The organism is bacterium (assembly GCA_020444065.1).
Taxonomy (GTDB): Bacteria; Sumerlaeota; Sumerlaeia; order SLMS01; family JAHLLQ01; genus JAHLLQ01.
This window is the reverse complement of the sequence record JAHLLQ010000002.1, coordinates 576,716-692,058: the sequence shown is the minus strand read 5'-3', so window position 1 is coordinate 692,058 and position 115,343 is coordinate 576,716. Positions and strand designations below refer to the sequence as shown.

Genomic DNA, 115,343 nt, shown 5'->3' with positions numbered 1-115,343 from the left:
CTGAATCTCGTCGGCGTTCACAAGGTACTCGGCCGTAACGCCAAAGCGACCGGACGCGACTTGCTTGATGGCGCTGCGACGGAGCGAGCCGTCCGCATCGGGAGTGAAGCGGGCTGGATCCTCGCCTCCTTCGCCGGTGTTGCTCTTACCCTCGAGACGATTCATCGCAATGGCGAGGTTCTCGTGCGCTTCCTTGCTGATGGAACCGAACGACATGGCACCCGTGACAAAGCGCTTCACGATTTCCTTTGCCGGTTCGACATCGGCCAGAGGGATCGAATCCTCTTCGCGGAATCGCAACAGGCCGCGGATTGTGCAGTGCCGACGCGTTTCATCGTTCACGAGTTCCGCGAACTCTCGATACGTCGCGTGGCTGCTTGTGCGAACGGCATGCTGCAACCGCGAAATGGTGTCGGGATTCCACTGGTGGTACTGGCCGTCGCGGCGCCACTTGTATTCGCCGCCGCTGTCGAGGTACTCGCCTTCGACGCGAATCGGCGGAAAGGCCCGGCGGTGACGAAGCAGCGCTTCCTCTGCAATGACATCCAGTCCAATGCCCTGGATGCGGGAAGCGGTACCGGTGAAGTACTCGTCGACCAGCGTGCTGTTCAAGCCGATTGCTTCGAAGATCTGTGCGCCACGGTAGCTCTGGATCGTGGAGATGCCCATCTTCGAGGCAACTTTGAGCAGGCCGCTGTTCACGGCCTTGATGTAGTTCTCGCAAGCTTCCTCGAAGCTGAGCCCTTCGTGCAGCGCGCCTTCCTGGTGAAGCTCGGCAATCGTTTCGAAGGCGACGTACGGGTTCACCGCGCTGGCGCCGTAGCCGATCAGGAGGCAGAAGTGTTGCATCTCACGCGCTTCGCCGGATTCGATCACAAGGCCCGCCTGCGTACGCGTGCCTTCGCGAATCAGATGATGGTGAACGGCAGCCGTGGCCAGCAGGCTCGGGATCGGCGCGTGGTTCTCGTCCACGCCGCGATCGGAGAGGACAAGGATGCAGGCTCCATCGGCGATTGCACTCGAGGCCGCGGCCTTGAGTTCTTCAAGAGCGCGGATCAATCCTTCGCCGTCTTCGTTCACATTGAAGAGCATCGGGATGGTCGCAGCCTTGAAGTGAGGCGATTCAATGCGACGAACCTTTTCGAGGTCGTAGTTGCTGAGAATCGGCGTCTGCAGACGCAGCAGGCGACAATGCTTCGGTGTCTCTTCGAGCAAGTTCCCTTCGCGCCCGAAGTACGTGACGAGTGAAGTGACCAGCTCTTCGCGAATCGCGTCGAGCGGCGGGTTCGTGACCTGCGCGAACAATTGCTTGAAATACCGATACAGCAACTGCGGACGATCTGACAGACATGCCAGCGGCGTGTCCGTCCCCATCGAGCCCAGCGCTTCCTTGCCGTGCTCTGCCATCGGAGTAATTAACATGCGCAGGTCTTCCTGCGTATAGCCGAACGCCTGCTGGCGACGAACCAACGTGTCGTGGTCCGGCTGGTGGACGTGCTCCGGCGCGGGGAGGCTCTCGAGCGTCACAAGGTTCTGGTCCAGCCAACGACGCCAGGGGCGCCGGTTAATCATGTCGGACTTGATTTCCGCGTCGTCGACAATGCGACCTTCGGCCGTGTTGACGAGGAAGATGCGACCCGGCTCAAGGCGCCACTTGCGCTTGATGCGTTCTTCGCGAATCGGCAGCACGCCGACTTCGCTGGCCATGACGACAAGATCGTCGTGCGTCTCGACGTAGCGCGCGGGGCGCAGTCCGTTGCGGTCGAGCACGGCGCCGATCATTTCGCCATTCGTGAATGCCACGGCGGCAGGACCATCCCATGGCTCCATCAGGCATGCGTGGTACTCGTAGAAGGCCTTCAGCTCCGGATCCATCAACTGATGCTTGTCCCAGGCTTCAGGGATCAACATCAGGATGGCGTGCGGCAACGATCGTCCGTTCAGAACAAGAAACTGCAACGCGTTATCGAGCGTTGCCGAGTCGCTGCCGGATTCGGTGATGATCGGGAACATCTTGTCGAGTTCCGCGCCAAAGACCTTCGATTTCAGTGCACCGCGGCGAGCGCGCATCCAGTTGCGGTTTCCGCGCAGAGCATTGATCTCGCCGTTGTGAGCCAGATAACGATAGGGATGCGCGAGGCGCCACTCGGGGAATGTGTTCGTCGAGAAGCGCGAGTGGACGAGCGCGAGGTGGCTGCAGAAATCCGGATCGGACAGGTCGGGGAAATAATCCTTCAACTGCTCAGTCGTCAGCATGCCCTTGTAGACGATACGATTCGTCGAGAAGGTGCTGATGTAGAAATACTCGAAGCCGGGCATTTCGAGCTGCTCGCTCTGGTTCTCCACGTACTGGCGGACGAGGTAGAGACGGCGCTCGAAGTCGTTGCGATTGAAGAAGTTGTTTCGCATGCCGACGAAAGCCTGGCGCATACAGGGCTCGCCGGCGCTGGAGAGACGGCCGAGGCATTCGCTGTTCACGGGCACATCGCGCCAGCCCATGATGTACATGTCGTAATCGTTGACGACTTTCTCGAAGAGATTCTCGTGCTGGATGCGCGCGCGATCCCCCGGCGGGAGGAACATCATCGCGACGGCATATTCGCCCTTGGGTGGGAGGCGGATGCCCTGCTTCTCGTCCAATTCGCGACGGAAGAAAAGGTCCGGCATCGATACGAGCATGCCGGCGCCATCGCCGGAGCATGGGTCGCAGCCCTTCGCGCCGCGGTGATCGAGGTTTTCGAGAACCTCAAACGCCTGCTGGACGATTTCGTGGCTTGGCTGTCCCTTAATATGGCAAACGAACCCGACGCCGCATGCGTCGTGATCGTGTTGGGGATCGTAGAGCCCCTGCTTCCTTGCCTTCCGCGTCCAGTTCATCTGTCCCTCAGCCATGCAACATTCCCTTATCTGATCTGGTAAAAGGGGGGCGGCGACGGTGCCGACAGAGCCCATTCTCGGCAGACGAATAGGTCGTTTCCCCTTGTCGGATTGTAGGTTATTTGGACTAGGGGTGTTACTCAAAGAGCTTTTCTGCCCTATGTCACAGAAACGGTCCGGTATTTCCGGCTGATACCAGCCAGCTTTTCCAGTTTATTGGACAAAGACCCCTTCAAATCGGGCTGCAAAGGACATCTTTTCGCGATTCTGGAGAATACGACAGGGCTGATCTGTCTCCTGGTGAGGTCTTCTTTCGACCGTCGGGGTCAGCCCGTGGTTCGCAGTCCGCTTGCGATGGCATTGACCGTCAGGAGCAGGTGGCTGAGGACTGCGTCGGCCTGCGTCTCCTGCCCCTTCGCTCGAAGAGCACGCCACGCTCGCAACATCCGGATCTGGTGGCGGTGGAGGCGATCAAGCCCGGCGTCGCGCATGCGGATCGTCTTGAGCATCCGCGGGCGGCGCTCTTCGCGGGATCGCTCGAAGAGGTGGTCGATCTTCGCGTCGGTCAAGGCCAGCTCTGCCTGGATCCGCGACAGGAATCGCTCGCGAATAGTCTCGTCCTCGACGAGGGAGGCATACTCGGCCATCAGCTCCGGATCGACGGATGCGAGGCTCGTCTCGGCGTTCTTGAGCACGTTGCGGAGGAAGGGCATCTTGCGCCCACGATCACGCAACAGTTCGAAAGACGCGGGATCGTCGCGCTCAAGGCGATCCAGAGCGGTTCCAAGCCCGAACCAGCCCGGGAGGTAATGGCGCGCCTGGTTCCAACTGAAAACCCAAGGAATCGCGCGCAAATCGGAGAACTGGCGCTTTCCGGTGCGCCGAGCCGGCCGCGAGCCGATGGAACTGCGCTCCAACGCGTCGATCGGCGTCACCTGGGACCAGTATTCCAGGAATCCATCGCTGGTAAGAAGGTCCTGGTACGCCGTCTTGCTGTAGAGCGCGAGGCGCTCGATGACCTCAAGGAGTTCTGCGTCGGTTTCCCCCCCGCGGCGATGCTTGAGAGTCGTATCGGTGACGCCCGCCAGCCAGAGCTCGATGTTGTAAGAAGCCGTACCGGCATTGGCGTACTTCTGTGCAATCGTCTCGCCCTGCTCTGTAACGCGGAATTCGCCCGAGAGAGTTCCCGTGGGGAGAGCCTCCAGGAATCTGTACGTGGGGCCGGATCCGCGACTGGGGGTTCCCCCGCGGCCGTGGAAGAACCGGAGCTTCATCCCGTGGCGCCTGGCGACTTCTGTGAGTTCCGTCTGCGCGCAGTTGAGGGCCCACTGGCTGGCGAGCAGGCCGCCGTCTTTGTTGCTGTCGCTGTAGCCGACCATGATCTGCTGGACAGGAGGGTTCTGTCCGCGCAGGGCAAAGCCGGCCTGCGTCACCGGATGCTGCAAGAATGCGTCGAGAATCCCCGGGGCGCGCTCCAGGTCGTCGAGCGTCTCCAACAGGGGGACGACGCTGACAAGACAGGCCAGGCCGTGCTCCTCGCGCCGAACAAGACCGACCTCTCGCGCGAGAAGATAGACGGCCAACAGGTCGGACAGGGTGCGGGTCATGCTCACGATTAGTGAACCGATCGATCGCGGCCCGTGCTGGTCGATGGTGTCCGAAAGCACCTGGTAGCAGCCAAGAACCGCATTCGCTTCGGCGCCGAGATCGGCTTTGCGAGGAGCCAGCGGACGCGGCGATTTGAGTTCCTCGTTCAGGAACTCGAGGCGCTTCGCCTCGTCCCAAGAAGCATAATCCCAGTCCTCCAATCCGGCGGCGTTCAACAACTGCGAGATGGCACGCTCGTGGAAACTGCTGTTCTGGCGTACGTCGATCGCCGCCAGGTGAAAACCAAAGACATCGACGATGCGCTGAACGGGGAAGATATCCGTGAGAGCAAGACGACCGGCACCAACGGCCTCCAGTGACTCGGCCAGCAACTTCAAATCGGCGGAAAGCTCGTCCGCGTTGCGATAGCCATTTCTCTCGTCTTTGCGAGCCGCCGCCAGACGCAATTGCATAGCGTCGATCATGCGCCGCCAGGGCTCATGCCGGCGCCAGGCGGGAGGCTGATGATCGCTGTCGTACAACTTGCTTTCATACTCGGCAAGCCGCTGAACGAGTTCCGAGGGCGGATGCTGAAGCAAGTCCGACAGACTGAGCCGCGTCCCGAGCTCTTCCAACTGTGCATCGAGCAGTTTCAATGCTGCGTTTCTCAGGCGACGAAGCGTGTGTTTCGTCACGTCGGCCGTAACGAGAGGATGCCCGTCGCGGTCGCCGCCGACCCAGTTTCCGAAGGTCAGTCGGGGCTGCGAATCGGGGCGTTCAATGAGTTTCGGATCGAATCCCGCCTCGACCCAGGCCTGGCGAAGACGCAGGTCATGCTTTTGAATAACAATCGGGAAGACTTCGCGCAGGTAGTGAATGACGTTGTCGAGTTCGGATGCGACGTCCGGCTTCTCGATCAGGATCTCGCCCGTTCGCCAAAGCCGTTCAAGCGTGGCCGTGATCTGCGTGCGAATGTTTTCGCGTTCCGCCGGGGTCCACATTGTGTTTTCCATGTCGAGCAGATGCAGGTAGAGCTGGCGGTGAATCTGCAGAACAGTGCGCCGCTTGGATTCCGTCGGATGGGCCGTCAGGACGGGCTCGACGTGCATGCCGGGCAAAGCCGAAGCAATCTCCTCCGCCGAATAGCCAAGAGACTTCAAGTGCTCGAGGGTGGAGCGCCACATGCCAGGCTCGATGTAGCCTTCGGGCCGCGATTCGCTCGCTCTGCGCGCCTGGATCGTGGCGTTTTCTTCCACAAGGTTCAGAAGCTGAAATGCGATCGAAAGCGCGTGCGTTTCGCGAATCGGGTCTACGTCGCCGGGCGATACGGCCGGTTCGTCGCGATACCACGGCAATGTCTCCGCCAGAGCCGGTTGGTCCGAATCGGCGAGGACTTCCCTGAGGCTGCGGATCAACATCTCGAAGTCGGTGTCGATCTTACTAAACTGGATACGGGCGGTCGGCATACGTTTATCCTGTGAAGTGTGTTGCAGCGGCTGTGCGCGCGGCCGTGAAGGACATGAGCAGGTTGCGCGCCGGAGCTACGAAAATGACCAAAAAACCCGGTCCAAATCCCGGCACGGCCTGCAGTGGGGCTGTAAACCGATTGCTTTATGGGAGTCGCGCGCTAGACTGCGATCAAATCTCCACAAAGCGCCCCCGGCTTTCCAATCTCTCGCGAGGACAGGGCCATGGCTGAAGTGCGTATTGTCACCGACCAGATCGAAGTTCAGACAAATGGGATGACGGACATCCTGGACCTGACGCCCCGCGTGAGAGAGCGACTCATGAAATCCGGTATGTGCGAAGGCAATGTGACGATCTTTGTCCCGGGCGCGACCGCGGGGGTGTCCACGATCGAGTACGAGCCGGGTCTTCTGAAAGACCTGCCGGAGATGTTCGAACAGATCGCTCCCTACGAGCACGATTATCATCACCACAAGACATGGGGAGACTACAACGGAAGCTCACATTGTCGTGCGCCACTGATCGGGCCATCACTTGTCGTGCCGTTCATCGCCGGCGACATGATCCTGGGCACCTGGCAGCAGATTGTGCTCTTCGACTTCGACGACCGCCCGAGAAAGCGGAAAGTCGTCTGCCAGTTCATTGGGGCTTAAAAGCGCGGAGCGCCGATAACACGGCGCTCCGATTCACCAGGACATTCTACGCAGTTACTGGGGCAGATCGGGGACTTCCGATCGGACGATCCCCTGTACCTTCTTGAACAGCGGCGAATTGACCGTAAGGTCCTTCGAGTTCATATCGTACTGGGCGATCTGCTCTTCGATATTCTGAATTCGCTCCGGCGTGGGCGGGTGCGTCGAGATCATCGTATCGATCATTCCCCCCGATGCGCCGGATGACAGCGCATTGAGACGCCGGAAGAAGGCAGCCCCTTCCCGCGGATCGTAGCCGGCGCCGTACATGGCCTTCACGCCAAGGCTGTCCGCTTCGCGCTCATCGTCACGGCCAAACTTGCGCGTGACCAGAAAGCCGCCGGACTGCATTGCCAACTGCGCCATCTGGGCAGCCGTTCCGGTTCCATCGGGCGTCAGGTACTGCATCAGCATGTTGATTCCCATGGCGCGCTGCAGCGAAAGCAGACCATGCCGAGCGGTAACGTGGTTGATCTCGTGCCCAACAACCGCGGCGACTTGCGCCTCGTTGGTCGCATAGGAAATCAGGCCCGCATTCACATAGCAAAATCCGCCGGGAATCGCGAAGGCATTCACTTCGGGGGAGTTCGTGACGCGGAATTGGAAAGTCTGGGCGGTCTCGGGGGAGTTCGCCACAAGCTTCGCGCCCATTTCGTTCAGCCAGGAATTGACTGTCGGATCGTCGATGAACTCGTACTCCCCCGCTATTTCCTGGGAGTACTCGGTGCCGAGCGCGGTCTCCTGCTCGGCCGTGAAGAGAGAGCGATTCACGGACTTCTCTGCACTCCGAAATGTTGCGCATCCGGAGAGGAACGAGATCGCGAGAATCAGTTGAAGAACAAATGTCACGCGGCGGAACGGCATGGGTGGGTGTCCTTTCGTACTTGGGCAGTCGCCAAAGCGGGAGCGAAATCGGTGCCTGTCAGTGAAGAGCCCCCGCCGGTTGGCGGAGGCTCTGTAATGCGTCGAGGTTTCAGCTCCTGCATCAGCTTCCGTAGGAGACGATGTCGAGGCTGTTCAGGACGATCGGAATCGTCGGATCGTTGTTCGAGGCCGGGTTCAGCATATAGTCGAACGCGGCATACAGATAGTTGCCGTCGAGTTCCGGCGGAGCCAGGAAGTAGACATGGTAGGTAACCGGATTGCCGGCGTACGGCAGGCGTGAAGTGGAATCGATCGATTCGACGTTCACATAGGCACTGGACTCGAACGAATCGTCGTTCAGACGCAGACGGAAGCCCGGCAGGTCGGCCTTATCGGCTTCTGCGACATCGGCTTCAACCGTGAAGGCTGCGCGGTAGAGTCGGTTGCCTTCCAACTGCACGTCGGTCAGGTGGTGCCAGGCGCCGAAGTAGAACGCCGCGGGCGTTTCGCCTGCAGACAAGCCGCTGACGATGACAAGACCGCGGTCATTCACCGAGAACTGCGGAGTCAGCAGTGTCGGGTAGCCACCGAAGTTCCAACTGTTTGGATTGCCGGAGAAGTCGAGCAGAAGCTCGGAGCGCCGGGTTCCCAGGTTGCCGCTCGTCAGTTGTTCGATTTCGACGAAGTCGAGACCGATCGTCGAGACCGCGGCGTCGTTGGGATCGAAGCCGAGGATATCGAAGGCAAGCCGGAAGGAGTCTTGTCCCGAAGGCAGCGTGAAGTAGTGATAGAACTCGCGATTCAGATTCGTCGGCGCCAGCGCGCCATTGAGGTTGGATGTCATGTCGAGCACGTCGCTCTGCTGGAAGTCTACTGTCGCGGAACGAACGCGGAACTTCGGCACGATCGACTGCGGGCTCGTCGTGGTGTTCAGAGCGAAGGTCGCACGGAACACATTATTGGAGGGAACCGCCTCATCCAACGGGATGATGGGCGAGTACCAGAAGCCGAATGTGTCCGTGTTATTCACGGTGGTCAGGTCCAGTTGCCCTGCGCCGCCGTTGTAGGCGTGGCCGGCGGGAGTGAATGGCGCCTGAGAGTCGAACATCCAGCCCTCATCGTCGGTATCGAAGCCGAAGAAGAACTGACCGCCACCGGTCTGGCTGATGGTGTGAATCTGATCGCCCACGGTGATCTGGCCGGAACGAGCCGGGCCATTGTTCGGCGCCACGGTGTAGCTCAAGACTGCATCGCCATTTCCGGACGTTGGCGCCGAGAGGGTGATCCAGGCGTCGGAGGAACTGGCATTCCAGGGACACGACAGGTAGTCAGGCGTCGTATCGAGAATGAGGGCAAACGTGCCACCGTCCGGGGAGACTTGCTGATTCGGACGATCCAGCGAATAGAAGCACGTATCGCCACCGGTAGTCAGGGTCACAATGCTGTCGTTGAAGCGAGAGATCAGGCGGTCGGCCTCGATGTCGACGATCTCGCGCGCATCATAGAGAGGCGTAAATCGAATGACGCTCGGGACCGTGTCTGTTCCTGCCGCGGCGGTGAAGTTGAACTTCGCCAAATTGACGGTGCCTTCCGGGAAGGTCTCGCCAGGCTGAAGACCGAGGAGGAACTGAACTTCACCGGTCGCCATCGATGGGAAGAACGGATTTGTCAGCAGGATTGCATTGGTCGGGACATCGGAGCCCTTCTCGATGCTGTTGAGCGTCAGGAGGGCAGGATCGTAAACCACAGTGAATCCCATGGCGTTTTCCTGGCCGACGGAGTCGAGCAGCAGGTAAGCATCGCCGGATTCGCCTCGCTCAAGCACGGCGTTGTTAAAGCGCACAATCGGCTGATCCGCATTGGGGTCAACGAGAGTGGCTGCAGCATTTGCAAAGACCGCGTAAATGCGTGTTCCTGTGATATCACGCACAGCCCGGCTGAAGATCGAATCCGAGAAGGTCAAAGGAGTGCCGACAGTACCAATCCCGTCGGTCGCCCGGAACGTGATTCGTGCGATTTCGACATCCCCGCCGGGGAATGTATTAAGATTGACTGGAGGATCAGGATTGGCAGGAAGCAGACCGACCTGAACTCCGATCTTGCCTGACACGGCGTCAGTCTCGTTCTTCAGTACAAATTCCCAATCCGGGGGAACATCGCGGCCTCGGATAGCATTTACGAACTGCAACTTGTTGGGATCGAACTCCAGGGTCAGACCGACTTCATGCTCGACGCCCTTCGAGTACATCCGGATCGAGACTTCCTGCGTGTAGCCGCGATTCAGGATAACATTGTCGACTCGGACAATGCGATCGTCGTTGCGAATGGGACCAAGTTCGTTGACCTCATCGTCGAATCCCGCTTCATTCTCTGAATAACGTCCAGCCTGCACCCAGTCAGCGATGGTCACCAAGCCATCTCCAAAGCTGCTCTTCGGCGAGGAATCGAGACGATTGAACTCGCTCAGCGCAGATGCGGCATCGCCATCTCTGACAGTACCAGTGGCCATGTCCATCTGGTTGACCCAATTCAAGCCGATCAAGAAGAGTGAGGACTCCAGCCAATCAGAAATGGTAAGAAGATCGTTTCCGTTGTAGCCGTCAACATCATGGCGCGGCGCCAAGTCCGATTCCTCATCCTCAAAAGTCAGACCCCACTCCTTGATGGTTCCCGGGGACATTCCATTTCGATCATAATCGAAAGCACGCAAGATCCAAAGGCCTTCGGTCTCCACGAAAGTGCTATTGATTCCGAGAGGAATGGTGGCGCCATCTCTGATGGCGATGTCCAAGTCATCCTCGAACCCGTCACCATCGAGATCCGCTCCCAGGCTGGATCCATGTCCAAAGAAATCAGAATAGCCGACGGGATAGCGGCCACCGAGATAATTGAGCCTGGTCGGCACGAGACGACCTGCAAACCCTGGGGCGAGCAGGTCGCATGCGCGGTCGGCAAAGAACAGAACGTTATCATCCGGATCCTGAACGCTTTGATCCGGAACGATACCTGCCTGATCATCGAATGCCACAAAGATATCTTTCGTATCGCAAGGAACCGGATTCTTCAGCACGACCGATGTGGGCTGTGCATAACCCAGCAGGGGCCGATATTCAGGAAGACTCATGTAGTCCGGAGGATTGCCGAGTTCGGGTATCTCGCCATCGAAATTGACACTGAAAAGCAGAAAGTCATCGAGACGACGAATCTTGTAGTTGGGACCGGCAGCGAACGCGTATCCTTCGAATGCGCCAGCATTACTGATGACCGGATAATAGGTGAGAGATCCGAAGTCTCCTCCTGTGGCAGTCTCTGGGTACACGACGGTCTTCTCTGTGTTGTATCCCAGCATCAGGAAGAATCCGAATGGTATTTGCTCGGAGTCATTGGTGCCATAAGGCATCGTGACCGTCATCCGTGTGGAACCAGATGTGGGAGGATCTGCTGGGACCGGTTCTAGCGTGCGGGCAATGTATGCAATGCCCGGACCAGAACCGTTGAAACCATGCGGAATATCGATATTGGAGGCATCTGGCCCGTAGACAAGTGGATATCGCGAAAGCATGATCACGACATCGCCGGTCACGTCATGATCGATCTCCACGAAAACGTCCAGGTCGCCGATTGTCTCCTCAAAAGAGGTGAGTCCCAAGAACTGGGCTCGGTCAACCCACACCGAATCCAGAATACCAGGGTTAATGACCTCTCGGCTCGCAAAATCCCAAGAGGGCACAGGATCGATAAAGACTCCGCTGTTTCCGGCATCCGAGGGGCGGTGCCTGAATGTTACCGCCCAAGCCGCATCCGGCAGGCTCATGATGAGTATCGCGAAGACCACCAATCCCAAAGCAACAGGCCGTAGCGACCGGATCGGGAACAAGTTCCTAGACATGGAGTAAGTCTCCTTTTCGATGTCGACACTTACGGGGTAGTATGTTTCCGCCACCGGGACAAGCAGGGAGTTACTCGAAGCGGAAGAAATTCACGGTGTTTTTCGCGCAGAAGAACCAGCCCGTGGAACAGGCGAACGCCACAACAGGAGGCATCCCCGCTGTGGCAACCGGAAATCATGAGCCCTGGCCTTTGCGCTGGTCGTTCTAAGCTCCCTTACACCAGTGTTCTTTGTGACAATTCAAGAGAGCCGTCGGGGGGAAGTAGCGTCAACCGAAATCTGGCAGCAGGCCGTGCCCGCCGGAGGAACTTCCGGAAGCGGAAAATCGTGTCGGGGGACGCTTGAATCACTCGGAGGCAGGCGATTTCTTTCCCATCGGACGAAGAATGACGACCGTCGGGTCGAGGAAGTACTTGTTGGCGACCCGCATGACGTCTCGGCTCGTGACGGCTCGGATACGATCGGGGTAGATTTCGTCGTAGGCCACGCCCATGCCCGCCAGTTGCCAGTTGGCCAAGTGGTAAGCCTGCTGGGAGTTGGTCTCGTGGCCGCGCAAGTACCCGCCGATCAGGTATGTACGGGCGCGGTCGAGTTCCTCGTCGGTGACCGGCTCGTAGCGGAGGAGCTCGATTTGCTCCCAAAGGCCGTTCAGCGCCTTATCGACAGTCTGTGGGGACGTGGCGATATAGGAAACGAAGTATCCGGCAGTGTACATCTCGTTGGCCGAGGCGCCGACCATGTAGGCGAGCGACTGGCGATCGCGCAATTCGGAGAAGAGCCTCGACGACATTCCGCGTCCCAAGACCGCGGAAGCGACCTCGACGGTGGGCGCATCTTCGTCGTCGATCGGGCAGGTGACGTGGCCGAGGGCAACGAAGCCCTGCTCGACATCGCGAACGAATTCAAAGCGAGAACCGGACGGCGCAAAGCTCTTCCGTGCGTCCACGCGCTGGCTGCCGGAATCCGCCATGTCGCCGAAGTACTTGTCGATGAGCATCCGGGCTTCTTCTTCATCAACATCTCCGACGAGCGATATCACCATATTTTCCGGTCGAACGACCTGCTCATGCAGGGTTCCGACATCGCGCTGGGTCAGGGCGGAGACGATTTCCGGCTGGCCTTCGAGAGGGCGACCGTAGGGGTAAGCGCCAAAGAGTTGTCCGCGGAATCGAGTCATGACGGCAGATGGCGAACGGTCTTCGCGAATTCGAATCTCTGCCAACTGGCGGGTCTTCTCGGCGTCCAGTTCTTCCTGCGGGAAAGTTGGGTGCCGGATAACGTCGGCGAAGATATCGAGTGTCTTGTCGAGGTCGGAGCGAACGCACTTCAGAGAAACCGCAACGTAATCGTACGTATCGGACGTGTTGAGGCTTGCGCCGAGATCTTCGAGCTCTTCGGCGATCTCGTCGGAGGTGCGATTCTTCGTGCCTTTCGTCAGCGTACGCATCATCAGCCGTGATTGGCCGATCTTGTCGTCCGGGTCCTGGGCGGCTCCGGGGCGGATCAAGCAAGTGACCGCAACAATCTGATTTGTCTGGTTCTGACGGTGGATCATTGTCAGGCGGTTGGGAAATCGGTGCACGTTAATCTCTCCGACTTGATAGTCAATCGTCTGGCCGGTCACGGGCGCGATGGGCGACGCGGTGATCGGCTGGGTATTGCGTACGCATCCGCTGAGAATCAGCAGGGCGGCCAGGGCAGCAGCCAGCAGCAATGGGGCCCGGCAATTCTCCATGTCGGCGTCATCTCGCCGCGGCCCGAGCAGGCCGTGCCACAAACTGGCTGGCCTTCTCCGGAGCCAATAAGTCCAGGACTTCTGCAACGTCCTCTTCGACCACACGACCCACTGCATCCGGGAATCGATCCAGCAGACACGGATCGTCGAACAGCGCATAACTGTATCCGATCGTCTGGGCCTTTCCCGTATTCGTCTCTGTGCTGTAAAGGTGCGAGTTGATGATCTGGCGCATGGCCCGTCGCATTTCGCGGTCCGTCGGGCCGTCGTTGCGCAGCTTGCGAATCTCGTCGTCGATCGCTTCGCGAACGGCGTCCAGGTTCTGCGGCTCACAGGTTCCGTAAATTCCAACCATGCCCGGATGACGCGTCGGATGGATGAAGCCTGAAATCGATGTGACGAGGCGCTTCTTCTCCTGAATCGCATTGACGAGGCGGGAACTGCGTCCGCCGAGCAGAAGGGTCTCGGCGATCTCCAGCTTCGCCAGCGTCTCTATCGAGTCGCAGGCAACGCCTGGATAGGCGAGGAAGAAGTAGTGCTGCTGCCAGTCGCGATCCCAGGTGCGACCGGGAGATTCTGCGTATTCGGTTTTGGGTGCGGCACCGCGCCAGGGGTCGACGGGACGTTCCAGATCGCCAAGGAGTTCTTCGAGACGAACAACGATGCGCTGCGTATCGATATCACCGACGACGACCAACGCCATGTTCTGCGGCGAGTAGAAACGATGGTAGTGCGAGAGGATTGTCTCCTGCTTCATCGCGGAGACGCTCTCGTGGCTGCCGATCACGGTGTTCGCGTACGGACCCGTCGCGTAGATGGAGCGGACAATCTCGTCGTACAAGAATGCGAGCGGATTGTCTTGCTTCATGCGAATTTCTTCAAGAATGACGAGTCGTTCGCGATCGACTTCGCGCGGATCGATCTTCGAGTTCCGGACGACATCGGCCATGTCTTCCATGGCCTTCTCGAGGCTCTCGCTGGGAAGCGTGATGTAGTAATGCGTGTAATCGGTGCTGGTGGCTGCGTTCAGGTAGCCGCCAAGTTCTTCGATGCGGCGATCGTACTCCCCCACCGCCAGGCGGTCTGTGCCCTTGAAGAGCATGTGTTCCAGGAAATGGCTGATGCCGGCATGCTCGGTGGGCTCGTCCTTGGATCCGACTCGCACCCACATGTCCAGTGTTGCCAGGGGGATGACGTGATTCTCGACCGTATAGACGGTCAGGCCGTTGGATAGCTGGTGGGTTTCCACGATGGCTCGCACTTCAGAGATTTGGCGGCCCTATCAGGGTGCCACTTTGGGGTTAAAGGCAATCGCACGAGGGGACGCGAGCCTTTTCTGAGCGTTGGGAGTGGGTGAATAATCGCGGTCCGCCGCTCAGACTGCAAACGACGGACCGCGGGCGGAGGGGGGAGTGATGAGAGAAGGCCTAAACGCAGTCGCATTCCCCCCGCTGCGGCGACAGCATATATGCGCATATGCCCACCGCAGCCGACTGCTGAATTTCGTTCTTCGTTCGGACTCCAATTTACCTGTACTACTCAGTTTCAACCTGCGCAAGGAAAATACAAGCCCGGCGCCCACTATTGGGGCGCCGGGCAAGGGAGAAGCGTTGAGGTTCGGTGGTCGATTACTTAACAACCCACCATTCTTCCACGGCGGCAGCCGGATTGTAGGTAACGGTGGCACTGCCGCTGGCGTTCACCGTATTGCCGGCGTCGTCGGTGATACCGCCGCCAATGATGCTGATCGTGATATCGCCTGCGCCGGCCGCGCCATCGACAGAGACTGTGAACGGTCCGCTGGTGCCACGAGATGAGGGGGTGATCCCCACTGTGAGTGTTCCCGATGCAGTCGATGCCGATGTGTCAACGTCGCTGGCATCGAAGCCGTTGATGGCTTCGTCGAAGTCGACCGTGAAGTTGATCGGCAGAGTCGTTGCAGGATCGGCCTGTCCGGCGGCTGCCTGCAGCGTATCCATCGTCGGGCTCACGTTGTCGTAGGTAACGCTGTTGTCGGTCGAGGAACTGGCCGTGTTGCCAAGGCCCGTGCCAACGCTGTTGGCGGCACTTGATGGGATGCTGGCGATCACGGTTCCCGGAGATGTGATGGCGGTGACGTTGACCTGATAGCTGGCCGGTCCGCCGGTGATGTTGTAGGTGATTCCCGAGGCCGTGCCGGAGAAGGAAACATCGGCACCGCCGGTGAATCCAGTGACATCTTCCGAGAAGACCACGTCGAAGACGATCGGCAATGTATTCGTCGGATCATCCTGCGAAGCGTTCTCATCGATTGTCACGGTCGGAGGTGTCGAAACCGCGTTTGTCACAGCGGCCAGCGCATCAACGACACCGTGTCCGGATAGAGAGTCCCATCCGGCGGTTTCCGCATCGACTGCTGTGTTGATCAGAATCTGATTCAGGTTCGCAGGAGTCAGCGCGGCATTTCGCTCGAGCATCAGGGCTGCAACGGCTGCAACGTGCGGAGCGGCCGCAGAAGTCCCCCAGAAGTTCGGGAAGCTGGTGCTGTCCCAATCGCCGCTGCCGAAGAACGTCGTGTCAGCCCCGTCGGGGCCCGTGACTTCCGGCTTGGCGCGGGTCTCAACCGTTCCGAGCAGCGCGCCGGTGCTATCGAAGTAGAATGGCAGATCGCCACCGAGCGACGAGAAGCTGTTTACGTTGAGAACACCGTTCGGCGCATAGGCATTTCCGCCGGTGGAGATCTCGAAGTAGAGCATGGCGCCAGTCGCGATTGCTCCCGGTGCCGCGGCATGGCCGAAGAGCGTGCGGTCAGTCAGCAAGACCTTGTCGTCGATACCGCCGGATCCGTCGTACTTGACCCAGAGATGAATGTCGTCGTCCTTCTTGCCGTCGTAGTGATCAATAATCACGTAAACAGTCTGGGGGCTTCCGGTGGTGTTCTGGTAAGAGCAACCTTCGAAAGCCGGTCCGCTGGGCGAGCCACTTGTGCCCTGGACATTTGTGCTTGCTGCCAGGACCATGGGATTGGTGACGGGAAGTGTGGCGCTATTCACAATGTAGAGATCGTAGTCGGCCTCAGAGCCCGGACCGGCGCCGTAAGTTCCACCGTACGGTTCGGTCCAGTGCAAGCCGAGAGTGATTGCTTCGCCGTTCGCAAGGGTGAACTGCAGATGCGTGTCGGAGGACAACCCCATTGCCAAACCGAAGTCATGCAGATCGTTGCCCGTGGGCGGGAAGACCAGGTCGTCGGTTCCAGAGTTCGCGTCGGTGTAAGGACGCTCGTGGCCGTCGTCAGTCTGATTGCCGGCGCTGGAGTAGTAAGGAATGCCAGAGTCTACGGCATTCTGTGCGGCAAGCGCAATCGGGCCATCCTGGTAGACGGGCTCGACGGAATAGCTGACGTCGTCGCAGATGACGTCGCATTCCAGGCCGGCATCGGTCGCGAGTGCCGTGATGTTCGAAGCAAATGCGCTGTATCCGCTGAAGGCAGATGCAAAGGAGATATCAGCGCCGGGGGCCAGATCGTAGACCAACTCCGCCATGCCGGCGCCCTCGTCAGTGCCGCCGCCGGGGCCGGCATCGATGACGCGAAGACTGGCCGGCAGGTCGCCGGTGCCCTGGGATGAGGAACCTGTGAGGAATCCCCCTGACAGGGTGCCGCCGATCACATCGTGAACACTGTCGCTGAGGACGCCGACGCGAAGTCCGGTTCCGTCGACCGAGAAATTAGTGCGGGCTGTGGCTGCACCGATTGCCGAATCGGCCTGAGATGTGACGGCTCCAACGTGCAGGGTCGGCTCGGGCTCGACGACAACTGCGCGAACGCCGGAACTGCGGGCGATGCTGTCGAACTGGAGCGGGTTTGTGGCGTGGACGACAATGTGATGCAGGTCGCCGGGAAGATCGTAGGTGCCGACAATCTGCAGCCCTTGGCTCTTCACCTGGTCGATGATCTCAGGAGTGATCGCATCGACGCTGATGATGCACTGCAGTTTGCCGTTCCGAATGGCGTGTTTCGGGAACTGATCGAGCACCGCGCGGGCGGACGCGCCCTTGCGGACTTCCAGTCGAGCCTGAAGCAGGTCGCTGGACATGTTTACGAGTCCCGCATCGCCATCGGTCAGATAGGCCATTTTGGGATTGAGATCCGCAGCGCTCAAACCACCGGCCGCCAGGATCAGAAGACCTCCGAGCAGAAGTCTCTTCATATTATGGGTGACCTCCATGAATGAAATCCTCCCGCCTTCCTAAGGATCTGCAAGGAGGGAGGCAAGTACTGCATGCACGGGAAAAACCGTTCATTCTTATGCTAAGTCGGAAGCGCGCGGTCGGCAATCAAAACATCGCGCTGCACAAATGCCAAAACCATAGTGGCTTATGGCATTTTGGGCACATTTGGTGGAGGCGGCTGGGGCCGACGGCCGTTCGGATGCAGGGTCGCCTCGGGGTTATCGATCACAATCTGCCTGATGTCGGAACGCGAGACCAGGTCGTCAAGTTGGCGGGGATCAGTGAGATACGCGGTGATGTGGTGGAGGTCTGATGGTAAATCGTAAACTCCACGGATCTGAAGGCCGCTTTCCTTGATCGAATTGATCAGATCCTCATCCGTCGAATCCGCGCTGATGAGAATCGGGAGCTTCCCATCCTTCACGGCGGAGGGGGCATAGGTCTCGAACGCCTTCTCCGGAGCGAGATCCTCGCCGACCACGGCGGTACGGATCTTCAGCAGATCGGCGGAGACGCGCCCAGCCTCGTCCTTTGTGTATTCGACGGCTGGGACGGATTTGCATGCGGTCAGCCCTGCCATTGAGATCGAAAGGCACAGTACAAGCAGGAAGGCTCTCATGAGGGACCCCCTCGAGGATTCGGATTGCGATTCAGACTACGGCAACAGTGTGCTCCGGCTCCGAACGATGTGTCAATTTGAGGGATTGGGGGAATGGCCCGGGATGTCCCCAAGACTTGAGGGCATCCTGCTTGGGCCAGGATCGAGGCGTGCAAGGCGGGAGCCTATGGGAGCGTACTGAAGTACGTGACCGAGGCAGCCGACCGCAGCGCAACGAAGAGCCTGGCACAAGAGGGGCGCCCTGGGGAATGGCCTTGCCCCCGCAAGGCTAAGCCTTCGCAGTGAGAGCGGGTGAGAATTGAAGAGCCCGTCAGCCACTGGTGACCAATGAGTATGATCGAAGTTCAAAATCTCCGCAAAACCTACATGGTTCACAAGAAGGCGCCGGGCTTCTGGGGTTCTGTGAAATCCCTGATCGTTCGGGAGAAGTACGCCAAGCATGCCGTGAACGATGTCTCTTTCCAAATAGGTGAAGGCGAGATCGTCGGCTTGATCGGGGCGAACGGCGCGGGGAAGACCACGCTGGTGAAGATGCTAGCCGGAATCATTCACCCAACAGGCGGTAAGGCCCGTGTGCTAGGCCACGATCCCTGGGAACGTGCGAACGATTTCCGTCGCCAGATTGCGCTGATCATGGGGCAGAAGGCCCAACTGTGGTGGGATCTCCCTGCCGCGGACTGCTTCCTGTTGCTGAAGGAAATCTATCGACTGCCGGACGAACAGTTCCACGAAACGTTGGAGGAGCTGACAACGGTTCTGGATATCAAGAAGGAACTGAACGTCCAGATTCGCCGATTGTCGCTCGGCGAACGTATGAAGATGGAGTTGATCGCGGCGCTCCTTCACCGGCCGCGCGTTGTGTTCCTGGACGAACCGACGATCGGTCTCGACCTTTCCGCACAGCACGCAATCCGCGAATTCATCCTGCGCTATCAGCAGAAGTTCAAGCCGGCAGTGATTCTGACGAGTCACTACATGGAGGACATCGAGCGCCTCTGCAAACGCATCATGATCATTCGGCAGGGCGAGATCGTGTACGACGGAAGTCTCGAACAGGTCGTACACACCTACGCGAAACGCAAGGTTGTAACGGCGCACTTGCGCGACGACAAAGAGTTCACGCTCGACCGCGAGAAGCTCGAGAAGATCGGCCGTATGGAAGACGCGGGAGACCGCGAGATTCGACTCCATGTACCGCGCGAGGATGTCGCCTCCGCAGCGGCACATCTGGTGAATGAGTATCCCGTCGTGGATCTGAATATCGAGGAAGTTGAAATCGGCGAGATCATTGAAGCAATCATGACAGACAAGCAGCACGAAGACGATTGATCGAAAGGACGATTCAATGAAGTTCATGCAATGGATGATGTGTATCGCGATGGCACTGGCACTCGCTGCGACGGCCGTCGGTCAAGACTCCGTCCCCCCAGCGCCACCGGCACCTCAAGAAGCCCCCAAAGCGGCTCCGCAGGTGTCGCCTGAAGCGCAACAACTGCAGGCCCTTTATGAGGCTTATCAGCAGCGCAAGGCTCGCCGTGAGTCGATCGAAGAAGATGCGAAGATCGTGACCGAGATGACGGATTCCGATCTGCTGCTTCCGGAGGAGAAAGCCTACGCGTGGCAACTGTTCCTGCAGATTTATCCGGATGCACCGCCTGAGTTGCGCGATCAGGCAATCGCCAAGGCTCAACAGTGGACGGCGGCAGCGCAGGCAGTATCTGGCGCAGCCGAACCCGAGATGGCTGAACAGGCGGCATCACTCTGGAACATTTATGCACAAATTCTGGCGAACCCTGAGAACTCCGAAGCGGCCACGCTGATCGAGCGCGCACAGATTGTCACGGAGTTGCCGGAACCATTCAAGAGCGACAAAGGAGCGCTGGCAGATCAGTTCGCCAAGATGCGCGATCAACTGGCGGTACTGCGCGCGCTGTCCAATAGCTCGCCGCTCTTCCAGGAACGACTGGATGAGTACATTGAGTCGCTGAAGGAAATTGGAATCGACGTGCACACGATCGAGCAGATCGAAAAGACCTATGGCGTGGATGTGGCGCAGTTGTACGTTATCAATCGGATCGACCTGATCGAGCAGGCACTTCCAAAAGATGAGAACGCGACACAGGAACAACGCCGCATGATCATCGCGGATCTGATTCCGTACGTCTTCGGTGCCACCAACCAGCATCCCCAGCCGGCGGCGGAAGAGCCGCAAACGCCCGAGGAGTAATCGTTCGCGCATGACGCCCCGCTTGTTCATGAACATCGTCAGCATGCAGGCCCGGAAGATGATGAGCTATCGGGCCGACTTCTGGGTGAACGCCCTGGCGGCGTTCTTCATCATGCTGGGCGTCATTTACTTCCTGTGGGATTCCATCTACGCGGGCACCGGACAGACGGTCATTGCAGGTTACACGTTCAGCGAAATGCTGACGTACTACGTTCTGGTGATCCTGTTGGGCAAGATCGTCCGCGGGCTCGATCAGTGGTCCGGCATGTCCGATGAAATCTACCAGGGGCATTACACGCGTTACCTGATCTACCCCGTGAAGTACTTCCCGTTCAAGTACGCGCAACACCTCGGAAATCTCACGCCTGCGTTGATGCAGTTAGTCCTGTTTGGCGCGCTACTCGCGGTCTTCTTGAGAGTGCCCGACAGCATCCAGATCACGCCAGCCACTATTGCGATGACGGTCGGGGCGGTTCTGATGGGGAATCTGCTGCATTTCCTGATCTACTGCCCGATCGAGGGCACGGCTTTCTGGGCGGACAACGTCTGGAGCCTGTGCGTGATGATGCGGTTCACATTGGGATTCCTCGGCGGGCAGATGTTGCCGCTGACCCTATTCCCCGAGACGATCCAGTCTGTGAACCAGTTCTTGCCGTTCCAGTACGTATACTTCTTCCCCGTTCAGACTCTGATGGGTCATGTCACGCCATCGGAGTGGCTCTTTGGAATGGGTGTTACGGCGGTGTGGATTCTTGTCTTTGCCGGACTGACGCGCCTAATTTGGGCGCGCGGATCGTACGTCTACACGGGGGTCGGCATCTGATGACGCGCTATCTCCGACTCTACGCGTACTTCGTACAATTCTCGTTCAGCAGAGCGATGGAGTTCCGCGTGGACTTCACGTTCCGCATTTTCATGGACTCGATTTTCTACGTGGTTCAGTTTGCCTTCTTTGGCGTCCTGTATCGGCACATCGCGGAACTGGGTGGGTGGAATTGGGATCAAGTCGTGGTGTTTGTGGCGGGCTTTCTCTTCACCGACGCGGTGAACATGACGTTCTTCTCGAACAACCTCTGGCATCTGCCGCAGATGATCAATCAGGGCGATGTGGACTATTATCTCGTGCGGCCTGTGTCTTCGCTCTTCTTCCTGTCGATGCGCGACCTGGCAGCGAATTCGTTCGTGAACCTCATCATTGCATCGGGCATTCTCGTCTGGGCGCTGATGCGCTATCCGGGGGAATTGAGCTTCTTCACGATCTTCGTATATCTGCTGATGCTGCTGGCCGGAAATATCCTCTACGCCATCATCCAGTTGATCTTCCTGATTCCCACGTTCTGGTTTCACAGCCACTTTGGGCTGCGCGAGGTCTTCTTCAACGTCCAGCGCTACATGGAGCGACCCGATCAGATCTTCTATGGCTTTGTGCACCGGTTGCTGATTTCCATTTTGCCGTTTGCGCTGATCATTTCGTATCCGACGCATATTCTGTTCACCGGCGTTACGGTTACGCGAATCCTGCACATTGTTGCCGTTCTCATTGGAATGTTTGCGTTCCTTGTCTGGTTCTGGAATAAGGGATTGCGCGCTTACTCTTCGGCTTCTTCATAGGACCACTCGATGCGAATCGTTCATGTTTACAAGGATTTCTGGCCCCCGATCGTGGGTGGCATCGAGCGATCGATCAACTGGATGGCGCTCGGATGCCAGCGCTTGTTCGGCGACGAGATTACGGTCCTTGTGAACTCGCGAACAAAGGAAACGCGCGAACGCGAGTACGAGGGCTTGCGCATCATCGAAGTAGGCGAATGGGGACGTGCGTTTTCTGCGCCATTGTCTCCATCATTCCCTGGCTGGTTGAAAAAGCTGAAGCCGGACGTGTGGCACTTCCACATTCCAAACCCCACGGGCGATGTTTCGTATTTGCTGAAGCGCCCTGCGGGGGCCGTGGTCGCGACGTACCACAGCGACATTGTTCGCCAGAAGTGGGCGCTGTGGGCTTATGGTCCGATGCTGCGCGCGTTTCTGAAGCGCTGCCACACCGTGATGCCGACGTCGCCACACCTGATCGAGTGCTCGCCATTCCTGAGCGCCGTGCGCGAGAAATGCACGCCGGTCCCGTTGGGGATGCCACTGCAGCGATTTGAACGCACGGCCGAAGCGGGACTGAAGGCGCGCGAGGTGAAGAAGAAGTATCGCGGTTTTCCGCTGATCGTGTTTGTCGGCAAGCTGCGATACTATAAGGGACTGCACTTCCTGGTTTCTGCCCTGCGCGGTTTGCCGAATGTGCATGCGCTGATCATTGGCGATGGTCCTGAGCGCGGACGGCTGGCGGGGCTCGCGGAGGAGTTCAACCTCACCGATCGCTGGCACTTCCTGGGCGAGCTGAACGATGAAGACATGGTCGCGCATCTGCACGCAGCAGACATCTTCGTGCTGCCGAGTCACTTGACTTCGGAAGCATACGGCCTCGTTCAGATCGAAGCGATGGCCGCGGGACTGCCGGTGATCAGCACAAACCTGCCGACGGGCGTTCCCTACATTAACCGCGACGGTGAGACGGGCTTGATCGTGCCACCGGCCGACGATCAGGCACTTGCCACGGCGATTGCCGAACTCCTGAACGATCAATCGCGCCGGCTGAGCATGGCCGAGCACGCGTACCGCCGCGCCCACGAGGAGTTCTCGGTGGATCGCATGGCGGAACGCGTCCACGAAGTGTACGAGCGAGCCGTAACCGGGAAGTAGCTCACGATGATCGTGATGCTATTCGTTCGGCTCGCATTTCAGTAGCTCACGGATCAGCGCTTGGATTTCCGGATGGCAACTCCCGCAGCCAGTCCCTGCGGGACAGTGGCGCTGCAGTTCGGCGATGGAGGGCGACGCGGTTGCGAGAATGGCGTCGCGGACCTCGCTGGCTGGGACGCCGCGACAGAAGCATAGCGTCTGCTCCGGATCTGCGAGCAGACTCTCGGCATCGATGCGCTGCTGTCGATCCCGGCCGGTGATCGGGATCGAAGCCTCATCGCCGGGTGATTTGAACCCCTCGTCCATGGCAGAGGACTACCGTGCATCGATCGCCACGGCGAGAGAAAATGCGGCTGACGCTTGCGACAAAGCTCCCTCCGCAACAAACGCTGTTGCGGCCAGGCCCTGGTTTTTCCAGGCTCTCGGCCATGAAACGGCGAGCCCTCATCATTGGATCTGGAATCTGCGGCCTGGCGACGGCCGTTCGGTTGTTGGAGAACGACCCGGAACTGGATGTCACGCTGCTGGAGTCAGAGGATCAGCCGGGCGGGCTGGCGCGATCCCTGACGCTGGATGGGCACGTGGCGGATCTGGGCCCACACCGGATTTTCACGGAATTGCCCGATGTGCAGGAGTTCCTCCAGGATCTGGCCGGCGAGGACATGGTGACGGTGAAGCGCACGTCGCAGATGTTCCTGCAGGGGTCGTGGATCGATTATCCGCCGCGCCCGATGGAGATTCTTCGTCTTTTGGGACCGGGGAAGATCGCGGCCGTCGGCGCGAGCTACGCCATGCGCAAGGCGCGCAACATTGCGCTCGGAAAATCGAAGCGTGAGAACTTTGAAACCGTGATGGCGGATGCGTTCGGCGAGGAACTGTATCGCCTGATCGTGCTCGGCTACACGGAAAAGGTCTGGAAGATCGACCCGACGGAAATCCACGCCGATATCGCGCGAGTCCGCGTGTCCGCCGGCGGCCTGGATCAGATGGTGAAGCGCGTCTTCATCCCGGAAAAAAAGGGCCAGGAGACGGCGCTGAAGAAGTTCCTTTACATTCCAGGCGGCGTCGAACGACTGGTCGATCGGCTGGTCGAACGCGTCGAAGCCGCAGGCGGCAAGATCGCAACAGGAACCCGCGTGACGGATCTGCGGCGCATGAATAACGGCAAATGGCAGGTGATCTCCGAAGGCCCGCGCGGAGGTCGTCGCACGGATTCGGCCGAATGGGTTTTCTCTACGATGCCCGTGACCGAGTTGCTGGATGTGTTGCTCGCCCGGCGACCAAACGACCAGGTCGCCGAGGCCCGTCGGCAGATGCGATTCATCGCGAATTTCCTGGTGGCCGTTGTTGTCGATCGCCCGCGCGTCACGGAAAACACGTGGCTGTATTTCCCCGGACCGGAGACGATCTTCAATCGCGGCTACGAGCCGAAGAACTTCTCCCCCACCATGGGATCGCCGAATCAGACAATGCTCGTTCTGGAGATCACATGCCACCATGGTGACAAGATTTGGAACTCATCGGACGAGGAACTGACCAGGGCGACGCTCGATGGTCTGGAGAAGACCGGACTGCTAAAAAGCAGCGAGATTGCCAATACGCTCGTGCATCGTATTCCGCACACCTATCCGCTGTACGATTTGGATTACCGCAGACGATTGAACTTCGTGTGGCGCTACCTCGCAAGGTACCCGCGCCTGATCAGCGTCGGGCGCCAGGGCCTGTTCCTGCACAACAACATGGACCATTCGATCCACATGGGATTCCGCGCCGCGGACGTCGTGAACGAACATCCGGACGACCCGCAACGGCACTTCTACAAAGAAGTCCGCCGGTTCCAGAAGTTCCGGATTGTGGATTAGGGTTTGGTTACGAGAGCCTAGCGCTTCCGTGGCCGGCCGATGGGTTTGGGGCCGACGTTGCGTCCGAATTTCTTCTCTAAACGACCGAGGAATTGTGGGCTTCCGATGGCCTGGTTGCGCTTGATCGTGCGAGCCAGCGCCATCGTTTCTTCCTCAGGCTGTTTCTCCGCCAACCACTTCGACCAGTTGGGAACTTCTTTGGCCAGGCTCAGGCGCTTCGAGAGCACGTCGTCTTCGCGCTGTCCGCAGTGGGCGGCGGCGCTGCTCCAGGCATAGCGTTCGGCTTTGCGGAGATTTGTCTCAACGACGGGCAGGCGCTCGACGTAGCGGATGGCCTTCAGCATCCATTCGTTGTCGAGCGGCGAGGACATGAAACGTCCGCCCCAGACGTTCCCGGATCGACCCAGGTGCGCGTTCAGCCAGCGACTATAGAAGCTGTGCGTGCGTCGCAGGGTCATCGCGAGACTATCTTCGGTTTTTGGAACGGCAACGAGATGGACTCGATTCTCGAGCAGGCAATAGGCGAGAATATCGAGCTGTTCTTCCTCGGCACATCGCGCCAGATGCTCGAGGTAAGTGGTTCGGTCGATGTCCTCATAAAACACGGTCTCACCCGCAGCCCCACGTTGCAGGACATGATGAGGTTTGCCTGGAAGGATGATTCTCGCAGTTCGTGCCATGGCATAACCTTCCACTGAACGACGGAGCGTCGTCAAGAATGGTCTGGCGAAGAGGGCAATAAATCTCGAATTCAGTGCCTGGGGACTGTGGTGACGGAGTGTCCTGATGAGACGTAACTTCGACTGTCCGGGGCAGATCCCATCAGCCATCCGGAGGGTGCCGCAGGCGTTGGGGACGGTGTTGGTGCGGCACGCTGCAGCGTCAGAGTCGTCGATTCAGCTTCCCATGGTGGGCAGGGGTCGTAGGGTTGCTCCCTTCCACGCGAACGTTAAAGGAAACGCTCTCTGGCGCAGGCTGAGGGACAATGACATCGATTGAGGTCAATTGCGTGGTCTCCGCCAGCCCATCGCTTGACTCCCAATAAACCGCGTCGATCGGCGAAGGCCAGCCGGGTTCCTCAGGCACGAGTGACAACGTGAAGACAATGCCTGGCTGGAAGCGATCGACGGAAGATTCGATATGGGGAGGATCGGGATTTGAGGGACATATGGGAGTCGGTGAGGGGGAACAAGCCGACACATGCGAGCAATCCAACTGGAAAACACCGAATTCGCCCGGGCAGGAATCCAACGCATCTTCGCCAAACAGGCATCCGTTCAGCGATACTTTGACGGGCCACCTTGAATAAGAACCACGGCAGTATTGGAAGCACTGATCTCCAGCACCTACCGAGATTTCTCCGCCGCCGCCCCGCAGGGTTCCCTGTCCGCCAGAGCCATCAAAAAAGGGTCCTCCCGAATCGTATGCCGATGCGCCTACCGTGTAGCAATCGGGATACAGATCGAAATCCCAGCGATAAGAGAGGAAACGGGCATCTATTGACTTGTCAAGAAGGCCACGAGGCGCATCATCTCCAATGATATACACAGTTGCGCCTTCATCTCCAAGGGTAATGTCAAAAGTGAATGGAACCGTTCGTTCCAGCAGTGTGCTGGTGGTCGCATCGGACAACAGATGAACACGGTGCCGCACAAGATTGGCCTCGTAATGTCCTTGGCGCAGGAGAGTTTCGCCCCGCCGAAGATCCACGTTTATCTCGGTTCTGCTCCCGCGGTCCGAACTCATACGGTAAGATATGATCGTCTCTTCGGAGACCAGGGGAATGTCCAAGGCCACAGGGGCGGAACTGAGCAGATCGATCCGCTGAGTCATCAGAAGCTCGCCTCCAGCTTCAACATCTACGAACATTCCGTACCAGGAGAAGTAGTCCTCCACTGACTGAATCTCCAGTATGAGCGGTTCGGACGTTGGCGTTTGTGCGGCGAGCGGGACGGAGAGGCTGGCAAGTTCGGTCTCCCAGACTGTGCAATTGGGATCAGGCGGTTCGCCTTCGGCACGGGCGGTGAAGAGGACGCTCCCAGGTGCTGGCTCCGGAATGACCAGATCAAGCGACGTCGTCGATGTGGTTTGTGAGAATCCGAAGTCTGAGTTCCAGTACACGGTCGTCACGGTGGAAGGCCAGTCGCCTGCCTCAGGACGCAACGACAAGGTGAAGGTCGTCTCGGGTTCGAATGCCTCGATGGAGGCTTCGAGCGTCGCCCCAACGGGTTCCGTCGGACAAGCTAACGTTGGTGTTTGCCCGATCGCCGCTCGGACTCCACACAACAAGATGACCACCGCCCAAAAGACAACTCGTGGCATGATCGCTTCCCTCTCCAAAGGCGCCTTCATTCGAAGTCATGCGATTCGATTATGTTGAGAGCCGAAACGACGGGGCGGCAGCAAGGCATTCCGAACTGGCGTAAAAACTCTCTGGCATCGTCAACCGGCTGGTCGCTCATCCACCCGCCAGGAACGGCCGTCGACAGTGTGGCTTCCCTGCAACGCCTGAGAGAGTAAAAACTTTCCCGGTCGGTCAGATTCTTACGCCGATATTCACACGTTTCCTAGAATTTGCCGGTAAAGATCAAAATCCAGCGAGTGAGGACGAAGTCCCACAGCAGGATCAATACGAGCGAAACGACCACCGCCGTCGTGGTGGAGCGACCGACGCCTTCCGCGCCGCCGTGGCTCTTGTAACCGAAGTAACATCCCACCAGCGCGATGATATTCCCGAACACAACCGTTTTGACCAGCCCGGTGTACACGTCCTGGAGATTCGCGAACTTCAAAGTGATGATGTAGTACTCGACCGGATGGATGTTGAGGCCGGTTGCGGCGACGATCATGCCGCCGAAGAAACCGGCAACCAGGCACAGGACGCTGATGAGTGGCAGAAGTGCAGTCGCAGCAATGATCCGCGGCGCGACGAGGTAGCGCATTGGGTCGACATTCAGGATGTCCATAGCGTCGATTTGCTCGGTCACGCGCATGGTTCCGAGCTCGGCCGCGATGGAGGCAGCGACACGGGCGCCGACGACAAATGCGGTGAAAACGGGGACCATCTCACGGGCATTCGCGATGAACGAAATGCCCGGAACGGTGTTCTTCGCACCGAACTTAATCAACTGAACACCCGTCTGCAGCACCATCACCAGTCCGACAAAGACGGCCGTGATCAGGGCGATTGGAAGCGAACGAACTCCGATCGCCATGGCCTGATCCATAATCAATCGGTAATTCCAGGGCGGTGTAATCGCCCGAATCGAGGCCTTGAAGCAGAATTTCGTGAAGGCACCCGTTTCGCGTAGGAACCGAAGGGTTACAGCTCCTAGAGCTTCAATGAAGGTGTCGTTCAAGTAGTGGAGCATGGCTTATCCGGGCCTCAGGCCAGAAAGTCGAGTACAGCGGCGGGACTCGAACCGTTCGCTTCGTTGGATGAAGACCCAGACCGCCCCAGGAATCAAGCAGGGTGTTTGCCGTTCGGCCTCGCGAAGGTCGATTCGGGGTGGCGAGTTCTCGTCGCGCCACGGTCTGGCGGGTCTGACGTTCAACGAACTGATGATCGTGATCTCTGTAGCAGCCGTCCTGGCGGCGCTGGCGATCTTCTCGACCGGTACACTGGTGATGCGGACGAAATACAGCCGCGTTCAGGAAGATCACCGTGTACTGACCAGGGCCCTCGAGAACTACATGATGGATTACTCGAACCTGCCGGATTCAACTGGCGGACTTGATTCGCTGGAGCGGCCAACGGCCTACATGGCCCAGATCCCGGGGGATCCCTTCCATCGTGGGGAAAAGGCGAATTATCAGTACATGCGCCTGGACATCCCGGGGATAGCGTTCGTTCTTGTGAGTACGGGACCCGACGGCGACTACGATATTCCGAATGAATTGCGGGGCTACACAAGCCTGCCAAAGGACGAATTCGGATCGGTGCCCGTGGAGACATTGCGGGTCGCGGGCCTGAGGGCCCAACCGCAAGCGGTCAATAGCCGCCCGATCGACAAGGAGGAAGCGGCCTTCTGGTCCACTCTCGGTTTGGACGGCCCCCCGCGGGATCCGTCGCTCGAACCGGAGGAGAAACCGGAGACGTCCGCTCCAGAGCAGGCGACTCTTGCAGAATTCGAGGAGGCAATCCTGGAGTATTACCTTCAGAACAAGAGCTGGTCTCCGGACAGTTCCTCCACAGACGGCGACATCATCACAGTCGTCCGGTTCTGACTCCCGCGTCGCCCAACCGACCCATGAGGCGAATCCGCAAACATCGTCCATTCACGCTGGAACCGCTCGCCGCGATGCTCACGGCCGTGGGCTTGTTCGGTGCGGCCATGTCGGACCAGCTTTCGTTTGTGGCGTGTATCTTCCTGCTGGCTCTTGCACTGCCGGGCTTTGTGCTGTCGAACTGGCCCCAGGCGCCGGCCTATCGCCGGGCATGGAATGCGGCGGCCCTGCTCGTCGTTCTCGCTGCGGCCATGGACTTCTTCCTCGCTGATCGCTCGATCGCTTTGCATTTGCTGGCTGTGTGCGGAATCCTGCTTCTGCGAACGGTCTACCTCCCCCGCCGGCAACGCGACTACATGACGATCTGGGCGATCAGTACGGCACTGCTGACGATCGGCGCCGCGCGGGCAAGCTCACCCTTGATCGTCCCATTCGTTCTTGTGTGGTCTCTGCTGACCATGACGATGCTGGCGCGTATGGCGCAACGCCGCTCGATGGAATTAGTCGGGAGCTCAAAGCCCAGCAAACCGACAGCCGAACCGCCGCGAATCGCCCGTTACATTCCAGTGTTGGCGATCCTGACAACGATGGTTTTCTTTCTGCTCCCGCGCCCGGGACACATGCAGGCGGCGTGGTTGTCCGGCGAAGCCATTCAAAAGAACCGCGCGCGCCTGCTGCGGTCAGGGCTGAGCGACAGTGTCGAACTGACAACCATGACGCGCCTGAAGGAAGAGCCGGGCATTGCGCTGCGCGTGCAGACCGATCGCCCAAGCCTTCGTCTCTCGAGCTTGAAGTTCCGCCTCGGGACGCTCGGTGGATTCACCGGCGATCACTGGTTCCGAATGGAGGCCCCTGGCTCGCCCGGTCCGGAGCGATTGAGTCGCGAGGTCGGCGAGCCGGCGTTTGTGCTCTATCATTCGAACGATGCCGCGCTGCCGGCGAGCGAAGAACTGACCATCATGCTCGTGGACTTCCCGACGGAAGTGCTTCCGGTTCCCGAAGGAACGTTGGGACTCAGAGTTCCTGCGCCAGCACTTCTGCTCGAACCGGACGGTCGACTGGCCCTGCCGCCAGAGACTCCCCCACCGTTCTCGTTTTCACCGCGTGTGGCGCTCGATCCTGCGATTCGGCCACTCGCAAGTCGCGGCGATGTGCGCGACATTCACCTGGCAATTCCTGCGGCGCTCGATCGGCAGGAAATCGAGCGTCTGGCGAGCGAGATCGTTGGAAGCGAGGAGACTCCGGAAGGGCAGGCGCGTGCGATCTGGAACTGGTTCCGGCGAAACGGAGTTTATACGACTGACCTGCGCCACCTGAAGTCCGGCCCAGATGGCGTCATGGAGTTCCTGCATCGTCCGCAGGGCCATTGCGAGCTCTTCGCAACGGGAATGGCATTGCTTGCCCGCGCGCGAGGAATCCCTTCGCGTCTCGTTGTTGGGTACAGCCCAGGACAGACCGCGCCGGGCAGTTCCGAGGTGATCGTTCGCCACGCCGATGCGCACGCCTGGACCGAGGTGTATCTGCCGGGGACGGGCTGGACAGCGTTTGACCCGACGCCTTCCGCTCCCCTCGCTCCCGCTTCCGATCGCCTCCTCTTTAATCGGTTGCGTGATACGGCCTCGGTCGCATCTGCGCGATTCGGCCGCCTGATGGAAGGATACGATCGCAGCAAGCAGCAGTCACTGATGAGCGGAATGTTGCAAGGCCTCGGGAAGTGGGCGTCGGGCTACGAGAATGGCCTGCTGACGCGAACGTTCCAAAGGATTCGGGAAAACGCCAAGAGACAGGAAGTGATCGTGGCTTTCGTCGCGCTGACACTCTTGAATCTTGGTTTCTGGCTTGTTGGTGGCAGGTTGCGACGACGTCTGTCGCGCTGGGAGAAGCGCCGTCACGAGAGGCATCGCCGTGCAATTCCGCGCCTGTTGCGAGATCTGGCGAGGGCACTGGGTGCGGGGCACGAGATCGATCACCTGGCCAGCAGCCAGACGGCGAGAGACTTGATTGCATCGCTGGCGACCGAGCGGGGACTGAACTCGGCAGAAACCGGAGAATTAATCGGTCTTTACAGCCAATGGCGCTACGGGGGGCAGGCGCAGCCGGAGGCGCAATTGCGGGCGCGAATCAGGGCGCTGAAGAGCCGGAAGCGCCGCGCCGGCTGACCTTATTTTCCATTCCAGATACTGCATGACATTTTTTCGACGGTTTGATGTGCTAAGTGGCTTGACACGGCTCGGACAAGCCCGATAGCACTTGTCCACTTTCTAGGCACTGGATAAAATGTTAACTCAAACGTCTGAATCCGCAATTCGCGCACTGATATACCTCGCCATCTATGGCGGGAAGGAACCGACAACGCCGCGCCAGATCGCGGAGAAGCTGTCGGAATCGCCATCTTACATGGCCAAAATCACGCGGATGCTGGCAAAAGCCAATATCCTGCGTTCGCATCGCGGAGCCGCAGGAGGCGTCAGCCTCAGCCGCGCCCCGGAAGACATCACCCTGCTGGAGATCGTCGAAGCCTGTCAGGGTCTTCTGGTGGCGAATTACTGCGAGGGCATCAAGGGCCATCCGATCCCGGCGTGCGCCTTCCACGAAGCCATGGTGGAGGTGCACGAGGCGACGTTAGAGGTCCTTTCTCGGTGGACCTTGGAGAAATTGGCCACTCGACCGTCTCCGACGGGCCCGCTGGCGGCCAGGGCTGACTGCCGGATCGGAATTCCGTTTCCCGATGCGCCGGAGCCGGGTCTCTGATGAGGCTTGCGCGCCCCCAATTCTAATCCACGGAAATTCATCCTCGCGCCGAACGGACGGTCTTCCTCGGCTGCGTTGGATATTCAGTTTGAAGCAAAAGGAGAGTCTTCTCGATGGATGCATTTCCAGCCGTCGACCCGATTCCACTCCCAGCGCCGGTGTATCTGTTTAAGCTGCTGCACCTGGTGACACTGACGCTGCACTTCTGTGCAGTGCACTTGTTTCTGGGCGGAATTCTGGTCGCAACAATCCTGGCGTTCTTGGGAGGAACAAAAGGGAAACCGGCAATCAGGACATCGTCAGGAATGATGTCGTATCGATTGCCTATCGTCATGGCCTACGTGGTCAATCTGGGTATCCCGCCGCTGCTGTTCGCGCAGGTGTTGTATGGGCGCGCGTTGTATACGAGCAGTGTTTTGATAGGCGTATTCTGGATATCCGTCATCTTTCTCGTCATCTTGTCTTATTACTTTGCATACCTTGCTTCGATGCGCGCGGCGGCCAAGAAACACTGGGGTATCTTCGCGCTCGTGTCGCTCCTGGCAGCGCTGTTCGTCGCATTCATCTATAACAACAACATGACCCTCCTGGCGCGGCCGGAACTCTGGGTCGACATGTACCGGAACAGCCCGAACGGTGTGAACCTGAATGCCGCCGATCCGACAGTGCATCCGCGTTGGGCCTACATGATCCTGACGTCGATCGCGATGGCGGGCGTCGGCATGATGCTGGTCGGGACCAAGAAGTTGGTGGATGAAGACACAGGCCGCTTCCTTCGCACAACGGGTGCTCGCCTCGGCGCGATCTTCTCGATCGCGATGCTGGCAGCCGGCTTCTGGGTCTTCAGCCGCCAGCCTCAGGAGATCGCCGAGCAGGTCATGGCGAATCAGTGGTACAAGCTGTCTGCACTGCTTTGGGCCGCGGGCGGAGTTCTTCTCTTCCTTCTGACGGCCGTCGCTTCGTTCTCCGGGCAGAAGAGCAACAAACTTCTGGCGTGGGGTTCTGCCCTGGCAGGTTTCCTCGCCGTTGCCGGCATGACAGTGTTCCGCGATGCGATTCGCGACGTCACTCTCGGCATGCATGGCTACAATGTGTGGGACCGCACGATTGAAACGAACTGGCTGATTGTCGGGACGTTCCTCGTGCTCTTTGTCGCAGGCGTCGCCGGTATAGGCTGGATGGTCTGGGTGGTCGCCAAAGCCAAGCAGGTGGAGGAAGTCTATGCCTAACGACAAGAAGAAAGCTCCCGAAGGAACGGAAGAGTCGGTCTCTCGTCGCAAGTTCGTCGCCCTGGGAATCACGGCGATTGGGGCTGTGTACGCGGGAGCGATCGGCTATCCGATTTACCGTTACCTGGCGACTCCCGCAATTCGCGCGGAGGAGATGGGGCAGGTGACCTCGATCAGCCTGGCGGAGTCCGATATGCCGGAGCCCGGTTCGGTGCTGATGTTCAAGTTCGGCAGCCACCCGGCCATGCTGATTCACCACAAAGACGGTTCAATCGTGTCATTTGATGCGATCTGCACGCACCTGGGCTGCACGGTGCAGTTCCAGGCCGATCAGGATCGCATTTATTGCGCATGCCACGGCGGCATTTACGATCCGAATACGGGCAAGAACATCGCGGGTCCGCCGCCGAAGCCCCTGACAGTCTTCAACGTGGAGGTGGCCGATGGGCAAATCAACATCTCTCGCATCTGATTCCCGTTTGGCCCGCCTTTATGCCTGGGCCAACGAAAGACTCGACCTGGATGGCGCATTGGCGCTGGCCAAGTCCAAGACCGTCCCGCAGCATAAGCACTCGTTCTGGTATTACTGGGGCGGCATTTCGCTCTTCCTGTTTCTGATCCAGGCCATCACGGGCATTCTGCTGCTTGTCTATTACCGTCCGGGACCGGATGCATACAACTCGGTCCGCAGCATTACCTACGATATCGATTTCGGCTGGTTGATCCGGTCGGCGCATTCCTGGTCGGCGAACCTGATGGTCGGCGCGGTCTTCGTGCACATGTTCTCGGTCTTCTTCATGAAGACGTATCGCAACCCGCGCGAGTTCGGTTGGTGGAGCGGCCTGATTCTGTTGGGTCTGACGATGGTGTTCGGATTCAGCGGCTATCTATTGCCGATGGATGAGCTCTCGTACTTCGCAACGAAGGTCGGCCTGGATATTCCGGCAAAGACGCCGTTGATCGGCGAATGGCTGGTTGGCCTGATCCGTGGTGGCCCGGAAGTGAATGAAACCACCGTGCAGCGCTTCTTTGCTCTGCACGCGGTCGTTCTGCCGGCGATGTTCCTGCCGGTGCTCGGCTTCCACCTGATGCTGATCGTCAAGCACGGCAGTGGCTCACCGCCAAGCGAAGAGGCCAAGCCGAAGGCAGAGCGCGAGTCGATTCCGTTCTTCCCGAACTTCTTCATGAAGGACATGGCGATGTGGCTGATGGCGCTTTGCGCGATCGCCGTGCTCGCGTCGATGTTCCCTTGGCCGCTGCATCCCCAGGCGGATCCGCTGGCACCCGCGCCCGAAGGCATTCACCCGGAATGGTACTTCATGAGCCAGTTCCAATTGCTGAAAGCGCTGGGACAAATATTCCAGGGCAATTGGGCCGTCTTTGGGGAGCTTGTCGGTATCGGCATCTTCACCATCGGCGGCATCCTGTGGGCGCTCATTCCGCTGTACGACAAAGACAGCAAGAGAGCGCAACGTGCCAAGGTCGCGACGTGGTTTGGCCTGGGCGCACTGGCCGGGCTGGTCGTGCTGACAATCTGGGGTTACGTGGCCCTGTGAAGCCGCCACTGGCTGCCGAATTTCGGTAGCCGGTGAGAGCGCTCTGTCCTTTTCGATTTAAAGGAGATTGAACAGATGAATTACCCCATGTGGGATGTACCAATTATCGGAAGCGGGTGGGTGATCGGCGCGATCGCGATCTTCCACGTTCTCGTTTCGCACTTCGCTGTCGGCGGCGGATTCTATCTGCCCATGGCGGAAGCGAAGGCTGCTCGCGAAGGGCGTGACGACTGGATGCGCGTCGTCAAGTCGCACGCGAAATTCTTCCTGATCCTGACGGCAGTATTCGGCGCCGTGACCGGCGTCGGCATCTGGTTTGCCATTGGTCTGGCGAGTCCGGAAGGAACAAGCACGCTCATTCACTACTTCGTGTTCGGGTGGGCGATTGAATGGGTTTTCTTTATCGTCGAAATCACGGCTGCGGCCGTCTACTACTACACTTGGGGGCGCATTCCCCTGAAGCTGCACCTGATCATCGGTTGGATCTATGCAGGCGCGGCGTGGATGAGTCTCTTCATCATCAACGGCATCCTGACGTTCATGCTGACGCCGAGCTCGGCCTGGCTGGAATTGGTCGGAACGGGGACGGAGGCAAATGCCTTCATCCAGGCATTCTTCAATCCGACGTACTGGCCGAGCCTGGTGCTGCGCACGCTGGTCACGATCGCCCTGGCAGGCGTCTGGGCGATGGTGACGGCGAGCCGCATCAATGGCTTCAAGGAGCCGGAATTGAAGGAGAGCTTTATTCGCTGGTCGGTGAAGTGGCTGGTGCCGGCATTCGTCCTGATGCCGTTTGCTTTTGCATGGTACCTGTACATGGTTCCGGAATCGCAGCGTGAACTTCTGCAACTCGGAATCTCGACGATTGGCCAAGGCACATTCACCCAGGTGACGCGCGCCGGACTCGTAATCATCATGACGTCGGCGACGATTCTGCCGATTATCTACTTCTTTGGCTGGCGTAACCCGCGGGACTTCACGATGGGACACGCGATTTCGGTTCTGATTCTGGCGCTGGCTGCGACGGCCTCGACGGAGCAGGCCCGCGAGATGATCCGTAAACCCTACGTGATTCGCGAGCACATGTTCTCGAATGGTGTCCGCAAGTCGCAGGTCGCGAAGTTCAACGAGGAAGGCTACCTGAAGAACTCGCCGTGGGCCAGCCAGGCCGAGAAGCTGGCGTGGAAGGCCGAAGACGAAGCGACTACGGACGATACCGAAGTTGTTCAAGCCTCGACAGATGCCGCTGCGACGCCAAGTGAAGCGCAATTGCTGCGCGGTGAACTGATGATGCGCGGTCAGTGCATGTCCTGCCACACGGTCGACGGTTATCGGTCGTTGCGCCGACTGATGGCAGGGCGCGACCGCGAATCAATTGGCAACATCCTGACGATGCTGCATGAATACAAAGAGGATTCGCCGTATCGTTCCTACATGCCACCTCTTGTTGGCCAGCCGGAAGAGGTCGAGGCGTTGGGTGACTATCTGAATCACCTGATCAATAACGCTCCGAAACCTCGGCCGGTGAAGGAACTGGCTGAAGCGGAACACTGATCAAACAGACAACAGGATGAGAAGAGGCCGGGGCGCGAACCCCGGCCTCTTTCTTTTGCTGCTTGGTTGGATTTACTACTCGGCCCAGGGATTCGTAGCGAACACGGCGAACTCCGGGATGAAGCCGCGGCGGTGCATGGAGAGCACCCCCATGATGGAGCCGGCGATGTCCTCGGCGAAGAGCTTGTTCGGATTCTGGCCGGGCTCTTTGCCGCCCCAGCCGGTCTGAACCTCGGACGGGCAGACGCAGAAGACTCGGATATTGTGGGGACGCAGTTCTGCCTGCCAGCACTGCGTGATGCCGCGTAGCGCCCACTTGCTGCCGGAATAGGCGGTGCCGTTTGCGTGGCCTTTGATGCCGGAAGTCGAGGCGATGTTCACGATGTCGCCCTGGCCTTGAGATTTCAGCAGAGGAACAACGCGGTTGGTCAGATCGACGAGGCCGAAGATATTCGTCTCGAACATGGCACGCATCGCGTCGACGTCCATCTCGCCGATGGGCGCCCCATAACCGTACGCAGCGTTGTTGATCAGAACATCGATGCCGCCCATCTTCTCTTTGCAGAATGCAATGGTCTTTTCGTTGTCCTCGGGTTTTGTCACGTCGGCGTGGAAACCGGTCGCGCCGGTGGCCTCGGCGACTTCCTTCACGCGATCCTTGTTACGACCGGTGAAGACAACGGTATGGCCGGCCTGGCAGACCAGCTTCACGGTGGCGGCTCCGATGCCGTGGCTGCCGCCGGTGATCAGGAAACGACGTTTTTCCATGTGTACCTCCTGGTAATCGTTGGAATCAAAAAGGGGCGCACGCGGCGCCCCCGAATCTGCTCTTTACGGAACTTGCTTTCGCAGTTTCGCGGGCAAGATCTTCAGTTGCTCGCGGTACTTCGCGACCGTGCGTCGGGCGATCTGGATGCCCTTGTCTCGCAGCATGTCGGCAATCTTCTGGTCGGAGAGTGGATGCTTCGTGTCTTCGGCCTGGATGAGCTGCGTAATCATCTCCTTGATGGACCGGGAAGACGCATCCTCGCCGCTGTCCGTCTCGAGGCCGGAGGAGAAGAAGAACTTGAGCTCGAAGATACCACGCGGTGTCTCAACGTACTTCCCTGTCGTGACACGAGCGATGGTCGATTCGTGCATACCGACGACTTCGGCGATGTTCCGAAGCGTCAGCGGGTGCAGATGCTCGATGCCCTTCTCAAGGAAATCCTTCTGGTAGTTCATGATCGCTTCGGTCACACGCAAGACGGTGGACTTGCGCTTCTCGATATTCTTGATCAGCCAGACGGCGTTCTTGTACTTCTCCTGGGCGTACTGGGCGTCGCTGGAGTCCTTCCCCTCGGCGGCGGCCTTTCGGGCAAGCATCCGGCGATAGGCGGAAGCGACACGCAGACGGCCGGCGTCGCCCTCGTTCAGGAAGTACATGTAACGCCCTTCGATCTTCTTCACGTAGACGTCGGGTGTGATGTAGCGGGCGGTTTCCTTGGTCTGGGAGCGGCCCGGACGCGGTTCCAGCTTCGAGACCAAGTGGAAAACTTCAACGACTTCTGCTTCGGGAACTTCAAGCGCCCGGGCGATTTCGCGGAACTTCTTCTGCTGAAGGTCCTCGAGGTGGTCATCCAGCACCGTGTAGAGCAGGCGGTTCCGGATGCCCTTCTCTTCGCACTGCAGGCGCAAGCACTCGCCGAGGTCGCGCGCAGCGACGCCGGTGGGCTCAAATTCCTGGATGATCTCCAGGATATCGTAGACGTCCTGCGGATCGACCTTCGTACGCCAGGCAATTGTATGGAGAATCAACTCGCCGAGACGCATATCGGCAATCTCTTCGACAGAGCGTCCGAGACGTTTCGCGATCAGCCCGCGGAGCCAATCCAGGCGGCTCATCGTCATGGCTTCGTCGGGAGTAATTTCGAGATACTCGGCAACGACGGAGGCCACGAGTTGCTTCCGATTGAGTTGCTTGATGTGTTCTTTGTCCTGGCCGTGGCGAAGCTTGTAGAGAATCCGGCGCAGGGTCTTCTCTGAATCCGTGCCGCCCTTCATGTCGATCAGATCGGGATGATAGCCGAGAATCTTGGCCTGATTTTCCAGAGACGAGTCCAGGAATCCGTTCTCGTCGATGTTGCCGATCAGGAACGCGCCGATCTTCGCCTCGTTGCCATCCAGGGCGGACAGGCGAAGTTGGCGCATCAGGCTATCGTAAAGGCTCTGCTCGAGGGCCGTGTAGGTCGTGAAATCGTGTTCCTCGAAGCTCTCGTGAGCCGCCGAATAGGCCGAACTGTCGGATTCGCTGTATTCCGTATCCCAGTCGACATCGCTCTGCTCGAATTTCTCGAAGTCCTCGGAAGTATCGGTTTCTTCCTCCGGGGATGGAGAATCGTCGGATTCGCGAGTGTCTTTCTCGGCCGGCTCCTCCTCGATCTCCCGCTCGCGGTCCTTCTCCTTCTCTTGCTCGGAGAGTCCGCTGTCGTCTGCGGCCTCCTGCCGATCGCCCCCGTCCTCTTCTTCGGAGACCTTCTCGGAGGTGAGTTCCTCCTCGTCGTCCGTCAACTCCAGGAACGGATTGTCCATCATCTCCTGATGGATCATCTGTTCGAGCTCAAGGGAGTTCAGTTGCAGCAGTTGGATAGACTGCTGCATCTGCGGCGTCATGATGAGCTTCTGGGTTTGTTTGAGAACTTGTTGGAGTGACAGGGACATAGTGGTTTCCCGGGCCGGTCAAGGTGTCGCGCCTTCGTCGTGCCAAAAGGCGAATGTGCTTGCCAGTTTGACCATATTGGGTCAGAGTATTTACGTTCCCGAGAAAGCTCCTTAGCAAGAATCGGTCACGTTTTCTGGCCCGAATGTAGCTAGAGAACATTGCACTCGTCAAGACAAAGACCTGTTTTTTTCCACGGATGCGGATTCCCTCCTCTGCAGCCCGGCAGGATCCCCATCTCAACCCATTTGTTTCCAATGCTTTACAACAAATCCGCAAAGTAGCGCCGGCGGCACATGGAACTGTCGAGCAGACTGAGCGAAGGACTGCTTCTACCGAATACTGCCTTCATTTTTCATTCTGTTTTTGACCCGGCCCCGAAAATCGGATTCGAGTTGTCAAGGGAAAGTCCATTTTTTCAGATCGAATTCTTGCTCCTTCCATGGGTGCCAAGAGGATGGCTTGGCGCGTGCTGGACTGCGTGGCGAAGCAAGCATTTGCGGCGGCGAAACATCAGACCAAAAGGGATTGCATTGACCGCCAACGCTTCGGAGAATGCGGCGCACTGAATGGAGTGCCAGCACGTTTGAAGTGTGGGAGAATCCGATGACGAAACCATCGTTGCCGCGGCTGTTGATCGTGGAACCGGACGAGGAGGCTCGCTGCTCCGTCGCCGAACTGCTGGAGGGCAAAGCGGAGGTGCTGGCAGTGCCGACCGCGGCAGAGGCCCTCCCCCACCTGGAAGAAGATCCCCCCCGGGCGCTGTTGGTCGCGCTGGCGGTGGATCGTCTCAGCGCCCTCGAACTCATTCATAATGCGCGCAAGTTGGAGGATCCGCCGCGCATCGCAGCCATGGTGGATGCGAACGACGGAATCTCGATCGTCGAGGGCTACGACCTGGGCGTCGAGGAAGTGCTCGGAAAGCCGGTCAAGGCCGAGGCGATTGCAGAGTGGCTTGAGGTCCTGGAGGTCGACGACTGCGGGCGGAAAGGGGCGACCCCGCGCGAACTGTATCGACTGGCCCGACGCCTCCGGTCCGTTGCGAGTATGAGTCGGTTGGGCGATGCCTTGCGCTCGATTCTGTCGGGAATTCTCGACGCGTGCTATGTATCGGTCACACTGCCGGCTGGCGATACGCCGGTGCGGTACGCAGGCGGCCAGGCGCTTTCCGAGGCGCAGCTCACGCAACTGTCGACGCACCTTCTGAGCATGTGGCGCAGCCAGGCCGGGCCGATCGTAGCCTGGAATTTCCACGATGGCTTGAATGGTGGAACGGCTGAACCGGTTCAGACAGACGATGCGTTGTGCTTCGCCAGTGCACCTCTGGTTTTGCGCGGCGAACATGCAGGCTTTCTGACGCTGGCGCCTCGCGAAGGGACGATCATCCTTCGGCATCATTTGAATGCGCTCTTCGTGACAGCGGAGATTCTGGCCGCACGCATTGAATGCCTCGTCTATGAGGCGGAAGCCGAATCGGTCGAGGCGAGTTACGATTCGCTAACAGGTTTGCTGAACCATGGAACATTCATGACGCGCCTGAAGGATCAGGCCCTGCACGCTCACCATTCGAGTCAGCCGCTGTCTGTGCTGGTGATCGATTTGGACGATTTGACGGCGATCAACGAACGTTGCGGCCACACGGCGGGCGACACGGTCCTAAAGCACAGCGGACGCATGGTGCTGGCGACGGCACGAAAGACGGACGCGGTGGGGCGACTGGGTGGCGACGAGTATGCGGTGCTACTGCCGCAAACGGACCTGGACGGCGCGTTGCGTTACGCAGAACGAATCCGCCGGGCGCTGGCGGCGAACCTGATCCGAGTGGAAAGTCACGAAGTCAGCGTGACGGCAAGCGTTGGCGTTGTAACCGCGGTCCCTGAGATTTACGACGCCGAGGCGTTGATGGAGTGGGGACTGCGAACGGCGAGAAAGGCCTTCGAACGCGGCGGGAACCAGGTTGTCGCTGCGACGGTCGAGGACCCGGAGGAAGTGGCTTCGGCCCCTTCGGAATAAGTCCCGCGGAATCGACGATTCATTATGGCTCTGACAGAAAGACCGACTGCCCTGATGCCGCCCGTACTGACGACGGAGCGGCTTGTGCTACGCCTGGCGAACGAACGCGATGCGGAGGCGATTGTCGCATACTATCGAGACAACCGCGAATTCCTGGCGCCCTACGAGCCGCTGCGGCCGCCGGGGTTCTACACAAAACGATTCTGGGAACTGCAGGCCCGGCGCAGTCACGAGGACTTCCGCGCCGGCGTGGCCGTTCGGCTGTTCCTGTTCCGGCGAGACGATCCTGGCGCCATCTCCGGCTACATCAGCCTGACGGGGATCACGCGCGGACCGGCGCAGTTCTGCTTCATGGGCTACAACCTGGCGGAGCACGAGCAGGGCAAGGGGCTGATGTCGGAGGCACTCCGCGAAGTGATCCACATGGCGTTTGCGGACTTGTCGCTACATCGCATCCAGGCCAATTACATGCCGCACAACCAGCGCAGCGGCCGACTGCTGCGCCGACTGGGGTTCACGGTGGAAGGCTATGCCCGGGATTACCTGATGATTCACGGCCGCTGGGAAGACCACGTGCTGACGTCGCTGACGAATGAAAACTGGCACGGCGGCGAAGGACGCTAGGCGCTTCCGCTTCTTTCCCACCTCCTTATGTCCTGTCTTTTCAGCGTACTATCCAAAGGTAATGATTGATTTCGCGAACGGGGTTCCTGTAAAAGGCCCGGGCTTGTCGGCAAGGGGAGGTTTTTTCTCCGTTTCCGGAAAATCTGACGAGCACCTGGGCCAAACATAAAGTCAATTGCCACAGTCTCTTAGGATGTGGATATCACCATCTCGCAAGGGATGCGTAAAGAGGAACCAGAATGTACGTTGAAGTGATCAAGACAGTTGTCAAGCATGGGCAGGCGGAAGCCGCCCGGCGGACCCTGGACAAGTGGATCGCCGCGGCCCGCAAGGCTGAAGGGCATATTTGGGCCAGCTATTTCAGTCCCGAAGATTGCGAATCCGAATCCCTGGAAGGCTTCCAGATCGAGGATCCGGAGCGCACGTTTTTCGTGACGATGGCTTGGGAGAGCGACGAAGCGGTCGCCGATTTTGTGCGGAAGTACCACTCTGGCCCGGTGAATCTGCTGCCCGGCCAGGAAGTCTACGTGAGCGGACACTTCTCCGGCTAAGGCGGACTTGCCGGTGCATCGAATGCAACCACACTGCAGCAAGACCTTCAAAGACGGCCGCCGGCTCCTGGAATGGACCGGTGGCCGTCTTCCATTGCTGGCCGGCCTTCTGATGTTGGTGTTGGTCGGGCTGGCTCTGGGCCAGGCGAACGACCCAGTGATCGCGAGTGTCGGCCAACGCATCGTGAGCGCGCGCGATCTGAAGTATCGGATTTTCGAGGCTCGCCTCTACGAAGAAGAACTCTGGAGCGTCCCGGAGGAGCGTCTGCGCCAGGAGGTCCTGACGAACGCGGTCGACGACCTGGTGCTGGAGGATTACTTCTGGCAGCACACGCCCGAGCCTGCTCCGGAAGACGTCAAGACGACGGTGGAGGAAATCTGGCAGCGCTATGTGCGCCTTGCCGGGTCACCGGCGATGCTGGACACGATGCTGGACGACATGGACATCGAGCCGGCGCAGATGAAGCGTTGGATGGAGGAACGGCTGGCGCGCAGTTGGCGGATTCGCGCGGGCCTGATGAAGGGCCTCGATGTGCCGGATCTGGAGGTCGCTGAGGAGAGTCCGGCAAGCGCGGATAACTTCCACGTGGCGCACATCTTCGTCGAACCCCAGACGGATTCGGCAAGGGGCTGGGAAGATGCACGGCAGCGCGCGACGCGCGTGTGGTTTGCCATCACGGACGGCCTGCCCTTCGATCGGGCGGCATCGTTGTACAGCGACGACCAGGAAAGCGCCGGCCGCGGTGGCGATCTCGGCTGGATCGAGGCGAAGTCGTTGGCGCCCAGCCTTTCGGGGGCGCTTCGGACGATGAGCCTGGACGAGGTCAGCTCGCCGGTTCTCGGCCCGGCGGGATATCACCTTCTGCAGTTGCAGGACTTCGAGACGCCGCGCCGCGAGGAGTATTATCAGGCCATCGCGGACGCCGAGCGTCGTCTGCTGATGCGGCTGCGCGATCGGGCCGAAATCCGCGTCGCAGACGGCTATGAACTCCGCCCAGTCGAAGAACCCTCCACACCCGTCACGCGGACGACGTGGGAGGAGATTATGGACGAGTTCCGGGCGGAAGTGAAGGGTTCCCGATCGAACGAGTAAGATTGGGTGGGTCTTTAACCACCAGTGCGTCCTTGGGTGGCGTAAACGGCGCCCCGAGGGATCGAATTTCCCAGAAGAGGTACTTATCGTGACTGCGACTATTCAGAATCTTCGAGATAAACTCGGCGAGCTGTCGGATATCGGTGCGACGGTGGCGCTGATGGGATGGGATCAGCAGGTCAACATGCCCAAGAAGGCCGCACCGGGACGCGGACAGCAGTTGGCGACTATGTCGGCGATCTATCACCGCATGGCAACTGCGCCGGAGTTCGGCGACATGCTCCGGAAGCTGAACGATGAGCGCGATAAGCTGTCGGCGGACGAGGCCAAGATGGTCGAGGAGACGCTTTGGGACTACGAGCGCTCGACGAAGCTTCCCGAAGCGTTCGTGAAAGAGCTGACGGAGCTGGACGCAAATGCCTTCGCCGCCTGGCAGGAAGCGCGGAAAGACTCCGACTTCGCGGCCTTCCAGCCGTTCCTGGAGAGGCTGGTCGTGAAGCAGCGCGAAATGGCGGACATGTTCGGCTTCGAAGGTTCGCCATACAACGCACTCGTCGAGAATTACGAGCGTGGCATGACGGCGGAACGTCTGACCCAGATTTTCGGAGACCTGCGCGAGAAGCAGTCGGCGCTGATCGAGAAGATCGTCGCTTCTCCGAATCAACCGGACATCGCCTGGCTCGAGCAGGATTGGGACGAGCAGGCCCAGTGGGACTTCGGCATGAAGGTCCTGACCGAGATGGGCTACGATCTCGATGCCGGACGCCAGGATAAGTCGACGCACCCGTTTACGACAGAATTTGGCCTGAAAGATGTTCGCGTAACGACGCGATTCGACGTGAAGGACTTGTTCTCCGCGATGTCGTCGACGATGCACGAGGGGGGCCACGCGCTTTACGAGCAGGGCTTCCTGGAAAGCGACGCGCGCACAACGCTCGGGTCTTCCATTTCGCTCGGCGTGCATGAATCGCAATCCCGCATGTGGGAGAATCTAATCGGCCGCAGCCGTCCCTTCTGGCAGCACTACTTGCCGGTACTGAAGGAGCATTTCCCCGGCCAGCTAAACGACGTGGACGTCGACAAGATGTATCGCTCGATCAACGCGGTGAAGCCGTCGCTGATCCGCGTCGAGGCGGACGAATGCACCTACAATCTGCACATCATCATCCGGTTCGAGATCGAGACGGCGCTCCTCGAAGGCCGCATGAAGGTCTCCGAACTGCCGGAAGTCTGGAACGCGAAGTACAAGGAGTACTTGGGTGTCGACGTTCCGAACGACGCGCAGGGCTGCCTGCAGGACGTTCACTGGTCCGGCGCCTCGTTCGGGTACTTCCCGACCTATGCGCTCGGCAACCTGTACGCTTCGCAGATGTTTGAGAAGATCCTCCAGGACATCCCGAACCTGTGGGAAAGCATCGCGGGCGGGAATATGCTGCCGCTGCTGGATTGGCTGCGTAAGAACGTCCACGAGGTGGGGCGCCGCAAGAAAGCTCCGCAGCTGATTGAGGGCATCACCGGCAAGCTGCCGGAGAGCACGGCGTATCTGAACTACCTGACCACCAAATACGGTGAGCTGTACGGCGTGAAGTAAACGCTACAGCCCTGAACGAATAGGAATGCCGGACCCTCAAGCTGGGTCCGGCATCGTCCGTTAAGGCCCAACCGCCCTTGACAGTCGTGCAGTCTCGCGAGACGGTTTGGCCGAGTTGGTTTCCCTTCTCGGGAGCGAGTCTTCATGTCCGTTACCGTCCAGTGCCCGAACTGTGGGGCCGGCGTTCCGATTCCCCGTATCCAGCGGGACGGAGGCGAGGCGCGCGTGCGCTGCCGCGTGTGCAACATGCTGCTGGCGATCCACCGGCCGTCCAACGCGCCGCGGCGCTCGGATGCGGTGATGAGCTTCGGCGAGGGGATTCGGGTTCCCGGATACGAACTTCTCGGCGTCCTCGGTAAGGGCGGCATGGGAATGGTCTTCAGCGCCGTGCGACTGTCGGACGAGCAGTTGGTGGCGATCAAGGTCCTGCCGCCGGAGTGCGCCGCCCATCCGGAACTCGTGAATCGCTTCGATCTCGAAGCCCAGATGATGGCGACGCTCAGCCATCCCAACATCGTGCCGATTCTGGACCGAGGGCGGATCAGTGAGCATTACTTCATCGTCGTCGATTACATTCCCGGCTGTACCCTGAAGGATCGCATCGGCCAGGCGGCGCCGCTGAAGATTGATGAGATTTCGGCCATCGCCACGCCGGTGTCCGAAGCGATTCAGTCCTGCCACGAGCTAGGCCTGGTGCATCGCGACTTGAAGCCGGCGAACATTCTCCTCTCGCAGGATGGACGTGTGCTCGTGACGGACTTCGGCATCGCGAACCTGATCCAGCGCCTGGGCGATCAGACGGAAGATGGCGTAATGATCGGCACTCCGCAGTACGTTGCTCCCGAGCAGTTGCGCGACGGCAGCAAAGTGGGCTTCGCGGCGGATCAGTATTCGCTCGCAGTGATCATCTACGAAATGCTGACAGGTATGTTGCCGATGGGAGTCTTCGAGCCTCCCAGCAAGATGTGCCCGGAGCTGACACCCGAGGCCGAGACGGTACTACTGCGTGCGCTGTCGCGCGATGCATCGAAACGCTATCCATCGATGCGGCAGTTCATGCGTGCATTCCGCCGAAGTCTGAAGCGCCCCGCGGATGTACCCCCTCCCGAGGTTTTCGTCCATGCCGCGGCCATGCCTGTACTGGCTGGCGGGGGCGATGACAGCCCGAAGCCTTCAGGCGACGTGGATGTATCAGTACTCGAGGGGGAGGAAACGCCGAGTTGGCGCCGGTCGCCAAGCCCAGTGGAATTACGTTTCTTTGGAGATTCGCCTCGGCCTCGGCCAGGAGACGAAGAACCCGTTCCTATCACGCCCGGTCCGGCACACGAGGGGACTGAAGAGGACGAGGAATACTCGCCAAAGCCGCTGCATCTCGGACCGACCCCAACACCACGACTGGGCCCGCAGCGGCCTGACGTCATGCCCCGGTCGGACACCCAGGTGATCGCTGTCGCGGCCGCCATCGCGATTCTGATTCTGGCGTGCCTGGCGATTGCGATTATTTTGCTCTAATCGCCGACGCTCCCCCGCCGTTGGCAGGAGGTCTCATCATGGCAGAAATCGAATGGCTCGGGCATGCTTCGTTCCGCATCCGGGCAGATATCGTTCTCTACATCGATCCGTGGAAACTGAAGGGGAAGCAGGAGAAGGCGGACTTCATCCTGATCTCGCATAGCCACTTCGATCATCTCTCCGCAGAGGACATCGAGAAGGTTCGACGTAAGGACACGGTGATTGTGGCTCCTGAAGAGTGCCAGGGGAAGATCACCGGCGATGTCTGGTGGGCGCAGCCGGGGCAGTCGCTGGCGGGCAAAGGACTCTCGCTGAAGGCAACCCCGGCGTACAACATCGGGAAGCAGTTTCACCCGAAGGAGAACGGCTGGGTGGGCTACGTGATCGCCCTTGGTGGAGAAAACATCTACTACGCGGGCGACACGGATGTGATTCCGGAGATGGAAGAGCTGGAGAACATCGATGTGGCTCTGCTTCCGATCGGAGGCACATACACGATGAATCCCGAGGAAGGGGCCAGGGCCGCCGAGTGCATTCGCCCGGGTCGATGCATCCCGTATCACTGGGGCGACATCGTGGGAACGCTGGAGGATGCCGAAGCGTTCAAGGCGGCGTGCTCCGTACCGGTGGAGATTCAGAATCCCTACGAATGATCAAGGTACTGGCAGCATTGGCATTTCTTGCGGGCGCCGGGTTGCTGGGCTGGGCGGGCGTGATGCAATGGCAGCGCGCTGCGTGGCGCCGCAAAATGGCCGACACGCGCAAGTACCTGCATGAATCGGGTCGATTGGCAGCCGAAGAATGGCCCGTGCCGGCTGTCATTTGCCGGCGAAACGATCATCGCATCCGGCGCGGGCGGGCAGCGCTGTTTCTGACGGATACAGACCTCTGGATTGAAGTGGATCGTCCGCGTCGGGGCGTCTGCGTGGAGCGCCGTGCGCTGCTGCGTGTCGGAACAGATCCGGGTCCGATTGGGCGTGACCTTGGCAAGAATGTCCTTTATCTCGCATGGCGCCAGGATCCCGACGGCGTCGTCGAGGGACGGTTCGCCGTCGCCAATCCGAAGATCTGGGCGGGGCGCCTTTCGGAAATGGGGACGGAGTCGGACTAATTCACGTCCGCGATGTCCAAAGTGCGATCCTGGTTCGCGTCGTAATTATCCGGGACGGTGCGCTTGCCGAGAATCGCATCGACAACATCAACGTCCGCCGGGGCGACAACGTCGCCGCCCTGCGAGAAGATGATCGCCGTGTACGGACGAAGCGTGAACTTCGCACTCTGGCCCATTCCGTCGCGATCGATATCTTCTGTCTCCACGAAGGTATTGCCAAGGTTCGTGAAGTCTGCGCCGTAGTCTGAATCGTCGCTGTTGAACCGGGCGTGCCATGCGCCTGCACGTGGGAAGCCCACGCGATACTCGGTGAAGCTGGTCGCCGAGAAGTTAATGACCACAACAACGTCGTCGCCTTCGCCACCGTTCATCCAGCGATGATAGGCAATGACCTTTGCGCCATCGTTGACGTGGTGAATATTGAGGCCCTCACCAGTCAGACCCCGTGTCGTGCCATCGATATTGCGGCGCAGGTGAACCAGGTCGCGGTACAGAGCGTAGATTCCCGACTGCGTGGTGCGCTTCGACCAATCCAAGGGATCGTCGTCGTGGAACCATCCATCTTCCAGGAACTCTTGGCCTTGGAAGATCATTGGAATGCCCGGCGCGGTGAAAAGTAACGCCGCTCCGGCGGTGGAGCGCTTGCGCGAGAACCAACTGTCGGAATTGCCGGGCCAGATCTCCTCCGGAACGCGCGCCTTTCCGTTGGCAACTTCGTCGTGGCTTTCGGTGTAGATGACGCGCTGGAAGGGCTCATTGTTGTAGCCGTGAACGAGCATGTCGTACACGTCCCACATGTTGCGATTGCTGTCGCTGCCTGTGATGATCACGTTGCGAATCGTATGCACAAAGCTGGAGTCCCATTGCGAGTCAAAGCCCGCACCCCCGGCCCCGGTGGTTTTCGTCAGCCACTCGTTGTTGAGCATATCTTCGGCGATTATCAGCTTCTCGGGCCAGGTTCCATCAATGCGATCGTTGGCGATCTGCATCGTCCACCAGCCATCGCCGATGTCTCCTCCGCCGCCGCTGTTCTGCGTGCGGATGTTGCTGGTCGAGTCCCATCGCAATCCGTCGGCGTTGAACTCGTTCAGCCAGAAATAGGCATTGTCTGAGATGAAATCGCGCACCTCGGAGCGACCGTAGTTCGGCCGCGTGTCGCCCCATTCTGTAACGGCCCGCCAGTCGTCGTAGAAGTAAATCCCACCGTTGTCGTAGCACGGTCCATCGAAGCACCAGTAAGCCGTATCGAGATCGCTGGGCCCCCAGTGATTGTAGACCACGTCGATCATCACTCCGATGCCGCGCTTGTGGGCTTCGTTGATGAAATTCTTCATGTCGTGGACGGAGCCGTACGCGCTCTCCGGCGCGAAGAGATGCGCGGGGTTGTAGCCCCAGGAATGATCGCCTGCGAACTCGTTGATGGGCATGACCTCGATCATGTTGATGCCCAGGTCGGCCAGGTGATCGAGCTTCTGAGTGGCGTAGTACCACGAAGACGGCGTTCCCCCAGTCGGAGAGTAGAACGTCCCAACGTGCATCTCGTAGATGATCGTCTCGTTCCAGGATGGCATCGTGAAGTCGGCAGTCCAGTTGAAGCTGTCCTGATCGACGATGATGCCATTGCCGACGGAATTGACGACAGCGCCTGCACGTGGATCGGTTCTCCACATCGTATCGCCATCAGTCTTGATCACGTACTTGTACTGGTCGCCGGCCTCCGCTGCAGCAACGTCGGCGGACCACATCCCACCGTCTTCTGGGGAGAGAAGATTGGAAGAGCTGCTCCATCCGTTGAATTGGCCAGCCACGGAAACGGTGTCTGCGTTCGGCGCCCACACACGAAAAGTCACGCCGCCATCGTATGGAATGGCTCCCATGCCGTTGCGAGCGGACGGTTCTGCGATAGCGAAACTAACAAGTAGCGAGAGGATTCCGGCGGCCGCGACGTTGCGCCACCGCGAAATCTTCTGCACAGAATGAGTGAGATGTTGCATCGTACCCCCGATGGTCGAAGCAATAAAGCGTTTGCCCCCGATGAGAAACGCGATTTCGAGGGGAGAGGTTGCAAGTCGAAGGCCACTTGTCGGGGGATGCTACAGATCGTCTTCTTCAGGCATCGGAGTGAGTTGTTCACCTCGTCGAGCCCGGGGCGGCTCGAGTGGAAGCCAGAGACGAGCGATGGTTCCGCCGCCACGACGATCGATGAACTCAACGGTGCCGCCGTGCAGGTCGATGTGTGATTTCACAATCGAAAGCCCCAGGCCTGTGCCGCCGGCTTTCTCTGTGTAGAACGGTTCGAAGAGCTGAGCCCGAGCGGCCTCCGAGAAACCGGGACCGTTGTCCTCAACCTCGATCGAGACGCCGGGGCTTCCTTCCGAACCGACTTCGGAGTACGTACGCAGCGTGATGCGCCCGGTCGGTCCGGACGCCTCGAAGGCATTGCGGCACAGATTGGAGAGGGCTTCCTCGATCCGGGCACGATCGCAATGAACGTGGGGGAGCTCGGACTCAAGGTCTTCGATCACATCGAGCATGCCGGCGGTCTCATCGCCCTCGCCGCGCGTTACTTCGGACTCGAGGCGGAGAAGAATCGCAGCGCGCTCGACCATGGGATTCAAGTCTTCTTCTTCAAGTCGTACGTCGGGCTTTCGTGCAAGGCCAAGCAGATGGCGGACCTTCTTATCAAGTGAATCGACTTCCTCGGAGATGATCCCGAGGTGGCGCAGGAAGGAGTCGCGCTGTGGGAACTCGTCCATCTTCTCGATTCGCTCGCGCATCATCTGGGTGTAGCCCTTGATCGGGCCGAGGGGGTTCTTGATTTCGTGTGCGATCCGGGCAGCCATTTCGCCGACGACGGAAAGGCGCTCCGCCCGGCGAAGTCGTTCGCGGGTCTCGCGCAACTCGGCGCGGGCTTCTTTAACTAGCCGACTGTATTCCCAGGCGCGCCGGAAGAGCAGACGGTCGAAGTATGTCTGGACGCGTGGAAGGCTCGCCATCAGCACGACGAGAATGATCGTCGCAAGCACGGTGCGCTGGATGGTCGGAACAAGAAGGACCTGCGCCGTGACAGATTCATAGAGCGTGTAAATGAAGTGGCTAATGAGGAACCCGACGAGGATGATAATCGAGTAGTAAATCCAGCGCGAAAGGTAGAGAGGGCGTTCGACTTCCTCCTGGCGAATCACGACGAGGATGCCGACCTGCGCAATCAGGGCCATCAGAAGACCGGGGCCGGGGATCGGCGTGATCGAGCGATTCGTCGCCGTCAGTGCAAAGATGGCCGTAAAGAGAATCGGCCCGAGGATCGTGGTCAGAAGATGCTTGGGAAGATTCCGTTCGGGTCCGCGGGGGGCCTGATTGTATCGCGTCGCCAGAATCAGAATGGTCGCAGAGAAGTAGCCGACAAGGTAGATCAGCGGCCATTGGCCAACGGAGTTGATAATTGCTTCCCACGTTGGCGTCTGAAAGGGGTAGTACTGCTGCATCTCCCCGGCGACACGGAAGTCCGTGATCGCTGTTACTACGATTGCGGGTAGAAAGACCGCTGCGAGAACCCAGGGTCTCCCCCACCACTTTCGCATGGGGATGGGCCGCGTCCCGGCGAAGTACAACATATTCGCCGGAATCAACATGGTGCCGAGGATCGGCAACCCGACGGCCCAGGGTTCATGATCCAGGGCATGCCAGAATTCCGTGCCGCCGGACCACAGAATCAGACAGAACGCATTGACGATCAGAAAGAACCCCGACCGCGTGCGATCGTGCTCGCGCAATACGTAGTAGATCACGATCACGTTGAGCAGGACGATGACAGCGGTCGGGATAATTCTCAGCATTGTTGTTCAACGACAGCGATGAAGTGGCCGGCATGGGCCGGCGAGGGGCGCTACTTCGCCAGCATCCCTCCCAGAATACCGATACCGCGCTTCAGTTGTTCCTCGGTCACGGCAAAGGAGATTCGGAAATGCGTGTTCTGTTCGCTGAAGACATTGCCCGGCACGACCAGGAGGTTGTTCTTGATCGCTTCCTTGACGAACTCTTTGCCGTTTCCGGTCGGTGATTTCGGGAAAATGTAAAACGCGCCACCTGGCTTACTGACTTCGTAACCGAGCCCTGAGAGGCCTTCGTAGATCACATCGCGGCGACCCCGGTACTGGCGACGCGTCTCCGTCATGTCGAGATCGATTCCGACAAGGGCGGCTTCCTGTGCAGGCGATGGGGCGCAAACAAAGGAATACTGCTGCACCTCGGACATTGCCTGAATCAGGTCCTTTGGCCCGTATGTCCATCCAAGACGCCAACCGGTCATGCCGGCGCTCTTCGAGAGACCGGACACAATGATCGTGCGCTCGGGATCGGTGTACTTCGCGGGGGACTCGAATTCCCCATCGTAGGTCAAGTGCTCGTAGATTTCGTCGCTGAGCACGATCAGGTCTTTCTCTTCGGCGAACTTCCCAACCATCTCCAGTTCCTCGCGGCTGTAGACGATACCGGTCGGGTTGTTCGGAGAGTTGACGATGATCATTTTGCACTTGGGAGTCCACGCCTTCTCGAGTTCCTCGCGACGCAGGCGGAAGTCCGGGTACGTGTTGATGTAGCGAGGCACGGCACCGATGAACTTGGCGAGATGCTTGTACATGACGAAGTACGGGTCCGTGAACATGATCTCGTCGCCGGGATTGAGCAGTACGAGCAGGCTCAGAAGGAGCCCACCGCTGGTGCCGGCGACGACAATGACGCCGCCACCATCGTGGCCGCGCTGCTTGTACAGGTCCGAAACCTTCTCGCGCAGGGGAACCGTCCCCGCGGTCAGCGTATAGCGGTTCTTGCCAGAGCGAATGGCATCGATAGCCGCGTCCTTGACGGCGTCGGGAACATCGTAGTCGGGCTGACCAATGGACAGATTACAGGGATTCTCAAGCGTAGCGGCCAGATCGAAGACCTTGCGGATTCCGCTGGAGTCGATTTGGAAACGGCGATCGGCGAATTTCACGGAATTGCTCCTCGTGGGGAAGTCTTTCAAGAATCGAATCTACTGAACATAAGGCAGGCGTGCACCGCAACTGGGACAAGAGTCTTCAATCTCCGTCGGGGTCAGATTTTCGACCATCCCCCGCCGGATCAGCGTCCTGCCGCAGTCGGTACAGTGCGTATTCATCAGCCCCATCTCTTCGTCGTCCACATAGACGAAATCGAGATGATGGGAAAGCTCTTCGTGGGCTTGGCGGGCGGTTTCGCGTGAAGTCTTCGCCGTCCAAGTGAATGCGGGCTCCAGACGAAGGAGAATGACCGGAATGCGTGTGTCCACACCGGCAAGCCACTTGCCAAAGGCCGCGAGCTGTTCGCGCCAGGTCGGATATTCATCAATGACGAGATAGGTCGTCTCCACGTGAACGCCAAGGGTTCGAGCAACTTCCAGATTCTGACGGACGCGATCCAGGTGCCCCCCACACTCCCGGGTCAGCGTCTCGGCATCGAAGCCCTTGAATCCGAAGGTGATTGTGTCGGTGAACTCAAGAACCTCGCGAAAGGGTTCGTGATTCCAGGAACCGCAAGTCTGCAGAAAGGTCTGGAGTCCGGCCTCGCGCGCAAGCTTGAAGGTATCGACAACAAACTCGTGGGAGACGGCGGGCTCGTTGATGCCGAAAGCAATGCCGATCGCGGAAGCCTCGAGCGCCCTGTCGATGAGAGTCTTTGGAGCCACGCCGCTGGTCTGCACACCGCCGGTCTGGCTGTAGCGGTACGTGTTGCAGAACGGGCAACGCATGACGCAGCCCTTCATTCCGACAAGCAGCCACCTGTCCGCGGGACGAAAGTGGTAAAGCGGCAGCGTGGAGGCGTCGACGACCTCGGTTGAAGCCACCTTGCCGTAGTTGTCGACGTAGAGAGCCCCATGGCGGTTCGACCGCACGCCGCAGGTGCCCGACCGGGAAGGCGCAATGGAGCACAGGTGGGGACAGATCTGACAAACGACAGAGTCCCACTCTTCGACTACGTAGTATCGTCCTTCAACTCGGCGCGCCACGGGATACCTCTCCTGAATTGCCCGGCTAATCCAAAAACCTTGTCCAGGAACAACCTGAACGCAAGTCCAGGAGGGCCGAAAGGGGAATTATCACATCCCCTCACGCTAGACTTGTTGACCAGGATCGGGGAAATCGGATAGTGTGATACTGAGTTCCTGAATGGGTGTTTAGGTGGGGAAGCACACGTCTGTTCAGCCAGATACGTCTGGAGCAGAAAGCGTGTGAACACCTGACACACGACCTCCGAACCCAGTGGGTCGGACGTTGCGTCGTGGGGGACAACAGGGCGATGCTCGACTCGACTGGCAAGGCCTACGAGGAGTGGCCGCAGGAGAGCATTTGTACGCGGGAGTTTGGCTCGCAAGGAGAAGCGGCTCTGGATGAGACAGAGTTGTTGCGAGCTGTCGTCGATGCCACCTTCGAAGCCATTGTCATCCACCGGGACGGAAAAGTCCTGGCGGCCAATCACCGTTTTGCAACGATGCACGGCTATGAGCCCGAGGAGGTGATCGGGCGATGTGTCTATGATTTTGTCGCGAATCAAAGTCGTGATCGCGTGATCGAGCGCGTTGCGGAGGACGCGCGCGAACTGTTCTGCGGGGTAGGTCAACGGAAGGATGGAAGCACCTTCTTTGTTGAAGTGCGCGGGCATACAATCAACTTCAATGGGCGACCTGCGCGGGCTTCCTCGATCATGGATATCAGCGCGCGGCGGGATGCAGAAGAGGCGTTGCGCGAGACGCGCGATGAACTCCGGCAGACGCAGAAGATGCTGGCGGTGGGTCGTCTGGCCGCGGGAATCGCGCACGACTTCAACAATCTGCTGACTATCATCAACGGCTACAATCACCTGATCATGCGGCGTAAGGATGTGGCGGATGATGTTGCCGAAGCGGCTCGCGCCATCCAGCGCACAAGCCGCCGGGCAGCGGCTCTGACGCAGCAACTCCTGACATTCAGTCGCCGCCAGGTTCCGATCCAGCGCATCCTGGATTTGAACCAAGTTGTTTACGAGGCGGATCGACTGCTCGAGCGCGTCCTCGGCGAGCACATCCATCTGGAGATCAACCTCGGCGAGAAACTGCATCCAATCCGTGCAGATCATGGACAGCTCGATCAGGTAATTCTGAATCTGGCGATCAACGCGCGAGATGCAATGCCCGAGGGCGGGCGCCTGACGATCTCGACCGAAAACTGGGAAGTGTGTGAGTGCGGCGCCGCACACACGGGACTGGCGATCGGAACGCCTGGCGTGCGGATGTCGATCTCCGATACGGGGATCGGGATGAATGAAGAGACGCGGCGGCGGCTCTTCGAGCCCTTCTTCACGACGAAGCCGCGGGGCGAAGGAACCGGGCTGGGCTTGGCCTCCGCGCAAGACATTATCAGTCAGAATGGCGGCTTCATAGCGGTTGAGAGCGGCGAGGGCACAGGAACAACATTCCGGATCTTCTTCCCCGCAGCCGCCGGCGAAGTCCCGACACCCGAGCCGGATGACTTCGTTCCATCGGGCGAGGCGGTGACGGGCACGATTCTCCTGGTCGAGGACAACGATGAGATCCGCCTCATCCTTCGGAATGCCCTGATCGAAGCGGGATTTGCCGTCATGGAAGCGCGCAGCGGACGCGAGGCGAATCGAATCCTGAAGGCCGAGTATGTCCCGCCGCTCGATCTGCTGATCACCGACGTGATCATGCCGGGTCTGGGCGGGATGGAACTGGCGGACGGACTGCTGGAGCGATACCCGAATCTGAAGATTCTGTTCATGACGGGTTACCCGAACGAGGATATTCAGCACGTTCTGGCCGACGACCGCGGCATCGAAGTGCTGCAGAAACCGTTTACGCCGGAGGCTCTGGTCAGCCGAGCGCGCGCGCTGCTGCGCCGGCTTGTTCAGAAGTGACTTCTGAGAGCAGGGCGGACGAGGCGCCCGCACGAGTCTTCGGGCGCCTCGTCATTACCTCGGCGCTTCTCATCTGTGTTCATCCCCTCCATCTGTGGCGCGATTCATCGAACCTCGGATTGCACGGAGCACACGGAGTGGTTTTGCCAGTTTCCGTTACGGATCTATTGCATCCTGCGGAATCGTGGCCGGTGCGCCGTGTCCACCGAACTGATTGCTGGCAAGAATGGAGAAACTGACCGCCTTTCCATCTTCGGCCAGAAACGTCTGGAACTCCAGGAAGTTTCGAGCGTCGCCGGCGTGTTCGACCTGGAAATGATTCAGAATAAGATAACGCGGCTTCTTGCCGAGCATTCGTTCGGCCTGGGCGATGGATTCCGGGAACCAACGATTCTTTTCCCAGTCGGCGTACTCGTCCGATTCGAGATCCCACACGGCAGCGTTTGATGCGGACTGATTAAGCGCCGTCCAGTTGTAGTTGGGCGATTCCTCCTGGGACTCGGCCAGTTGATCCGCAAACGACTTGCTGACACCCTGGACATCGAGGCCGTCCAGTTCTGAGCGATCGTGAAGGGCAAGTGCTTTCAGAATCGCCAGATTCATTTTCTTCGCAAACTGGATGGCCTTCAAGTCTTCGTCGGACATTTCGGAGGCGGGCGCGTGGTGCAGCACCGGCGCCATACCCGAGACAAGTTCGGCTGCGTTCTGCGATGTCACGGGAGTGTGTTCGCCCCCCGGATCGTCGCTCTTAATCGGATGACTCAGATCGTCTGCCCTTTTTTCGGCCGCGATTCGCTGGGCATCAAGACGCACATTCTCTGCACTGCGCATGAAGACAAGAGCACCGATAGCAACGGCTACCACGAGTACCAAGATAATGGCTGCGCGTTTCATGAGCGCTTCCTCCTGTGACTCGGCTTCAGAATGTTTTTCGCCTGTCTATCCCGAGGGCGCAAAAGAAATCTCAGCGCTTGACTTACCGGCGGACTTTCGCTTTATTTTCGCCATGAGCAAGACGAACCTCATTCTTCGGGAATCAGCGCCTGTCGCCGGCATTCTAGGGCCGGCGGCGCAGGGAGGGATCCTGGCTTTAGAGGTCCCCCGGCGGGTGACGGCGGAGGTTCTCGGCGGGCTGGCGCCGCAGGTGCTGGAGGGCGAGCGGGAGCTCTATTGCGTGGATGGCGGGAATAGCTTCGATCCTTATGTCTTCAGCACTTACGCCCGCCGTCGCGGGGTCGATCCAGCACTGGCGCTGGATCGGGTGTTTGTCACGCGAACGTTCACGATCCACCAGTTGGAGGCGGTGGCGGCGCAGTTGTTACCGCCGCTGGCGGGACGTCGGCCACAGCCGATCGGGGCGGTGCTCGGGATCGAGCATTTGTTTCTGGAGGAGTCACTGGCGCTGCGCGAGAGGCGCCAGGTACTGGAGCGCATCGCGGGTCACCTGACTCGTCTGCGGCGCGAGGGAATGATGATTTTGCTGACGCACGATCCGCCGATGGAGGGACGGGGATGGTGGCGGCCGGTGATCGATCGGCTGGCGGATTTTCGCGGAACCGTGCATCGCACGCCGGAGGGTTTGCCGGATGTGCGCGTTCGCCAGATTCAATGATATGGGAGGCCGCCAATGGGCCGGACATTACCAACCTTTAACACGTACCTGCAGGAAGAGATCGATTCCTGGCGACCATTTCGCCGGGCGCTGCGGCGCGAGCACCAGGCGGCGTTCGATCGTCTTTTTACCCGCGCTCGCCGCCACACCGCGGAAGCCACGCACGTCGCGCGCCCCGTTCCATTCGACAGCCTTGTGATGGCGATCCTACTGGATCAGGAATTGGAAATCGAGCGCTTGCGGAAGGAGTTGGAGAAGATCGCGGCCGGCGACTGACGGCGGTTGCAACGACTCGCCACTGGCCATTCTCATGAAATCCTGGCTCTTCGATCTCTATGCACGCGGTTCTTCTATGGTCCTTTGGTTTCTGACGGACGATGGAAAGCGCGTGCGTGTGGAGGACGAGTTTTGCCCGATTGTGTATCTCGATGGCGACGGGCGATCGGTGAGGGGGTGCCTGCGTGCGATCGAGAAAAGTGGGGACGCAGAACTGCTCGATTGGACGGAGCGGCGCGATTTCTGGACCGGCGATATGCGGCGCGTGTTTGCGTTGCGTGTACGCGAGGCGGAAACGTGGCGTTTCAAGCTGCAACGCTACGCCGATCGTTATCCACTGGTTTCGTGGTACAATGCGGACCTGATGCCGGAGCAGCTTTATTGCTACGAGCGCGCGATCTTTCCGCTTTGTCGATGCGAGTTCGAAGCGCGCGACGGCACCCTGGCGGCGTTGCGGCTGGAGGACGATCGTTGGGATACGCGCTACGATGCGCCACCGTTGAGAACGGTAGAAATACGCGCAGAGGGGCGATTGCTCGGTCGGCGGCCGCGTCTGGAATCGATTACACTCGAACACGATGGGATCGAAATGACGTGGGATGATCCGGCGACCATGCTGGAGAGTTTCCAGGATGCGATCGATCGAATCGACCCCGATGTTCTGATGACCAATGGCGGCGATGGGTTTGTCTTTCCGCTGCTGCTGAGCGCGGCGCGACAGATGCGCTTTCCGCTGCGGCTGGATCGCGAGCCGCCGCCGCGTGAGCGCAAGGCGCAGATCGATGGGCGATCGTTCATGTCCTACGGCCGCATTCTCTACCAGGCGCCGGAATACACGCTCTACGGGCGCTGGCATCTGGATCGCGACAACTCCTTCATGGTCGAGCACACGAACCTCGAGGGCCTATACGAAGTCACGCGACTGAGTCGTCTGCCGCCGCAGCGCATCGCACGCCGCAGCATCGGCACGGGAATCACGTCAGTGCAGCTTGATGTCGCGTACCACGAGCAGTACCTGATCCCATGGAAGAAGACGCAGCCGGAGGCGTGGAAAAGCGCATCGCAATTGCTGAAGACCGATCGCGGCGGGCTGGTGTACGCGCCGGAGATCGGCTTCTATGAGAATGTCGTCGAGTTGGATTTCATGTCCATGTACCCGACGATCATGTCGCGGTTCAATGTCTCGCCGGAGACGGTGAATTGCTCGTGTTGCCAGAACGTGCGCGTGCCGGAGATTGGCTACACGATCTGCGAACGGCGCGTGGGATTGGTTTCGCGGGCGCTGGCGCCATTGATCGACAAACGCGTCGAATACAAACAACTGCGTGGCGATGCCCGGGAACGTGCCGATGAGTTCGATGCTCAACGTTTCGACGACCGACAGAATGCGATCAAGTGGCTGCTGGTTTGCTGCTTCGGCTATCTCGGCTATCGCAACGCGCGATTCGGTCGCATCGAGGCCCACGAGTCCGTCTCTGCGTTCTCGCGCGAATTGCTGACGGTCGCGCGGGAGGTTTGCGAAGACCGCGGCTGGCACATGCTGCACGCGAATGTGGATTGTGTGTGGATCGTGAAGCCCGACTTCAAACGCGAGGAAATCGCCGAACTGCAACGCGAGATCGATGCGGCAACGGGGCTGACGATTTCTCTCGAAGGGGTTTATCGCTGGATCGCATTCCTGCCATCGCGACAATTTGCGGATCGGCCTGTGCCGACGCGTTATTTTGGAGCGTTCGAGGATGGATCGCTGAAGTTCCGCGGTATCGAATGCCGGCGTCGCGATCTGCCAATCTTCATTCGCTCCGCACAGAAGGTATTGCTGGATGAATTGTCGGCTGCGCGCACAGCGGAAGAGTATCGCGCAATGATTCCGTCCATCCGCGAGCGCGTGGCAGAATGGGAAGGCATGCTGTGGCGCGGCGAGATCCCGATCGATAAGCTGGCAGTTCGAGGGAATCTGTCCCACGAACCAACCGAGTACAAAGGCAACGGCCGCCAGGCACTTGCTGCGCGCCAATCCGAGCGCGCCGGCCTGAACATGCACGCCGGCGAGACGATCGAGTACATTATCACCGACGCGCAAAACGCCGATCGGGAGCGACGGGTTTGTCTGACGCCGCTGATGAATGCGGAGACGACATACGATCCGGTGGCGTACATTGAATTGTTGCGGCGCGCAGTGAATACGCTCCTGTGGCCCGCGGACGAGGAGTTGCTGGAGAAGAATATCCACCCGCCATGGGAGAAACCTGCTCCCCCACCCAAACAAAAAGATCGGCAACTGGATTTTCTGGAGGAATTGGGGTAAGTACACTGAGATTCGGGCGCCTGAACCAAGGTGGGGACCTCGTGCATCGACTACGACCACGCCCGGCGAGGAAATCCTCCGAAGGAGGATCAGTTGAATGGCCCCGGGCGACCAGCGGGAGCCCGGGGTAAAGGGACGAAAGAACTCCGTCCCCGAAGGGGGCGAAGAAGACCGTCAACGCGAGCGTTACTCCAGATATCGCTCCTCGAAAGGAATGCCCTCGGCTTCGAGAAGAGCACGCAACTCTTCAATGAAGGTGACCTTGCGGTGATGCTCTTCCTGGTTCTTGATGTAGTCGATCAGCTTGTCTTTATCAGCGTGTGACTTCGTAAATGCAGCGTAACTGATCTGCCAGCCATCGAAGAATGGGAAGACATCTTCGGATCGAATCCACTGATTGGTGCTGGTCTTAAGGTCTCGAACGAGATCTGCGAGAGCGATGGTCTGGTGAATGTGCGTGAGAATGTGGACGTGGTCTTCCACACCACCGATGCGATAGAGGTGGCAGCTCTTTTTCTTCAGGAACCCCCAGGCGTATTGGAAGAAGCGCCTGCGATTCGGCGCGTCCAGGACGGGCTTTCGTTCCTTTGTTGAAAACACGATGTGGTAGTAGAGCTGCGTGTAGGCGGACACAGGAGGCCTTTCTTGGCCCCCTCCGGGGACCAACGGGAAGACATCAGGTACCCCGAGCTCCCTACGGTCGCTCGGGGCCATTCAACTGGACCTCCTCCGGAGGTCAAAGGCGAACGCAAAACAAGCAGATGCCGAAAGCCAGGGGTCTGCAAGGAGAAGTGAGGACGATCGCCGATGTGTCGTTGTTCGATGATGGAAGAACTATGGAGGTCCGGGCTCGCCTCCCTTCGGTCGCTCGGGCCATTCAACTGGACCTCCTCCGGAGGTCAAATGCGAACGCAAAACAAGCAGATGCCGAAAGCCGGGGATCTGCAAGGAGACGTGAAGGCGAATGGCGCAGTGTTCAGAGCGATCTTGGAGCAGGAGGTCTTTCCAGGGCAAAGGAGCGCCTTCGTGCTCGTGCTCGTAGTCGTTGTTCACAGATCAGTAGAATCGATTACGATTGGCGAGCACCGCTTCGCTGAGCACGGCAGGGGATCCCTAAGAGAGCCCCGGCGGTGGGTCGGACAAACAAGACCGGGCGACTTCGCATTGGAAGTCGCCCGGTTCGTTGTTCGTCTTGTCGTGACGATCAGCTTTCTTTGATCGCACTCGCGAGTTTCTCGATCACTTCCTTCGCGTCGCCGAACACCATGTTGCAGTTGTCGGAGTAGTACAGTTCGTTTTCGACGCCGGCGTATCCGGGCTTCATCGAGCGCTTGATGCAGTAGACCAGGCGCGAACGGTACGCATCGAGGATCGGCATGCCGTAGATCGGGCTGCTCTTGTCGGTCTTGGCCGCGGGGTTCACGACGTCGTTAGCGCCGATCACAAGCGCCACGTCGCAGTCCTGGAACTCGCCGTTGATCTCTTCGAGCTCGAACACGATGTCGTAGGGGACATCAGCTTCGGCCAGAAGAACGTTCATGTGGCCGGGCATACGACCGGCAACCGGGTGAATGGCGAATTTGACTTCGACGTGCCGGTCGATCATCAGGTCGGTCAGTTCGCGCACGGCGTGCTGCGCCTGGGCGACGGCCATGCCGTAGCCGGGGACGATGATGACCTTGGAGGCGTTGCTCATCATGAATGCAGCGTCTTCGACGCCGGCGGCGGTGAAGGTCTTGCCTTCCATGCCGGGGCCTGCCGCGGCGGTTTCATCGCCACCGAAGCCACCGAGGATGACGCTGATGAAGCCGCGGTTCATGGCCTTGCACATGATGTAGGACAGAATCGCGCCGGACGAACCGACGAGAGCGCCGGTCACGATCAGGAGGTTGTTTTCGAGCGTGAAGCCCGTCGCAGCAGCCGCCCAACCTGAGTACGAGTTGAGCATCGACACGACGACCGGCATGTCGGCGCCGCCGATCGGGATAATCAGCGTGATGCCGAGGATCAGCGCGAGGGCCGTCACGACAATCAGCATCATCAGGGCCTGCGTGTTCATTCCGGCCTCGCCGCCAAGGGCGTTGATCGCCTGAGTACCAACGTCGCCGGAGGTCTTCGCCATCATGGTGAAGGCAACACCAAAGCCGACCATGACGAGGAAGATGGCAAGGTTCACGAAGTGCTGGCCGGTGAAGACGATCGGCGCGGACTTCATTTTGCCGCTCAACTTGCCGAAGGCGATGACGGAGCCAGTGAAGGTGATCGCGCCAATGAAGACGCCGACCCAGATTTCGATGGTGGAGACGGCAGAGATCGCATCGCCAGCGTTGGCGTGCATCATGTAGGTGCCGATTCCGACGAAGACGGCCGCGATACCGACGAAGCTGTGCAGCGCGGCAACCAGTTCGGGCATGGAGGTCATCTTGATCTTCAGCGCCAGGGGCACGCCGATGATGGCACCGATGGCAAGGCCCGGAAGAATCCAGACCATGTTGCTCATCGCGATGTCATGATGCAGCAGCGTGATGCCGACGGCCAGGATCATACCCACCATGGCCATGGTATTGCCACGGCGCGCCGTGGCGGGTGAAGAGAGGCCCTTCAATCCGAAGATGAAGAAGACCGATGCAATCAGGTAAACAAGGTAGAAGATATTGGGATTCTCAATCATAACGGCATCACCTTAGCGCTTTTTGTACATGGAGAGCATTCGCTGGGTGACGACGAACCCACCGAAGACGTTGATCGAGGCGACCACGAGACCAATGAAGGCAATGATCTTCGCCTCGGATGGCGAGTGTACGGAGCCGAGAACGTGAATGCACCCGACCAGGATAATCGCCGAAATCGCGTTTGTAACGGCCATGAGCGGCGTGTGCAGAGCCGGCGTCACGTTCCAGATCACGTGATAACCGACGAAGCACGCCAGCACGAAGATGAAGAGGCCAACCATAAATGGGGACGCAGCAGCTCCCCCGGCGGCACCAAGCAATAAAGCAGGCATGAGTAACTTGCTCCTTTCAATTCAGCGCGGATCTCGCGTTCAGGATTCTTGCTTCGGCCAACGGCGCTTGCCGTCGTAGCACACCATCGCGGCATCGACGATTTCGTCTTCGAAATCGACGGTCAACGTGGTCTTGTCCTCTTCCTTCTTGAGGAAGAGTTCCAATGTGCTGACCAAGTTGCGGGCGAAGAAGAGGCTCGAGTGGTTCGGCACCATCGACGGCAGGTTCGTGTGGCCGATGAGGGTGACGCCGTGCTTCACGACGACCTTGTCGGCTTCGCTGAGCGGGCAGTTGCCGCCGCGGGCCGCCGCCATGTCGACGATCACAGAGCCTTCCTTCATGTTCTTCACGGCTTCTTCGGTGACCAGTTCCGGAGCGGGCCGGCCGGGAATCAGCGCGGTGGTAATGACGATGTCGGCGCGAGCCAGTTCGCGGGTGAGCGCGTCCTTCTGCTTCTGCTTCGACTCTTCCGACAGTTCCTTGGCGTAGCCGCCCGAGCCGGACCCGGACTCGTCGATGCCAAGCTCGAGGAACTTCGCGCCGAGTGACAGGATCTGCTCCTTCACTTCGGGGCGAACATCGAAAGCCTCGACCTGCGCGCCGAGACGACGCGCGGTGGCAATGGCCTGCAGACCGGCCACGCCGACGCCGAGGATCATGCACTTGCTGGGCGGCACCGAACCGGCGGCCGTCATCAGCATCGGGAACATTTTGGTGTAGTGATGGGCTGCTTCGAGGACGGCCTTGTAGCCGCCCACGTTGGCCTGCGACGAAAGCACGTCCATGACCTGGGCACGGGTGATGCGCGGGACGAGTTCCATGCCGAAGCAGTTGACCTTGGCCGCGGCCAGCTTGTCCATGATGTCCGGGCCATCGCCAAACGGATCGATCATGGTGATCAGCAGGGTGCCTTCTTTAAGAAGAGAGAGCTCTTCTTCCAGGGGGCACTGGACCTTGAGCACGATGTCAGCCGCAGCGGCTTCCTCGCGAGATACAACTTTGGCACCGGCGGCCTCGTACAACGGATCGGAGATGCTGCAGTGATCGCCTGCACCAGTCTCGACGAGGACTTCGACGCCTTTGGGGAGGAGTTTCTTGATCGAATCCGGGGTCGCCGCGACTCGATTTTCCCCTTCTCGGATTTCTTTGAGTACTCCGACTTTCATGGTTTTACATTCCCCTCGTTGGGATGAGGTTTAACACTTCTTCGCAGCCAAGCACTGCGATGAAGCGAGAGTTTCCGGACCTACGGGTTTTCCTCCGACACCTCCTCTTTGGAAATCCATCGAACTCGGACGATCAATTCCGTCCGGTCCGTTACAACGGACGCGGCTGCGCGGCGAACGCCGGGGATCCAGAGCACCCCCCGATCGTCGGCCAGGCCGGCCACGCGCCGACGCATGTCGGCGGGAATTCGGCCTTCCTGCAGGACGTCGCCCGCATCCTTCTTCTGCCCCCCGGAAATAGAGAGGGGCTCCTTCGGATCGATGGACCGAAGGATCAGGTCTTTCTTCAAGCTGCGTGTATCGAAAACGGCTGTGCGCTGCTCCGTGAACTCGGGCGCGCTCCAATCGACGGTGAATTCCAAGGCGGGAAGGATATCAATTTCGAGGCGACCGGCCTCCGCGGGGAGGGGCACCTCATAGTGGCCAACGGTTGCCCGCTGGCTGGAGTTCAGAACGGCAATCGGCGGCGGAGGATCGGGAAGCAGGATCATACGCTGCATCTCCCGATAGTGCGCCGCCAGCAATTCCGCCGGGGGGTCGGACTCGCGATACAGGAGGACTTCATGATTACTGACCATCGCCGCGAAGCCGCGGACCGGACCGAAATGGGCCGCCTCGCCCTCGGAGAGCCTCAGGCGGCGGACGAGATCCTTGGTGAGGGCATGCGGTGGAGGCAAGACGATCCCCGGCCGATTCGTAGAAAAAATATCCTCTTTGTCCGAGTTTCTCCCATCCAGCCTGGCCCAGGCACGCCGGATCACCAGCGACGCCATCGCCGGCTTGAGCCGCCGCAGACAGGCCGCATCGAGCAAGATCGAACCTTCCAGGCGGGATCGGACGGCTGCTGCCAGGCGCTCGGCCACGGTTTCGTCCAGAAGTTCCGATTCCTCGGCGCAGAGGCACGCCGAACGGGCCAGGACCTCCGTTGCGCCGGATTCGATGTCCTGGAGCAGCGGCATGACTTCCATCCGGAGTCGGTTGCGGCGGAACTTCGGGTCGCGATTGCTGCTGTCCTCGCGCCAATCCTGTCCGCGCTCGCGGAGTTCGGCCTCAATGTCGGCACGCGAGAGCGAAAGGAGTGGCCGAATCAGCCAGATCCCGTCGTCCTCAAGGAAGCGAGCCTCGCGCAGCGAGCCCAGCCCGGTTGGGCCGGAGCCACGCAGGGCCATCAGGAGGAAGGATTCCGCCAGGTCGCCGGCATGATGCCCGAGTGCAATGGCATCGGCCCCGAGGGCAGCCGCCTGGGCCCGCAGAAGGGAGAGGCGGGCCTCGCGCAGCCGGCCCTCCAGGGAATCGCCTTCCGACTCGACACCGGAAATCTGGTCGGGGTGAATATCCAGCACGGCACAGGGAACGCCCAGTTCGCCGGCCAGCAGACGCACGAACTCCGCGTCAGCGTCGGCCTCGGCTCCGCGCTGGTGATGATGAACGTGAACGGCATGGACCTGCCAACCCTGCTCGGCGGCAGCCTCCATGAGGTTCAGCAGCAGGTATACGGAGTCTGGTCCGCCGGAGATACCGGCCACGACAAGACTCTCGGGCGTTAGAACAGATTTCCAGGTTTCCACGCCTTGCTGGGGACCTTTCATCCAGGGTCCGCCCCGGGGAATCGGAGCCGACAGCCCCGGAACGCCCCAAGTGAGACCGCATGGGTCCGGCCGGATGCAACTCAAATCGGAGAAATGTTATCTAATCTATCCGCTTTGTGGCATACCTGCCCCACTTTGCTGACACAAACCGTTGTCGATTCTGGTTTTGTACGGTCCAAACGACCTTTTCCCGTGACGCCCCCTGAAAGACGTAACGAACCTGTGACCGGGATTGCATGATGGCTACTACTGACCTGGAGATAGGAATGATCCGCGTTGAATGCCCGCTGAAGGACTGTGCTTACTACCATCAGGCCACTGGGAAGTTCGCCAAGCCGGAGGAGTGCGACTGCTCGCACCCCGACAAGGCAATGTATCTGGAGGCGAAGAAGTGCCCCCTTTACAAGAAGGACTGGTCGAGTCTGAACACAGCCTCCCTGGCAGCGCGTTTCTCCCGCGATCGGTTCAGCAGGAAGTAGCCGCAGGCTGCATCGGCATATATCAGAATCTCTCTCTATAAGCCAAGCGAGTCGGCAAGGGCGTCCTGGAAGTCGTTTTCATGGACCAGCAGGAGCTTGCATCCGCTCTTGCGCAGTTCCACGGCCTTCTCGACCTTCCGTCCATAGCAGGCGTATGCCCAGCAGGGGTTTCCATCTGCGCCGATAACAAGGTAATCCAGCTTCCCTGAGACGTTCCTGACGGGCCTGCCGCCCGCATCTGAAACGATCCGCTCGAATTCATCGCGAGTATATCGAGACGAAGCCCCAGTGAAGCAAACGACCGAGTTGGGAATTGTGATTTCCGGGCAAAATGCGCAAACGCCTTGCACGGTGATCATCGATCTATCGATGTCCAGAGTCTTCTTCCCTTGAGTTTCCGTGAATTCGGAGAAAAAGGACAGCAGTGCTTCGTGCTCTCTCTCGTCTATTTTGCCATCATCGAGGACGGCGGCGACGAGGCCTTCGATTTCATCGTATGGCCAACAGGAACGCAGATAATCGTGCTCCTCCAACCAAGAGGACAACCCCTCCAGCTCTTCCTTGGTAATGATCCCATCCGCAGCGATCGAGCTTACCAGAGCATGCAGCCGCTGAATGTCGGCTGTCCCCAGATCAAAATACTCCGTCGATCGAAGATTCTCGCAAAGCCAAATGATGTCGTAGCGTTCCTCCTCGGTGAGGACCCTGTCTGCAACAGCTTCCGCAACCACAGGCAGAAGCTCATTAAAGGGATGCCGATCTTGATACTGCCTATGATCGTGGACCCATTGGATGAGGTAGTCGATTTCCTGGTCGGAGACTGCACCATCGATAGAAACGCCTTCGACAAGGCCCAAAAGTGAATTGATCGACTTGTCGAGCATCGAGCGTGAGCAGAATCGGTAGTAGGGCAGTTGGTCCGGGTGCATCAGTTCCTCATTTCCCGCCAGTTCTTGAGTACCGGGCATGATCCATAAGCAATAGACAACAGTTTGATGCTGATCCGCATGACGCATGCGTCTCAATCAAAATGTCATGAGAGTCGCACAAGCTGCGGAATATGACGAGATCGTGAACCCGTGCTATATCGCGCGCCTGATGGCTGAAATGACGTGCAGCTTCACGTGAAGCCTCGTACAACGACATCGTTAACGCTATGTGTGTAAAATGCGCATAGATCAGCGCCATTGACTCAACAGTGGCCGCGTTCGCACCGAGACTTCTCGCGGCCGTCCTGGGGGATCTACTCACATGACTTGCAGTGTTCGTCGCCGGCTCGTTTCGGCGCTAGCCTTCCTGTGCGCATTGCTGCTGACCAGTTCATCCTCGGCCGTTCCGGGGGAGTTAGTACAGACGGGTAAGTTCAGCAATGCAGAGATGTACTTTCATTCGATCGATGGATCGGGGAATCTGATCTTCAGCTCGGGGCCAAGTTCCGTCTGGGGCGGGACGGGAATCACTGCAAACGCCAATACTGAAGGGACTTTTTACGCGACGCTGGACGAGGCGCCGTCCTCGCCAAACTCGACATTCAGCAACGTCTCCAGGAATGGAACGCTCGGCGTGGCTACGTCATTGCCTTCCGGAAACGTCGACTTCCTGCGAATCAACCCGGCCAGCGGCGTCATGTCGCAGGCGGGAACAGTGGCTGTCTCAACGGTTCCCAGCTACTGGCAGGAATTGAAGGTCGATCCGCTCGGACGGTTTGCGTTCCTGCGAGGCTACATCTCGGGCAGCAAGTTGCAGGGCTACGTGTTTGGTTTGGCGCCGAATGGCGACGGGACGGCGTCGGAATTCGCCTCTTTTCAGAATCGCAATGGTTTCATCGTCGATATCGACATCTCGGTCGACGGTTCGATGCTGGCTCTGCTGCAGCCGGGCCGGAGTTCTGAACTCCAGCTCTATCTCTATTCGATCGATCCGGCGACCTACGAGTTAATCGAGGTCGCGTCGTACACACGGTCGCTGGCGGCATTCTCTGATGGGTCGGTGGCTTTCTCCGACGATGGGAATTACGCATATGTGGCGATCTCGAATGGCGGACTGCTGATGGGATTCGATGCGACACAGACCGGCACGTTGACGCCGATTACGGGCGACATCACGACTGCCGGCGCGGTCCGGGGCGGAGATTTCATGCTCTCCCGCGCCGATACGCTGGCATTCGTCGGCCAATCCCCCGCCGGCGGCACTCCGGTCGGGGTGAACTACCTGACGATCAACTCGGACGGGACCTTGACCTACCGTGGCAGTTTCATGCCGGAATCGGATGAGATGCACCTGGGGGAGGAGAACCTGGATCCGCTGTGCCTGACTGAGGATGGGCTGTACGGCGTCTTCATGATGCGAACCAGCGCCAGCTCCAGCACGGCGGAGAGCCGCCTCTACTCCTTCGACACGTCGATTTCGGGCATCAACACATCTTGGATTACGCGGATTCAGTACTTCCCCGGCGGCTCGTTCACAAAGATGTCGATCCGCCAATCGGCCGTCGGCGATCGAATCATCGCCTTCCCGTCATTCAGCGGACGTGGTTTCGCGAACATCCTGAGCCTGGAGCTCCCAGTCGCTGCGACTCCCACTCCGACTCCAACACCCACCCCGACTGTCACGCCGTCGCCCACCCCGACGATCACGCCGACCCCCACGCCGGCTGTCCTGCCGGGGGACGAAGATGGCGATGGACGAGTGAGCCTCGGCGAGTTGAACGCGACGATTCTGTCATTCCGTGGAGCGGTCGCGGCTCCTGCCAGCGCGGACGCGGACCGCAATGGATCTATCGATATCGCAGAGCTCAACGCGGTGACCCTGGCCTATCGTTCAACGATCCTTTCCGGCCGTTGACCCGGGGGTTCTTGCCCCCTCAGACGCACACATCTCAAAGAATCGCGAAAACGCAGAAAAAGCCTGCCAGATATGGCTTTTAATGCCTTGATCCGAGGCCTCGGCTGGGGCAAAATCAAGACTCTTGTGAGGGCTGAGTTTGGCGCCCTCGCGTGAAAGATTTTGGCAGGCAGCAGTTTTGATCTCGCCCGAATCCCGTTGGTGCGCTGGACACGCGGAAAGCCCGAGGGGTGGCGCTTTCCGGGCCGCCTGATTTGTGTCCAAAGCGCAGATTCTCGTTCCTTGGAGAGACCCCGCTGATGCAGGACGCACGCGAGCAAATCATTCCCATTAACATCGAAGACGAGATGCGCACGTCCTATCTGGACTATGCGATGTCCGTCATCGTCGGCCGTGCCCTTCCCGATGTCCGGGACGGCTTGAAGCCCGTTCACCGGCGCATTCTGTACGCCATGTTTACGGGCGGCTATCGAGCCAACCGCGCCTACAACAAGTCGGCCAAGATCGTCGGCGAAGTGATGGGCAAGTTCCACCCGCACGGCGACTCAGCGATCTACGATACGCTGGTCCGCCTGGCGCAGGACTGGAACATGCGCTATCCGTTGGTGGACGGCCAAGGCAACTTCGGCTCGGTCGACGGCGACCCCGCGGCAGCCATGCGATACACGGAAACGCGCCTCCTGCCGCTGGGCGAATCGCTGCTGGTCGATATCGACAAGAACACCGTCGACTTCATGCCGAACTACGACGGCAAGGAACTGGAGCCAATCGTGCTCCCTTCCTCCGTTCCTAACCTGATGATCAACGGCAGCGCCGGCATCGCCGTCGGTATGGCAACGAACATCCCGCCGCACAATCTGAGTGAAGTGACCGACGCCCTGGTGGCGATGATCGACAAGCCTCAGATCAGCCTCGAGGAGCTGATGCAGTTCATCCCGGGGCCTGACTTCCCGACGGGCGGCTATATCCTGGGCCGAAAGGGCATCAAAGACGCCTACAAGACGGGCCGCGGCAAGGTGTTGATGCGCGCCCGCGTGGCCACGGAGCAGCTTAAGGGCAATCGCGAAGCGATCGTCGTGACCGAACTCCCCTACCAGGTGAATAAGGCACGCCTGATTGTCGATATTGCGAACCTGGTCAAGGACAAGAAGGTCCAGGGCATTACCGAGGTGCGCGACGAATCCGACCGCGACGGTATGCGGATCGTGCTCGAGCTGCGCCGCGGTGAAGAGTCCCAGGTTGTTCTCAATAATCTCTACAAGCACACACAGATGCAGACGTCGTTCGGCGTGATTCTGCTGGCGATCGTCCACAACCAGCCGCGCTACCTGAGCCTGCCGCGCATGCTGTCGCTGTACATCGCGCACCGTCGCGAGGTTCTTCTGCGCGGAACGCGATTCGATTTGAACAAGGCCCAGGAGCGGCTGCACATCGTCGAGGGTCTGCTGATTGCGCTGGCCGATATCGACGAGGTCGTTGCGATCATTCGCAGCAGCCGGGATACGGATAATGCCCGCGAACGCTTGATCGAGCGCTTCCTGCTGTCGAAGCGACAGGCCGATGCGATCCTTGAGATGCGCCTGCGCACGTTGACGGCTCTCGAAGTCGATAAGCTGGAGCAGGAACGCAAGGAGTTGAAGACCCTGATCGAGGAACTGGAATCGATCCTGGCCTCGGAAAAGAAGCAATACCAGGTGATCAAGCGCGATCTCCTGGCGATGAAGAAGAAGTTCGGCGATGCACGCCGCTCGGAGATCATCGACAACCCGGGCGAGATGACGATCGAAGACTTGATCGCCGAGCAGCGGATGGTCATCACCATCAGCCATCAGGGATACATCAAGCGCACGGATACGGCGCTGTACCGTCGCCAGCGTCGCGGCGGCAAGGGTGTGATCGGCGCCGAGACGAAGGACGAGGATTGGGTCGAGCATCTGTTCGTGGGCACGACCCACGACTACCTGATGTTCTTCACAAACAAGGGCATGGCGCACTGGCTGAAGGTCTACGAGTTGCCGCAGGCCGGCCGCGCCAGCAAGGGCCGCCCGGTCGTGAACCTTCTGGAGAATCTCGACAAGGGCGAGAAGATCGAGTCGGTCGTGCCTGTCAGTAAGTTCGAGGAGGATCGCTTCCTCGTCTTCTTCACGAAGATGGGACGTGTGCAGCGCAACTCGTTAGACTTGTACAGCAACCCACGCAAGGTCGGCATCAAGGCGATCAAGATCACCGACGGCGACGAGCTCGTGACGGTGAAGCAGACGACCGGCGAAGAAGAGCTGTTCATCGGGACGCGCAAGGGCATGGCGATTCGCTTCAAGGAAAGCGATGTCCGCGCAGCGGGCCGCTTTACGCAGGGCGTCGCCGGCATTTCGCTGCAGAAGGGCGATGAAGTCGTCGGTGCCGAGGTCGTGCGAAGCGGATCGACAATCCTGACGACGTGCGAGCATGGCTACGGCAAGCGCAGTCAGGTCGAAGACTATCGCCTGATCAAGCGCGGTGGTAAAGGTGTGATCAACATCAAGGTCACGGAACGGAACGGCGAAGTCGTCGGTATCAACGAAGTCGTCGATGAGGACGAGTTGATCATGATGACGGAAGCGGGACAGTCGATTCGCTTCACGGCCAAGGACGTCCGCATCATCGGCCGTGCGACACAGGGCGTGCGCTTCTTCAATGTCAGCGAAGGCAACCGCATCACCGCCGTTTCTCGCGTAGAAAGCGAGAAGTCCGATGAAGAAGATGACGACGAGGCAAACGGCGAAGAGATGATCGGTGAGACCGAAGAGGGCGGCGAGGAGTAAGCGCTCCCCACGATCTCTCAAATCAACAGACAGAACCGCCGGCGAGGGAATCTCCCTTCGCCGGCGGTTTTCTTTTGTCGGAAGCTGGCCGAGCGATCAACTCAGGCGATCTTTGACCAATCCGTTCACTTTCTTGCCATCGAAGGGTTTGCCAGTCTGCTTCAATCGGGCCATCACGGGCCCCATCACTTTTCCCATCTCGTTGGGGGCCGAGGCCCCAGTCTCGGCTATGACGGCATCGATAGCCGCCACGATCTCTGAGTCGGAGAGCTCTTCCGGCAGGTAGGACTGAATGACTTCGAGCTCGCGGGCTTCCTTGTCGGCGAGATCCTGGCGGCCACCGGCAGTGTACTGCTCGATGGAGTCCTTGCGCTGTTTGGCGAGCGTCTGGAGTACGGCCTGGACTTCAGCATCGGTGAGCTTCTTTCCCGCCTCCTCCTTCTCGCGCTTGAGGATCTCGGCGCGAATCATACGCAGGGCGCCCAGGCGCTCCGCGTCCTTGGCCTTCATGGCCGTTTTCATGTCTTCGGTAATCTGTTCTGCGAGTGCCATTGCGAGTCTCCCATTAGGCAAATGTTGCGGTTGGAAGTGCATCAAAAAAGCCGCCCCGGGGCAAGCCCGGGGCGGCGAGAGGTTCAGGTTTTTCTGTACGGTTTATTCGTACAGGTAGGTGGATTCCGTCTCGTTGACCGGACGCGGGAACTGATCGCTGGTCATCTCGATTGCAAAGCGCTTGTCGCCCGGCTCGTTGGCGCGGATTTCGACACGCCATTCAGCCTTGGCCCCAGGATCCAGGGAAGCCAGCGGAGCGAAGTTGACGGTGTTGCCACTGACGTTGCCGGTGGTGGCGCCACTGGTGCTGGTGATCGTCATGCCTTCGACGGAGCCAGTGATCTTGATGCCGGTGCCGACTTCAGAGCCCTGGTTCGTGGCGGTGATGACGTAGGTACTGGACTGGCCAACCTTGACCGGGTCAGTGATGTCGATCACCTCGAGCAGGATAGCCGGGATACCGGCGATCTCGACCGGGACGCTGTCAGCCTGGCGGTCGGCGCAAACGCCGGTGACCACGAAGTTGACGTCGTCGTTGCACTTGGCGTTGCCGGCGATGCGGACGGTGACGTCGCGGCTGGCGCCGGCGGCCAGAGTGCCGAGGTTCCAGGTGACGGTACGGCCGGTTGCCGAGCCGTTGTCGGAGACGTTCACGACGTCGAGGCACGCGGGCAGCGTGGCGACGACTTCGACGTTCTCAACATTGCAGTCGCTCGGGTTCGAGACGCTGGCGATGAAGAAGCCTTCGTTGCCGAGGTACAGCAGCTCGGTTCCACTGGCCTCAAGGGCAAGTGCCGGCTGGCAGACGACCGTGTTGACGACGCTGGACTCGAGGGTCGCAACGTTGTCGGAGGTCACGCGGATCATCGCCTCGTAGGAGCCAGCGCGCTCGGGCTGGACGCTGAAGCTGATGTCGCGGCTGTCGCCGGGCTGCATGTCGCCGAGGTCGGCGCTCAGGCTGGCGGAGCCGTCAACGGTCTTCAGACCGGAGGGCAGGCTGCCCATGACGCGAACGTTCTGGGCGACGCCGGTGCCGCTGTTGGTGACGGTCGCGCGGTAGGTGGCGACGTCGCAAGCGGTCAGCCAGTCGGTGCCGTCGAAGGTGACGGACAGGTCAGGCTGGACGGCCACGGTGCCGAGGCACAGGGTCGGGACCCAGTCGATGCTGGCGCAGGTTGCGCTCTCGCCAGTGGCGGAGGCAGAGCCAGTCACGGTGATGGTGCGGGTCTCTTCCGGAGCCAGCGTGCCGAGATTCCAAACGAGCGTGTCGCCCTGGACCTGTGCGGCAGGGCTGGAAGACGCGAGGCTGAAGTTCTCGGAGATCTGGTCGCGAACCGTCACGTCGGACATGTAGACGCCGCCCGTCAGGTTCGTGATGCGCAGGAAATAGTCGAAGGTCTGGCCGGCCGTGACCTTCTCGGGGAACATCTTCTCAACCAACATGCTGCTGGTGGACTCGACGCCCGTCGGCAGAGCCATGTAGGTGCGACGGTAGCCGTCGGGGACGTCGCCGAGAACGGAGACGTAGGTTCCAGTGGTGGTAACAGTCTTACGGCCCTCAAGTGCAGACACGCGTGCATCCAGGTCGTTAACCTGATAGGTGTACGCGTACTGGTTCTTCGAACAGCCTGTGAAGACCATTGCGCTCAGCGCGAGCGCGGCGATCAAGACGAGCTTCAAACGATCTCTTACTGTCATGCGGTCACTCTCCTCATGAAAATTGTGACGAAATTCGTACGATAAAGCTTTTGTCCTGCTGTACTGCATTTTGAACTGACACCATGCGGGATGCTGAATTACGCAGCTTTAGCATCCCAAATCGATCCGTAATTCCTGTGCGCAACCTCTTGAAATGACGTTTGTCAGGCGCATCCGAAGGGGCAATAGGATTCCGCTTTCGGTATCCCTGTTTGTCCGCTGAGTTTGTTAAATCTGGATAACGGAGGAGCCCCCGGCCGGAAGGCTACTCACGAATATCCCCCATGATTCTCCACCTGCAAGACTGGGACTTTCAGTCCTGTGGCTAATCTGGTTAGCTCTCACCTTGATCGGTGCCGCCCGCATTCTACCTGGCCACGGCTGTCTTCGACAGTCGCCTCGAAAAAGCGAAATGCATGCCCCGAGACAATGGTCTTAGGACACGATTCGGGGAGAGCCCAGCATAAAAGTGTCATAAACTCCATGGTCACATGTAGATGCATGGGTCCTTTAGTGCGGAAATACTGAAACCGACATTGGACTGAACCCGCCTTGACTTCCCGGTCTAGCGCCCATAGAGAAACAATCCCGTGCATGCGTCCCGGAACATCCACGGTTCCGGACCTCAAATCCGATCGCTCCAAGGAGAAATCATGGCGCCGAAGTATATCTTTGTGACGGGAGGCGTGGCTTCCTCGCTGGGCAAGGGAATCGCAGCGGCTGGTCTGGGTACTCTGCTGGGGGCCAGAGGCCTGAAAGTCGCAATGATGAAGGTCGATCCATACCTGAATATCGATCCGGGCACGATGAGCCCTTTCCAGCATGGCGAGGTCTTCGTGACCCAGGACGGCGCCGAGACGGACCTGGATCTGGGGCACTACGAGCGTTTCACGGGGACACCCACAAGCCAGAGCAACAATGTGACGACGGGGCAGATTTATGACTCCGTGATTCGCAAGGAGCGGCGGGGCGATTATCTCGGTGCCACGGTCCAGGTCATTCCGCATATCACCGATGAGATCAAATCGCGCATCTTCAAGTTGGGGCGTGAGTCAAAATGCGACGTCCTGATCGTGGAAATCGGCGGCACGGTGGGCGATATCGAGTCGCAGCCATTCCTGGAAGCAATCCGCCAGATCCCTCACGACATCGGCGCCGCGAACTGTCTGTATCTGCATCTGACACTGCTCCCTTACCTGGGCGCGGCAGGAGAATTGAAAACCAAGCCGACGCAACATAGCGTGAAAGCGCTGCGCGAGATTGGCATTCAGCCGCATGGCTTGATTTGTCGTACGGAAATTCCAATGCAGGAGGAACAGCGCCGGAAGATTGCGCTGTTCTGTAACGTCGAGAACCAGGCCGTTTTTGAGTCCACGACGGTGAAGAGCGTGTACGAAGTGCCGCTGATGCTGCACGAGCAGGCACTCGACAACTGGGTTGTGACGAAGTTGGGACTGGTCACGCACGACGCGAAGATCAGCCGCTGGAGAGAAATGGTCGAGCGCATGCAGACGGCCAAGGACGAAGTCACGGTCGCAGTCGTAGGCAAGTACATCGAATTGCAGGATGCCTACAAATCGATCTACGAAGCGCTGGCGCATGGTGCAACGCACCAGGGTGTGAATCTGAACATCAAGCGTGTCGATTCGGAAATGCTGGAGGCGGGATCTCTGGAGAAAGAGCTGGCCGAAGCCGATGGAATTCTTATTCCCGGCGGTTTTGGTGCGCGCGGCATCGAAGGCAAAATCCAGGCGGCGAATTTCGCGCGATTGAACAATATCCCGTTCTTTGGAATCTGCCTGGGGATGCAGGTGGCATTGATTGCATTCGCGCGCGAAGTCTGTGGGCTGGAAGGCGCGAATTCTTCGGAGTTCAACGATCAATCGCCGCACCCGGTGATCGATCTGATGGCGAGCCAGAAGACGGTACTGGATCTTGGCGGAACGATGCGCCTGGGCAGTTACGAATGTACATTGCAGCCCAATACAAAGGCAGCCGCTCTGTACGGAAAGCCGAAGGTCCACGAACGTCATCGCCATCGCTACGAGGTGAATAACCAGTACCGCGGGACGCTCGAAGAGCACGGCCTGAAGGTCTCGGGCATCTTCGAGGAAACAAACCTGATCGAGATGATCGAACTTCCGGATCACCCGTGGTATCTCGGCTGTCAATTCCACCCGGAATTCCAGTCGCGTCCGCTGGAGCCGCATCCGCTGTTCCGCGAGTTCATCGGCGCCGTGGCGAAGGCGAAGGCGGTCAAGTAGGCTCAGGGTGGGCGCTCCGCGCTGATCACAAACACTTGCGCCAGTTCGGCTGATGCGCTTCCTTTTCGATAGTCTACGAAGGACGAGCGCATCATGCCGGAAGCAGACGTTCTCATCATCGGAAGTGGGGTTGGCGGCTGCACAGCGGCTTTGCGGGCAGCGGACCTGGGACTCAGCGTGATCCTGCTGACCAACTTGGATCAGCCGGATGACGGCTCGAACACGAGCTATGCCCAGGGCGGCATCATCTATCGCGGCGTCGAGGATCAGCCGGAGTTGCTGGAGAAGGACATCCAACTCGCCGGCGTGAATATCTGCGAGCCGGGCGCCGCGCATCAGCTTGCGACACTGGGCCCCAAACTGGTCGAGAGCGTTCTGATCGAACGCTGCGGCGTGCCGTTCGATCGGCATGAAGATGGGTCGCTGGATCTGACGGAAGAGGGCGCTCACTCCGTCCCGCGAATCGTTCACGTGGGTGACCATACGGGCAAAGCGATCGCCGTTCATCTCGTCGCGGAAGTCAAGAAGAACCCGAGCATTCAGATGATCAACCACGTGACGGCGTTGGATTTGATCATGGCGGGTTATCACACGGCCGATCCGATTGCGATCTATGGACCGCCTCGATGTCTGGGCGCGTACGTTCTGCATCACGGAACGGGCGAGGTAGAACCGTACATCGCGCGCGAGACGATTCTGGCGACGGGCGGGTTGGGTCAGATATATCTCCACACGACGAATCCTGCTTTGGCTCGCGGAGATGGATTGGCGATGGCTTATCGCGCCGGAGCCCGCGTGATCAATCTGGAGTACATTCAGTTCCATCCCACAGCCTTCTATCATCGCGTCGCGCCACGGTTCCTCCTGAGCGAATCGATGCGTGGCGAAGGCGCGCGACTGGTAACAAGCAGCGGCGAGCAGTTCATGGCGAAGTATCATGAACTCGGCCCGCTGGCGCCGCGAGATGTGGTTGCACGCGCCATCCACGAAGAGATGCTGCGCACGGGCGAGACGTGCATGTATCTGGACATCAGCCACAAGGACTCGGACTGGGTGCGTGGGCGTTTCCCGATGATCTATGAAACCATGATGAAATGGGGCATCGATATCACGAAGCAGCCGGCGCCGATCGTGCCTGCCGCGCATTACTCGTGCGGCGGCGTTGCGGTGGATCTCCATGCTCGTACTAATGTGCAGGGCCTTCGTGCTGTCGGCGAGGTGGCATGCACGGGATTGCATGGTGCGAATCGACTGGCTAGCACATCGCTGCTCGAAGGTCTGGTGTGGGGCGTTCAGGCCGCGGAGAGTATTGCGGAAACGTTGAAGCACGTGCCCATCGCGAATGCGAATCATGTCGAACCCTGGCACCTCGAGAAGGAAGAAGGCGACCCGGCACTGATTCAGCAGGACTGGATGACCATCAAGCAGACGATGTGGAACTACGTTGGCCTGGTCCGTTCGCGTCGGCGCATGAACCGCGCGCTGCGGATTCTGCGTGGTCTGCAGTTCGACGTGGAAAGTTTCTACAGACGGGCGGCTCTGACGGATCAACTAATCGGTCTGCGTAACGGTGCGCAGACGGCGCTGGCTGTAATCCATGCGGCACTGCGCAATCGCGTCAGCCGCGGGGCGCACTATCGAGTGGATTGAGCGACTTATTGAACGTACGGGGGGCGGCCATCGAATAGGAAGAGCTGCGGCGGGTCGACACCTTCCGGCCACGTGGCCAGCGGCTCGCGATTCGCGCGGAACCACCACTCGGTGTTGCTCCAGAATCCCTTTCGATTCTGCATCAGGTGATAATCGTACGGTGGATCGCCATCGAAAACGATATCCTGGCGAAGTCTCCGTCCCCACTTTTGCTGGAGCAGCAAGACGTCGGTGTGGAGCGCTAGTGTTCTGATCCGTGCGTCAGGCGAGCAGAACTCGTCGAGGTCTTCGAGTACATCGTTCGTCAGGCTCTCTCCCCAGTACGTGACTTCGAATGGGAAGTCCTCGCCCTTCGGAGCAATAATGCGCGTCGGCAGATTGTAATAGCCCAGCCCACGCGTCAGCCCAGGGGCGCCCGTCAGAACAACAAGCAATGCCAGCACGCCGGCCATACGCCAATCGCATGGTCTGGTTTCTGTTCGCTGTACAACTGGCCCGAGTCGGCCAATCAGCAATGCCATCGGGAGAAACGCCGGGAAGAAGAGGCGAATGCCGTCGTACTTCGGCGAGGAGGGCAACATGTTCGCCGCGATCGGTCCGGCGACTAGCAACAACAGGAGCACATCGATTGGGTCGATGGCGTCGCGCTTCTTCCAGAGGCGCACGCACGCCGCACCGATTCCTGTCAGAGCAAGAAGACTGAACGCGACGGGACTGGCGACGGCTGTCATGATGATCGGGTAGTGCCATGGAACACGCGGTGCAACGTCGACTGGGAAGTTCCACTTTCGTCCGAGGTACCAGACGCCCTGGTGACTGTGCTCGGAAATGAATCGCCAATACTCCGCGATTCGAGCGCCGGTGTCGTGCCACATCCATGGCCAGAGCAGGAACGCCACGATTGGCGCAGCGACGACGATTAGTCCGGCGGTGATGAGGTGACTGAGCGCGCGCTTCGTTTCATCTACATCGCCGGTGCGTGATGCCAGGTAGTGAAAGACTCCGCGAAGCCCAAGCCACATCAGCAACGCGACAATCAGAATGAGGCCGTTGACTTTTGTGGCAATCGCCACGCCGGCGAGGAGTGCAAGTGCCGCTTTCCGTCCCCACTTGTGAACATCGCCGTCAGCCGCGAAGATCGCGAGCATTGTAACAAACGCAAACACGGTCTCGGTCGCCGCGAAGTGCGCGTGCCCGAACAGCCGCGGATGAAACGCGTAGGAAAGCGAGGCAAGCAGCGCCCACGGAATCGTAGTTCTTCGGCGAATGACGATGTAGATCAGCGCAACAGTCGCACCGAAGAGAAGTGCAGGGACAATGCGAACCATCTCGAGCGGATGGCCGCCACTGCCCATTGCGGCGAATGGAGCCATCAGCCATTTAGTGACTGGAGGAAGTTCGTGAATCGTCTCCCACCCCACCAACACCCCGCCATGGGAGAGCGCAGTGAGAGGATTGCGGAAAAACGTGCGCACCCAGGCCCAGACATCCTGATATGTCGGATAGTAGTAGGCCTCGTCCCAGCACATGCCGAACCAGCGCTCCGTTGCCAGAACGCCGATCGCGGCAATCAGCCCGAGGGCGGCGGGGATTGCCGCTTCGCGTCTTCCAATTCGGCTTTCGAGTTCTTGCGCCACTGGACGATGCGCTCCGTGCGGTAGGGCTTCAGATCGACCGGAATGCGGCCGAGCACAATGATGTCCGTCAATGTGTGCTGAAGTGCAATCGCGGAAAACGTCACGCCTTGTCGGCGGACTTCCCGCGCGGTCTCGGCGAACGTCGGATCATGTACGTCGCTGGGGCGAATCGCCTTTGCAGGAAACTGAACGACGAACAGGACGTGCGCGCGGCTCTTCGGCCCAGCGCTTTCAGCCAAGGCGCGCAGGTGATGGCTGGCGCGCTCGGAAACCGTGTCGGGAAAGTAGCCCCGGCCGTCTGGATACACAACGTGGCAGTTCTTGACCTCGACGAGGGTCTCGCGGCTTCCGCGCTTCATCCAGAAGTCGATTCGGCGATTGCCGGCGTACTTCTGTTCGGGTTTCAGCTCATCCCAAGAAGCCAACCATGGCAATTGCCGACCGAGCAACAACCGGTGCACGAGTTTGTTCGGGAGAGCCGTGTTCGAGCCACATATCTCTCCATTCACCTCGGTCAGTTCCCAGGTGAACTTCAGCTTCCGATTCGGATTGTCGGCGGGACTGATCCAGACGCGCAGGCCCGGCTTTGTGAGGCCTTCCATCGTTCCGGTGTTCACGCAATGGGCGGTCACGACACGGCCGTCTGTCAGTTCGACGTCGGCAAAGAAGCGCTTGTATCGACGCAGAAGACGACCCTCGAGGAGGTCCAGGTTTCGCGGAATGACAATCGGGAAAGACATAGGCAGGTCAGGCGCGCGCAGCAGCCTCTCGCAGGGCGTATTCGTATCCGCGCGTGCCGAAGCCGCAAATCACGCCGACGGAGATGCCGCTGAGAAGGCTGCGATGGCGGAATTCTTCGCGGGCATGCACGTTGGAAATGTGCACTTCGTAAACGGGCAGCGCAATTCCCGACAGTGCATCGCGAATCGCCACGGACGTATGCGTATAGCCGCCTGCGTTGATCAGAACCGCGTCCGCGACGCCACGCAGGCTGTGGATATAGTCGATGATCGCGCCTTCCGAATTGCCCTGAAAGAATGAGACTTTGACGCCGAGCTCTTTCGCCAGCGCCGCGAGCTTCTTCTCCACATCTGCCAGCGTTTCAGCGCCATAGACGTCCGGTTCGCGGGTGCCGAGCAAGTTCAGATTCGGCCCGTTGATGATGGCGACGTGCATGGTCAGCCTCCCTTCGGGCGATCGGAGCGGCGACGGCGCCAGCTCATAAGGCGGCCGAGTTCTTCGGCCAGGATGTCCATGATTTCATCGGCGTGCTCGACCGGCATCTCTGGCCCGATCGGCAGCGAAATCAGTTCGTCGCAAATGCGCTCGGTCAGCGGAAGCGAACCCGGGCGATAACCGTATGCGGCCATGGCCGGCTGCAGGTGGCACGGCACGGGGTAGTGCATGCCGGTCGTCACGCCACGCTGACTGAGGGCGCGACGCACGGCATCGCGCAGGCCTTCCACGCGGATCACAAACAGGTGATAGGAACTGACGGCGTTCTTCGGCATGCGCTGCCACGAGATCGGGTACTCATCGAAGGGTTCGGCCGAAAGGCGCTCGACATAGCGCGCGGCAATCGCGCGGCGACGTTCGTTCCATTTATCGAGGTGCGCCAGCTTCACGGTGAGAATTGCGGCTTGTAGTGTATCCAGTCGGAAGTTCGTGCCGATGAAATCGTGGACGTACTTGCTTTCGCGACCATGATTGACGAACGCGCGACAACGATCGGCCAGTTTCTCGTCGTTCGTTGTAAGGCCACCGCCGTCGCCGAATGCACCGAGATTCTTTCCGGGGAAGAAACTGAATGCCGCGGCCGCGCCCAGAGTGCCGGCTGTCTTTCCGCCGATCGAAGCGCCATGCGCCTGGGCGGCGTCCTCGACGATCGGAATCTCGTGCTTGTCAGCAACCTGGTGAAGACGTTCGTAGTCGGCCGGCAGACCGTACAGATCGACGGCCAAGATCGCTTTCGTGTGGTCGGTAATCGCTTCGGCGACGGCCGTCGGATCGATCAGCATGGTGCTGTCTAGAACTTCCACGAAGACCGGTTTCGCGCCTTGCAAAACGACCGCCTCGGCTGTGGCCATAAACGTGTGCGAAGGCAGGATAACTTCACTGCCGGGACCGACGCCCAGGGCATGAAGGATCGTCTGCAGCGATGCGGTGCCGTTAGCGGTGCCGATGGCGTACTTGGCTTCGCAGTACTCCGCCCACTGCGATTCGAACTCCGTCAGCTCCGGACCATTGATGAACTTGCAGTGGTCCAGGACTCGCGCGATGGCTTTGTCCAGATCCTCGCGAATCGCGGCGGTGTTGGCTTTCACATCGAGAAAGGGATACGGCGTCATGGAAGGTCGCACTCCGGGAAATCACATCTCGTTCAGTGCAACGTGCCAGCCGGAGAGGGCGGGCACAACGACGAAAAGGGTCCGCTGGGCAAAAAGAAAGGTGGGGGATGCCGAATGGCTCTCCCCCACCGTCGGATCGTTCATTTGTGATTGGGATTACATGCCCAAACCGCCGGTCACTTCGATGGTCTGGCCGGTGATATAGGCAGCCTGCTCGGAGCAGAGGAACTCGACACAGCCGGCGATGTCGTCGGGCTGGCCAAGCCGCTGCAGAGGAATTTCCTTCTGAAGCGCTTCGCGCTGAGCCTCGGCGAGGGCATCGGTCATGCGCGTCTGGATGAAGCCTGGGGCCACGCCGTTGACGAGGATATTGCGCGAGGCGAGTTCCTTCGCCAGCGACTTGGTCAGGCCAATCATGCCGGCCTTCGAGGCGCAGTAATTGGCCTGGCCGGGATTGCCGATGATGCCGACGATCGACGTCACGTTGATGATGCGGCCCCAGCGGGACTTCATCATCGGGCGGCAACCGGCCTTGGCCAGCAGGAACGCGGAACGCAGGTTGGTGTTCAACACCGCGTCCCAATCCTCTTCCTTCATGCGCATCAACAGATTGTCACGGGTGATGCCGGCGTTGTTCACGAGGATGTGCAAGCCGCCATAGGTCTGCTGAGTAAATTCGATCAGCTCGGCGCAGAAGGCCGAATCGCCCACGTCGCCGTTCTTGGCAACGGCGGTTCCGCCGGCGTCAGTGATTTCCTTCGCCACGGCTCCGCAGCTACTCTCAGTGAAGGAATTGACGACGACAGAAGCGCCGCACGCGGCCAGCCGCAGCGCGATTGCGCGGCCAATGCCCTGACCACCGCCGGTGACGATAGCAACTTTTCCAGAAAGATCAGTCATGGAAATACTCCAATTGGTAGTCGTTTCAGATTTTGCGGTTGGCTGGGTCAGCCCTTCAATGCAGCGATGGTCTTCTCGATCGCATCCCAGCTTTCCGTCGTGTGAACGGGGATGTCACGATTGATGCGACGCACCAGGCCGGCCAGGACTTTGCCGCTACCAACTTCGACGAAGGCTTCCGCCCCCAACGCGAGAAGCTGCTCAACGCATTGGACCCACCGGACGCTGCTGGTAACCTGGCGGATCAGGGAATCCTTGATCGCATCCGGATCGGACAGCGCCTTGGCATCGGCGTTGTTGACGAAGCCGTACTTCGGCGCGGCCAACGTCACGTCGGCGAGAGCTTCCTGCATGGCATCGCGGGCGGGCTCGACGAGTGGCGAGTGGAACGCGCCACTGACGGGAAGCGGAAGCGCACGTCGCGCACCGGCTTCCTTGCAGAGCTCGCAAGCCTTCTCGACAGCCGGCGGATCGCCGCTGATGACGGTTTGTGTCGGATCGTTGAAGTTCGCGGGGACGGAGACACCGTGATCGCCGCTCGCCTGCTCACAGAGTTCGGCGACCTTCGCGCCGTCTAACCCAATGATCGCGGCCATCGCGCCCTGGCGCTTGTTGCCGGCGTCGGCAAAGGCCAATCCGCGGTGACGGACCAGCTTCAGGCCAGTTTCGAAATCAAACGATCCGGCGGCGTAGAGTGCGGTGTACTCGCCGAGCGAGTGACCGGCCACGGCCATGGGCTCGATACCCGCGGCGCTCAGCACGGCCAGCGTGGCGGCGCTGGAAAGATACAGCGCCGGCTGCGTGTTCTGCGTCTGCTTCAGATCCTCTTCCGGACCTTCGAAGCACATCTGGGCCAGCGGGTAGCCAAGGACTTCGTCAGCCTTGGCGAACATCTGCTTCGCGTCAGCATTGTGCTCGGCGGCATCCTTGCCCATGCCGACGGCCTGGCTGCCCTGCCCGGGGAAGATGTAGGCAATCTTCGTCATGACAACTCCTCTTCGGTCGGTTTCCGATTACCAGCGAACGATCGAGGCGGCGTAAGTCAGGCCCGCGCCGAAGGCAACGAGTCCAACGGTCATGCCTTCCTTCAGGCGACCGCTCTCGACGATCTCACCGAGGGCGAGCGGAATGCTGGCGGCAGAGGTATTTCCGAAGCGCTCGACGTTGCAAACAACACGATCGCGCGGAATGCCGAAGCGATCCACGGCGGCGTCCATGATTCGGATGTTCGCCTGGTGCGGAATGAGCAGATCGATGTCGTCGATCGTCATATCGGCGCGCTTCATGGCTTCGTCCATGGCGGTGCCGAGGATGCGAACGGCGAATTTGAAGACTTCGCGACCGTTCATGCGGAGGCAGTGCATCTTGTCGCGTAGACGCTCTTCGTTGATCGGCTCGGCGCTGCCCGATGCGGGAAGCGTGATGAGGTCGTGGCCCTGGCCATCGGCACCGCAGAAGGTGCTGAGGATGCCGCGGTTGCTGCCTTCGGGCATCGCGCCAACGATGGCCGCGCCGGCACCGTCACCAAACAGAACACACGTGTTGCGGTCGGTGAAGTCGACGCCACGGGTGATCGCTTCCATGCCGATGACGGCGATGTTGCGATAAACGCCCGTGCGAACGAGCGAATCGGCAACCTGCAATCCATAAACGAACCCGGAACAAGCACCGTTCAGGTCGAAGGCAGGGGCCTGCTGCTTGAGGCCCAGATTGCTGTGCACCATGCACGCCGCGTTCGGAGCCGTGTAGTCCGGTGTGAACGTGCAGGAAATGATCAGGTCGATGTCATCGAGTGTCAGGCCGGCGTTCTTCACGGCATTCCGGACGGCTTCGGCGCCGAACTGCGCGTTCGTCTCGCCCTCAGCCAGAATGCGGCGTTCGCGAACGCCCGTGCGACTTGTGATCCACTCGTCGCTGGTCTCGACCATCTTCTCAAGGTCGGCGTTGGACAGGATTGTCTCAGGGATTCCGGTACCTACTCCCAGGATGCCGGAACGTGTCGGGAGATTCACTTTTGTTGATCCACCTTTTGAGCAAAATTGAACTGGTGTGCAAATCGCGGGCAGGCGGGGGAAGACTCATCCCTACGATTCGGCGCCAGCCTCGGCATTCTGCTGAAGAGGGGCAATCTGCTTATTCACCCGCTCCAGCTCCTCACTCAGATGCCGAACCAACTCGCGGTTGTGGCACTCGGCGGCCACGCGAAGAGCGTTCATGTAGGCCTTTCGATTCGACCGTCCATGGGCGATAATCGAGATGCCGTTTACGCCAAGCAACGGCGCGCCGCCGTACTCGTCGTAATCGGTACGGGCCTTGACGCGCTTGGCTGCGGGCCGCATGGCGGCCGCCCCGAGCGACGCGATGACGCTCTTTCGCACTTCGTTCTTCAACGTTCTGAAAACCATCGAGGCAACGCCCTCGGCCGTCTTGAGCAAGACGTTGCCGACGAATCCGTCGCACACGATCACGTCAAAGTCCCCGGTAAAGACATCGCGCCCCTCTGCGTTGCCCAGGAAATTCAGGTCTGTTTCCCGGAGCAGCTTGTGGGACGCGACGGTGACTTCGTTGCCCTTTGTTTCCTCTTCGCCAATGGAAAGAAGCCCGACGCGCGGGCTCTGGCGCTTCAAAACATAGCGGCAGTAAACCGACCCCATGATCGCGAAATTGATCAATTGGGGGGGCTTACAATCGACGTTCGCGCCGGCGTCGAGGACGATGATCGATTCCTCGAGCGTCGGTAGGAAGGTCGCGATTGCGGGTTTCTTGATGCCTGGCAGTGTTCGCCAGGACAGCAGACAATGAGCTAGCACTGCCCCCGTGTTCCCTGCGGAAACGAGGGCATCCGCCTCCCCGTTCTTGACGAGGCCAGCGGCAATGGCGAGCGAGGAGTTCCGACGGCGCAGCGTTTCGCTGGGCGAATCGGTCATCCGGATCACGTCGTTGGCTTCAACGATCGAAATCCGGCGATCATTGACCTTCATCGCCGCAAGAAAGCGTTCCAGGTAGCGGGGCTTGCCAACCAGCGCGACTTCAATGTTGTAGCGCCGGGCAGCAAGAACCGCCCCCTCGACCGCCGGCCGGGGACCAAGATCCCCACCCATCGCATCGAGAGCGACCCGCATGTATTCGACTCTCTTTCAGAGTGCTAGGGGGTCGCCACGATCAGGTGGTGACGACGGGCTTTACATCCCGCTTCTTGTAGGTACCGCATGCGGGGCAAACGCGGTGACGCAGCTTCGGTTCGCCGCACTTTTCGCACGGAACGGTCAGCTTGCGGTAGAGTTTCTTATGCGCCCGGTCCTTCCCCTGGCGGGAGGAGCAGTGGCGTCTTCTGGGTACTGGCATTGGTCGGTAACCTCCGAAAAAGACGTGTGCTTGTGAAGGCAATCCCCTTGTCGCGTCAAGGGGGAATGCGCCTGCGAGGCAATTTCCGGCTATCTTCCAGGCTGGCTCTATTGGGCTGCAACGGTTCCCTGCGCCCCCGAAATGGACCCATGTTGGTCGGCATTTCGGAGGCGCGGGCCGTAAGTGCTTTCAGATCAGTCCTCCAGATATGGAATCACGGGAATCGCCCCAATGGACCAGAGATAGAGGAGCTCCGCATCCCGGGAGGTGAGCTGCCCATCCAGGTTGATGTCAAGAAACTGATCGTACGGGAGCGGTCCGACGTTAAGCTCGCGCTGCATCAGGACGGCGTCCGACAGATTCACGGCTGACGATTTCCCGATATCGCCAAAAACGGGTGTCTCCGAGGCAATTGAAAGAAATGGATACGAAAGACAAAGCAGCGCCATAACGGCGCCGGGGAGAAGCCGGTTCATTGTACGGTCCTTGCGCGGTTGGTATCAGTCTGAGCTTAAGAATGGGGGCTGGAATGCTGATTCGGCAAGGAAAAATGGGCATATAGGCATGCGAGAGACTAATAGAAGAGGAAGATCCTCTGCCCCACTGGTGGCCCCCAGGACAGGTTGTACACCAGCCAAAGGCCCGTGTCCCAAAGCTGGTACATCAACAGCGCCAGCAGTCCCCAACGCGTGACGTGCGGCGGCAGTGTCCGCAGTCGCGTCATGAAGAGCAGCGACGCGACGCACCAGATCACCCACGCCTCGGAGAAGACGTCCCAGTCCTTCGGATTCGGGAAACTGGTTGCCAGGAAGAACGACGCGACAAGAAATGCCACGGCCCCGATCAGGAATCCCCAACCAATGGCCGTTCGGCCCCACGTCTTGATGCGACGCATGGCGCAGAGCCCGAGCCAGAAGAGCCCCGGTCCGGTGAGGAAGATCAACGAGCCGGCCCATTGGGAGAAGTGCTCCCATGTCGGCAGTGTGTAGAAGTGCGTGTAGTTGACTTCGGACCACTGCAGGAAGACCTGCTCGTGAGGAAGGCCCGTCGAGCCCTTCAGCATGGCGAGGCCGTTTTCGGGAACGGCGCGCCCGAAGGCTACGACGTCGTAGTGGTGCTTCATCACGAACAGCACCAGCAAGGTGTTCAACCAGATGAATCCCGCCAGCGCCGCGACGGCCAGCAGTCTGGGTGCCCACCATCCCGGATGAAATCGGAAGGCGATCGCTCTGCGGAACCACAGTAGGGCCAAAATCGGAAGTGCCGGAGCGAAGGACATGTGGAACAGATAGGCGAAGAAGGCCGCCACAGTGCAGAGGACGACGTCGCGATGCTTCAAGTACGCGCGGAGGACCAACCACACGGTGACAGTCGTAATGGCAACGGCCGGTCCGTAGACTTCGATGTACTGGAACTGAAGCAGAAGCGTCTTGGCCGAGAGCAGAATCGCCCAGAGCATGGTGCGCTCACGCAGGTTCCGTCCAATTTCCCAGGCAATTCCCCAGGTGCCAAGAATGAACAGCGGCGAGAAGAGAATCAAGAAGTACGGCAGGAGTTCCATGTCGGCGTAACCGGGGCGCAGGACGAACTGCGTCCCCAGTTTTGCGTTCACAAATGTTGTGATCATAGGCTCGACTGCGCGGAACACGCGATAAAGCGCGACCGCCAGCGGGTTGTGGTAATCGTAACCCGGAATAGCCAGCGCGCCGAATCCATCGCCGTACATCATACGAACAGGGAACTTCCAGATAGCCACGCAGACTATTGAAGCGATGATCGGAAGAATCCCAATCAGCAACCAGGGCCTGTAGATACAGTAGGCAAACTTCCAGATCCGAACAGAGAGACGTCTCCAGATCGGCGCCAGAGGCGGGAAGGAGAGAACCTGTAGCAGGATCAAGCCGATCCAGAAAGCGCGCTCGCCGGTGCGCTGAAGGAAATAGCCGCCCCACAGGTATTGATTGGGCAGAAGGGCTTCCATGGCCTTCAAAACAAGCACTCCCATGAAGGCGTTGTAGACAAGCCAGATCGTTCTGTAGTTTGGCAGCCTCCAGAGTCCGGCGCAGATCATGGCGGCCCAGACAAGAAGCCATGTCCACGGGAGGGTGAAGCCCTGCGACGCGGGCGGAAGAGCGTCGACGTCCGGCTGCGATGCGATTCTCGACTCCGGGATAATTCGGACATCCAGCCCGGCGAATTCATCTCCACGGGTACCGGGAGTGAAGCGGGCGTTCGTCTTCTCGCGGATGAAAGGCTTCGATTCCAGCATCCCATGCGGCCACGGACCGCGCTCCCACCAGATGGGGGCGTGCATATTCCATGACAGGCCGATGTAGAGGTCTTTGCCTTTCGGCCAATCGGGAAGGACAAGTTGGCTGAAAGTGAAAATGTCCGGCGTCTGGACGGATGCGCTCTTCCAGACCGATGTGTGCGGTGGCGGCTTCCCCGGATTGGTGAGATAGGCCTTCAGAGTAATGCGCGATCCTTTGTCGCCGAGGCCCTGGCGACCGTAGATGACAAGCTTCTCGCCTTCCTGAGGACGCGGCCCGATGTACTTCCAGGCGGCCTCGACGCCGAAATCCGGTCGATTCCGGAAAGCCGCTTGGATGCGCGCGCCGTCGCCGTACTCCGACTGAAAGGCCAGGACGAACCACCAGAAGAGCACGAGCAGGAGGCCGCACGCGGCAAAGAAACGAGTCTTCACGGCACGCCTCCCGGATTGGGGTCCGCGAAAAAGTCGTCGGTCGTCATGTAGCGCCGCCCCAAACCGGGTCCGGCCCATTCCATCGCGATCCAGCCACTCGCGTAATCGTTCCGCACTTCAACCGTGATCGGCGCGGTGCCCTTTTCAAGGTGGATGGGTTCGCTGGCCTGTCCCGCGCGAGTCTGCCGCGGCCAGGCGTCGTGCACCAACGTGTCCCCCACCGTCACGCGTCCAGCATCATCGCAGTACAGGAAGAAGCGGTAGTCTCCAGTCTTCGGAACGATCAATTGACCGCTCATACGGACGGAGATGCTTCTCCACGGCATGCCTTCGCCGAGTTCATCGTTGAGCGGAAAACGCAGTTCGCCCCGAAGGATGCGCGTCTCGATGGGGGTCTCGAAGTTCACGCCGCGATAGAACGTCATCGCGAGTCCCCTGAGTCTCTCGCCCTGGCCGGTGGGATTACTGTAGTGCAGGATCTCTTCCTGCGGACGCATCTCGCCCCACTGGTTTCCAAACCAGAAAGCCTCGCCGGCCAGGATCACCATTGCGATGACCACCGCGCTCCATGTCCAAGCGGACATCGGCCGGCGACGGCGACGTTCATCACGCTCGGCATGGTGCTGGTGTTGGGCGTCGATCATTCGGCGTGTGTGCGCTCCAGGACTTCTTCCATCTGACGAGCAATCTTCTCCCAACGAAACCGTTTGGCTTGTTCAAGGCCACGTTCGCGACAGCGTTCGCGTACATCGTCGTTGGTGGCAGCCTGGATAAGTGCCTCGTCGAATGACTCACCATCGTCCGGATCGAAGAGTAATCCGGCGTCACCGGCGATTTCATTCATGGGCGCGAGGTCCGTTACGATGGCGGGTGTGCCGGAGGCCATCGCTTCGAGAACAGGGAAGCCGAAACCTTCCACGAGGGAGCAGAACGCAAGGACGCGGGCCTTCTTGTATAGCGATGCCATCTGGCCATCTGTCACATGGGGAACGAAGGAAACCCATCCCGGAACATCGAGTTCCGCCGCGCGCGTTGCGAGAGCTTCTCGCCCTTCCTCGTCGAGTCCTGCGGCGGCGAGTGGAATCTCGAGGCGTCCGGACTTCCAAAGGCCCGCGAGGCGTTCGAGCAGGAAGCCCCAGTTCTTGTGCGGCTTGTTAATGCCGACGGCCAGAATGAAATCCCCCCCGGGCAGCGCATCCGGCGGCAGATCTTCCGGCTTGGTCAGCCCGATGATTCCAGGTCCCCAGGGAAGCGTCAGCACGCGATGCGCATCGAAGCCGTGCAGCGTTTGAAGCTGAACTTTTGTGTGGCGCGATGGCGTGACAATGAACGATGCGCGACGACGGAGTTCCGCCAGATAGACTTTCATGTAGGAGGCGGTCCCGCGGCGCGGCGGATGCGTCACGTGAATCAGGTCGTGCACAATCGCAACGACGGGCTGAGCAACGCGCAGCGGCGCAGTGTAGTGCGGAGAGAGGAAGACTTGTGCATCGCCCGTGGGGGCTCCAGAGAGAAAAGAAACAGGCGAGTAGATCGGCAGATCGAACTCCATGAACTCGGCCTTGAGCGAACCGGGAACTTGCGCGTCGAGGAGCTTGAGATCGCCGAGCAGCGTGAGGCGGAACGGCGGCGGCGCCTGGTCCCAGGCATGCAGCAGCCCACGCAGTGCCGTGCCAATCCCGGAATGGGACAGCATCCTGGCATCGATCACAACATGTTCAAGCGGTTCACTCATTGATCGGCCGACTCTTTGCGAAACCACTCCGCAAGTGCCTGAGAGAAGCGGCGAGCGTCAAGGCGACTCCAGCCGCCGAAGCCGCGCGTGCCGGCGGGCGCAGGCACATGGATGAAGGTACAAAGGGGGGCTTCGAAAGGGCCGCCACCGGCGGTCAGGGCCGCCGCAACGAGGAAGTACGTGTGATTACAGACGTATCGCCCCGCGGACTCGGAGACCTCGACGGTGAAACCGTGATTGGAGATGATCGTCTTCAGATCGTCTCGGGGGAAACTTGGAAGAAGCGTCTCGGGCCCATCTGGCAGGATCTCGCATCCTCGGCGGACAATGCCGTCGCAATCTGGCAATTCTGCCTCGTCCCGATTCCGAGCCAGCGTCTCGATACGCACCTCTGACGTGGGGCCGGCCATTCCGAGCATCAGAATCTGATCGTAGGAGCCTTTGGCGAGTTCATCGAGAACAACGTCGGCCGCACGTTCGTAGCTGACCGGGAGCAGCAGTGTCTGAACGTCTTCGGATCCACCGTTCAGCGTGCGAAGTTCCTCCAGAATCCACTGCGAGGAATTCTCGGTGTACGTGCTGAATGGTTCGAAGGCGGTGACGAGGATCGGCAAGACGCGGAACTCCCACAGGATTCACATCAAGAAATGTCTCGTAAGACGCGTGGCGTCAATGCAAGGGCGTGCTATGGCAGAGCGCAAACCGCATCCGGCGGCATCCCGTTGTGGGCCATCCATTGGTTGGTGTACTCGGCGCGGTCGGAGACGTTGATCCACTCCCAACCGGGCGGCGGTATTGGTTCGACATCGTCGGATTCGACTTCGAGTTCCGCCACCACAAGACCTGAGTGGGGGCCTTCGAAGACATCCAACTCGATGCCGTTCGCCAAGACGTAGCGCTGCTTCTCGGTGCGGTGCGAGCTGAGGGCGATCAACTGTCGCGCATCGTCGATGGGGATCTCGTACTCGAACTCGTAGCGGCGTGCGGCTTTGCCTTCCTCCGCGTCACCGGTCTGCATCTTGACCGTCAGGTAGCCTTTGCCTCCCTTGAGGCGCGCGCGAATCGCCGGATGAGCCGAGAGGTAGGCCTGCAGGATGGGAACCGGCGCGACATTCGGCAGTGCGGGCAGCTTCGTCACAAGAAACTTCCATTCAATCTCGATCGCCATCGGCAGGAGCCTCCTGGAATTGTCCGGAAAGGATGGTGGAAACTTCGCGCTGCAGAATCGGCGGCAGGCTGCCGCGTCGGCGTCTCAAATCGCCAAGGAATTGCAGCGCCTCGCGAGGACGTCCCTGTTCCAGGCGCACGCGCACAATCCACGCGGCTGTCGTATCGGACCATGGCAAGCGCGCGATTGCATGTTCGACTGCGTCATCGGCCCATGGCGATTCCGGGCGTCGCGCAGCCAGGCGCAGGGCTTCAATGTGCGCGTACTCGTCGTGCGGCGCCGAGGAACGCCACTCCTTGATGATCGGCTGGAGCAGCTTCGCAGGATCCGTGTACTGCTCAACCTCCTGCCAACGCGTTCGATAGTGCCACGCGCGGCTCCGCAGGGGGTCTGTCCAATAGGGAAGTACGGAACTGGCCTCCGGATCGTCGCGAGGATCCTGGCGCTCGTAACCCCAGCGTGCCGCCGGATAGGCGATCGCGATTCCAACAATCAGCAGAAGCGCCGTCGCCCAGGAAGTCCGTTCAGTCGGAGGGATGAAATCCTCGGAAGCGTATTCCTCCGGCGGCAGAACGCGCCCGAATGCCGAGGGGAGGATCAATGCGGCGACGTACAACTCACGAATTGGCGCGTGGCGAACGGTGAGCGTTGCCATCACCCACAGCCCAGCCAAACCGAGTGCAATCACGCGCGAGCGATCCCAGGCCCGAGTCGTAATCGTCGTTGCGAATCCTGCAAGAACTCCGATGCCGACAAGGACGGCCGGCACGAGGCCGACTTCAAGAAGGAGCCGGAGGGCGCCCTTGGTCATATACGGCGAGAGGCCGGGAGGGCGCATGGAGAATTCCGACATGACGCGAGTGAAGCTGCCCATCCCCCACCCCGCAATGGCATGGAGCTTCCACGCCGCGAGGGCGGCCCCGAAGTCCTCCGGGATGATCGCCGCGTGGAACTCGTCCACGGCGGCGGGCGTTCGCACATTGCCGAGTTCCTGGATTGTGAGAGCCGCTACTGCCAGGGCGAACCAGCCCACGGCACCGAGAAGCGGCGGCGAATCCTCGAGTTTGCGACGCATGGAACCGCCCGCGACGACGACTCCGCCCATCCAGATCAGACTGGCCGCCCACCAGACACGCGCGGATGGGCCGTCATAGGCGTACGAGAGAATCAGTCCTACCACGGCCATCGCGCCGACAGTCATGATGGGCAGATCGGCGTCCTGCTGGCGAAAGCGCCATCCAAGCACTAGAAATCCGAATACCGCCGCCCAATAAGGAAGGGTGAGAATGGCAGCCTCGGACTCAGAGGCAAATCCCAACGCGACGAAGGCTGGAAAGATCAGTCCTGCCAACGCGACGTAGAGAAAGACTGACTGCCGCACGGTGCGCTGTTCGATTGCTCGCGGAGGCCCAGAAAGCAGCAGCGCCAGCCCAAGCAACCCCATCGGCGCGAATCCCGGCGCGGTGATACGCGGCCCGGTCCAGGACATCAGACCGAGCGCCATGGCCGTGAGGCCGGCCGCCGCCGCCGCGCGCCAGAACGAAGCGGGCCAACGCCGCCAGATTGGCTGCGGTACCTTTCCGGGAGGATCCGCTGTCTGCGGTTTGCGGCTCATGAGTGCTACTCACCCATTTCGAGGTAAAGGAACGCGCGTTCGAGGGCTTCGTCGAGGACAATAATCTGGCGGCGGTAATTCGGCCAATCGTTCTTCTGCGCGAACTCCACCATGTTTTCGGAAATCACGTCCATCTGCAGGGCCGTGTTGCGAAACCCGCGGCGAGAAATCGGCGGAACATCGCCCTGGCGAAGAATCAGAGCGCGAGCCAATTCGCCGATTTCACGACCAGCGACTGCGCCCTCATTTTCGAGGGAATCCTTTGGCTCGCGCCGCATGATGTCGGCGCGTTCGCGGATCGTCCGACAAATCTCGTTGCCGGTCATCATGGCGATTTGAGGTTGAATGATGGGTTCAGGGTACTTCGGAGCCTGCCAGTCATCCGGCATCGAGGCATAGCGCCCCAGACCGCGACGGCCTATTCGAATATCGGATCGCTTGGCGAGATCTTCGAGGCGCGCCATCGATTCTTCGAGTAGGCGAAGCGTGGTTGGAAACTGCGATCCATAACCGTTGGCGTAGTCATACACCAGGTTGTCGAGGAGCTTATCGACCTTGTCGCGGACTTCCTTGATCGCGGCGGATTCCTCGATGGCCAGGGCCTCTGCGTGCCTCTGGAACAAATCGAGATCGCGTTCGATCGCATCGACGGCTTCTGCGAGTTCCGCTTCACGTTGGCCTTGGCGAACGAGAGAGCGCAGCGGGCTGACTTCAGCGGTCAGGCCCATCCGCACGGCGTGCCAGGTCTGCGTTGTGGCTTCATCGCCCGGCAGCACGACTTCGCCCCCGCCCTGGGCCGCAAGAAGGCCGGGCAACAACAGGGCGAAGAGCAGCGCCGTGCGCAGCAACCGCATCGTCAGTCCTCGATCACCACAAATGCGACGGCGACGGTGTGGCTGTGGGAGAGCGTGATGTGGGCCCTCTTCGCGCCGCGTTCGGCCATCAACTCCATGGCACGCTCGGACAGTTCCAGGCGCGGCTCGCCGCTCGGGAGGTTCTCGACACCAACATCTTTCCATCCAAGACCACGGGTCATGCCTGTGCCGACGGCTTTGCTGAAGGCTTCTTTCGCGGCAAAGCGCGCGGCGTAGTGCAGCACCGCCGTGTGGCGCGCTTCGCAGTATTCGCGCTCGTGATCGGTGAACAGACGGCGCTTCATCCGTCCCTCGTGGCGTTCCAGGGCTGCCGCAATTCGCTCGATCTCAACGATGTCGACTCCGGTGCCGCAAATCATGGAATAACCTCGCTTTCGTCTTCGGCTTTCTCTGCGTCCCGCAGCGCGCGCAGTTGCTTCAGGTTTTCGTCGATGATTTCATGCGCCAGACCGATTTCGTCGATGCGGCGAGCCTGCAGGAAGCGCTCCTCGGCTTCGTCGAACAGGTTCTCGTCGAAGTAGCCGATCGCGACGGCCAGCATCACGTCCAGATCGTCCGGAGAGAGCTTTGCCGCCTGGTCGTACAGGCGCAGGGCGGCCTTGTCCTGCAGCAGGCGTTGGGCTGCCTGCGCGGCCATGACCAGAGCCCGGCCGTTCGCCGGGTTGTTCTCCGCCAGGTTAAACGAAGTGACCATCTCCATCGTCCGGTCGCCGAATCGCTGCGCAACGGAACGCGCAAGCATCTGTGCGACGTCATTCTGAGGCGCGCGGAGCGCTGCCGATTCGAAGATGGCGTCTTCCTTCGCTCCGATTGGAATACCTGCCTCGCCGGCGAGTCCGCCCAGGAAACCGTTGAGCGTACTCTCCTCGAAGTTCTCGACGAGAGCGATCGGGCGTTCCCAATGGAGCAGCAGATCGGTCGCCGTAGCATCGAGTCGAGCACGGCCTTGAAGGCGCTCGCGCGCGACCAGGAACGGCGAGTGCAGGGAGTACATCAGGCCGTCACTGACTGTGAAGTCACGCAGTGCATAACTCATCTCGGGCATGCTGGTGGCCAGATACCAATCCACATCCGATTCGTCGTTCAGGACATTTCCGTAAAGCGAAGCCACAGCCACGACAGTCGCGGGTTCCTCCGGCCAGATCCCATCGCTTTCAGCGAGGAAATCGTCGAGTTGCCCGAGAGCCTCGAACCCATCCGGCAGGTCCAAGCCGACGTCGCGCTTGAGCGCCGCACGGAGTGCTTCGTCCATGACGAACATCAACCCCTCTTCGGGAGGCCATTCGACCTCCCAGCCGAAGTCTCCAAGCTTGAGCGTCTGCCCCATCTCGGTACGCCTGAAGGAACCGCGCACGGCCTCGAGAGCTTTACGCGACTGCTTTTTGAATTCTTCCCGCGAAGCGAGCGCATCGGTCAGATCGCGCGCAAAAAGGGCTTCGCGCGTCGTGCGTAGAAGGACGCCTTGATCGTCGCGCAGAACCAGCAGAGCCACGCGGCGTCCGTCCGGCGAGATCGCGATGTCGTAGGTGGGTTCTGCAGTGAGGGATCGCTCAAGATTGCTGTCGTTGACGCTCGTGACCCAGGCGCGACTGCTGCGGCCACCGCGCTGCCGCGCGCGGATGAAGTACACGAACTCGGGCGCCCCGGCGTGCGGGTCCAGGTCCACCGAATTGGTGGGCCTGGTCAGGACAGATTCCTGGATGAGATTCTCATCGAGTTCGATCAGAGGCGCCGGCCACGGGTCGAGTTGGAAGGCCTTTGCGGCGTGCCCCCAGGCCATCCCGATGCTCGGCATGGTGCCGATCATGGCGAAAGCGGACGTGCTCATGACTTTCGTGGCAGTCGACGCGCCTTCGAAGGGATACACGTCGACCTGAAGGCTGACGCGCACTTCGCTCTCGGCAGAGAGCAATTCTTCGGCTCCGATCACGTTTTTCACGGACCAGAGACTCTTCCCATCTGGAGCGAATTGCAGCAGGCCCGGCGCGGCGATTTCGATATCATTGATTTTGCGGCCGGAAGGCCATTCGTACATGGCGTTCTGCCAAGGGCCGGAGACGAGCAGATGATTGCCATCGGGATGCCACTGCAGGGAACGAGCGCCCTTGTCGCTCAGCATCTCCGGTTCCGCCGAACTGACTTTGTAGCTTCGCAAACTGTCGTCCCACCCAATCAGCACCGTCCCCTGATCATCGATGGCGATATCCTCGGGCCAGCCCTCCATGGAGAACGTGTGGACGATCTCGCCCGGAGTCGTTTGATCGTCGCGGGTCGGGGGACTCCATGTTCCGTGCGGAAGATTCAGGTTGGGGGGCGAAGGAACGTACCGCACGCCCTCTTCGCCGTCGGGATACTCGAAAGTCTCGGGCATCGACGATGCATCGGACGCCGCGATGATTTCATCGGCGCGACGGGAAATCTCCGCCGCTACGTCTTCGGGTTCTTCCGGCGCAGAATCGTCTCCGCAGCCGAAAAAGAAGATACTACCGGCAACCAGCGTTGCCGCCAACCACCGGAGAGCAAATGCGCGCGTCAGATTCACCGGTCGGGAGAGTCCTCGTCGTCCTCGTCGAAGAAATCGTCGGAGTACTCGCCGTCGTCGTCTTCGACTTCCCATTCTTCCAGATCGCGCATCGCGCCGCGCAGCCGATCCGCGGGCAGGCCACTGTCCAGGAACTCCGCGCCTTCCTCGCCGAGGACGGCCTCGATGGATTCGGCCAGGTGACCTTCGGGCGGATTCTTGCGCTGAGCGCCGAGTTTCAACGCGTAGCGCAGGATGTTCACACCGTCGCGGCTACTGAAGGGGAGGTTCACGGAATGTGCCTTCTGGAGAAAGTCCGCCACGTAGGCAAGAATCTTATCATCTGCAAAGGGCACGTTGAAGCGTAGGATCTCGATCTCTTCATCGCGGCGCGGAAAGCCGACTTCGATCTGCGGCTGAAGGCGGGACTGGATGTACTCGGGAATCTCGTAAGTCGACGCGTCGTCGTTCATCGTGACGGCAACGCGGAACTCCGGATGGGCGGGGACCTTGATACCCGCGACGACGGATTCGACGTAGCGTCGCATGTCGAGCGCCGGAGCCAGCGAGGCCCAGGACTTCTCGCTCATACGGTTGCCTTCGTCCAGGATGCAGACGCCGCCGCGCAGCATCGCCGTTACGAGGGGCGACGCGTGGTAGGCGATCTTGCCCTCCCCCGCGATCACAGGAGTGACGATCAGATCTTCCGGCCGCGTATCCATGGTACACTGAAGAATATAGACTTCGCGCCCCATCTCTCGAGCGACACTGTAGGCCAGCGTCGTCTTGCCGACGCCGGGTTTGCCGAGCAGGCGCGGATTGAGCGGCAGGTCGCCTTCGGCCACGACGGTCCAGGCGGCAATGAGCTGTTCGCGGACGCGTTCGTTGCCGATCCAGCGGGTCTTCACATCATCGGGATGAGCGAGGTGAAGATCGATGCCTTCGACGGTGAGCTTTTCGGACATGGAGCAGGCATTCCTTCCGGAGCAAGCGGTCGCGGGCATCCTAGCCTGCGCAAGGGGCAGCCCGTCAATTGGCGTGTCGGGGAGTTGGCGTGTGAATAACAAGCAAACGGGCGCCCGCAATGGGGCGCCCGAGTGAGTTCTGCAGCATGGTGCGCCTACCGCGCGGCGTCGATGATTCCGAAGAAATCGTCGGCCTTGAGGGCGGCGCCGCCGATCAGGCCGCCGTCGATGTCCGGCTGGGCCATCAGTTCCTTGGCGTTGCCGGGCTTCATGGAGCCGCCGTACTGGATGCGCACGGCGTCCGCCACGGCGTCGCCGAACAGGTCCTTCAGCAGTCCGCGGATCATCGCGTGGACTTCCTGAGCCTGCTCGGGAGTCGCGGTTTCGCCGGTGCCGATCGCCCAGACGGGCTCGTAGGCGATAACGGCTTCTTTGACCTTGTCCGGGTCCAGATCCTTGAGGCAGCCGCGGACCTGTGTCTCGACGACTTCGTTGGTCTTGCCGGCTTTGCGCTCCTCGAGCAGCTCGCCGACGCAGATGATGGTCTTCACGCCTGCCGCCCAGGCCGCACGGACCTTGGCGTTCACGCTGGCGTCGGTTTCGCCGAAGTACTGGCGGCGTTCGCTGTGGCCGAGGATCACCCACTGCACGCCGGCGTCGGCCAGCATCTCTGCGCTGACTTCGCCCGTGTAGGCGCCGTTCATGACCAGCTTGCCGTCCTTCTCGACGGTGTAGAGGTTCTGGGCGCCGAGCATGACGTTGGTGCCCTTGACGCGCTCGCTCACGACGTCCAGCGCCGTGAAAACGGGGCAAACGGCGATGTCGACTTCACTGACCGATTGAACCTTGGGAATCAATGCTCCGACGAGATCGGCCGCCTCGGAGCGCAGCTTGTTCATCTTCCAATTGCCGGCGACGAAAGGTCTGCGGGCCATGGTAACACTCCTTTAGATTTTGCGATTGCTGAGAAGAAAACCGGCCCGGCGGGACGTGGGACCGTCCGCCGGGCCGGAGAGAGTTCGTCCGAACCCAAACTGGAACGGGCCGGAATTACTTGGACATCTTCACCATCAGGTCGATGCAACGGTTGGAGTAGCCCCACTCGTTGTCGTACCAGGACAGCACCTTGACAAGGTTGTCGACGCAGTACGTGCAACCGGAGTCAACGATGGAGCTGTGCGGGTTGTGGTTGAAGTCGCCGGAGACGAGGGGCTCGTCGCAGACGGCCATGATGCCCTTGAACTGGCCGGCAGCGGCCTCACGGAGGGCGGCGTTGACTTCATCGGCGCTGGCGTTGCTCTTAAGCTCGGCCACGAAGTCGACGATGGAGACGTTCGGCGTCGGGACGCGAACAGCGAGACCGTCGAGCTTGCCCTTAAGCTCCGGCATCACGAGGCCGATGGCCTTGGCGGCGCCAGTGCTAGTCGGGATCATGTTGATGGCGGCGGCGCGAGCACGACGAAGGTCCTTGTGCGCGATGTCCAGAACCGCCTGGTCATTGGTGTAGCTGTGGATCGTGGTGACGAGGCCCTTCACAACACCCCACTTGTCCTGCAGGGTCTTGACGACCGGCGCGAGACAGTTGGTGGTGCAGGAGGCGTTCGACAGAACCTCGGCATCGGCCGGGATGTTGTCGCAGTTCACGCCCATGACGATGGTCGCGTCGGCGTCCGGGGACGGGGCGGAAACGATGACCTTCTTGGCGCCGGCGGTGATGTGCTTACCAGCGTCGGCCTTCTTGCGGAAGATACCCGTGGACTCGACGACGAAGTCGACGCCGTTTTCTTTGTGGGGCAGCTCGGTCGGATCCTTGATGGCGGTCACGTGGATACGCTTGCCATTGATGATCAGATCGTTGCCGTCGGTGGCGACTTCACCATCGAACTGGCCGTGGATGGAGTCATACTTGAACAGGTGAGCATTGGTGGCGACCGGGACCAGGTCGTTGATGTGGACGACGTCGACGGTGCCCTTCTCGATAGCCGCGCGCAGAACCAGGCGTCCGATACGCCCGAAACCGTTGATAGATACCTTCGGATTTGCCATGATGCACCTTTCCTATATTGGAATGGATCTATTCTTTTTGAGTGAAAGTACGCAACTTTGGGGTCCTGCTATCGCGTTGCCCCGGATTGCCCTCCCGACTTCGCGACGCACCTTGCGGGCCACCCTCGGGGGGGTCAAGCGGATTGGCAGCCTCGCGCGTGCGTTTCTATAAAGCGTTCTTTCGAGCCGAGGCCAAAAGTCCTGCCGATTCCTGCGGGAGCCGGGGACCTTTTCATGACATTCTGGCAGTAGTTGGAACGTCCTCTCCTCTATCGAAGAACATAGGGAAAAATACTGACACAACTGGACATAGAAGGCTGCCGCGGGATCACGGTTCGCGGGGGACACCTGGGCCACCTGGGGGGCGGCCCCACTTTAAGTCCAGTTCCGTCCAAAGCGCGCCTGATCTGAACATTTCCCCCTGCACTTTCAGCTATGTTAGAAAAAAGCTAAGGGCGACACCTGGTGTCCGCGATGCCGTGTTGCATCGTCCTGCGGAGCAAGTTGACTCACTCTTCGTGCGACAGGCCGAAGCGGCTTTTCGTTGCAGCCGTTCCGACTCTCTCCGCAAGATTTCGCCATGGGAGAATAGGAGCGCATGATGCCCGATCGGCCAAAGGTTTGTGTGATCGATGACGAGCGCGAGGTGTGCGATCTGATCCGGCTGATGCTGGAGTCGCGCCAGTTCGCCTGCTGCATCGCCCACGACGGCGAGTCGGGGCTGGCCTGCATCCGGGCAACGCTCCCCGTCCTGGTCGTGCTGGACATGAAGATGCCGAAGATGAACGGCTACCAGCTGCTGATGGAACTACGGAAGGACGAGACGACGAAGAACATCCCAGCCATGGTCCTGACAGGGCTGACCCAGGAAACGGGGCGTTCGGACGACGAATGGCGGCGCTCGATCGGAGCCGATGCCTTCATGACCAAGCCCATCGACCCGGATACGTTCCTGGAGAAGGTTGCGGAGTTGACGAAGAGGGAAGTGGCTAGTGGGGAATAGTCAGTGATTAGTGGCTAGTGACGAGTGGCGAGTAGGAGCGCGTAAGTCATGGGTGCCTGGGGCGAACTGCCATGGGAAGCCGATTCGGCAGTAGATTTCTTTGATGACTTCTTTGGCGGCTCGGAGTTCTCCGAGATCATCACCGAATACCTGGCCAAGACTGAAGCTACTGAAAGGAATCACGAGGAGGTCAGGTCAGTCACGACCCTCGTACTGTTCCTGTGCCGCGCCTATGTGTGGCCGATTGAAAGCCTCGATCAGACACTCGAACTCGCCGCAAAGAGGCTGCGGGAAATCGAGAAAGTGGACATCATCCAGGATTACGAGGATTTCGCGCAGGCAGTTCGACACGAACGAATGATCATCGAGGCACGCCTCAGCCGAGAGGAAGAGTCCCTGCCGCCGGAGGTCTTGGAGTACTGGAAGCGAATGGTCTAGCTGGTGTGGCGACGAGTCCTTGCTCTCAAGCTGTGTCCATCCTCCCCATCTGTGGCAAACCACCCAACTACCCCAGGCTCTTCTCTACCTGGGCGATTTCTTCCTTCAGAATATCATCCAGTGACTTCGTGATATCCCACTCGGGGTAGTCGCGGCGGAATTTCCCGAGGTCGGTGTAGTAGCAGATGTGATCGCCGCTGCGGGCTTTGTCGCTGTATTCCCAGTCCAGACGCCGTCCGGAGAGTTCCTCGATTCGTGCGATGACTTCGAGAATCGAAACCGAGTTCCCTGGGCCGCCGCCGATGTTGTAGACCTCGCCGGGGCGAGGATTTGCTGCGAAGACCTCGATCGCCCGGCACACGTCGTAACTGTGGATGTTGTCGCGGACCTGCTTCCCCTTATAGCCGAAGACGGTGTACTTGTCACCCCGCATGGCGCACTTCACGAGGTAACTAAGGAAGCCGTGGAGCTGGGCGCCGCTGTGGGCCGGACCGGTCAGGCAGCCGCCGCGCAGGCAGACTGTCTTCATTCCGAAGTAGTGGCCGTACTCTTGGGTCATGACGTCGGCGGCGACCTTCGACACGCCGAAGAGCGAGTGCATTGACTGGTCGATCGACATCCGCTCGTCGATTCCCACGCCGCGGCGCTCGTCGGCGAAATCCCAGCGGGTTTCAAGCTCTTCGAGAGGCAGCGAGTTGGGCGCGTCGCCGTAGACCTTGTTGGTGCTCATGAAGACAAAGACGGCTTCGGGAGCGTGCTGGCGGGTGGCCTCGAGGAGGTTCAGAGTGCCGTTGGCGTTCACCTCGAAATCGTCGACCGGAATGCGGGCGGCGAGATCGTGGCTGGGCTGGGCGGCGGCGTGAATGACCAGGTCGGGGCGGACTTCGCCGAGCAGGCGGTCGATGAAATCGCGGTCGCGGATGTCGCTGTCGCAGTGGCGGAAGTTGCGCGTCGCGGCGCGCAGGCGCTCCAGATTCCAAAGCGTATCGCCGTCCGGCCCGAAAAACTGGCGGCGCATATTATTGTCCACGCCGACGACTTCCCAGCCGAGATCGTCAAAGTGCTGGACGCACTCCGAGCCGATCAGTCCATTGCTGCCCGTTACGATGACGCGTTTGCCCACGACGAATCCTCCACAGAGTCAAGACAACGGGGGATAGTCGGGCGGGGGCGCCGGTGCAAGCGGGAAGGGCGGCGAGCAACGTGACTACGCGTTCGCCGGACGATCTTCCAAGGCCTTCTTGATCCGCCTGACATCCTCATCGAGTTGGTCGGCGATATCATGTCGCCCACGCATACCGTGAAAGCTGGCCAGGATCTTGAGAATGCGGTGGACCTCGGGATGGATCTCTCCGGTGGTTTCGATCTGTATGTCGAGCGCTTCGTGGTAGAGGCTTTGGGCGGCTTGCAGTCCACCCGTATTCCCTTCGACCCAGGCAAGGTCCAGGCGTGGCTCGATGCTGCCGGGATGGCGAGAGGCGTCCAGTTCCTTATAAATCTCAAGCGCCATCTCCAGGATTTCTTTCGCCTCTTCCCATCGCTTCATGTAACGCAGGCACCCACCGAGTTCGGCGTAGGCATTGGCCGTCAGGAGGTCGTAGTACCCATAGGCCTGCAGGCAAAGGTCTCGCCATTCCAGGAAGTACTCCAGAGCCTCAACCAACGCGCCAGCCCGCGATTCGAGACGAGCCATATTTTGAAGGGCCGTCTCGAGCATGCCATTCTGCTCGCCGCCGTTCCGGCGCCAATGTTCCAGCAGTTCCTTCTGGATCGGCCGGGCGCTGTCCAGATCCGGGATCTCTGAGTAGGCAGTGGCCAGGAACTGGAGTGCCCTCAGGTAATCTCGGTGGTCTGGGCCGAGGTGTCTGAGAAGAATCGGGCAGGCCAATTCCAGGTCGAGGACAGCTTCTTCCACGTAACCGCGAGCGAAGAGATCACGTGCATTGCGGAGGAACTCCTGGCCTTGCTCGAGCGTGCGCGTTGCGGGAACCTGTCGCGCGACCTCGATTGCCCGATAGAATGGCACCTTGGCCTCTTCCCAGTTCCCCCACTTCCGACGGATCGTTGCGAGACTTGAGAGGCTGCCCGCCACGCGGATATGAATCGGACCGTATTCTTCGACAGCGAGTTCAACGAGGCGTGCGGCGAAGTGATCGGCCTCGTCGAATTGCTTCCGTTCCAGACAGATCTCCGCCAGGCGACCAACGATCCCATGTCGACGAGACAGATCCGGAGCGACCGAGCTCTCCAGTTCTTCAAGCTCGCGGCGAAGCGCTTCCTCATCGTCTCCAAATCGTTCCCTGAAACTCCGCAGGTCTTCCATGGTCAAGTCGCGTGTCCCTTACGGTCTACTCCTCCCCATCGATATTGGTAGCGCGTTGGTCGAATTCTTCTGCTTCAGCGTCGCGGCCAAGGTTTCTGTAGAAGGTGGCGATGCTGCGCAGGGTGGCGGCGACTTCGGGATGGTCGGGGCCGAGTTCGCCTTCTTCCATGGCGAGGCACTGCATGAAACAACGCTCTGCGTCTTCCGCTCTGTCATGATATTCGTAGAGAAGCGCAAGATTGTACGTGGGAGAAGCTCGCCGTCCGCGTGTGTCTTGACTGATCGAGTCGTAGATGGCGATGGATTTCTTATAGGCTTCTTCCGCTTCCTCGTCTTTGTCCTGGAGCCAGAGGGAATATCCCAGATTGTTCCATGCATCGGCCGTCCAAGAGTCTTCAGGGCCAACATTCGCAGTGAGGAGATCGATCTCGTCGCGGTAGATCGGTTCGGATTCTTCGTACATATCCAGCCAGTCGTAGTAGGAAGCCAGATCATCCATCGCGCTGATCATTTTAATCTGGTACTTCCCGGGGCTTTCGCGTCGTCGGGCTACGACGTCCTTGAGGACATCGAGTGCGCCCTCCATATCTCCGTCATTGGAGTAGGCCTCGGTGAGATCGGAGAGGGTTTCAAATGTCTTCTCGTCGGTCGGACCGAGGATCTCATCGTACACCGCGACGATGCGTGTCAGGATGAGTGCCACGACATCGTGTCGGCCTTGGGATTCAAAATACCGGATGTATGGCTGCAATTGTTCCACCCTCTCCAGATTCTCATCGATTGGAGCCGTCATCCAAACTGCTCGAACCCAGGCAACCTCTTGCTCAACTCGTGTCTTGTCGCCTTTCAGAAGACTATGGCAGGCTAGAAGGAGGTGGGTCATTCCAACTTCGCTATGGTTTGCACCGTAGTGGATTTCCTGGAACTTGAGCATTTTCTCAAGATGGAGTATTGTCTCGTCCCGGCGCTTCAGCCTGATCAGGGCGCCTGCAACAGCGTCATGGGCGATGATCATCCCTCTGGCATCTCCATCGGTCTCATACTTCTCCCTCGCATGCTCCAGCCATTCATTGGCCAGTTCCAAAGCTCCTTCCGAGTCATCGAGTGAACTGCGCATCTGCTCGAGTTTCCAATGCATTGCGGAATATTCCGGGCTGTTCGGGTCAAAGGCTTTGCCGACCGCCTCCATGGCCTTCCCGATCCAGTCTTTTGCCTGATCGCTCTTGATGACGAATGTATGCACCTCGGCAATCCCTACCATCTCCTCAGCTGTGTGAGCATCGGATGGACCGAAGAAGTCCTGGGCGATCTCAAGGGCCTTCAGGAGGTGCTCTTCGGCTTCTTCGTTCATGCCGAGCATCAACTCGGTATTCACGAGTCCATTGAGCACGTTAATGTATCCATCCGGGTAGACAATTGCGATTTCGTCTTCATAAAGGGCAACGGCGCGTTTTCGAAGCTCCAGCGCCTCCTCATATCGATCCTGGAACTCGTACACGGTCGCAAGATGACCGAGCTCATCGCAGAGAGACTCATTGTCATCGCCGAGTGGTTTGCGGAGTTCGAAACATCTGAGAGCCAATTCTTCCGCCTCGTTGATCCTCTCCTCGGAAAGTCGGATGTAGCTGTATAGAAAGTAGTTCTGGCCAACCTCCGGCGAATCCGGTCCGAAGGCCTTCTCTCGGATTGCAAACGAGCGGTCGGCGTATGCCTCTGCCTGCTCGAAGTCCTCCCTGTCGGCGTACATTTGGGCCATATTCGCCAGAATCTGGGCGAGCTCCGGATCGTCGGCCGTGTAGTGCTCTTCAAAGAGTCGAAGCGCTCGATGATACAACTCCTCGGCGACCTCGTCATCTCCGTGAGCGCGGTGCAATTGCGCCAAGCCATGAAGAATCTCTGCGGTCCTGAGATCATCCTCGCCGAATTCCTCCTTGGCGAGGTCATAGGCCTGGGATTCTGAATTGATAGCAGATCCGATTTTCCATTCGCAGAAATAGGACTGCGCTTCGTCGCGCAATTGCTGCCACTCCTCGACGGGACCCGTGTCCTGGGTGGCGCAACCCATCAAAATGATCGCAGCGATGGCTGCGACGGCCATCGCACTCGCCCGATACATCCCAAACGCTGTAGACACAATCATCTCCCCTCCGACTATATTGAACTGCCGGTTCCAATCGCCGACAGCTTCTGGATTTTGCGGGTGGTCAGGACAGGTCCGCAACCCGATTTCTCAAAGCATATCGATTTCGCAATTTCCATGAGTGAACCTCAGTCAAGTGGGAGGCCTCCCGCCACCCGGCTTGACACTCGGCACCGAAGCGTGGATGAAGGAGCTTGTAAGCCTTGAGACTGAATGGCCCACAAACCATCGGGGACAATCGAGATGGCCAAAAAGGCTCCGTTGACGCCGGATCAAGAGGATCAGTGTCTGGCCGCGTTGGAAGTGCTGGGGATCACCCGGCCGGATCATCCATTGATCAGCAATCACGGTTACTTCGCCCTTTATATGACTGGTTTGACCGCGGATGAGATGGGGGAAGGCGCGGCCCATCCGGACGTGGAAGCCTTCATGGAAATCCGCAAGCTGCTGTCCCGGGCGGGGGCCGAGCGGCTGCGTGAGCTGCTGGCAAAACGAGTGGAGGCCGAGAAGCAGCCAATCCGCCCCTCGACCGGAGTGGAGGGAATCGAGACGCCCTCTTCGGCCTTCCGGACGCCCACGCCCGGAATCGCGGACGAAGTGACGCTGGTCGAGGGTGATGAGGAGGAAGAGGAGGAGAAATATCAGGCGACTCATACTCCCCATCCTCACAAGGTGAACCTTCCGAAGAGCGATCTGGACGTGAAGAGCCTGGATCCGGCCGATACGGAAGAGGCGATTACCTACATCCTGCAACTGCGCAACGAAGGCCGTTACCAGGATGCGTACTACGTGGTGACGGCGTACTTTGAGAATGTCGGCTTGAGCAGTGGTGTGTTGGAGGCGGGCCTGGGCGTGATCGAGCGCGCTTCGAGCTTCGATCGCGAGCAAGGCGTCGGGCCGGTGAATATGCTTCACGAGTGCGAGCACCTGGCCGCGACGATCGTGCGCTTCATTCCCGAGGTCTCGCGCCTGTCGAAGAAGGGCGATGCAGAAACGGTAACCAAGTTCCGCATGGTTGCTCACATTTACGAGACGTGGCTGCGTCATTGCCGCGCGCTGGTGGAGTACAAGTACCGCATTCGCAACGACGAGTGGATGCGCCGGCAGTGGGTGGAACCGAGCGACTTCGGGTTTGTGCTGGATGTCTTCCGTTCCGGGGCGCGAACGAATCTGCCGATGGAAATGATGCGGCGGCTCTATAAGAGTGCGCGTCACGTGATGGAAGTTGGCGAGCATGTCATCGCCTTCCCGGATAAGCAGGGCAAGTTCGAGGCGGAGTTCCTGCGGATCGTCATCTCGCCACTGCGCGAGAACTACGAGAAGCTGGCGTTTGACGTCGCCTGCGATATCGTCCGGGCGTACCATCGCGCCGGGGATCTGACGAATGCGAACAACTTCCTGACGATGGCCTCCAGTATTCTGCCGGATAATCCTGAGATTGACCGATTGAGGGCGCGGCTGCAGCGCGCCCGCCATCAGGATGTCCCGGATGAGGAATCGGATAAGCCCGGCGCCCCGAAGAAGAAGCGCTGGTGGGATGGAATCCGGAAGAAGAAGTAGTCCTGCGCCCCAAAAACCTGGACATGTCCACATCAATCCCTGTTCTGTGTGCTGTTAGTACACGATTCTCTTATTTTGCTTCCGTGTTGTCTTGACAGGGGTTTCTCCTATGTGCTTTGTTCCCATTTAAAGCCCAAGTTCGCCAATTGGGGCCTCGCACCGATACCGGGAGAGAGCGATGAGCCCAGGACGATCGCTGACGCCAGAGGAAGAGCGCAAGTGCGTGGAAGCTCTGCGCCTGCTGGGAGTGACTGAACCGGATCATCAGATCTTCAGTCATCGCGGATTCTTCTCGCTGTTTCTTGCCAACCTCACACCGGACAACATGCACGACACGTCGCCTCACCCGGGGTCGGAGGAGTTTCGCGAAGTCCGCCGACTGCTGGCAGTGGCGGGTCTCGATAAGTTGCGCCAGTTGCTGGCCCAGGAACAGACGCGCCGGCGGATGTCGTCTCGTTCTTCCGGAGTCTATACGACGGGCACGAAGTCGGGCCAGATTCCCGCCAACATTCCGGTCAGTCCCTGGCGCAGGAAGGCTCTGGAGGCGCAGGCGCGGGAAGAGCGAATGAAACCCGCGCCCAAGCCGGTCGCCAAGCAGCGTCCTGCTCAAAAAACAGGCGTGCCGGGCGGCGGGAAGCCGCTGCCAAAGAAGACTGCTCCCCCGCCAAAACGGAAGCCGGAAATCACATTAGATGACATTGGTCCAGTGCGTCCCAGGCGCCCTATCCCAGAGGGCGCCATCAGGAACCCGAACCCCAGGCCGCTTCCCCCGAAGGCTGTTCCCACGGAAGGGCCGAAATCAGCGGTACAACTCCATTCATCGCAATCCGATGATGGGCACCCACGCGCCAAGTATCGCCAGTTTCTGGAACCGATCAAGCCGCCGCTTGAAGCACAGGAACGGCAGAAGCAGTTGAGTGTCGGCACAACAGCAGATGAATCGATTCGCGAGGCGCTAAAGCTCTGTGACAAGGGCTACTATCACGATGCGCACTACGTGGCGGCGGACTACCTGGCAAACCATGGTCTGAAGGAATCGGTGCTGGAGGCTTGTACGAAGATCATTGCCATGGCCAGCGACTTCGATCGCGAGCAGGGACGCGCGCCGTTCAATATGCTTTGGGAATGCGAGGAGTTGGCGTGTATTCTGGCACGCTATATTCCGGATATGAGTCACTTGTCGGAGAAGTCCGACGAGCAAACATCGCGCATGTATCGCTGCGTGAAGATGGTGTACTACACGTGGACGATGCACTGCGGGAAGTTGCTCGAATATCGCTTCCGGATGACGAACGACAAGTGGATGCGGCGCGGGTGGATCGAGCCGCGCGATTTCGGCTCGCTGCTGGATATCATGCGCACCGGCGTGCACAGCAAGCTGCCGCTCGACCTGATGCGCATGCTCTACCAGGGCGTACGAAACTGTGTGGAAATCGGGCTGAATGTGATCGCGTTTGAGGACAAGCGCGGGAAGTTCGAGGGCGATGTTCTGCGAATTGTGGCGTCGCCGGTGAAGGAGACGGTTCCGGATCTGACGTTCGAGATCTATGGCCACATCGCGAAGGCCTACCTGCTTGCGGGCGATACCTCTGTCGCCGGTATCTTCGTCGACCAGGCGCTGCTGATGCGGAAGAACGACCGCGACATGATGGCCTTGAAGGAGAAGGTCGAGGATATGCGGGCCCGCGGCAAAGGGCAAGGCGGCGGCACAACAACCACCGGTACAGAGAGCAAGTGGGAGGATTGAGCAGCCCCCATATGAAAGTCAAAGACGCAGAGGGGACCGGTTCTTGGCCCCTGTGCGTCTTGTTCTTTGTGGCGATTTGTCAGCTCTCGCTGAGGCGCTTCACTGGGTCGCGAACGAGCATCTCGTGCGCTTCATGCAGCGTCCGAATGATGCGCTCCGGATCGGCGGTGTCTCTGAGGGCCTCCCGCATGGCGGCTTCGTCGAAATCGGCCGCGTTCGTTCCTGGAAACCAGTGGCCCGCGTTGCCAAGCAGATTGTAGCGCATCTTGCCGTATTCCTCGAGGTCGAAGCTCTTTGCGAGCATATGCAGCCAAAGGATAATCTGCACATTGGTATCGCCGGGCAGATGGCGGAATTCCGGAACACCCTTCTCGAAGTTCTCCAGATAGTCTGAATCGAAAGTCTTCGCGATCTCTGCACGAAGAGCTTCTTCGACAGGTGCGACGATCTCGTCGCGCTTGTCCCACCAATTCTCAATGGCTTCGACGTGCAGGTCGAAATCTCCGGGTTTCGCTGCGCCGATGCTGAGCGTGTGAACCTCGGGATGAGACAGGCAGAAGAGGTCGTTGAAGATGATTGGATGGACGGGCTCGGTGAGACGGCAAAGCTTCTCCGGAGGATTGTACAGCATTCCGCCCTTGTCCGACGGGCTGATAATGAAGACGCCCATGTCGCGTTTGCGCGCTTCGAGAATCGCGCCCCAGTTTCTTTGGTAGATCCAATACCAGTGCAGATTGACGTAGTCGAACCCGCCGTGAACGTCGGTCTTGATCGCGGTGGGCAGGAACTCCGGCGTGGCGTGGGTCGAGAAACCGATGTGTCGAACGAGGCCCTGGCTTTGCAACTCGCGCGCGACTTGCAGACATCCTCCCTCACGCACGGACCATTCGTAGGTTTCGTCATTGTTGATCCCATGCAGGCCGAGCAGATCGACGTAATCGAGATTCAGCCGTTCGAGGGATTCTAGGACGTTCTTGCGGAAGACTCCGCTGTCGGCTTCGGGAGCAACCTTGGTCTGGACGATCAGGCTCTCGCGCGGGTACTTCGGCAGAATCTGGCCAAGCTGACGTTCGCTGCTGCCGTAGCCGCGTGCCGTTTCAATGTGGTTGATGCCGGCACCGATCGCGCGAGCGATGGTGGCTTCGAGATTGCGCTGATTCTCGTCCGGAATGTCGGCGAGCGGCGTGTCCTCCCACTTGTGCTGGTATCGCATGCCGCCGCAGGACAGGACAGGCATTTGCAATTCAGTTCGGCCAAATCGGCGATATAGCATGAAAGAGGGCTCCTCGAATGGCTTGGCAGAGTGCCAGCAAATTCACAGCCAATACGAAGGAGCCCGCGGAAGGCAAGAGAGAAGGCAGGGCCGCGGAGCAATCACTCAGCGGCCCCGAGGCTTCATTTATCGGCCGTCTCTCGCAGGGTCAGTTGAATGTCTGTCACGCCGCGTCCGCCCTGGACGGGCGTAACGGCTCCACATTCCGGGCAGGCAATGACAGGCGAAGGATCGTGGCAATCGGCATCGCCCATAGACAGGTCCGCTTTGTACCCGCACTTCTCGCACGCAATGCGGGATGGGATGACTTCGAAATCGAGCGCCGCACCTTCGAGGATCGTGCCCTTCGTGATCCAATCGAATGCCTGGCGGAACGATTCGACGGAGTGCATCTCAAGCATGCCGATGCGGAAGCTGATTGCCGAAATGCCGGCGGATGTGTCGTGGCCTTGCGCGGCCAGATCCTGCTCGACCGTTTCGATCACGTTCTCCATCAATGTGTATTCGTGCATGGAACCGAAGCTCTCCATTCTTCGAGAATCGCGCGGGCGGCATCGACGAGGTTTGGAAGGGCGCGTGCGACGTCTGGCGTCAGCTCCTCGCGAAGCGTAAATGGGTCGGCGACTTCCATGGCAAGGATGCGCATCCCGGTCGGCATGTCGAGGCCGAGGCGCGCCGAGAGTTCAAGGACTTCCGGCAAGCCGGCGTAGTGAGGCGACGGGGCGACGACCTTCTTGAATTGCTCCGTCTGAAATTCCACGATGGTGCCCGGATCGCATTGCCCGGTCATGACGGAATCCATGAGGAGGGCGTACTCGTAGCCCTCCAGCATTTCCATCAATGCCAGGCCGGCCTCGGCGGTTTCGGTGAAATCGGCGACTGCGGAGAATTCCTCCTGCAGCGCGCGGGCGGCATAAAACGCAATCCCGTCATCGCCCAGGATGTCGTTACCCAGGGCGAGGACGAGGATCGGCTTCTGTCGAGTCCCAGTCATTTCTGGAACTCTTGGATGATATTCTTTTCAGCGTCGTACACGCGTGCGCGCAGCGGCATCTGTCCCGGCAGGGAGTGCGTAGCACAAGCATGGCACGGATCGTACGCGCGGAAGGCCATCTCGACCATGTTGAGCAGGCCCTCATCGACCTTGCCCTCGTGGATCAGGCCCTTCGCGGACTTCTCGACACTCATGGCCATGCGCGCCGAGTTGTTCTGCGTCGCGACGATCAGGTTGGCCTTTGTCAGGACGCCGCGCTCGTCTGTTTCGTAGTGGTGATAAAGCGTGCCGCGTGGAGCTTCGACAACGCCGATGCCCACAGTGGGAGTCTCGGTCGGGATATTCCGAAGATCGGTGCTGGTGATTTCAGGATCATTGACGAGTTCTTGGATCGTCTCCGCGGCCTGAATCATTTCCACGACACGCGCGTAGTGATTCGCGAGCGTGTAGTGTACCGGACGACCGCCGAGGATCTTGAAGTACTCCTCGCGAGCTTCCTGCGCCAGAGGCGTAGCCATCGCATCCGCGGCGTTCAAGCGCGCAAGCGGGGCAACGGAGATCACGCCGCTGTCCGGTCCGTCGGTGAAACCCTTCCAGCCGATGTCCTCAAGATACGTGAACTTCACGTAGCTCCAGGGCTCAACGTGTTCGGAGATATGCTTCAGGTAATCCTGCGCCTTGAACTTGACGACTTCGTTACCTTCGGGTCCGACAACGCGAATCATGCCATCGTAGAAGTTGACACGATTCTGATCGTCGACAACTCCCATGTAGTTCGTGCGGTGCGTGTAGTTCTCGGATGTGACAAGTTCGACATACTTCTCGTTCTTGAGAACGATGTCGCTGAAGACCTGGAGCGTGAACTGGGCAAACTCGAGCCCGTCCTTTGCCAGTTCCTTGAACATCGGCAGATCATCGGCCTTCACACCTTTCGCGACGCCGCCGGGCAGGCCAAGCACCGGGTGCACGACCTTGCCGCCGAGGTATGCCATGGCTTCACGGATGCGACGCCGCATGCCGATGACTTTCTTGCCAACGTCGAGTCCAGTCTTCTCGATGACGCCGAGGATATTCCGCATCGCAGCCGGTGCATCCGGGCCAACGATGAAGTCGGGGCCACCAAGAACATAAACGTGCAGCGCATGATCTTCGAGCATGAACAGATTGTACATCAACTCGCGAATCTTGCGGCCCGCACTGGTGGGTTTGATTTTGTAGAGATCGTCCAGCGCCTTCGTTGCTGCCATGTGGTGCGCCGTCGGGCAGACGCCGCAGATGCGGCTTGTGATCTGCGGCATATCCTCCGCCGGCCGGCCGATGCTGAAGATCTCGAAGCCACGCAGCTCGGGAACCTGGAAGTACGCCCGCTCGACCTCACCCTTCTGGTCCAGGAACACATCGATCTTGCCGTGCCCCTCCAGACGAGTGATGGGATCGATCGTGATCCGGCGCTGATTCTTATAGTCCTGGGCTGCTCGCTCTCTTGCTTCGTTAAAGACTTCTTTGACGGGTTCGTCCATTACTCCCCACTCCTCGCTCGGTATTTATTTGGTGAGTTTGCCGCGCATCAACGAACCGGCCACGGCATAGCGATAGAAGGTTCCCACGGGATCGGGAATACCCTCGAGGGCTTTGCGAATGCCCTCTTCATCCTTTGGCGCAAGGTTTGCCATCAGGGACGAGAGGATCTTCGCTCCCTGGTCCTCGACGCGCGACGTCGGGCCATAGCAACCTGTACATGGCATGTTTCCACAGGTGCAGGCTGCTCCGCATCCGGCACGTGTCGCCGGTCCCATGCACACGATGCCCTGGGCCAGGAAGCAGAGCTCCGGATCCACCGGCGTGTTGTGCGGGCGATGGAAGGCTTCGATCTCCATCGTCTCGGGCTTGGTCTCCTTGCGAGCGCACTCGTCGCACAACGCCTTGTCGGGCGCAAGCACCGTACCCTTCGGCGGAAGATTGCCGGAGAGCAGCACGATGACCGCTTCCTTCAGCAGCTTCGGACTCGGCGGGCATCCGGGCAGGTAGTAGTCCACATCGACGATCTGGCCGAGTGTGCGAACCACGTTGTGGAATTCCGGCAACGTGGCTCGAAACCCATTCTCTCGCGTTTCCAACTGCGGGCGAGTGCCTTCCGGGTTCTTGACTGTCGGCGCGTCGTGGTAGACGTACTGCAGGATGGCTTCGCGCTCGCAGAGGTTCGCGAGGGCGGGAATGCCGCCCGTCTGTGCGCAGGAGCCGTATGCGATGACGATCTGGCTCTTGCGGCGAAGCATGCGAACCATCTCTTCCTGCTCGGTGGTTCGAATGGCGCCGTTGATGAAGGAGGCAACGATCGAACCGTCCTCCATTGCTTCGACGTCCTTCTTCTTGAAGTCCAATGCAACGGGCCAGAAGACGATATCGACGTTCTCGACGACGAAGAGGATGTCCTCCGCCAGGTCGACGACCGATTCCTCGCACCCGCCACAGGATGCGCACCAATACATTGCGATCTTGGGCTTGTCAGACATGGCTTGGTTCCTCCGCCTCCTTCTTGATTTCCTCCTCAAGCTTGTCCAGTTCCTCGTCCCATCCGGCAAAGATCTTCGGCACGTCGAGCGGGCCGAGTTCCTGAACCTGCTGCGTCATTTCCTCGATGACGCGTTTGACCTTCTCGCCTTCCGCGGCGGAGATCCACTCGAGCCGCAGGCGTTTTTCGTCGATGCCGAAACCGGCGATCAGTTTCTTCATCATTTCAAAGCGCCGCAGCGCCTTGTAGTTTCCTTCGAGATAGTGGCAGTCGCCGGGATGGCAACCGCCGATCAGCACGCCATCGGCACCGCCGGCGAAGGCTTTCAGAATGAACTGCGGATCCACGCGTCCGGAACACATCAGCCGGATGACGCGAACCGTGGCAGGATACTTCATGCGCGACACACCGGCCAGATCCGCCGCCGTGTAAGTGCACCAGTTGCAGAAGAACCCCACAATTGTTGGCTGCCATTTATCAGACATGGGCCAGCACCTCCTCGATCTCGGCAAAGATCTGGTCGTCTTCGAACAGGTTCTGTTTGATGGAGCCGGACGGGCACGCCGCGACGCAGGTGCCACAGCCCTTGCACAACGTTTCGTCGATCACTGCAACGTTCTTCTCCTCGTCGAAGTGAATCGCGTTGTACGGGCACAGTCCAATGCAAGACTTGCAGCCGGAGCATTCCTCCTCGTCGATCGAGGCCGTGTTGGGCTCCATTTCGATGTACCCTCGGCTGATGAGTGCCAGAGCTTCCGCGGCGGCCGCACCGGCCTGGGCGACGGTGTCGGGAATGTCCTTCGGCCCCTGGCAGCAGCCGGCCAGATAAACGCCGTCGCTGGTCGTTTCGACCGGCGCCAGTTTCGGGTGTTTCTCCAAGAAGAAGCCGCCGGTCGAGCACGAGATGCCAAACAGTCGGCGAACGTCTTCGGAGTCTGCCCGCGGTTCGAGTCCGGTTGAAAGAACAACCATGTCCACCGGAACGCGACGCACGAAGCCCGCCAGCGTATCCTCGACGCGCAGGACGAGTTTGCCTTCTTCCGCCTTGCTCATGGGCCAATCGAGGATCTCTGCGACACGCCCGCGGATGAAGTGAACGCCTTCCGCGAGAAGCCGATCGTAGAATTCCTCGTAGCCCTTTCCGGGGCACCTCATATCGATGTAGCAGTTATAGATTTCGGCGCCGGTGTGCTCGCGGATCAGGTGAGCGAGCTTCAGCGAGTACATGCAGCAGACGCGCGAGCACCACCGGTTGTAGTGGAAATCGCGCGATCCGACGCAATGAACGATGCCAACGGATTTCGGCCGCTGGCCGTTGTTCATCTCGATGTGGCCGCCGGTCGGGCCGGAAGCATTCACCATGCGCTCGACTTCAAGCGCCGTGTAGACTTCCTCGTAGTCGTTGTAGTGATACTCGGGAATCCGGTGCGGATCGAATGTCTTGAAGCCAGTCGCAACAATGATGGCGCCGACTTCGATCTCTTCGGTCGTATCTGTTTGTGTGAAGTCGAATGCGTCGCGTTCGCAACGCTCGACGCAGGTTTGTTTACACTTCCCTGTCTTGATCTGCAGGCAGGAGTTCGGGTCCACCGCGACGATCTGCGGGACAGCCTGCGGGAAGGGAATGTAGACGGGCTTGCGCGTCGAGAGGCCTTCGTCGAACTCGTTTGGCAGTTTGGTCACCGCAACCTTCGGCGTGGCGCCATTGCTGTCCGAGCGACTCTTCCGGAAAGCGTCGACGGAGATCATCGACGAGCGACCGTCGGATGTCCGAACGACGCATCCTTCGATGCAATCAAGGCAGCCGACGCAAAGGTCTTCCTTCACGTAACGCGGATGCCGCACGACTGTGGCCTTGAAGCTGCCAACGTGCCCGTCGAGTCCAGTGACTTCCGAGTTTGTCCACAGCGTGATGTTCGGGTGCTCGCGCACCTGGGCCATCTTTGGCGTCAGGATACACGCCGCGCAATCCATC

At 59.6% G+C, this 115,343-nt stretch carries 94 protein-coding genes (2 of these 94 running past the window's edge); 35 read left to right on the top strand and 59 right to left on the bottom strand.

Annotated features, from left to right (window positions below; translation table 11 throughout):
• Positions 1–2,877: the 5' portion of a glutamate synthase large subunit gene (gene gltB / locus KQI84_07240; GenBank protein MCB2154666.1), read on the bottom strand. The gene continues 1,725 nt to the left of window position 1, outside the view; only the first 2,877 of its 4,602 coding nucleotides appear in the window; its start codon is at positions 2,875–2,877; its stop codon lies beyond the left edge, outside the window.
• A 326-nt stretch (positions 2,878–3,203) separates the two neighbouring features.
• Entirely contained in the window at positions 3,204–5,930 is a 2,727-nt protein-coding gene (locus KQI84_07235; protein MCB2154665.1) for a phosphoenolpyruvate carboxylase, read from the bottom strand.
• Between the two features lie 225 nt (positions 5,931–6,155).
• Here KQI84_07235 and KQI84_07230 point away from each other — a divergent pair, with 225 nt between their 5' ends.
• Positions 6,156–6,584: a secondary thiamine-phosphate synthase enzyme YjbQ gene (locus tag KQI84_07230; GenBank protein ID MCB2154664.1), complete on the top strand. Its 429-nt coding sequence runs from the start codon at positions 6,156–6,158 to the stop codon at positions 6,582–6,584.
• A gap of 54 nt (positions 6,585–6,638) precedes the next feature.
• Here KQI84_07230 and KQI84_07225 read toward each other — a convergent pair whose 3' ends face one another.
• From KQI84_07225 to KQI84_07200, 6 genes are all read right to left on the bottom strand, one after another.
• Positions 6,639–7,487 (bottom strand): M48 family metalloprotease, encoded by an 849-nt coding sequence (locus KQI84_07225; protein ID MCB2154663.1) that lies wholly within the window; start codon positions 7,485–7,487, stop codon positions 6,639–6,641.
• Between the two features lie 121 nt (positions 7,488–7,608).
• Positions 7,609–11,376, bottom strand: coding sequence for a hypothetical protein (locus KQI84_07220; protein MCB2154662.1), 3,768 nt, complete (start codon positions 11,374–11,376; stop codon positions 7,609–7,611).
• Positions 11,377–11,722: 346 nt separating this feature from the next.
• A complete protein-coding gene (locus KQI84_07215; GenBank protein ID MCB2154661.1) occupies positions 11,723–13,111 on the bottom strand; it encodes an insulinase family protein in 1,389 nt (462 codons plus the stop codon).
• A gap of 7 nt (positions 13,112–13,118) precedes the next feature.
• On the bottom strand, positions 13,119–14,360 hold the full coding sequence (locus KQI84_07210; protein MCB2154660.1) for an insulinase family protein: 1,242 nt from the start codon (positions 14,358–14,360) through the stop codon (positions 13,119–13,121).
• A 379-nt stretch (positions 14,361–14,739) separates the two neighbouring features.
• A complete protein-coding gene (locus KQI84_07205) occupies positions 14,740–17,298 on the bottom strand; it encodes a S8 family serine peptidase (protein MCB2154659.1) in 2,559 nt (852 codons plus the stop codon).
• A gap of 167 nt (positions 17,299–17,465) precedes the next feature.
• On the bottom strand, positions 17,466–17,939 hold the full coding sequence (locus KQI84_07200) for a hypothetical protein (protein ID MCB2154658.1): 474 nt from the start codon (positions 17,937–17,939) through the stop codon (positions 17,466–17,468).
• 333 nt (positions 17,940–18,272) lie between these two features.
• On the opposite strand from KQI84_07200, the gene KQI84_07195 reads away from it, so the two are divergent.
• The 5 genes from KQI84_07195 to KQI84_07175 are packed head-to-tail and all read left to right on the top strand — an operon-like array spanning position 18,273 to position 22,914.
• Entirely contained in the window at positions 18,273–19,268 is a 996-nt protein-coding gene (locus tag KQI84_07195; GenBank protein ID MCB2154657.1) for an ATP-binding cassette domain-containing protein, read from the top strand.
• A gap of 16 nt (positions 19,269–19,284) precedes the next feature.
• Positions 19,285–20,166 (top strand): hypothetical protein, encoded by an 882-nt coding sequence (locus KQI84_07190; GenBank protein MCB2154656.1) that lies wholly within the window; start codon positions 19,285–19,287, stop codon positions 20,164–20,166.
• Positions 20,167–20,176: 10 nt separating this feature from the next.
• Positions 20,177–20,989 (top strand): ABC-2 family transporter protein, encoded by an 813-nt coding sequence (locus KQI84_07185; protein MCB2154655.1) that lies wholly within the window; start codon positions 20,177–20,179, stop codon positions 20,987–20,989.
• Positions 20,989–21,777, top strand: a complete 789-nt coding sequence (locus KQI84_07180) for an ABC-2 family transporter protein (GenBank protein ID MCB2154654.1) — start codon at positions 20,989–20,991, stop codon at positions 21,775–21,777. The genes KQI84_07185 and KQI84_07180 overlap by 1 nt, the downstream gene beginning before the upstream one ends.
• A 9-nt stretch (positions 21,778–21,786) precedes the next feature.
• Entirely contained in the window at positions 21,787–22,914 is a 1,128-nt protein-coding gene (locus tag KQI84_07175) for a glycosyltransferase (protein MCB2154653.1), read from the top strand.
• A gap of 18 nt (positions 22,915–22,932) precedes the next feature.
• Here KQI84_07175 and KQI84_07170 read toward each other — a convergent pair whose 3' ends face one another.
• Positions 22,933–23,220: a (2Fe-2S)-binding protein gene (locus tag KQI84_07170; GenBank protein MCB2154652.1), complete on the bottom strand. Its 288-nt coding sequence runs from the start codon at positions 23,218–23,220 to the stop codon at positions 22,933–22,935.
• Between the two features lie 122 nt (positions 23,221–23,342).
• Here KQI84_07170 and KQI84_07165 point away from each other — a divergent pair, with 122 nt between their 5' ends.
• Positions 23,343–24,776 carry an FAD-dependent oxidoreductase gene (locus tag KQI84_07165; protein MCB2154651.1) on the top strand — a complete coding sequence of 478 codons (1,434 nt, stop codon included), beginning with the start codon at positions 23,343–23,345 and terminating at the stop codon, positions 24,774–24,776.
• Between the two features lie 17 nt (positions 24,777–24,793).
• Here KQI84_07165 and KQI84_07160 read toward each other — a convergent pair whose 3' ends face one another.
• The 3 genes from KQI84_07160 to KQI84_07150 all read right to left on the bottom strand — a co-directional run bounded on the left by KQI84_07160 (position 24,794) and on the right by KQI84_07150 (position 28,147).
• Positions 24,794–25,456 (bottom strand): transposase, encoded by a 663-nt coding sequence (locus KQI84_07160; GenBank protein MCB2154650.1) that lies wholly within the window; start codon positions 25,454–25,456, stop codon positions 24,794–24,796.
• Positions 25,457–25,658: 202 nt separating this feature from the next.
• Positions 25,659–27,098, bottom strand: coding sequence for a hypothetical protein (locus KQI84_07155; GenBank protein ID MCB2154649.1), 1,440 nt, complete (start codon positions 27,096–27,098; stop codon positions 25,659–25,661).
• Between the two features lie 245 nt (positions 27,099–27,343).
• Positions 27,344–28,147, bottom strand: coding sequence for an ABC transporter permease (locus tag KQI84_07150; protein ID MCB2154648.1), 804 nt, complete (start codon positions 28,145–28,147; stop codon positions 27,344–27,346).
• A 67-nt stretch (positions 28,148–28,214) separates the two neighbouring features.
• Here KQI84_07150 and KQI84_07145 point away from each other — a divergent pair, with 67 nt between their 5' ends.
• From KQI84_07145 to KQI84_07115, 7 genes are all read left to right on the top strand, one after another.
• Positions 28,215–29,003, top strand: a complete 789-nt coding sequence (locus KQI84_07145) for a type II secretion system protein GspG (GenBank protein MCB2154647.1) — start codon at positions 28,215–28,217, stop codon at positions 29,001–29,003.
• 23 nt (positions 29,004–29,026) lie between these two features.
• Positions 29,027–31,162 carry a DUF3488 domain-containing protein gene (locus KQI84_07140; protein MCB2154646.1) on the top strand — a complete coding sequence of 712 codons (2,136 nt, stop codon included), beginning with the start codon at positions 29,027–29,029 and terminating at the stop codon, positions 31,160–31,162.
• 118 nt (positions 31,163–31,280) lie between these two features.
• Positions 31,281–31,754, top strand: coding sequence for an Rrf2 family transcriptional regulator (locus KQI84_07135; protein ID MCB2154645.1), 474 nt, complete (start codon positions 31,281–31,283; stop codon positions 31,752–31,754).
• 113 nt (positions 31,755–31,867) lie between these two features.
• Complete coding sequence (locus KQI84_07130) at positions 31,868–32,983, top strand: hypothetical protein (protein MCB2154644.1); 1,116 nt, start codon at positions 31,868–31,870, stop codon at positions 32,981–32,983.
• Positions 32,976–33,455, top strand: coding sequence for a Rieske (2Fe-2S) protein (locus KQI84_07125; protein ID MCB2154643.1), 480 nt, complete (start codon positions 32,976–32,978; stop codon positions 33,453–33,455). Before KQI84_07130 ends, KQI84_07125 begins: the two co-directional genes overlap by 8 nt.
• Positions 33,427–34,539 carry a cytochrome bc complex cytochrome b subunit gene (locus KQI84_07120; GenBank protein MCB2154642.1) on the top strand — a complete coding sequence of 371 codons (1,113 nt, stop codon included), beginning with the start codon at positions 33,427–33,429 and terminating at the stop codon, positions 34,537–34,539. Before KQI84_07125 ends, KQI84_07120 begins: the two co-directional genes overlap by 29 nt.
• Before the next feature lie 75 nt (positions 34,540–34,614).
• Complete coding sequence (locus KQI84_07115; GenBank protein MCB2154641.1) at positions 34,615–36,093, top strand: cytochrome ubiquinol oxidase subunit I; 1,479 nt, start codon at positions 34,615–34,617, stop codon at positions 36,091–36,093.
• 75 nt (positions 36,094–36,168) lie between these two features.
• On the opposite strand, the gene KQI84_07110 is transcribed toward KQI84_07115, so the two are convergent.
• A complete protein-coding gene (locus KQI84_07110; GenBank protein MCB2154640.1) occupies positions 36,169–36,861 on the bottom strand; it encodes an SDR family oxidoreductase in 693 nt (230 codons plus the stop codon).
• Between the two features lie 63 nt (positions 36,862–36,924).
• The gene (gene rpoN / locus KQI84_07105) at positions 36,925–38,793 is read right to left on the bottom strand and encodes an RNA polymerase factor sigma-54 (protein MCB2154639.1); all 1,869 of its coding nucleotides are present in this window, start codon (positions 38,791–38,793) and stop codon (positions 36,925–36,927) included.
• Positions 38,794–39,397: 604 nt separating this feature from the next.
• Between rpoN and KQI84_07100 the strand changes: the two genes are divergently transcribed.
• The 8 genes from KQI84_07100 (at position 39,398) to KQI84_07065 (ending at position 47,286) form a co-directional block, all read left to right on the top strand.
• Positions 39,398–40,804, top strand: coding sequence for a GGDEF domain-containing response regulator (locus KQI84_07100; GenBank protein MCB2154638.1), 1,407 nt, complete (start codon positions 39,398–39,400; stop codon positions 40,802–40,804).
• Between the two features lie 54 nt (positions 40,805–40,858).
• Positions 40,859–41,428 (top strand): GNAT family N-acetyltransferase, encoded by a 570-nt coding sequence (locus KQI84_07095; protein ID MCB2154637.1) that lies wholly within the window; start codon positions 40,859–40,861, stop codon positions 41,426–41,428.
• Between the two features lie 239 nt (positions 41,429–41,667).
• Positions 41,668–41,979 carry an antibiotic biosynthesis monooxygenase gene (locus KQI84_07090; protein MCB2154636.1) on the top strand — a complete coding sequence of 104 codons (312 nt, stop codon included), beginning with the start codon at positions 41,668–41,670 and terminating at the stop codon, positions 41,977–41,979.
• A 22-nt stretch (positions 41,980–42,001) separates the two neighbouring features.
• Positions 42,002–43,072 carry a peptidylprolyl isomerase gene (locus KQI84_07085; GenBank protein ID MCB2154635.1) on the top strand — a complete coding sequence of 357 codons (1,071 nt, stop codon included), beginning with the start codon at positions 42,002–42,004 and terminating at the stop codon, positions 43,070–43,072.
• A gap of 88 nt (positions 43,073–43,160) precedes the next feature.
• Positions 43,161–44,663, top strand: coding sequence for a carboxypeptidase M32 (locus KQI84_07080; protein ID MCB2154634.1), 1,503 nt, complete (start codon positions 43,161–43,163; stop codon positions 44,661–44,663).
• A gap of 144 nt (positions 44,664–44,807) precedes the next feature.
• Positions 44,808–46,175 carry a serine/threonine protein kinase gene (locus tag KQI84_07075; GenBank protein ID MCB2154633.1) on the top strand — a complete coding sequence of 456 codons (1,368 nt, stop codon included), beginning with the start codon at positions 44,808–44,810 and terminating at the stop codon, positions 46,173–46,175.
• Positions 46,176–46,213: 38 nt separating this feature from the next.
• Positions 46,214–46,828 (top strand): MBL fold metallo-hydrolase, encoded by a 615-nt coding sequence (locus KQI84_07070; GenBank protein ID MCB2154632.1) that lies wholly within the window; start codon positions 46,214–46,216, stop codon positions 46,826–46,828.
• On the top strand, positions 46,825–47,286 hold the full coding sequence (locus KQI84_07065; protein MCB2154631.1) for a hypothetical protein: 462 nt from the start codon (positions 46,825–46,827) through the stop codon (positions 47,284–47,286). The genes KQI84_07070 and KQI84_07065 overlap by 4 nt, the downstream gene beginning before the upstream one ends.
• On the opposite strand, the gene KQI84_07060 is transcribed toward KQI84_07065, so the two are convergent.
• From KQI84_07060 to KQI84_07045, 4 genes are all read right to left on the bottom strand, one after another.
• On the bottom strand, positions 47,283–49,163 hold the full coding sequence (locus KQI84_07060; protein MCB2154630.1) for an alpha amylase C-terminal domain-containing protein: 1,881 nt from the start codon (positions 49,161–49,163) through the stop codon (positions 47,283–47,285). The two genes, KQI84_07065 and KQI84_07060, sit on opposite strands and share 4 nt — an antisense overlap.
• A 216-nt stretch (positions 49,164–49,379) precedes the next feature.
• Entirely contained in the window at positions 49,380–51,122 is a 1,743-nt protein-coding gene (locus KQI84_07055) for a hypothetical protein (protein MCB2154629.1), read from the bottom strand.
• A 50-nt stretch (positions 51,123–51,172) separates the two neighbouring features.
• Positions 51,173–52,279: an aminotransferase class I/II-fold pyridoxal phosphate-dependent enzyme gene (locus KQI84_07050; protein ID MCB2154628.1), complete on the bottom strand. Its 1,107-nt coding sequence runs from the start codon at positions 52,277–52,279 to the stop codon at positions 51,173–51,175.
• 39 nt (positions 52,280–52,318) lie between these two features.
• Positions 52,319–53,311, bottom strand: coding sequence for a radical SAM protein (locus tag KQI84_07045; protein ID MCB2154627.1), 993 nt, complete (start codon positions 53,309–53,311; stop codon positions 52,319–52,321).
• Between the two features lie 290 nt (positions 53,312–53,601).
• Between KQI84_07045 and KQI84_07040 the strand changes: the two genes are divergently transcribed.
• A complete protein-coding gene (locus KQI84_07040) occupies positions 53,602–55,215 on the top strand; it encodes a response regulator (GenBank protein ID MCB2154626.1) in 1,614 nt (537 codons plus the stop codon).
• A gap of 156 nt (positions 55,216–55,371) precedes the next feature.
• Here KQI84_07040 and KQI84_07035 read toward each other — a convergent pair whose 3' ends face one another.
• Positions 55,372–56,109, bottom strand: coding sequence for a hypothetical protein (locus tag KQI84_07035; protein ID MCB2154625.1), 738 nt, complete (start codon positions 56,107–56,109; stop codon positions 55,372–55,374).
• Positions 56,110–56,323: 214 nt separating this feature from the next.
• Here KQI84_07035 and KQI84_07030 point away from each other — a divergent pair, with 214 nt between their 5' ends.
• From KQI84_07030 to KQI84_07020, 3 genes are read left to right on the top strand one after another with little or no spacing between them, the layout of a single operon-like run.
• Positions 56,324–56,827, top strand: a complete 504-nt coding sequence (locus KQI84_07030) for a hypothetical protein (GenBank protein MCB2154624.1) — start codon at positions 56,324–56,326, stop codon at positions 56,825–56,827.
• A 15-nt stretch (positions 56,828–56,842) separates the two neighbouring features.
• The gene (locus KQI84_07025) at positions 56,843–57,103 is read left to right on the top strand and encodes a hypothetical protein (GenBank protein ID MCB2154623.1); all 261 of its coding nucleotides are present in this window, start codon (positions 56,843–56,845) and stop codon (positions 57,101–57,103) included.
• Between the two features lie 34 nt (positions 57,104–57,137).
• Positions 57,138–59,411 (top strand): hypothetical protein, encoded by a 2,274-nt coding sequence (locus KQI84_07020; protein ID MCB2154622.1) that lies wholly within the window; start codon positions 57,138–57,140, stop codon positions 59,409–59,411.
• A gap of 186 nt (positions 59,412–59,597) precedes the next feature.
• Here the strand turns inward: KQI84_07020 and tnpA are convergent, their stop codons facing one another.
• From tnpA to tilS, 5 genes are all read right to left on the bottom strand, one after another.
• Positions 59,598–60,044 (bottom strand): IS200/IS605 family transposase, encoded by a 447-nt coding sequence (gene tnpA / locus KQI84_07015; GenBank protein MCB2154621.1) that lies wholly within the window; start codon positions 60,042–60,044, stop codon positions 59,598–59,600.
• 571 nt (positions 60,045–60,615) lie between these two features.
• On the bottom strand, positions 60,616–62,082 hold the full coding sequence (locus tag KQI84_07010) for an NAD(P)(+) transhydrogenase (Re/Si-specific) subunit beta (protein MCB2154620.1): 1,467 nt from the start codon (positions 62,080–62,082) through the stop codon (positions 60,616–60,618).
• A 12-nt stretch (positions 62,083–62,094) separates the two neighbouring features.
• The gene (locus KQI84_07005; GenBank protein MCB2154619.1) at positions 62,095–62,415 is read right to left on the bottom strand and encodes an NAD(P) transhydrogenase subunit alpha; all 321 of its coding nucleotides are present in this window, start codon (positions 62,413–62,415) and stop codon (positions 62,095–62,097) included.
• A gap of 39 nt (positions 62,416–62,454) precedes the next feature.
• Entirely contained in the window at positions 62,455–63,582 is a 1,128-nt protein-coding gene (locus tag KQI84_07000; GenBank protein ID MCB2154618.1) for a Re/Si-specific NAD(P)(+) transhydrogenase subunit alpha, read from the bottom strand.
• An 80-nt stretch (positions 63,583–63,662) separates the two neighbouring features.
• The gene (gene tilS / locus KQI84_06995) at positions 63,663–65,231 is read right to left on the bottom strand and encodes a tRNA lysidine(34) synthetase TilS (GenBank protein MCB2154617.1); all 1,569 of its coding nucleotides are present in this window, start codon (positions 65,229–65,231) and stop codon (positions 63,663–63,665) included.
• A gap of 266 nt (positions 65,232–65,497) precedes the next feature.
• Here tilS and KQI84_06990 point away from each other — a divergent pair, with 266 nt between their 5' ends.
• Positions 65,498–65,710: a hypothetical protein gene (locus tag KQI84_06990; GenBank protein ID MCB2154616.1), complete on the top strand. Its 213-nt coding sequence runs from the start codon at positions 65,498–65,500 to the stop codon at positions 65,708–65,710.
• 35 nt (positions 65,711–65,745) lie between these two features.
• Here KQI84_06990 and KQI84_06985 read toward each other — a convergent pair whose 3' ends face one another.
• Positions 65,746–66,639, bottom strand: coding sequence for a BRCT domain-containing protein (locus KQI84_06985; GenBank protein ID MCB2154615.1), 894 nt, complete (start codon positions 66,637–66,639; stop codon positions 65,746–65,748).
• A 322-nt stretch (positions 66,640–66,961) separates the two neighbouring features.
• Here KQI84_06985 and KQI84_06980 point away from each other — a divergent pair, with 322 nt between their 5' ends.
• Both KQI84_06980 and gyrA read left to right on the top strand, forming a co-directional pair.
• Positions 66,962–68,554, top strand: coding sequence for a hypothetical protein (locus KQI84_06980; protein ID MCB2154614.1), 1,593 nt, complete (start codon positions 66,962–66,964; stop codon positions 68,552–68,554).
• A gap of 299 nt (positions 68,555–68,853) precedes the next feature.
• Positions 68,854–71,355 (top strand): DNA gyrase subunit A, encoded by a 2,502-nt coding sequence (gene gyrA, locus KQI84_06975; protein ID MCB2154613.1) that lies wholly within the window; start codon positions 68,854–68,856, stop codon positions 71,353–71,355.
• A gap of 96 nt (positions 71,356–71,451) precedes the next feature.
• Here the strand turns inward: gyrA and KQI84_06970 are convergent, their stop codons facing one another.
• Both KQI84_06970 and KQI84_06965 read right to left on the bottom strand, forming a co-directional pair.
• Positions 71,452–71,907: a GatB/YqeY domain-containing protein gene (locus KQI84_06970; protein MCB2154612.1), complete on the bottom strand. Its 456-nt coding sequence runs from the start codon at positions 71,905–71,907 to the stop codon at positions 71,452–71,454.
• A 102-nt stretch (positions 71,908–72,009) separates the two neighbouring features.
• Positions 72,010–73,605, bottom strand: a complete 1,596-nt coding sequence (locus tag KQI84_06965) for a DUF11 domain-containing protein (protein ID MCB2154611.1) — start codon at positions 73,603–73,605, stop codon at positions 72,010–72,012.
• Positions 73,606–74,258: 653 nt separating this feature from the next.
• Here KQI84_06965 and KQI84_06960 point away from each other — a divergent pair.
• The gene (locus tag KQI84_06960) at positions 74,259–75,869 is read left to right on the top strand and encodes a CTP synthase (protein MCB2154610.1); all 1,611 of its coding nucleotides are present in this window, start codon (positions 74,259–74,261) and stop codon (positions 75,867–75,869) included.
• Between the two features lie 93 nt (positions 75,870–75,962).
• Positions 75,963–77,519 carry an L-aspartate oxidase gene (gene nadB, locus KQI84_06955; protein MCB2154609.1) on the top strand — a complete coding sequence of 519 codons (1,557 nt, stop codon included), beginning with the start codon at positions 75,963–75,965 and terminating at the stop codon, positions 77,517–77,519.
• Positions 77,520–77,524: 5 nt separating this feature from the next.
• On the opposite strand, the gene KQI84_06950 is transcribed toward nadB, so the two are convergent.
• The 22 genes from KQI84_06950 to gap all read right to left on the bottom strand — a co-directional run bounded on the left by KQI84_06950 (position 77,525) and on the right by gap (position 99,378).
• Positions 77,525–79,156 carry a glycosyltransferase family 39 protein gene (locus KQI84_06950; GenBank protein ID MCB2154608.1) on the bottom strand — a complete coding sequence of 544 codons (1,632 nt, stop codon included), beginning with the start codon at positions 79,154–79,156 and terminating at the stop codon, positions 77,525–77,527.
• Positions 79,090–79,896, bottom strand: a complete 807-nt coding sequence (gene sfsA / locus KQI84_06945; protein ID MCB2154607.1) for a DNA/RNA nuclease SfsA — start codon at positions 79,894–79,896, stop codon at positions 79,090–79,092. The genes KQI84_06950 and sfsA overlap by 67 nt, the downstream gene beginning before the upstream one ends.
• 7 nt (positions 79,897–79,903) lie before the next feature.
• Entirely contained in the window at positions 79,904–80,332 is a 429-nt protein-coding gene (aroQ, locus tag KQI84_06940) for a type II 3-dehydroquinate dehydratase (GenBank protein MCB2154606.1), read from the bottom strand.
• A 2-nt stretch (positions 80,333–80,334) separates the two neighbouring features.
• A complete protein-coding gene (locus KQI84_06935; protein ID MCB2154605.1) occupies positions 80,335–81,504 on the bottom strand; it encodes a DegT/DnrJ/EryC1/StrS family aminotransferase in 1,170 nt (389 codons plus the stop codon).
• 156 nt (positions 81,505–81,660) lie between these two features.
• The gene (gene fabG / locus KQI84_06930; GenBank protein MCB2154604.1) at positions 81,661–82,404 is read right to left on the bottom strand and encodes a 3-oxoacyl-ACP reductase FabG; all 744 of its coding nucleotides are present in this window, start codon (positions 82,402–82,404) and stop codon (positions 81,661–81,663) included.
• 47 nt (positions 82,405–82,451) lie between these two features.
• On the bottom strand, positions 82,452–83,390 hold the full coding sequence (gene fabD, locus KQI84_06925; protein ID MCB2154603.1) for an ACP S-malonyltransferase: 939 nt from the start codon (positions 83,388–83,390) through the stop codon (positions 82,452–82,454).
• Between the two features lie 27 nt (positions 83,391–83,417).
• Positions 83,418–84,416 carry a ketoacyl-ACP synthase III gene (locus tag KQI84_06920; protein MCB2154602.1) on the bottom strand — a complete coding sequence of 333 codons (999 nt, stop codon included), beginning with the start codon at positions 84,414–84,416 and terminating at the stop codon, positions 83,418–83,420.
• Between the two features lie 72 nt (positions 84,417–84,488).
• Positions 84,489–85,526, bottom strand: coding sequence for a phosphate acyltransferase PlsX (gene plsX, locus KQI84_06915; protein ID MCB2154601.1), 1,038 nt, complete (start codon positions 85,524–85,526; stop codon positions 84,489–84,491).
• Positions 85,527–85,566: 40 nt separating this feature from the next.
• Positions 85,567–85,749 carry a 50S ribosomal protein L32 gene (gene rpmF / locus KQI84_06910; GenBank protein ID MCB2154600.1) on the bottom strand — a complete coding sequence of 61 codons (183 nt, stop codon included), beginning with the start codon at positions 85,747–85,749 and terminating at the stop codon, positions 85,567–85,569.
• Between the two features lie 194 nt (positions 85,750–85,943).
• On the bottom strand, positions 85,944–86,225 hold the full coding sequence (locus tag KQI84_06905; protein ID MCB2154599.1) for a hypothetical protein: 282 nt from the start codon (positions 86,223–86,225) through the stop codon (positions 85,944–85,946).
• Between the two features lie 98 nt (positions 86,226–86,323).
• Entirely contained in the window at positions 86,324–88,453 is a 2,130-nt protein-coding gene (locus KQI84_06900; protein MCB2154598.1) for a hypothetical protein, read from the bottom strand.
• Entirely contained in the window at positions 88,450–89,097 is a 648-nt protein-coding gene (locus KQI84_06895; GenBank protein ID MCB2154597.1) for a hypothetical protein, read from the bottom strand. Before KQI84_06895 ends, KQI84_06900 begins: the two co-directional genes overlap by 4 nt.
• Positions 89,094–90,188, bottom strand: coding sequence for a glycosyltransferase family 4 protein (locus KQI84_06890; protein ID MCB2154596.1), 1,095 nt, complete (start codon positions 90,186–90,188; stop codon positions 89,094–89,096). Before KQI84_06890 ends, KQI84_06895 begins: the two co-directional genes overlap by 4 nt.
• Entirely contained in the window at positions 90,185–90,802 is a 618-nt protein-coding gene (locus tag KQI84_06885; protein ID MCB2154595.1) for a pyroglutamyl-peptidase I, read from the bottom strand. Before KQI84_06885 ends, KQI84_06890 begins: the two co-directional genes overlap by 4 nt.
• A 71-nt stretch (positions 90,803–90,873) precedes the next feature.
• On the bottom strand, positions 90,874–91,356 hold the full coding sequence (locus KQI84_06880; protein ID MCB2154594.1) for an adenylate cyclase: 483 nt from the start codon (positions 91,354–91,356) through the stop codon (positions 90,874–90,876).
• Positions 91,340–92,971: a hypothetical protein gene (locus KQI84_06875; protein MCB2154593.1), complete on the bottom strand. Its 1,632-nt coding sequence runs from the start codon at positions 92,969–92,971 to the stop codon at positions 91,340–91,342. The genes KQI84_06880 and KQI84_06875 overlap by 17 nt, the downstream gene beginning before the upstream one ends.
• A 5-nt stretch (positions 92,972–92,976) precedes the next feature.
• Entirely contained in the window at positions 92,977–93,825 is an 849-nt protein-coding gene (locus KQI84_06870) for a hypothetical protein (protein MCB2154592.1), read from the bottom strand.
• 2 nt (positions 93,826–93,827) lie between these two features.
• The gene (locus KQI84_06865) at positions 93,828–94,205 is read right to left on the bottom strand and encodes a holo-ACP synthase (protein ID MCB2154591.1); all 378 of its coding nucleotides are present in this window, start codon (positions 94,203–94,205) and stop codon (positions 93,828–93,830) included.
• The gene (locus tag KQI84_06860) at positions 94,202–96,388 is read right to left on the bottom strand and encodes a hypothetical protein (GenBank protein ID MCB2154590.1); all 2,187 of its coding nucleotides are present in this window, start codon (positions 96,386–96,388) and stop codon (positions 94,202–94,204) included. Before KQI84_06860 ends, KQI84_06865 begins: the two co-directional genes overlap by 4 nt.
• Positions 96,385–97,332 (bottom strand): AAA family ATPase, encoded by a 948-nt coding sequence (locus KQI84_06855; GenBank protein ID MCB2154589.1) that lies wholly within the window; start codon positions 97,330–97,332, stop codon positions 96,385–96,387. The genes KQI84_06860 and KQI84_06855 overlap by 4 nt, the downstream gene beginning before the upstream one ends.
• A gap of 155 nt (positions 97,333–97,487) precedes the next feature.
• Positions 97,488–98,267 carry a triose-phosphate isomerase gene (tpiA, locus tag KQI84_06850; GenBank protein ID MCB2154588.1) on the bottom strand — a complete coding sequence of 260 codons (780 nt, stop codon included), beginning with the start codon at positions 98,265–98,267 and terminating at the stop codon, positions 97,488–97,490.
• Positions 98,268–98,382: 115 nt separating this feature from the next.
• On the bottom strand, positions 98,383–99,378 hold the full coding sequence (gene gap, locus KQI84_06845) for a type I glyceraldehyde-3-phosphate dehydrogenase (protein MCB2154587.1): 996 nt from the start codon (positions 99,376–99,378) through the stop codon (positions 98,383–98,385).
• Between the two features lie 598 nt (positions 99,379–99,976).
• Here gap and KQI84_06840 point away from each other — a divergent pair.
• Positions 99,977–100,381: a response regulator gene (locus KQI84_06840; GenBank protein MCB2154586.1), complete on the top strand. Its 405-nt coding sequence runs from the start codon at positions 99,977–99,979 to the stop codon at positions 100,379–100,381.
• A gap of 48 nt (positions 100,382–100,429) precedes the next feature.
• On the top strand, positions 100,430–100,819 hold the full coding sequence (locus KQI84_06835; protein MCB2154585.1) for a hypothetical protein: 390 nt from the start codon (positions 100,430–100,432) through the stop codon (positions 100,817–100,819).
• 67 nt (positions 100,820–100,886) lie between these two features.
• Here the strand turns inward: KQI84_06835 and KQI84_06830 are convergent, their stop codons facing one another.
• The 3 genes from KQI84_06830 to KQI84_06820 form a co-directional block, all read right to left on the bottom strand.
• Entirely contained in the window at positions 100,887–101,927 is a 1,041-nt protein-coding gene (locus KQI84_06830; GenBank protein MCB2154584.1) for an NAD-dependent epimerase/dehydratase family protein, read from the bottom strand.
• 99 nt (positions 101,928–102,026) lie between these two features.
• Positions 102,027–103,142 (bottom strand): tetratricopeptide repeat protein, encoded by a 1,116-nt coding sequence (locus tag KQI84_06825; protein ID MCB2154583.1) that lies wholly within the window; start codon positions 103,140–103,142, stop codon positions 102,027–102,029.
• A gap of 25 nt (positions 103,143–103,167) precedes the next feature.
• Entirely contained in the window at positions 103,168–105,282 is a 2,115-nt protein-coding gene (locus KQI84_06820; protein MCB2154582.1) for a tetratricopeptide repeat protein, read from the bottom strand.
• A gap of 243 nt (positions 105,283–105,525) precedes the next feature.
• Between KQI84_06820 and KQI84_06815 the strand changes: the two genes are divergently transcribed.
• Both KQI84_06815 and KQI84_06810 read left to right on the top strand, forming a co-directional pair.
• Positions 105,526–106,842 carry a hypothetical protein gene (locus tag KQI84_06815; protein ID MCB2154581.1) on the top strand — a complete coding sequence of 439 codons (1,317 nt, stop codon included), beginning with the start codon at positions 105,526–105,528 and terminating at the stop codon, positions 106,840–106,842.
• A 178-nt stretch (positions 106,843–107,020) separates the two neighbouring features.
• Entirely contained in the window at positions 107,021–108,589 is a 1,569-nt protein-coding gene (locus KQI84_06810; GenBank protein ID MCB2154580.1) for a hypothetical protein, read from the top strand.
• Between the two features lie 79 nt (positions 108,590–108,668).
• On the opposite strand, the gene KQI84_06805 is transcribed toward KQI84_06810, so the two are convergent.
• The 7 genes from KQI84_06805 to KQI84_06775 form a co-directional block, all read right to left on the bottom strand.
• The gene (locus KQI84_06805; protein ID MCB2154579.1) at positions 108,669–109,862 is read right to left on the bottom strand and encodes an aldo/keto reductase; all 1,194 of its coding nucleotides are present in this window, start codon (positions 109,860–109,862) and stop codon (positions 108,669–108,671) included.
• Positions 109,863–109,984: 122 nt separating this feature from the next.
• On the bottom strand, positions 109,985–110,374 hold the full coding sequence (locus KQI84_06800) for a hydrogenase maturation nickel metallochaperone HypA (protein ID MCB2154578.1): 390 nt from the start codon (positions 110,372–110,374) through the stop codon (positions 109,985–109,987).
• On the bottom strand, positions 110,356–110,856 hold the full coding sequence (locus KQI84_06795; GenBank protein MCB2154577.1) for a hydrogenase maturation protease: 501 nt from the start codon (positions 110,854–110,856) through the stop codon (positions 110,356–110,358). Before KQI84_06795 ends, KQI84_06800 begins: the two co-directional genes overlap by 19 nt.
• Complete coding sequence (locus KQI84_06790; GenBank protein MCB2154576.1) at positions 110,853–112,376, bottom strand: Ni/Fe hydrogenase subunit alpha; 1,524 nt, start codon at positions 112,374–112,376, stop codon at positions 110,853–110,855. Before KQI84_06790 ends, KQI84_06795 begins: the two co-directional genes overlap by 4 nt.
• Before the next feature lie 24 nt (positions 112,377–112,400).
• Positions 112,401–113,369 (bottom strand): oxidoreductase, encoded by a 969-nt coding sequence (locus tag KQI84_06785; GenBank protein ID MCB2154575.1) that lies wholly within the window; start codon positions 113,367–113,369, stop codon positions 112,401–112,403.
• Positions 113,362–113,853 (bottom strand): hydrogenase iron-sulfur subunit, encoded by a 492-nt coding sequence (locus tag KQI84_06780; GenBank protein MCB2154574.1) that lies wholly within the window; start codon positions 113,851–113,853, stop codon positions 113,362–113,364. The genes KQI84_06785 and KQI84_06780 overlap by 8 nt, the downstream gene beginning before the upstream one ends.
• Positions 113,846–115,343, bottom strand: the 3' portion of a protein-coding gene (locus tag KQI84_06775) for a CoB--CoM heterodisulfide reductase iron-sulfur subunit A family protein (protein MCB2154573.1). Its footprint extends 578 nt past the window's final position; only the last 1,498 of its 2,076 coding nucleotides appear in the window; its start codon lies beyond the right edge, outside the window; its stop codon occupies positions 113,846–113,848. The genes KQI84_06780 and KQI84_06775 overlap by 8 nt, the downstream gene beginning before the upstream one ends.

Excerpts from the sequence above, each read along its gene's own strand:
- KQI84_07235 (MCB2154665.1), bottom strand. The coding sequence starts at position 5,930 with ATGCCGACCGCCCGTATCCAGTTTAGTAAGATCGACACCGACTTCGAG.
- KQI84_07230 (MCB2154664.1), top strand. The coding sequence starts at position 6,156 with ATGGCTGAAGTGCGTATTGTCACCGACCAGATCGAAGTTCAGACAAAT.
- KQI84_07225 (MCB2154663.1), bottom strand. The coding sequence starts at position 7,487 with ATGCCGTTCCGCCGCGTGACATTTGTTCTTCAACTGATTCTCGCGATC.
- KQI84_07220 (MCB2154662.1), bottom strand. The coding sequence starts at position 11,376 with ATGTCTAGGAACTTGTTCCCGATCCGGTCGCTACGGCCTGTTGCTTTG.
- KQI84_07215 (MCB2154661.1), bottom strand. The coding sequence starts at position 13,111 with ATGGAGAATTGCCGGGCCCCATTGCTGCTGGCTGCTGCCCTGGCCGCC.
- KQI84_07205 (MCB2154659.1), bottom strand. The coding sequence starts at position 17,298 with ATGAAGAGACTTCTGCTCGGAGGTCTTCTGATCCTGGCGGCCGGTGGT.
- KQI84_07200 (MCB2154658.1), bottom strand. The coding sequence starts at position 17,939 with ATGAGAGCCTTCCTGCTTGTACTGTGCCTTTCGATCTCAATGGCAGGG.
- KQI84_07195 (MCB2154657.1), top strand. The coding sequence starts at position 18,273 with ATGATCGAAGTTCAAAATCTCCGCAAAACCTACATGGTTCACAAGAAG.
- KQI84_07190 (MCB2154656.1), top strand. The coding sequence starts at position 19,285 with ATGAAGTTCATGCAATGGATGATGTGTATCGCGATGGCACTGGCACTC.
- KQI84_07185 (MCB2154655.1), top strand. The coding sequence starts at position 20,177 with ATGACGCCCCGCTTGTTCATGAACATCGTCAGCATGCAGGCCCGGAAG.
- KQI84_07180 (MCB2154654.1), top strand. The coding sequence starts at position 20,989 with ATGACGCGCTATCTCCGACTCTACGCGTACTTCGTACAATTCTCGTTC.
- KQI84_07175 (MCB2154653.1), top strand. The coding sequence starts at position 21,787 with ATGCGAATCGTTCATGTTTACAAGGATTTCTGGCCCCCGATCGTGGGT.
- KQI84_07170 (MCB2154652.1), bottom strand. The coding sequence starts at position 23,220 with ATGGACGAGGGGTTCAAATCACCCGGCGATGAGGCTTCGATCCCGATC.
- KQI84_07165 (MCB2154651.1), top strand. The coding sequence starts at position 23,343 with ATGAAACGGCGAGCCCTCATCATTGGATCTGGAATCTGCGGCCTGGCG.
- KQI84_07160 (MCB2154650.1), bottom strand. The coding sequence starts at position 25,456 with ATGGCACGAACTGCGAGAATCATCCTTCCAGGCAAACCTCATCATGTC.
- KQI84_07155 (MCB2154649.1), bottom strand. The coding sequence starts at position 27,098 with ATGCCACGAGTTGTCTTTTGGGCGGTGGTCATCTTGTTGTGTGGAGTC.
- KQI84_07150 (MCB2154648.1), bottom strand. The coding sequence starts at position 28,147 with ATGCTCCACTACTTGAACGACACCTTCATTGAAGCTCTAGGAGCTGTA.
- KQI84_07145 (MCB2154647.1), top strand. The coding sequence starts at position 28,215 with ATGAAGACCCAGACCGCCCCAGGAATCAAGCAGGGTGTTTGCCGTTCG.
- KQI84_07140 (MCB2154646.1), top strand. The coding sequence starts at position 29,027 with ATGAGGCGAATCCGCAAACATCGTCCATTCACGCTGGAACCGCTCGCC.
- KQI84_07135 (MCB2154645.1), top strand. The coding sequence starts at position 31,281 with ATGTTAACTCAAACGTCTGAATCCGCAATTCGCGCACTGATATACCTC.
- KQI84_07130 (MCB2154644.1), top strand. The coding sequence starts at position 31,868 with ATGGATGCATTTCCAGCCGTCGACCCGATTCCACTCCCAGCGCCGGTG.
- KQI84_07125 (MCB2154643.1), top strand. The coding sequence starts at position 32,976 with ATGCCTAACGACAAGAAGAAAGCTCCCGAAGGAACGGAAGAGTCGGTC.
- KQI84_07120 (MCB2154642.1), top strand. The coding sequence starts at position 33,427 with ATGGGCAAATCAACATCTCTCGCATCTGATTCCCGTTTGGCCCGCCTT.
- KQI84_07115 (MCB2154641.1), top strand. The coding sequence starts at position 34,615 with ATGAATTACCCCATGTGGGATGTACCAATTATCGGAAGCGGGTGGGTG.
- KQI84_07110 (MCB2154640.1), bottom strand. The coding sequence starts at position 36,861 with ATGGAAAAACGTCGTTTCCTGATCACCGGCGGCAGCCACGGCATCGGA.
- rpoN (MCB2154639.1), bottom strand. The coding sequence starts at position 38,793 with ATGTCCCTGTCACTCCAACAAGTTCTCAAACAAACCCAGAAGCTCATC.
- KQI84_07100 (MCB2154638.1), top strand. The coding sequence starts at position 39,398 with ATGACGAAACCATCGTTGCCGCGGCTGTTGATCGTGGAACCGGACGAG.
- KQI84_07095 (MCB2154637.1), top strand. The coding sequence starts at position 40,859 with ATGCCGCCCGTACTGACGACGGAGCGGCTTGTGCTACGCCTGGCGAAC.
- KQI84_07090 (MCB2154636.1), top strand. The coding sequence starts at position 41,668 with ATGTACGTTGAAGTGATCAAGACAGTTGTCAAGCATGGGCAGGCGGAA.
- KQI84_07085 (MCB2154635.1), top strand. The coding sequence starts at position 42,002 with ATGCAACCACACTGCAGCAAGACCTTCAAAGACGGCCGCCGGCTCCTG.
- KQI84_07075 (MCB2154633.1), top strand. The coding sequence starts at position 44,808 with ATGTCCGTTACCGTCCAGTGCCCGAACTGTGGGGCCGGCGTTCCGATT.
- KQI84_07070 (MCB2154632.1), top strand. The coding sequence starts at position 46,214 with ATGGCAGAAATCGAATGGCTCGGGCATGCTTCGTTCCGCATCCGGGCA.
- KQI84_07065 (MCB2154631.1), top strand. The coding sequence starts at position 46,825 with ATGATCAAGGTACTGGCAGCATTGGCATTTCTTGCGGGCGCCGGGTTG.
- KQI84_07060 (MCB2154630.1), bottom strand. The coding sequence starts at position 49,163 with ATGGGAGCCATTCCATACGATGGCGGCGTGACTTTTCGTGTGTGGGCG.
- KQI84_07055 (MCB2154629.1), bottom strand. The coding sequence starts at position 51,122 with ATGCTGAGAATTATCCCGACCGCTGTCATCGTCCTGCTCAACGTGATC.
- KQI84_07040 (MCB2154626.1), top strand. The coding sequence starts at position 53,602 with ATGCTCGACTCGACTGGCAAGGCCTACGAGGAGTGGCCGCAGGAGAGC.
- KQI84_07035 (MCB2154625.1), bottom strand. The coding sequence starts at position 56,109 with ATGAAACGCGCAGCCATTATCTTGGTACTCGTGGTAGCCGTTGCTATC.
- KQI84_07025 (MCB2154623.1), top strand. The coding sequence starts at position 56,843 with ATGGGCCGGACATTACCAACCTTTAACACGTACCTGCAGGAAGAGATC.
- KQI84_07020 (MCB2154622.1), top strand. The coding sequence starts at position 57,138 with ATGAAATCCTGGCTCTTCGATCTCTATGCACGCGGTTCTTCTATGGTC.
- KQI84_07010 (MCB2154620.1), bottom strand. The coding sequence starts at position 62,082 with ATGATTGAGAATCCCAATATCTTCTACCTTGTTTACCTGATTGCATCG.
- KQI84_07005 (MCB2154619.1), bottom strand. The coding sequence starts at position 62,415 with ATGCCTGCTTTATTGCTTGGTGCCGCCGGGGGAGCTGCTGCGTCCCCA.
- KQI84_07000 (MCB2154618.1), bottom strand. The coding sequence starts at position 63,582 with ATGAAAGTCGGAGTACTCAAAGAAATCCGAGAAGGGGAAAATCGAGTC.
- tilS (MCB2154617.1), bottom strand. The coding sequence starts at position 65,231 with ATGAAAGGTCCCCAGCAAGGCGTGGAAACCTGGAAATCTGTTCTAACG.
- KQI84_06990 (MCB2154616.1), top strand. The coding sequence starts at position 65,498 with ATGATCCGCGTTGAATGCCCGCTGAAGGACTGTGCTTACTACCATCAG.
- KQI84_06985 (MCB2154615.1), bottom strand. The coding sequence starts at position 66,639 with ATGCACCCGGACCAACTGCCCTACTACCGATTCTGCTCACGCTCGATG.
- KQI84_06980 (MCB2154614.1), top strand. The coding sequence starts at position 66,962 with ATGACTTGCAGTGTTCGTCGCCGGCTCGTTTCGGCGCTAGCCTTCCTG.
- gyrA (MCB2154613.1), top strand. The coding sequence starts at position 68,854 with ATGCAGGACGCACGCGAGCAAATCATTCCCATTAACATCGAAGACGAG.
- KQI84_06970 (MCB2154612.1), bottom strand. The coding sequence starts at position 71,907 with ATGGCACTCGCAGAACAGATTACCGAAGACATGAAAACGGCCATGAAG.
- KQI84_06965 (MCB2154611.1), bottom strand. The coding sequence starts at position 73,605 with ATGACAGTAAGAGATCGTTTGAAGCTCGTCTTGATCGCCGCGCTCGCG.
- KQI84_06960 (MCB2154610.1), top strand. The coding sequence starts at position 74,259 with ATGGCGCCGAAGTATATCTTTGTGACGGGAGGCGTGGCTTCCTCGCTG.
- nadB (MCB2154609.1), top strand. The coding sequence starts at position 75,963 with ATGCCGGAAGCAGACGTTCTCATCATCGGAAGTGGGGTTGGCGGCTGC.
- sfsA (MCB2154607.1), bottom strand. The coding sequence starts at position 79,896 with ATGTCTTTCCCGATTGTCATTCCGCGAAACCTGGACCTCCTCGAGGGT.
- aroQ (MCB2154606.1), bottom strand. The coding sequence starts at position 80,332 with ATGCACGTCGCCATCATCAACGGGCCGAATCTGAACTTGCTCGGCACC.
- KQI84_06935 (MCB2154605.1), bottom strand. The coding sequence starts at position 81,504 with ATGACGCCGTATCCCTTTCTCGATGTGAAAGCCAACACCGCCGCGATT.
- fabG (MCB2154604.1), bottom strand. The coding sequence starts at position 82,404 with ATGACTGATCTTTCTGGAAAAGTTGCTATCGTCACCGGCGGTGGTCAG.
- fabD (MCB2154603.1), bottom strand. The coding sequence starts at position 83,390 with ATGACGAAGATTGCCTACATCTTCCCCGGGCAGGGCAGCCAGGCCGTC.
- plsX (MCB2154601.1), bottom strand. The coding sequence starts at position 85,526 with ATGCGGGTCGCTCTCGATGCGATGGGTGGGGATCTTGGTCCCCGGCCG.
- rpmF (MCB2154600.1), bottom strand. The coding sequence starts at position 85,749 with ATGCCAGTACCCAGAAGACGCCACTGCTCCTCCCGCCAGGGGAAGGAC.
- KQI84_06905 (MCB2154599.1), bottom strand. The coding sequence starts at position 86,225 with ATGAACCGGCTTCTCCCCGGCGCCGTTATGGCGCTGCTTTGTCTTTCG.
- KQI84_06895 (MCB2154597.1), bottom strand. The coding sequence starts at position 89,097 with ATGATCGACGCCCAACACCAGCACCATGCCGAGCGTGATGAACGTCGC.
- KQI84_06890 (MCB2154596.1), bottom strand. The coding sequence starts at position 90,188 with ATGAGTGAACCGCTTGAACATGTTGTGATCGATGCCAGGATGCTGTCC.
- KQI84_06880 (MCB2154594.1), bottom strand. The coding sequence starts at position 91,356 with ATGGCGATCGAGATTGAATGGAAGTTTCTTGTGACGAAGCTGCCCGCA.
- KQI84_06875 (MCB2154593.1), bottom strand. The coding sequence starts at position 92,971 with ATGAGCCGCAAACCGCAGACAGCGGATCCTCCCGGAAAGGTACCGCAG.
- KQI84_06870 (MCB2154592.1), bottom strand. The coding sequence starts at position 93,825 with ATGCGGTTGCTGCGCACGGCGCTGCTCTTCGCCCTGTTGTTGCCCGGC.
- KQI84_06865 (MCB2154591.1), bottom strand. The coding sequence starts at position 94,205 with ATGATTTGCGGCACCGGAGTCGACATCGTTGAGATCGAGCGAATTGCG.
- KQI84_06855 (MCB2154589.1), bottom strand. The coding sequence starts at position 97,332 with ATGTCCGAAAAGCTCACCGTCGAAGGCATCGATCTTCACCTCGCTCAT.
- tpiA (MCB2154588.1), bottom strand. The coding sequence starts at position 98,267 with ATGGCCCGCAGACCTTTCGTCGCCGGCAATTGGAAGATGAACAAGCTG.
- gap (MCB2154587.1), bottom strand. The coding sequence starts at position 99,378 with ATGGCAAATCCGAAGGTATCTATCAACGGTTTCGGGCGTATCGGACGC.
- KQI84_06840 (MCB2154586.1), top strand. The coding sequence starts at position 99,977 with ATGATGCCCGATCGGCCAAAGGTTTGTGTGATCGATGACGAGCGCGAG.
- KQI84_06835 (MCB2154585.1), top strand. The coding sequence starts at position 100,430 with ATGGGTGCCTGGGGCGAACTGCCATGGGAAGCCGATTCGGCAGTAGAT.
- KQI84_06825 (MCB2154583.1), bottom strand. The coding sequence starts at position 103,142 with ATGGAAGACCTGCGGAGTTTCAGGGAACGATTTGGAGACGATGAGGAA.
- KQI84_06820 (MCB2154582.1), bottom strand. The coding sequence starts at position 105,282 with ATGATTGTGTCTACAGCGTTTGGGATGTATCGGGCGAGTGCGATGGCC.
- KQI84_06815 (MCB2154581.1), top strand. The coding sequence starts at position 105,526 with ATGGCCAAAAAGGCTCCGTTGACGCCGGATCAAGAGGATCAGTGTCTG.
- KQI84_06810 (MCB2154580.1), top strand. The coding sequence starts at position 107,021 with ATGAGCCCAGGACGATCGCTGACGCCAGAGGAAGAGCGCAAGTGCGTG.
- KQI84_06805 (MCB2154579.1), bottom strand. The coding sequence starts at position 109,862 with ATGCTATATCGCCGATTTGGCCGAACTGAATTGCAAATGCCTGTCCTG.
- KQI84_06800 (MCB2154578.1), bottom strand. The coding sequence starts at position 110,374 with ATGCACGAATACACATTGATGGAGAACGTGATCGAAACGGTCGAGCAG.
- KQI84_06795 (MCB2154577.1), bottom strand. The coding sequence starts at position 110,856 with ATGACTGGGACTCGACAGAAGCCGATCCTCGTCCTCGCCCTGGGTAAC.
- KQI84_06790 (MCB2154576.1), bottom strand. The coding sequence starts at position 112,376 with ATGGACGAACCCGTCAAAGAAGTCTTTAACGAAGCAAGAGAGCGAGCA.
- KQI84_06785 (MCB2154575.1), bottom strand. The coding sequence starts at position 113,369 with ATGTCTGACAAGCCCAAGATCGCAATGTATTGGTGCGCATCCTGTGGC.
- KQI84_06780 (MCB2154574.1), bottom strand. The coding sequence starts at position 113,853 with ATGTCTGATAAATGGCAGCCAACAATTGTGGGGTTCTTCTGCAACTGG.